The sequence below is a fragment of the Brachyspira hampsonii genome, assembly GCF_001746205.1.
GTDB lineage: Bacteria > Spirochaetota > Brachyspiria > Brachyspirales > Brachyspiraceae > Brachyspira > Brachyspira hampsonii_B.
Genome location: NZ_MDCO01000006.1, coordinates 1 through 115,343, shown reverse-complemented (window position 1 = coordinate 115,343; position 115,343 = coordinate 1). Strand labels below are relative to the sequence as shown.

General features: G+C 27.0%; 96 protein-coding genes, 1 tRNA gene, 6 pseudogenes and 1 riboswitch (1 of these 104 running past the window's edge). Of the genes and pseudogenes, 62 read left to right on the top strand and 41 right to left on the bottom strand.

Annotation, left to right across the window (positions count from 1 at the left end; genetic code table 11):
- The 4 genes from BFL38_RS03635 to BFL38_RS03620 form a co-directional block, all read left to right on the top strand.
- Positions 1-576: the 3' portion of an Rpn family recombination-promoting nuclease/putative transposase gene (locus BFL38_RS03635; RefSeq protein ID WP_069725780.1), read on the top strand. 270 nt of this gene lie to the left of the window's left edge; the window shows 576 of its 846 coding nt (coding positions 271-846); its start codon lies off the left edge, out of view; its stop codon occupies positions 574-576.
- A 162-nt stretch (positions 577-738) separates the two neighbouring features.
- On the top strand, positions 739-1,854 hold the full coding sequence (locus BFL38_RS03630) for an ABC transporter permease (protein ID WP_069725779.1): 1,116 nt from the start codon (positions 739-741) through the stop codon (positions 1,852-1,854).
- Positions 1,855-1,893: 39 nt separating this feature from the next.
- Complete coding sequence (locus BFL38_RS03625; protein ID WP_069725778.1) at positions 1,894-2,847, top strand: ABC transporter permease; 954 nt, start codon at positions 1,894-1,896, stop codon at positions 2,845-2,847.
- Between the two features lie 333 nt (positions 2,848-3,180).
- Positions 3,181-3,453, top strand: coding sequence for a hypothetical protein (locus BFL38_RS03620; RefSeq protein ID WP_069725777.1), 273 nt, complete (start codon positions 3,181-3,183; stop codon positions 3,451-3,453).
- Between the two features lie 3 nt (positions 3,454-3,456).
- On the opposite strand, the gene BFL38_RS03615 is transcribed toward BFL38_RS03620, so the two are convergent.
- The gene (locus BFL38_RS03615) at positions 3,457-5,250 is read right to left on the bottom strand and encodes a glycosyltransferase (RefSeq protein ID WP_069725776.1); all 1,794 of its coding nucleotides are present in this window, start codon (positions 5,248-5,250) and stop codon (positions 3,457-3,459) included.
- 112 nt (positions 5,251-5,362) lie between these two features.
- A complete protein-coding gene (locus BFL38_RS03610) occupies positions 5,363-5,875 on the bottom strand; it encodes a PaaI family thioesterase (RefSeq protein ID WP_069725775.1) in 513 nt (170 codons plus the stop codon).
- Positions 5,876-6,227: 352 nt separating this feature from the next.
- On the opposite strand from BFL38_RS03610, the gene BFL38_RS03605 reads away from it, so the two are divergent.
- From BFL38_RS03605 to BFL38_RS03590, 4 genes are read left to right on the top strand one after another with little or no spacing between them, the layout of a single operon-like run.
- Positions 6,228-6,494: a YtxH domain-containing protein gene (locus BFL38_RS03605; protein WP_069725774.1), complete on the top strand. Its 267-nt coding sequence runs from the start codon at positions 6,228-6,230 to the stop codon at positions 6,492-6,494.
- Between the two features lie 8 nt (positions 6,495-6,502).
- Positions 6,503-6,910, top strand: coding sequence for a DUF948 domain-containing protein (locus BFL38_RS03600; RefSeq protein WP_069725773.1), 408 nt, complete (start codon positions 6,503-6,505; stop codon positions 6,908-6,910).
- Between the two features lie 25 nt (positions 6,911-6,935).
- The gene (locus tag BFL38_RS03595) at positions 6,936-8,009 is read left to right on the top strand and encodes a peptidylprolyl isomerase (protein WP_069725772.1); all 1,074 of its coding nucleotides are present in this window, start codon (positions 6,936-6,938) and stop codon (positions 8,007-8,009) included.
- 15 nt (positions 8,010-8,024) lie between these two features.
- Positions 8,025-8,915, top strand: coding sequence for a hypothetical protein (locus BFL38_RS03590; RefSeq protein WP_069725771.1), 891 nt, complete (start codon positions 8,025-8,027; stop codon positions 8,913-8,915).
- Positions 8,916-8,921: 6 nt separating this feature from the next.
- Here BFL38_RS03590 and BFL38_RS03585 read toward each other — a convergent pair whose 3' ends face one another.
- From BFL38_RS03585 to BFL38_RS03570, 4 genes are all read right to left on the bottom strand, one after another.
- Positions 8,922-9,659, bottom strand: coding sequence for a site-2 protease family protein (locus tag BFL38_RS03585; RefSeq protein WP_069725770.1), 738 nt, complete (start codon positions 9,657-9,659; stop codon positions 8,922-8,924).
- Between the two features lie 151 nt (positions 9,660-9,810).
- Complete coding sequence (locus BFL38_RS03580; protein WP_069725769.1) at positions 9,811-10,539, bottom strand: amino acid ABC transporter ATP-binding protein; 729 nt, start codon at positions 10,537-10,539, stop codon at positions 9,811-9,813.
- Positions 10,532-11,245, bottom strand: a complete 714-nt coding sequence (locus tag BFL38_RS03575; protein WP_069725768.1) for an amino acid ABC transporter permease — start codon at positions 11,243-11,245, stop codon at positions 10,532-10,534. The genes BFL38_RS03580 and BFL38_RS03575 overlap by 8 nt, the downstream gene beginning before the upstream one ends.
- A gap of 80 nt (positions 11,246-11,325) precedes the next feature.
- Positions 11,326-12,069, bottom strand: coding sequence for a basic amino acid ABC transporter substrate-binding protein (locus tag BFL38_RS03570; RefSeq protein ID WP_069725767.1), 744 nt, complete (start codon positions 12,067-12,069; stop codon positions 11,326-11,328).
- Positions 12,070-12,271: 202 nt separating this feature from the next.
- Between BFL38_RS03570 and BFL38_RS03565 the strand changes: the two genes are divergently transcribed.
- From BFL38_RS03565 to BFL38_RS03535, 7 genes are all read left to right on the top strand, one after another.
- Positions 12,272-12,880, top strand: coding sequence for a LemA family protein (locus BFL38_RS03565; RefSeq protein WP_069725766.1), 609 nt, complete (start codon positions 12,272-12,274; stop codon positions 12,878-12,880).
- Positions 12,881-12,951: 71 nt separating this feature from the next.
- Positions 12,952-13,989, top strand: a complete 1,038-nt coding sequence (locus BFL38_RS03560; RefSeq protein ID WP_069725765.1) for a LacI family DNA-binding transcriptional regulator — start codon at positions 12,952-12,954, stop codon at positions 13,987-13,989.
- Between the two features lie 337 nt (positions 13,990-14,326).
- The gene (gene rplS / locus BFL38_RS03555; protein ID WP_008723195.1) at positions 14,327-14,737 is read left to right on the top strand and encodes a 50S ribosomal protein L19; all 411 of its coding nucleotides are present in this window, start codon (positions 14,327-14,329) and stop codon (positions 14,735-14,737) included.
- A gap of 36 nt (positions 14,738-14,773) precedes the next feature.
- Complete coding sequence (locus BFL38_RS03550; RefSeq protein WP_069725764.1) at positions 14,774-15,601, top strand: sulfide/dihydroorotate dehydrogenase-like FAD/NAD-binding protein; 828 nt, start codon at positions 14,774-14,776, stop codon at positions 15,599-15,601.
- 69 nt (positions 15,602-15,670) lie between these two features.
- The gene (locus tag BFL38_RS03545; protein ID WP_069725763.1) at positions 15,671-16,084 is read left to right on the top strand and encodes a hypothetical protein; all 414 of its coding nucleotides are present in this window, start codon (positions 15,671-15,673) and stop codon (positions 16,082-16,084) included.
- A gap of 73 nt (positions 16,085-16,157) precedes the next feature.
- A complete protein-coding gene (locus tag BFL38_RS03540) occupies positions 16,158-16,649 on the top strand; it encodes an LEA type 2 family protein (protein ID WP_069725762.1) in 492 nt (163 codons plus the stop codon).
- Positions 16,649-17,137, top strand: a complete 489-nt coding sequence (locus BFL38_RS03535) for a hypothetical protein (RefSeq protein ID WP_069725761.1) — start codon at positions 16,649-16,651, stop codon at positions 17,135-17,137. Before BFL38_RS03540 ends, BFL38_RS03535 begins: the two co-directional genes overlap by 1 nt.
- Before the next feature lie 3 nt (positions 17,138-17,140).
- Here the strand turns inward: BFL38_RS03535 and BFL38_RS03530 are convergent, their stop codons facing one another.
- The 7 genes from BFL38_RS03530 to BFL38_RS03500 all read right to left on the bottom strand — a co-directional run bounded on the left by BFL38_RS03530 (position 17,141) and on the right by BFL38_RS03500 (position 24,635).
- Positions 17,141-18,148 carry a guanido phosphotransferase gene (locus tag BFL38_RS03530; protein ID WP_069725760.1) on the bottom strand — a complete coding sequence of 336 codons (1,008 nt, stop codon included), beginning with the start codon at positions 18,146-18,148 and terminating at the stop codon, positions 17,141-17,143.
- Positions 18,138-18,686, bottom strand: a complete 549-nt coding sequence (locus tag BFL38_RS03525) for an excinuclease ABC subunit B (RefSeq protein ID WP_069725759.1) — start codon at positions 18,684-18,686, stop codon at positions 18,138-18,140. Before BFL38_RS03525 ends, BFL38_RS03530 begins: the two co-directional genes overlap by 11 nt.
- Before the next feature lie 75 nt (positions 18,687-18,761).
- Positions 18,762-19,472, bottom strand: a complete 711-nt coding sequence (locus BFL38_RS03520) for an IspD/TarI family cytidylyltransferase (protein ID WP_069725758.1) — start codon at positions 19,470-19,472, stop codon at positions 18,762-18,764.
- A 5-nt stretch (positions 19,473-19,477) separates the two neighbouring features.
- Complete coding sequence (locus BFL38_RS03515) at positions 19,478-21,331, bottom strand: MATE family efflux transporter (RefSeq protein ID WP_069725757.1); 1,854 nt, start codon at positions 21,329-21,331, stop codon at positions 19,478-19,480.
- A 484-nt stretch (positions 21,332-21,815) separates the two neighbouring features.
- Positions 21,816-22,106, bottom strand: a complete 291-nt coding sequence (locus tag BFL38_RS03510) for a nucleotidyltransferase domain-containing protein (RefSeq protein WP_069725756.1) — start codon at positions 22,104-22,106, stop codon at positions 21,816-21,818.
- 13 nt (positions 22,107-22,119) lie between these two features.
- Positions 22,120-22,539: a nucleotidyltransferase substrate binding protein gene (locus tag BFL38_RS03505; protein ID WP_069725755.1), complete on the bottom strand. Its 420-nt coding sequence runs from the start codon at positions 22,537-22,539 to the stop codon at positions 22,120-22,122.
- Positions 22,540-23,279: 740 nt separating this feature from the next.
- Complete coding sequence (locus tag BFL38_RS03500; RefSeq protein ID WP_069725754.1) at positions 23,280-24,635, bottom strand: PhoH family protein; 1,356 nt, start codon at positions 24,633-24,635, stop codon at positions 23,280-23,282.
- Positions 24,636-24,845: 210 nt separating this feature from the next.
- Between BFL38_RS03500 and BFL38_RS03495 the strand changes: the two genes are divergently transcribed.
- Both BFL38_RS03495 and BFL38_RS03490 read left to right on the top strand, forming a co-directional pair.
- On the top strand, positions 24,846-25,433 hold the full coding sequence (locus BFL38_RS03495; protein WP_069725753.1) for a DapH/DapD/GlmU-related protein: 588 nt from the start codon (positions 24,846-24,848) through the stop codon (positions 25,431-25,433).
- Positions 25,434-25,445: 12 nt separating this feature from the next.
- Positions 25,446-26,540, top strand: coding sequence for an alpha/beta hydrolase (locus BFL38_RS03490; protein WP_069725752.1), 1,095 nt, complete (start codon positions 25,446-25,448; stop codon positions 26,538-26,540).
- A 77-nt stretch (positions 26,541-26,617) separates the two neighbouring features.
- Here BFL38_RS03490 and BFL38_RS03485 read toward each other — a convergent pair whose 3' ends face one another.
- The 4 genes from BFL38_RS03485 to BFL38_RS03470 form a co-directional block, all read right to left on the bottom strand.
- Complete coding sequence (locus tag BFL38_RS03485; protein WP_069725751.1) at positions 26,618-27,253, bottom strand: hypothetical protein; 636 nt, start codon at positions 27,251-27,253, stop codon at positions 26,618-26,620.
- Positions 27,250-28,497 carry an AAA family ATPase gene (locus BFL38_RS03480; RefSeq protein WP_069725750.1) on the bottom strand — a complete coding sequence of 416 codons (1,248 nt, stop codon included), beginning with the start codon at positions 28,495-28,497 and terminating at the stop codon, positions 27,250-27,252. Before BFL38_RS03480 ends, BFL38_RS03485 begins: the two co-directional genes overlap by 4 nt.
- A 423-nt stretch (positions 28,498-28,920) precedes the next feature.
- A complete protein-coding gene (locus tag BFL38_RS03475; protein ID WP_069725749.1) occupies positions 28,921-29,646 on the bottom strand; it encodes a hypothetical protein in 726 nt (241 codons plus the stop codon).
- Between the two features lie 184 nt (positions 29,647-29,830).
- The gene (locus BFL38_RS03470) at positions 29,831-30,721 is read right to left on the bottom strand and encodes a LysR family transcriptional regulator (RefSeq protein ID WP_069725748.1); all 891 of its coding nucleotides are present in this window, start codon (positions 30,719-30,721) and stop codon (positions 29,831-29,833) included.
- Between the two features lie 151 nt (positions 30,722-30,872).
- Here BFL38_RS03470 and BFL38_RS03465 point away from each other — a divergent pair, with 151 nt between their 5' ends.
- From BFL38_RS03465 to BFL38_RS03445, 5 genes are all read left to right on the top strand, one after another.
- Positions 30,873-31,904: an alpha/beta hydrolase gene (locus BFL38_RS03465; RefSeq protein ID WP_069725747.1), complete on the top strand. Its 1,032-nt coding sequence runs from the start codon at positions 30,873-30,875 to the stop codon at positions 31,902-31,904.
- 529 nt (positions 31,905-32,433) lie between these two features.
- Positions 32,434-32,886 (top strand): protein-tyrosine phosphatase family protein, encoded by a 453-nt coding sequence (locus tag BFL38_RS03460; protein WP_069725746.1) that lies wholly within the window; start codon positions 32,434-32,436, stop codon positions 32,884-32,886.
- A 55-nt stretch (positions 32,887-32,941) separates the two neighbouring features.
- Positions 32,942-33,077, top strand: a riboswitch (FMN riboswitch).
- Between the two features lie 129 nt (positions 33,078-33,206).
- Positions 33,207-34,316 carry a bifunctional diaminohydroxyphosphoribosylaminopyrimidine deaminase/5-amino-6-(5-phosphoribosylamino)uracil reductase RibD gene (gene ribD, locus BFL38_RS03455; protein ID WP_083249370.1) on the top strand — a complete coding sequence of 370 codons (1,110 nt, stop codon included), beginning with the start codon at positions 33,207-33,209 and terminating at the stop codon, positions 34,314-34,316.
- Positions 34,317-34,429: 113 nt separating this feature from the next.
- On the top strand, positions 34,430-35,080 hold the full coding sequence (locus BFL38_RS03450) for a riboflavin synthase (RefSeq protein WP_069725745.1): 651 nt from the start codon (positions 34,430-34,432) through the stop codon (positions 35,078-35,080).
- 74 nt (positions 35,081-35,154) lie between these two features.
- Complete coding sequence (locus tag BFL38_RS03445) at positions 35,155-36,354, top strand: bifunctional 3,4-dihydroxy-2-butanone-4-phosphate synthase/GTP cyclohydrolase II (protein ID WP_069725744.1); 1,200 nt, start codon at positions 35,155-35,157, stop codon at positions 36,352-36,354.
- 193 nt (positions 36,355-36,547) lie between these two features.
- Here the strand turns inward: BFL38_RS03445 and BFL38_RS03440 are convergent, their stop codons facing one another.
- Positions 36,548-36,769 carry a hypothetical protein gene (locus BFL38_RS03440; RefSeq protein ID WP_069725743.1) on the bottom strand — a complete coding sequence of 74 codons (222 nt, stop codon included), beginning with the start codon at positions 36,767-36,769 and terminating at the stop codon, positions 36,548-36,550.
- Positions 36,770-36,786: 17 nt separating this feature from the next.
- Positions 36,787-37,857, bottom strand: a complete 1,071-nt coding sequence (hisC, locus tag BFL38_RS03435; RefSeq protein ID WP_069725742.1) for a histidinol-phosphate transaminase — start codon at positions 37,855-37,857, stop codon at positions 36,787-36,789.
- Positions 37,858-38,051: 194 nt separating this feature from the next.
- Between hisC and BFL38_RS03430 the strand changes: the two genes are divergently transcribed.
- The 9 genes from BFL38_RS03430 (at position 38,052) to BFL38_RS03390 (ending at position 52,448) form a co-directional block, all read left to right on the top strand.
- A complete protein-coding gene (locus BFL38_RS03430) occupies positions 38,052-39,893 on the top strand; it encodes a methyl-accepting chemotaxis protein (protein WP_069725741.1) in 1,842 nt (613 codons plus the stop codon).
- A 206-nt stretch (positions 39,894-40,099) separates the two neighbouring features.
- Positions 40,100-40,651 (top strand): hypothetical protein, encoded by a 552-nt coding sequence (locus tag BFL38_RS03425; RefSeq protein ID WP_069725740.1) that lies wholly within the window; start codon positions 40,100-40,102, stop codon positions 40,649-40,651.
- Positions 40,652-40,925: 274 nt separating this feature from the next.
- Positions 40,926-41,786, top strand: a complete 861-nt coding sequence (locus tag BFL38_RS03420; protein ID WP_069725739.1) for an Rpn family recombination-promoting nuclease/putative transposase — start codon at positions 40,926-40,928, stop codon at positions 41,784-41,786.
- A gap of 163 nt (positions 41,787-41,949) precedes the next feature.
- Positions 41,950-43,863 carry a flagellar hook-associated protein FlgK gene (gene flgK, locus BFL38_RS03415; RefSeq protein WP_069725738.1) on the top strand — a complete coding sequence of 638 codons (1,914 nt, stop codon included), beginning with the start codon at positions 41,950-41,952 and terminating at the stop codon, positions 43,861-43,863.
- Between the two features lie 182 nt (positions 43,864-44,045).
- The gene (locus BFL38_RS03410; RefSeq protein ID WP_069725737.1) at positions 44,046-46,883 is read left to right on the top strand and encodes a methyl-accepting chemotaxis protein; all 2,838 of its coding nucleotides are present in this window, start codon (positions 44,046-44,048) and stop codon (positions 46,881-46,883) included.
- Positions 46,884-46,913: 30 nt separating this feature from the next.
- Positions 46,914-48,275, top strand: coding sequence for a cell envelope integrity protein CreD (gene creD, locus BFL38_RS03405; protein WP_069725736.1), 1,362 nt, complete (start codon positions 46,914-46,916; stop codon positions 48,273-48,275).
- Between the two features lie 387 nt (positions 48,276-48,662).
- Positions 48,663-49,973, top strand: coding sequence for an NCS2 family permease (locus BFL38_RS03400; RefSeq protein ID WP_069725735.1), 1,311 nt, complete (start codon positions 48,663-48,665; stop codon positions 49,971-49,973).
- A 101-nt stretch (positions 49,974-50,074) separates the two neighbouring features.
- A complete protein-coding gene (locus BFL38_RS03395) occupies positions 50,075-51,550 on the top strand; it encodes an AAA family ATPase (RefSeq protein WP_069725734.1) in 1,476 nt (491 codons plus the stop codon).
- Positions 51,537-52,448 (top strand): DUF4435 domain-containing protein, encoded by a 912-nt coding sequence (locus BFL38_RS03390; RefSeq protein ID WP_069725733.1) that lies wholly within the window; start codon positions 51,537-51,539, stop codon positions 52,446-52,448. Before BFL38_RS03395 ends, BFL38_RS03390 begins: the two co-directional genes overlap by 14 nt.
- 95 nt (positions 52,449-52,543) lie before the next feature.
- Here the strand turns inward: BFL38_RS03390 and BFL38_RS03385 are convergent, their stop codons facing one another.
- Positions 52,544-54,913: a transglycosylase domain-containing protein gene (locus BFL38_RS03385; RefSeq protein WP_069725732.1), complete on the bottom strand. Its 2,370-nt coding sequence runs from the start codon at positions 54,911-54,913 to the stop codon at positions 52,544-52,546.
- A gap of 168 nt (positions 54,914-55,081) precedes the next feature.
- Between BFL38_RS03385 and BFL38_RS03380 the strand changes: the two genes are divergently transcribed.
- Positions 55,082-55,462: a DUF4234 domain-containing protein gene (locus BFL38_RS03380; RefSeq protein ID WP_069725731.1), complete on the top strand. Its 381-nt coding sequence runs from the start codon at positions 55,082-55,084 to the stop codon at positions 55,460-55,462.
- 142 nt (positions 55,463-55,604) lie between these two features.
- On the opposite strand, the pseudogene BFL38_RS14590 reads toward BFL38_RS03380, so the two are convergent.
- Together BFL38_RS14590 and BFL38_RS03375 are read right to left on the bottom strand one after the other, a co-directional pair.
- A pseudogene (locus BFL38_RS14590) lies at positions 55,605-55,736 on the bottom strand (ankyrin repeat domain-containing protein); the annotation flags it as partial.
- 63 nt (positions 55,737-55,799) lie between these two features.
- A complete protein-coding gene (locus BFL38_RS03375; RefSeq protein WP_069725730.1) occupies positions 55,800-56,309 on the bottom strand; it encodes a hypothetical protein in 510 nt (169 codons plus the stop codon).
- 323 nt (positions 56,310-56,632) lie between these two features.
- On the opposite strand from BFL38_RS03375, the pseudogene BFL38_RS15090 reads away from it, so the two are divergent.
- The 11 genes and pseudogenes from BFL38_RS15090 to BFL38_RS03320 all read left to right on the top strand — a co-directional run.
- Positions 56,633-57,040, top strand: a pseudogene (locus BFL38_RS15090) (hypothetical protein); the annotation flags it as partial.
- Positions 57,041-57,334: 294 nt separating this feature from the next.
- Positions 57,335-57,910: a DUF4234 domain-containing protein gene (locus BFL38_RS03365; RefSeq protein WP_069725728.1), complete on the top strand. Its 576-nt coding sequence runs from the start codon at positions 57,335-57,337 to the stop codon at positions 57,908-57,910.
- A 106-nt stretch (positions 57,911-58,016) separates the two neighbouring features.
- The gene (locus BFL38_RS03360; RefSeq protein WP_069725727.1) at positions 58,017-58,442 is read left to right on the top strand and encodes a DUF3592 domain-containing protein; all 426 of its coding nucleotides are present in this window, start codon (positions 58,017-58,019) and stop codon (positions 58,440-58,442) included.
- 163 nt (positions 58,443-58,605) lie between these two features.
- Positions 58,606-61,380: a TreP protein gene (locus BFL38_RS03355; protein WP_069725726.1), complete on the top strand. Its 2,775-nt coding sequence runs from the start codon at positions 58,606-58,608 to the stop codon at positions 61,378-61,380.
- Positions 61,381-61,872: 492 nt separating this feature from the next.
- Positions 61,873-62,238, top strand: a complete 366-nt coding sequence (locus tag BFL38_RS03350; RefSeq protein ID WP_069725725.1) for a hypothetical protein — start codon at positions 61,873-61,875, stop codon at positions 62,236-62,238.
- Positions 62,239-62,412: 174 nt separating this feature from the next.
- Positions 62,413-65,466, top strand: coding sequence for a tetratricopeptide repeat protein (locus tag BFL38_RS03345; protein ID WP_176720541.1), 3,054 nt, complete (start codon positions 62,413-62,415; stop codon positions 65,464-65,466).
- Between the two features lie 85 nt (positions 65,467-65,551).
- Positions 65,552-66,712, top strand: coding sequence for an iron-containing alcohol dehydrogenase (locus tag BFL38_RS03340; RefSeq protein ID WP_069725724.1), 1,161 nt, complete (start codon positions 65,552-65,554; stop codon positions 66,710-66,712).
- A gap of 219 nt (positions 66,713-66,931) precedes the next feature.
- Positions 66,932-69,052, top strand: a complete 2,121-nt coding sequence (locus tag BFL38_RS03335; protein WP_069725723.1) for a methyl-accepting chemotaxis protein — start codon at positions 66,932-66,934, stop codon at positions 69,050-69,052.
- Positions 69,053-69,648: 596 nt separating this feature from the next.
- Positions 69,649-70,443: a hypothetical protein gene (locus tag BFL38_RS03330; protein WP_069725722.1), complete on the top strand. Its 795-nt coding sequence runs from the start codon at positions 69,649-69,651 to the stop codon at positions 70,441-70,443.
- Positions 70,440-72,035 (top strand): hypothetical protein, encoded by a 1,596-nt coding sequence (locus tag BFL38_RS03325; RefSeq protein WP_069725721.1) that lies wholly within the window; start codon positions 70,440-70,442, stop codon positions 72,033-72,035. The genes BFL38_RS03330 and BFL38_RS03325 overlap by 4 nt, the downstream gene beginning before the upstream one ends.
- A gap of 28 nt (positions 72,036-72,063) precedes the next feature.
- Positions 72,064-73,227 carry a coiled-coil domain-containing protein gene (locus BFL38_RS03320; RefSeq protein WP_069725720.1) on the top strand — a complete coding sequence of 388 codons (1,164 nt, stop codon included), beginning with the start codon at positions 72,064-72,066 and terminating at the stop codon, positions 73,225-73,227.
- A gap of 1 nt (position 73,228) precedes the next feature.
- On the opposite strand, the gene mcrC is transcribed toward BFL38_RS03320, so the two are convergent.
- The 4 genes and pseudogenes from mcrC to BFL38_RS15910 form a co-directional block, all read right to left on the bottom strand.
- Entirely contained in the window at positions 73,229-74,305 is a 1,077-nt protein-coding gene (gene mcrC, locus BFL38_RS03315; RefSeq protein WP_069725719.1) for a 5-methylcytosine-specific restriction endonuclease system specificity protein McrC, read from the bottom strand.
- A 159-nt stretch (positions 74,306-74,464) separates the two neighbouring features.
- Complete coding sequence (locus BFL38_RS03310) at positions 74,465-75,772, bottom strand: AAA family ATPase (RefSeq protein WP_069725718.1); 1,308 nt, start codon at positions 75,770-75,772, stop codon at positions 74,465-74,467.
- 54 nt (positions 75,773-75,826) lie between these two features.
- Positions 75,827-78,162: pseudogene (locus BFL38_RS15835) on the bottom strand (tetratricopeptide repeat protein).
- Between the two features lie 27 nt (positions 78,163-78,189).
- Positions 78,190-78,381, bottom strand: a pseudogene (locus tag BFL38_RS15910) (tetratricopeptide repeat protein); the annotation flags it as partial.
- A gap of 249 nt (positions 78,382-78,630) precedes the next feature.
- Between BFL38_RS15910 and BFL38_RS03300 the strand changes: the two are divergent.
- Both BFL38_RS03300 and BFL38_RS03295 read left to right on the top strand, forming a co-directional pair.
- Positions 78,631-79,914, top strand: coding sequence for an adenylosuccinate synthase (locus tag BFL38_RS03300; protein ID WP_069725717.1), 1,284 nt, complete (start codon positions 78,631-78,633; stop codon positions 79,912-79,914).
- A 520-nt stretch (positions 79,915-80,434) separates the two neighbouring features.
- A complete protein-coding gene (locus BFL38_RS03295; protein WP_069725716.1) occupies positions 80,435-81,088 on the top strand; it encodes a DNA-formamidopyrimidine glycosylase family protein in 654 nt (217 codons plus the stop codon).
- Between the two features lie 211 nt (positions 81,089-81,299).
- On the opposite strand, the gene BFL38_RS03290 is transcribed toward BFL38_RS03295, so the two are convergent.
- A complete protein-coding gene (locus BFL38_RS03290; RefSeq protein ID WP_069725715.1) occupies positions 81,300-82,127 on the bottom strand; it encodes an EFR1 family ferrodoxin in 828 nt (275 codons plus the stop codon).
- A 202-nt stretch (positions 82,128-82,329) separates the two neighbouring features.
- Between BFL38_RS03290 and BFL38_RS03285 the strand changes: the two genes are divergently transcribed.
- Positions 82,330-82,403 (top strand) — tRNA-Ile (locus BFL38_RS03285).
- A gap of 169 nt (positions 82,404-82,572) precedes the next feature.
- Here BFL38_RS03285 and BFL38_RS03280 read toward each other — a convergent pair.
- The gene (locus BFL38_RS03280; RefSeq protein ID WP_069725714.1) at positions 82,573-82,890 is read right to left on the bottom strand and encodes a hypothetical protein; all 318 of its coding nucleotides are present in this window, start codon (positions 82,888-82,890) and stop codon (positions 82,573-82,575) included.
- Between the two features lie 144 nt (positions 82,891-83,034).
- Positions 83,035-84,648 (bottom strand): peptide ABC transporter substrate-binding protein, encoded by a 1,614-nt coding sequence (locus tag BFL38_RS03275; protein ID WP_069725713.1) that lies wholly within the window; start codon positions 84,646-84,648, stop codon positions 83,035-83,037.
- A gap of 472 nt (positions 84,649-85,120) precedes the next feature.
- Between BFL38_RS03275 and BFL38_RS03270 the strand changes: the two genes are divergently transcribed.
- From BFL38_RS03270 to BFL38_RS03260, 3 genes are read left to right on the top strand one after another with little or no spacing between them, the layout of a single operon-like run.
- Entirely contained in the window at positions 85,121-85,321 is a 201-nt protein-coding gene (locus BFL38_RS03270; protein ID WP_069725712.1) for a hypothetical protein, read from the top strand.
- Positions 85,322-85,351: 30 nt separating this feature from the next.
- Positions 85,352-85,906 carry a hypothetical protein gene (locus tag BFL38_RS03265; protein ID WP_069725711.1) on the top strand — a complete coding sequence of 185 codons (555 nt, stop codon included), beginning with the start codon at positions 85,352-85,354 and terminating at the stop codon, positions 85,904-85,906.
- Positions 85,907-85,931: 25 nt separating this feature from the next.
- Positions 85,932-86,453 (top strand): hypothetical protein, encoded by a 522-nt coding sequence (locus BFL38_RS03260; protein ID WP_069725710.1) that lies wholly within the window; start codon positions 85,932-85,934, stop codon positions 86,451-86,453.
- Positions 86,454-86,957: 504 nt separating this feature from the next.
- Here BFL38_RS03260 and BFL38_RS03255 read toward each other — a convergent pair.
- Positions 86,958-87,854, bottom strand: a complete 897-nt coding sequence (locus BFL38_RS03255; RefSeq protein ID WP_069725709.1) for a fumarylacetoacetate hydrolase family protein — start codon at positions 87,852-87,854, stop codon at positions 86,958-86,960.
- A 221-nt stretch (positions 87,855-88,075) separates the two neighbouring features.
- On the opposite strand from BFL38_RS03255, the gene BFL38_RS03250 reads away from it, so the two are divergent.
- On the top strand, positions 88,076-90,055 hold the full coding sequence (locus BFL38_RS03250; RefSeq protein ID WP_069725708.1) for an ATP-dependent helicase: 1,980 nt from the start codon (positions 88,076-88,078) through the stop codon (positions 90,053-90,055).
- Positions 90,056-90,134: 79 nt separating this feature from the next.
- Here the strand turns inward: BFL38_RS03250 and BFL38_RS15085 are convergent, their stop codons facing one another.
- Together BFL38_RS15085 and BFL38_RS15080 are read right to left on the bottom strand one after the other, a co-directional pair.
- Entirely contained in the window at positions 90,135-90,305 is a 171-nt protein-coding gene (locus tag BFL38_RS15085; RefSeq protein WP_176720539.1) for a hypothetical protein, read from the bottom strand.
- Between the two features lie 78 nt (positions 90,306-90,383).
- The gene (locus tag BFL38_RS15080; protein WP_176720538.1) at positions 90,384-90,545 is read right to left on the bottom strand and encodes a hypothetical protein; all 162 of its coding nucleotides are present in this window, start codon (positions 90,543-90,545) and stop codon (positions 90,384-90,386) included.
- Here BFL38_RS15080 and BFL38_RS14880 point away from each other — a divergent pair.
- The 5 genes and pseudogenes from BFL38_RS14880 to BFL38_RS03225 all read left to right on the top strand — a co-directional run.
- Positions 90,530-90,880: pseudogene (locus BFL38_RS14880) on the top strand (methyl-accepting chemotaxis protein); the annotation flags it as partial. The gene BFL38_RS15080 and the pseudogene BFL38_RS14880 sit on opposite strands and share 16 nt — an antisense overlap.
- Positions 90,881-90,989: 109 nt before the next feature.
- On the top strand, positions 90,990-92,393 hold the full coding sequence (locus BFL38_RS03240) for a PDC sensor domain-containing protein (RefSeq protein ID WP_069725706.1): 1,404 nt from the start codon (positions 90,990-90,992) through the stop codon (positions 92,391-92,393).
- A 13-nt stretch (positions 92,394-92,406) separates the two neighbouring features.
- Positions 92,407-93,744 (top strand): cache domain-containing protein, encoded by a 1,338-nt coding sequence (locus BFL38_RS03235; RefSeq protein ID WP_069725705.1) that lies wholly within the window; start codon positions 92,407-92,409, stop codon positions 93,742-93,744.
- Positions 93,745-93,810: 66 nt separating this feature from the next.
- Positions 93,811-95,439, top strand: a complete 1,629-nt coding sequence (locus BFL38_RS03230; RefSeq protein WP_069725704.1) for a peptide ABC transporter substrate-binding protein — start codon at positions 93,811-93,813, stop codon at positions 95,437-95,439.
- A gap of 36 nt (positions 95,440-95,475) precedes the next feature.
- The gene (locus BFL38_RS03225) at positions 95,476-97,074 is read left to right on the top strand and encodes a peptide ABC transporter substrate-binding protein (protein WP_069725703.1); all 1,599 of its coding nucleotides are present in this window, start codon (positions 95,476-95,478) and stop codon (positions 97,072-97,074) included.
- Between the two features lie 64 nt (positions 97,075-97,138).
- Here BFL38_RS03225 and BFL38_RS03220 read toward each other — a convergent pair whose 3' ends face one another.
- From BFL38_RS03220 to mfd, 4 genes are all read right to left on the bottom strand, one after another.
- Positions 97,139-99,016, bottom strand: a complete 1,878-nt coding sequence (locus BFL38_RS03220; protein ID WP_069725702.1) for a PTS fructose transporter subunit IIABC — start codon at positions 99,014-99,016, stop codon at positions 97,139-97,141.
- 30 nt (positions 99,017-99,046) lie between these two features.
- Positions 99,047-99,964, bottom strand: coding sequence for a 1-phosphofructokinase (gene pfkB / locus BFL38_RS03215; protein ID WP_069725701.1), 918 nt, complete (start codon positions 99,962-99,964; stop codon positions 99,047-99,049).
- 17 nt (positions 99,965-99,981) lie between these two features.
- Positions 99,982-100,725, bottom strand: a complete 744-nt coding sequence (locus BFL38_RS03210; RefSeq protein ID WP_069725700.1) for a DeoR/GlpR family DNA-binding transcription regulator — start codon at positions 100,723-100,725, stop codon at positions 99,982-99,984.
- Between the two features lie 177 nt (positions 100,726-100,902).
- Positions 100,903-104,646, bottom strand: a complete 3,744-nt coding sequence (gene mfd, locus BFL38_RS03205) for a transcription-repair coupling factor (RefSeq protein WP_069725699.1) — start codon at positions 104,644-104,646, stop codon at positions 100,903-100,905.
- Between the two features lie 176 nt (positions 104,647-104,822).
- On the opposite strand from mfd, the gene BFL38_RS03200 reads away from it, so the two are divergent.
- From BFL38_RS03200 to BFL38_RS03190, 3 genes are all read left to right on the top strand, one after another.
- Positions 104,823-105,347, top strand: coding sequence for a hypothetical protein (locus BFL38_RS03200; RefSeq protein WP_069725698.1), 525 nt, complete (start codon positions 104,823-104,825; stop codon positions 105,345-105,347).
- A gap of 120 nt (positions 105,348-105,467) precedes the next feature.
- On the top strand, positions 105,468-106,031 hold the full coding sequence (locus BFL38_RS03195) for a hypothetical protein (RefSeq protein WP_069725697.1): 564 nt from the start codon (positions 105,468-105,470) through the stop codon (positions 106,029-106,031).
- Positions 106,028-106,702 (top strand): ABC transporter ATP-binding protein, encoded by a 675-nt coding sequence (locus BFL38_RS03190; protein WP_069725696.1) that lies wholly within the window; start codon positions 106,028-106,030, stop codon positions 106,700-106,702. Before BFL38_RS03195 ends, BFL38_RS03190 begins: the two co-directional genes overlap by 4 nt.
- A gap of 1 nt (position 106,703) precedes the next feature.
- On the opposite strand, the gene BFL38_RS03185 is transcribed toward BFL38_RS03190, so the two are convergent.
- The 3 genes from BFL38_RS03185 to BFL38_RS03175 all read right to left on the bottom strand — a co-directional run bounded on the left by BFL38_RS03185 (position 106,704) and on the right by BFL38_RS03175 (position 110,421).
- Entirely contained in the window at positions 106,704-107,054 is a 351-nt protein-coding gene (locus tag BFL38_RS03185; protein WP_069725695.1) for a PepSY-like domain-containing protein, read from the bottom strand.
- A gap of 253 nt (positions 107,055-107,307) precedes the next feature.
- On the bottom strand, positions 107,308-109,812 hold the full coding sequence (gyrA, locus tag BFL38_RS03180; protein WP_069725694.1) for a DNA gyrase subunit A: 2,505 nt from the start codon (positions 109,810-109,812) through the stop codon (positions 107,308-107,310).
- A 183-nt stretch (positions 109,813-109,995) separates the two neighbouring features.
- Complete coding sequence (locus BFL38_RS03175; protein WP_069725693.1) at positions 109,996-110,421, bottom strand: response regulator; 426 nt, start codon at positions 110,419-110,421, stop codon at positions 109,996-109,998.
- A 122-nt stretch (positions 110,422-110,543) separates the two neighbouring features.
- On the opposite strand from BFL38_RS03175, the gene BFL38_RS03170 reads away from it, so the two are divergent.
- The 4 genes from BFL38_RS03170 to BFL38_RS03155 all read left to right on the top strand — a co-directional run bounded on the left by BFL38_RS03170 (position 110,544) and on the right by BFL38_RS03155 (position 114,168).
- A complete protein-coding gene (locus BFL38_RS03170) occupies positions 110,544-112,271 on the top strand; it encodes a motility associated factor glycosyltransferase family protein (RefSeq protein WP_069725692.1) in 1,728 nt (575 codons plus the stop codon).
- A gap of 21 nt (positions 112,272-112,292) precedes the next feature.
- Positions 112,293-112,943: an RluA family pseudouridine synthase gene (locus BFL38_RS03165; protein WP_069725691.1), complete on the top strand. Its 651-nt coding sequence runs from the start codon at positions 112,293-112,295 to the stop codon at positions 112,941-112,943.
- A gap of 113 nt (positions 112,944-113,056) precedes the next feature.
- A complete protein-coding gene (tpx, locus tag BFL38_RS03160; RefSeq protein WP_008727233.1) occupies positions 113,057-113,554 on the top strand; it encodes a thiol peroxidase in 498 nt (165 codons plus the stop codon).
- Between the two features lie 131 nt (positions 113,555-113,685).
- On the top strand, positions 113,686-114,168 hold the full coding sequence (locus BFL38_RS03155) for a glutathione peroxidase (RefSeq protein WP_020004751.1): 483 nt from the start codon (positions 113,686-113,688) through the stop codon (positions 114,166-114,168).
- Between the two features lie 157 nt (positions 114,169-114,325).
- Here BFL38_RS03155 and BFL38_RS03150 read toward each other — a convergent pair.
- A pseudogene (locus BFL38_RS03150) lies at positions 114,326-114,965 on the bottom strand (Rpn family recombination-promoting nuclease/putative transposase); the annotation flags it as partial.
- Positions 114,966-114,980: 15 nt separating this feature from the next.
- On the bottom strand, positions 114,981-115,343 hold a 363-nt coding region (locus BFL38_RS15075; protein WP_438357064.1), incomplete at its 5' end, for a hypothetical protein.

Genomic DNA, 115,343 nt, shown 5'->3' with positions numbered 1-115,343 from the left:
ATATATAGAAGTTTATACTATTGGGCTAAAAATTATTTCTCAAATTTAAAATCTAAAGATCTATATTCTGATCTGACACCTGTTATAAGTATTAATATTTTAGATTTTAATTTAATAAAAGATTCGGATAAAGCACATAGCTGTTATTTCATAAAAGAATTAGAAACTAATCATATATTGACTAATCATTTAGAGATTCATTTTTTAGAACTGAAGAAGTTTAAAAATGATAATAGTTTATATGATGGTTTATCAGATTGGTTTAAATTTTTAAGTGCAAAAAATAAATTGGAGGATATAATGAAAGTATTAGTGAAAAAAAATCCTATAATGAAAGAAGTGTATGATGAATATTATAAATTTGTTAATAGCAATGATTTATATAATGGTTATAGTAATTATGAAAGAGATTACTTTAATATCTTAATGCTTAATGAAGAGCGTGTAAAAGGTATTGAAGATGGTAAAAAAGAACAGCAAATATCTATAGCTAGAAATATGAAAAAAGAAAATATGGACATTAATCTTATTTGTAAATTAACAGGCTTGAGTATAGAAGAAGTAAAAAAATTATGAGCATATGACAAATTCGCCTAAGGCGGACAGAGTCATTTGTCATATACTAGAGCGAGCGAATAATTTTTTTATAGTAAAAATAAAGAAATAAAAAACTTGTAAGCGTACTAACTGACAAGTTTCATAAATATTAATAATGTATTGTTATAAAAGGAGTGATTAATGGATTTCAAAAATAAATTTGCAGGTATTTTGGAGAAAGAAGGATTTATTAATATATTTTCTTCTTTTCTCGCTATTATTATAGGATTGCTTCTTGGACTTATAATACTGCTTATAAGTAATGTTTATGATGCTTTTCCAGCCTTTATTACAATACTTTCAGGCGGTTTTTCCGGCGGAAGCAGAGGATTGGGACAGGTTATATACACGGCAACACCTCTGATACTTACAGGACTTTCTGTGGGATTCGCTTTTAAAAACGGACTTTTTAATATAGGAGCTCCAGGTCAATTTATAGTTGGGGCTTATGCTGCTGTATTGGTTGCCGTAAAATGTACTTTTCTTCCTCCTGCTTTACATTGGATTATTGCTTTGCTTATTTCTTTTATAGCCGGAGGTATTTGGGCTTATTTACCAGGTTTTTTGAAGGCGCATTTCAATGTTAATGAAGTTATTTCAAGTATTATGATGAATTATATCGGTATGTATTTGGTTAATTATCTTGTTACGCTTACAGTTTATGATATGCTTAAAAATCAGTCTCAGAATATTCCTCCTTCTTCTATGATTCCTACTATGGGGCTTAATACGATATTCAAAGGATCAAGTGCTAACGGAGGTTTTTTCATTGCTGTAATTGTAGTAATAATAGTATATATAATACTTGCAAAAACTACATTCGGTTTTGAGCTTAAAGCATGCGGACTCAATAAAGATGCAAGTAAATATGCAGGCATCAACGAAAAAAGAAATATAATTCTATCTATGGTTATAGCAGGAGCTTTGGCAGGATTAGGCGGCGGACTTTTATATCTTTCTGGAGTAGGAAAGCATATAGAGGTTGTTGATGTACTTGCAGAAGAAGGATTTATGGGTATACCTATTGCTTTGCTTGGACTTTCTCACCCTATAGGAATATTAATTGCTGGGCTTTTTATTGCTCATATTACTGTTGGTGGTTTTTATATGCAGATATATGATTTTACTCCTGAAATTATAGAGATGATAATATCTGCTATAATATATTTCAGTGCTTTTGCTTTGCTTTTTAAATCTATCGTTGGATTTATATCTAAGAAGATAATAAAAAAAGAAGAAAAGAATGCTAATGAGTAATTAGTAAAGAATAGAAAATATAAAGGAGATTTTATTAAAATGGAAACAATTTATTTTTTAGTACAGCAGACAATGTTTTTTTCTATTCCGCTTTTGCTTGTAGCATTAGGCGGAATGTTTTCTGAGAGAAGCGGGGTTGTTAATATTGCTCTTGAAGGAATAATGATAATAGGAGCCTTTACCGGAATATTTTTCATAAGCAGATTAGGTGCCAATTTTCCGCCTATGATAACATTATTTTTAGCGATGATTATATCAGCTTTATCCGGTCTTGTATTTTCTCTTCTTCATGCATATGCTGCTATTAGTATGAGTGCAGATCAGGTTATAAGCGGTACTGCTTTAAATATATTTGCTCCTGCTTTTGCTATATATGTTACAAGAGCAATTCAGACTGTTCAGCAAATAAGTTTTGTCAATAACTTTAGAATAGAATCTGTACCTATACTTGGAAGCATTCCTATAATAGGAGGGCTATTTTTTAAAAACACATATATAACAACATATATAGGATTTATAATATTAGCATTATCTTGGTTTATTCTTTATAAAACTAGATTTGGGCTTAGACTAAGAAGCTGCGGAGAATATCCTCAGGCTGCAGATTCTGTTGGTATTAATGTTTATAAAATGCGTTATATTGGTGTTGCTATATCAGGTGCCTTGGGAGGTTTAGGAGGATTAGTATTTGTTATTCCTACTTCTACAAACTTCAATGCTACTGTTGCAGGATACGGATTTTTAGCTTTGGCGGTACTCATATTCGGTCAGTGGAAGCCTATGAAAATACTTTACGCCGCTTTCTTCTTTGGACTTATGAAAACTTTAGCCTCTGCTTATTCTGGAATACCTATACTTGCAAGTCTTCCTATATCCAATAACATATATAAAATGATTCCATATATTACAACTATAATAGTGCTTGCATTTACATCTAAAAATTCTCAGGCTCCTAAGGCATCAGGCATTCCTTATGATAAGGGGGCTAGGTAATAATTTTGATATGTAATAATAATTTTTTATATGAGTTATTCTAAAATAATATTTATGACTATTAATAAAAAATAACTCTGGATAATTATAGTTATTGCAAAAGTAATTGATAAAATTATATATATGAAATTTTCGTAATTTATTAATTATAAAAGTAATATTTTACTGTTATACATGTTATTATTTTAATATATAAATATACAAAATTACTATATTTTATTTTTATAATTAATTGTTAGTATGACTAAATATTTTGTTATATAGTATTTACATAATCTTGACTTTATATTATATTTTTCATATACTGTAAAATATGTAAAAAGGAGTTTGATTATGGTAAATTATGATAAATTAAATGGACTAACGGAAAATTTGGATTATGAAAATTTATTGTGCAATGCTGTAGAAATAGATGAATTACTAAAAGATAATATGGAATTAGATGATATTCTAACAGAGAATCTATTTGTATTATCATTTGAATTATTGGATATGATAAAGTCAAATCCTTCAAAATATCAAATATCAAATATTGAAGATGATGAAAAAGTTAAAGCACTATCAAGTATAATAAAAAAAATGGAATTATATTTCATAGAGTTTTAAAAATTATTTTTTTATAAGTCCTTTAATAAATCCTTTTATAAAGAAAAAGCCGTAAGTTAAATGGGATAGAAATATACCTATAGCCTTACAAAAACCCTTTATAGGCGATAATGTACTAATCCAGCTTCCAAGCAGACATAATGCATAAAAACTATGCGGAAATAATAATAAAGCTAAAAATATATTTCTATTGATAGCCGGTATATAATTGTTTAAAAGCGTAGGCAAATCAAAATATAATGCAAAAGGCACAAATATAGTATAGAGTAAAAATACTGAAGGTATAAAATAAGACAAACTCAAAGAATTACCTCCAAACCTTTTTACAAAATATCCCCTATGCCAAGCATAACCTTTAAGCTGTTTAAAATGCCCGAAAAATAAATCCCTTCTATGATGATAAACCAATGCTTCCGGAGTATACAATATCTTTTCATTTGCTTTCATGATATTATTGCAAAGTATGGTATCCTCACCAGGCCAATATTCACTGTCAAAGCCTCCTACCCTATCATAAAGCTCTCTTGTGATAATAAAATTGCAGCTTGGATAATCATTAACATACTGCACCTTATCTGGTATATATCTAGCCTTATGCTTTCCGCTCATAAGTGTTGAACTATAAATAAGTCCGCTTATCTGTTTTGAGAAATTATCTTTTGGTGTATTTACCGCAGGTCCTCCAAGAGCATAAACTTTTTTACTTTCCATAGCTCTTAATGCATTCAAAAGCCAATCTTTTTCTGGGTATGTATCATCATCTAAAAATGCTAATATACTTCCTTTTGACTTTTTCACCCCCATTGCTCTTTTTATAGCTGGAGGAAACTCCCCTGTTTCTATAATTTTTATTCTAGCATCTTTAAATAATTCTATATTAATCTCATCATCAGTATATTTATCTGGAAGTATTATCACTTCAAAATTGGTATATATCTGTTCAAGTAAATACTGTGTTTCTTCTTTTATATAATCATTAATTTTTTTTAAAGGTATTATAATACTTACAAGAGGTTTTTCTTTAAGTTCAGAAAATAAATCTCTATAAAAGTGTACTATATTAAGCCTATAAAATATTGCCAAAGTATCAATAAAAGTTCTCCATAATACTGAAAACTTAATGAATCCGAAATGTCTGTTTGGATTAACTATAACAGGTGCTGATACTATTTTTTTACCATTTGAATTGCATGCAGCTAAAACTTCTAAATCATAAGCGAAAGCCTTTACCAATATTCTCGGAAAAATATTTATGATAGCATCTCTTTTGAAAAGTTTTAATCCTGTCTGAGTATCTTGTATAGGAAGATGAAAAAATATTTTAACAAACATAAAATATATAAAAGATATTAATTTTCTTATATTAGAGTAATTAACTATAGAATCTTTATGTCTTTTAGAGCCTATAACTACATCAGCATTTTCTTTTTGCATAATCACAAAAAAATTTTCTAATTGTGAAGGATCTATTTCCATATCTCCGTCGCAGAATATTATATACTCTCCATTAGAAACTTCGCATGCCCTTTTTAAAGCATGTCCTTTTCCCTGATTTTCTATAGCATAAACTCCTATTATATTTTTTAAGTTTGAGTTTTTATTATTTTCTTGAAAGTTTGAGCATAATTTTTTTATTTCTTCTTTAGAGTTATCGCTGCTTCCATCATCAGAAATAATTATTTCAAAGTTCATTAAAAATGGTGAAACTTTATCTATTAATATATTGATATTTTTTTCTATTGTATTTTCTATATTATAAACAGGAACTAATATAGATACTAATTCATTTACTTTCATAATTTACATTTCAGCTAATAAATTTTATATTTAAATAAAGTACAAAGTATTATACAAAAACTATTAATCAAAGTCAAATTGTGATAATACTTTATAATAATAATTAATAAAATTAAGGTATATTTATTATTTTAGGATCAGTTTCTTTTTTTTCTACAAACCAATCTTCTTCATTATTAGGATCCATCTCAGCAATTTTTTCAAGCCCCATACATATATATGTACCCTTAGCAGTTACAGCAATTTTATCGTCATTGAGAAGTATATATCCCTCACCTTCAAATATTCTTCCGTCCCCTGAGGTGATTTTTCCTATTATTCTTATCTCTTCATTAATAGGTACAGGTCTTTTATATTTTGTAGTAAGAGTCATAGTAACACCCCATTTATCTTCACCTGTATAAGGCATCATAGCCCTCCCTATAGTTTCATCTAAAATAGCTGCAAGTATACCGCCATGAACTCTTGAAGGATACCCCTGATGCACATCTTTAAAAGTTACTAAAGCACATAATGATTTATCTTCCAACTCATAAAACTCTGCTTTCAAACTCAAATCATTTTTAAATCCGCATACAAGACACATTCTAGAATTATTCTGCTTATTCAAAACTTTTAATTCCATAATAGCTCCTATTATTATAATAAAAATTGTAAACTTAAATAAGTTATCATATACTCATAATTTTTATATGTTTAATTAATATATATTTGATATGATCCGCTTACATTAATAACAGCAATAATCTGCCAATTTAATGCTTTATATTATTTACTAGTGATAAACTTATATTTTAAAAAATTTTATTAGCATTATTTACAAAACTAATATTAAGGCTTTTTATATAAAAAAACAATATTACTTATTACTTTATTTCTAGTTTTTATATTAGAAAAGCATTTTTGATTAGTTGACAAAAATGTAAATTAAATTTAATATTAAAGATAAGTTATGTAACAACTAGGAGGATATTATTATGTCTAGAGAAGTATCAGGTATGTTTTCATTTTTATTTGGCTTAACTGCAGGTCTTGCTTTGGGAGTATTATTTGCACCAAAAGCCGGAGAAGAAACTAGAGAAGATATTAAAGAAACTATGGATAATATTAAATATAAAGTAGATGATATTTATCATAGAAGCGTATTAAAAACTTCAGAATTAGTTGAAAAAGGAAAAGAAAAAACAAATGATTTCTTTGAAAAAAGAAAGAAAAAAGATTCTGAAGAAACTGTTGAAGAATAATAATTAACATGCAGGATATTACATTTCAAATTAATGTTATAGCTATATCTTTAGCTTTTATAGCCATTTCTATATTAATATTAGTTTTAGCTATATTTTTTGTTTTACTTGCAGGTTATTTTAGATTTACTAATAGATTCGATAGAATACTAGAAAATATCGAATCTATTAGTGAAAAAATAGGAAGCATTGCAAATACAGTAGATGATGAAGCTAATAAGGTTAAACTAACATTAGACAGTATCCATGATTCTTTTAATAATTTATCCAGCAGCATTAGTAATTTTAGTTCAATGACTTCAAATATATCTAATAACTTTAGCATTATTAATATATTTAAATCTATATTTGCCATATTTACCGGTAAAAATAGAAAAAAAGATGATTTCACTGAAAATGATGATGAAGATTTTTGATTTATAGTTTAGGAATTGTTTTATTATGATAAAAAAAATATTTTTTTCAATTTTTTGTATAGTATTATTTTCTTCTTTCTTATATTCAGAGGATACTAATTGGGTAATTAGGATAAGAGACGGTGAAGGAAATATAAAAAAACTTATGACTGTTGAAGAATGCTTGTCTGAAATATCTAATCTTACTGTTTTAAGAGGAGCTCCGGAAGAAGCTGTTAATGCTCTTCTTACCAATGATTTTCAATTATGGCAGTTTGCTTCTCAAATTATAGATCAGGAAGTAATATATTTAAAAGCTGTTGAAGAGGGATATGATAAAGATGAAGAAGTATTAAAATTAATTTCTAAAGAAAGAGATAATCAATTATCTCAGCTTTATATGCAGGAAAAAGTTGCAGATGATTTTGCTGTAGTAACAGATGAAGAAAAAAGAAGATTCTTTAATAATAATATATCAAGAATAAGAGCTGCTGTAGGTCCTAATGTAACTTATGAACAGGTTGCTATGGAAATAGAAACAACAATTCTTCAAGAGCGTATGAGAAATGAATATGATAAAATCATAGAATCAGCAAAAACTAATTACAATTTGAAATATTCGCTTAATACAGATCCTTGCGTTACTATAGAGGAAAAAACTATACCTTTATCAGAATTTAATAATATGTTTGATGAGTCTATAAAACAAGCAGGAGCAAATATTCCGGCTGCATTAAAACTTCAGGCTAAAGAGGGAATGTTTAAAGCATTTGTAGCTAGAGAAATTATGATGTATGAAGCTAAAAAAGAAGGATTTTATGAAACTCCTCAGGCTAAATCAATAGAAAATTTCTTAACTAGAAATGCTGTTAATGCCAATTTTATAAACAAAACCATAAGATCAACTATACCTGCTCCTACAGAAGAAGAAATTAATTTGGCTTATGAGCGATATGGTAAAATGTATAATATAGATTCTTTGCCTTATGCTGATGCCCAAAAAGCATTAGCCAGCTTAGTGGTGGAAGCTAAAACACAGCAAAAATATCAAATATTAGTTACAGATCTAAGATACCGATACAATATAGAAAAGAATATTGATTTATTATTAAAAAAGTGATTATTAACTAATATTATGAAAAATAGATTATCAATTATATATTTTATCTTTTTTATATTATTCTGTTTTTCTCAAATATCTTTTGCAAGAAGAAATGACTTTGATTTTGATGTAACACCCCTTATAGAAAAAAATAAAATGTTTTCTGTTGGCATAGGCGGAATATTTTCTGAATATAATTCTTGGTTTGATGGAAAATTACAGATATTGGATCCTAATAACCCAAATATAAGCAGAAGAGATTTATATTTTACATTTATGCCTTATTTCAAAGTAAGACCTATTAAATATTTAGAACTAGGAGTATCAACAAGCTTCACATATCAAAGACAAGATTGGAGAAATGATATCACTAGTGCTACAAATATGACAGATGATTTTAATTTTGATTCTATTAATGCCACTATGAAAGCCACACTCTTGGATTGGTATTTATCTATAGGAGTTAAAGTAGGATTAAGTTATAGTTTTATGAAGAATAATCATATATATTCAGATATTAAAGACCCTTTTAATCTATATACCACAATAATGTTTGCTGGAATTCCTAAAGTAATACCTCTTAATTTCTTCTTTTGCTATACATTTGATACTAGAGATAATTTATTAAAAGATATTCTTAATACAGGTGAAATATCCGGAGGCGTAGAAATAATCACTTCTCCTTTTATCACCCTATATACAGGAGTTAATTATATATTTCCATATACCAAACAATCAACTCTTTCTTATTTAGACATATTTGTAAAATTTAAAGCTACAATATCAGACTTTTTATATATGACAGTATCATATCAGAAAACAGTATATGGAAAAGGCAATGCTCCAAATACATCAACATTCAATTTTGCCATAGAATATATGTTCTATTCTCCTAAAGGCAGCTGGTGGAGTTTAAATAGATAAAAAATATTATATAGAAAATATAATATTAATACTCTTTCCCAATAAATGCTGAGATATAGTCTGTATAAATGCCAATATAGTTCTTAATATTCCAAAGAAAAGCAAGGCATAAAGTATTAAAAATCCGTAAGGGTATATTTTATCATAAGTATCTTTGCCCTTTGGAGATAAGAAAAACCTTAATATCCAGCCTCCGTCTAATGGCGGAAAAGGCAATAAATTAAAAAACATAAGCATTATATTAATCATATAAAACATAAATAACATTGTAAGAATTATAGGCAAAGCATTGAGCAGAAAATTTGATAATCCGTTATTATTCTCTTGTAAGAACATCATTATTTTATATATAATAAAAGTACCGTCAGCAGTAAATGTCAGTATTTTCATTATAATAAATGCTATAGATGCTATAATAAGATTAGCAAAAGGACCTGCAAATGATACCAAAGCCTGATCTCTTTCAAAATTATTAAAATTATGCGGATTAACAGGAACAGCTTTCATCCAGCCTATAACAGGAATACCTGTAACAGCAGCAATTATTGGAAGAACTACACTTCCAAATATATCAATATGAGCTAAAGGATTTAGAGTAAGCCTTCCAAGCCTCATAGCAGTTCTATCTCCAAACATAAATGCTGTTCTGGCATGAGAATATTCATGCGTACTTGCTGATATTATAAATACAACATAAGATATGATGCCTATTGAAAGTTTGTTAGAAAATATTTCATAAACCATTATCTGTTTCCTTAAAAATTGTTATTATCAAAAATTATTTCTATACTAAATTAAAAAATCAACTTAAGATTAAAACATATAAAACTATTATAAGATAAACTTTTATATAATAAAAAGTATAATTTTTATTTTTTATTGTATATTATTACAATTAATGATTTAATACTTTATACAAGAAATCTTTAACTCTGTCATGTTTAGGATTAGAAAAGAATTCATTAGGTTTTTCATCTTCAAGTATCTGTCCGTCATTCATAAAAAGTATTCTAGTAGCAACATTCTTTGCAAAACCCATTTCATGAGTAACAATTAACATAGTCATGCCTTCTCTTGCAAGCTCTATCATAACATCTAAAACCTCTTTAATCATCTCAGGATCCAAAGCAGAAGTAGGCTCATCAAAAAGCATAATATCAGGCTCCATGGCCAAAGCTCTAGCTATAGCTATTCTCTGTTTCTGTCCTCCGGAAAGTTTGCTCGGATAAACATCTTTTTTATCAACTAATCCTACTTTATTAAGAAGTTCTATAGCCTTTTTCTCAGCATTTTCTTTTGAAATTTTCTTTACTTTCATAGGAGCTAAAGTGATATTTTCCATAACAGTTTTATGAGGAAATAAATTGAAATGCTGAAATACCATACCAAGTTCCTGTCTCATAATGTTAATATTAGTATCCTTATCCATTATGTTTTTGCCGTTTATGATAATATCACCTTTAGAAGGTTCTTCAAGTCTGTTCAGACATCTTAAAAATGTTGATTTGCCGCTTCCGGAAGGTCCTATTATGGCAATGATCTCTCCCTTTGCAATGTCAACATCAATACCTTTAAGAACTTCTAATTTCCCAAATTGTTTATGTAAATTTTTTACCTTAATCACTTTCTTTTAACCCCTCCTCTACTCTCTTCATAATCATAGCAAATATAGAAGTAAGTATAAAATATATTATACCAACAGCAAGTAAAGGCTCAACACCCCTATATGTCTGGCTTGTTATGATGTTTGCAGATCTAAGTAAATCAACTCCCCCTATAAATCCTACAACAGAAGTTTCTTTAAGCAAAGCTATAAATTCGCTTACTAAAGGAGGAAGTATTTTTTTTATGGCCTGAGGTATTATAATTTCTTTCATAGACATAGAATAATTCATACCTAAAGCTCTTGCCGCCTCCATTTGTCCCTTATCCAAACTTTGTATTCCTGCTCTTATAATTTCAGCAACATAAGCACCGGAGTTTATACCAAAAGCAATGGTAACTATAATAAGTATAGGAGTATTTCTTAAATTATCAACAAAAACAATATTAGCCCATATCATAAGCTGTACTACAATAGGAGTTCCTCTTAAAATATTTACATACCAGAATGCTAATTTTGCTAAAGGATTAAAATCTTTAAATTTTTTAGAGTTTTTAAATGGGTAAAATTCAGAGAGCTGAAGCAAAGCAACTAATATACCCAATATAATACCTATCACTGTAGCACATGCAGTTGTTTCTACAGAAAATAATAACCCTTTTATAATATAAATATATCTATCATTTGATATGAATATTAACTTTAGAAGTTCTAAATATTCAAGCATATATATATAAACCCTTATAAAAAATATATCTTCTTCTTAAATAGTATAATATAAAAAATAAGAAGAAGATATAAACAATATTATTCCGCAAAATATTTGCTTATTAAAGCATCATAAGTGCCGTTATCTTTAAGTGTTTTTAAAGCATCGTTAATTTGAGCAAGAAGTTCTGTATCTTCTTTTCTCATAGCTATAGAATACTCTTCAACAGCAGCATCAGTTTCTACTAATTTCAATTCAGCATTCTGAGCAACATAATTTTTAGCAGGCTCATAATCTAATACAACAGCATCAACTTTCTGAGATTTCAAAGCTAATATTGTTTCTGAAGCACTATTAAATTTCTGAGCTTCTACATTAGCCATTTCGCTTACTAAAATATCTCCTGTGTATCCTAAAACAACACCTATTTTTTTACCTGCAAAGCTATCAAAAGAAGTTATATCAGTATTTGATGCCTGAACTACTATAGACTGTTTTGAACTATAATAAGGCTCTGTAAAATTAACAAATTGTTTTCTCTCTTCAGTAGCAGTCATGCCTGCAGCAATTATATCTATTTTTTTAGCTTCTAAAGCAGGAAGAAGTCCGTCAAACTGCATATCTACTATCTCTATTTCTTTACCTATTAGCTTAGCAACCTCAGCTATCAAATCCATATCGAATCCAACTATTTTATCCCCTTCTCTGTATTCAAAAGGTTCAAATTCAGCATTAGTGCCTACATATAATTTATTTTTTTCTTCTTTTTTCTGGCAGCTTATGAATAGAACCAAACCTACTAACAAAGCTATCGCTATTTTTACAATATTATTCTTAAACATATTTAAACCCTATAATTTTATATTTTTGAAATAATTCTATACAATAATGTAAAAAAGTCAAGGTAAAATATATGCTTTTCAAATACTAATTTATCACATAAATTGCTATTAACTGTTTTATAAAATAAATAAATTTGAATTAATAATATATATAATATATAATTTTTAATCTAAAATATATAAAAAATGGGGATTAAAGTATATGAGGGGCTCTGCGGTAGCAATAATATTTATTTTAGTGAATATAATAGCTATTACTATATTTATGATAGTTTCTACCACTTCTATAAAAGAATCTATATTAACAGAAGAAAAATTATCAAGAGAATCATTGGACTCTATAATAGACACTTATTATAAAAAAAATATAGCCTCAGAAAATTATTATAATGCTGTATCAGTAATACCCAAAATAGATATATATGTACTTCATTCACTAAGCAACTATATAGAAAGAATAAAATCAATAGAAGCCGATTCTACTTTAATAGAAAAACCATTAACATTTCAGGAATATCAATATATACAGGCAAGAATAACTGAAAATATAAATAAAATTAATTATACAGCTAGAAATTATCCTGTTTTAAGGACAAATCAGAACTACATATCCGCTTTAAATGAGATGCGTCCTATAATAGAAGATGAAAAAAAATATATATCGGCCTATAATGATCATGTATTGGAATATAATAGACTTACAACAACTCCTCCTTCGAGTATAGTAGCAGGTATAATGGGAAAATTTCCTTTCTTGAAATTTGAAACGGGTACTAATATAATAGCACAAACTGCTAATATGTTTCAATAGATAAAATATATTATATTTACAAAAATTAAAACTTTTACTATAATATAATAAATTAAATTATTCGGATTAATATGAACGATAATGTAAAAGAATTAACAAAACTCAAAAGAGTAACGCAGAAAGAAATAGCTAAAAGACTTGGGATAAGCAGAACAACTGTAGCCAGAGCAATAAACGGAAGCGAATTTATTAAAGAAGAAACCAAATCTAAAATATTAGAATTAGCCTCCGAATTAAATTATGAAAAAAATTACATAGGGAGTTCTCTTGCAAATCAAAAAGAAAAGATAGTACATTGTCTCATAGCTGATTCTTTTAATGAGTTTTACACAAAAGAAATTATACGAGGACTTAATGCTATTCAAAAAGAATATGCTGTATATAATTATAATCTAAAAATAACACCAACAGAGATACATTCTCCAGACAAACAGGTAGAAACTTTAAAAAATATATTAGAAAAAGGTAATATAGACGGTTTAATAATAACACCTTTAAATAGGGAAGTAATATATAATATACTAAAACCATATTTCAGTAAAATCAATATAATATCAATAGGAACGAGATTATCTGACAGCATATCGCATGTAGGACCTAACCATATAAAACAAGGTTCTATAGTTGCTGGAATAGTCTCTAATCTTTTAAGGGATAATGAAAAACTTCTGATAATAGATAATGGAGATGATAATATTTCTTCCGGAATGTACTTAGAAGGATTTTTAAAAAGAATAAAATATACAAAGATAGATATTTTAGGTCCTATTTACTGCGGAAATATAGAAGACAGTATTCATACAATCAAGGAAATGTGTACTAAATATGATATTAAAGGAATTTATATTAATAGATATGCTCAGGAAATCTATAATATGATAGATAAAAACATATTAATAGGTAAAAAAATAGTTACTCATGGTATGGCAGAAAGTATAAAAAACCTAATAAAATCAGGTATAATATCATTTACTGTTATGGAAGCTGTATTTATGGAAGGATATAATGCCGGTAAAATAATGTTTGAAATGATATATAAAAAAAATGTTAATACTAGTTGGGAGGTATCTGATTCTAAAATAATATTTTTAGAAAATTTAGAAAATTAATATTAGGCTGTTTCAAAACTCATTTTATTTATTAATTGCTGAAGGATATATCCATAGTGTTTTTATGTGTGAAATACTGCATTTTCATAATTGTGTATACAATTTACACAATATATAAAACATCTATAGTAAAATAAAGCACTACTAACATTGTTTGTCATGCACTTTTAAAACAAGTCTATTATTAAAATTTATTTTGGAATTTTACTTGATAAAATTAACATATTATGATAGAATATTGCAACTATATTCTATAATGTTATATTTGTTTATTTTAGATTCTTTATGAAAATTAAATAACATTAATATAAATAAAATTAATTAGGAGATATTACAAATGGATCAACAGATAAGATTAGTAGAAGCAAAATATAAAAAAGAAGCCATACTTCCTTTTGAAATTGGTGATACACTAAAAGTATGGGTAAAAATTATTGAAGGTGATAGAGAAAGACTACAGGCCTATGAAGGTACTGTTATTTCTATTCGCGGAAAAGGAATTAATAAAAGTTTTATCGTTAGAAAAATATCTTACGGCGTAGGTGTTGAAAGAATATTCTTATTGAATTCTCCTAGAATAGATCATGTTGATATCATAAGAAAAGCTAAAGTAAGAAGAGCTAAACTTTATTACCTTAGAAACAAAGTTGGTAAAAAGGCTCGCTTAGTAGAAAGATTAGGTGTAAAAATCCCTAAACATTCAGATTTAGTAAAAAATATTGCCGAAGAAAACAAAGCAGCAGAATAATATTATTTACAATTTTGTTATTTTAAGGAGAATTTTATGGGCTATAAGATAGTCGCTAGAGAACAATGGTCAGAAAAAGTTTTTATGATGAAAGTAGTAGCCCCAGATATAGCTAAACATCGTAAAGCAGGTAATTTTATAATATTCAGACTAGATGAAAAAGGTGAAAGAATACCCCTAACTATAGCTGATGCTGACGCAGAAGCTGGTACTATTACTATAGTTACTCAAAGTATAGGATATTCAACTGCTAAACTTATGGAGCTTCAAGTTGGTGATGAGATAATGGATGTTATAGGTCCTTTAGGTCAGCCTACTCATATAGAAAAAAAAGACGGAATAGTTTTAGGTGTTGGAGGAGGAGTTGGTATTGCTCCTTTACATCCTATTATGGAAGCACATCATAAAGCTGGAAACAAAGTTATTTCTATATTAGGGGCAAGAGATAAATCACTTATCATTATGGAAGATATGATGAAAAAAATATCTGATGAAGTTCTTATCTGTACTGACAATGGAAGTTACGGAGAAAAAGGTCTTGTAACTGACATGATTACTAGAATATATGAAAGAGGAGAAAAAATTTCAGAAGTTGTAGCTATAGGTCCTGCTATTATGATGAAATTTGTTTCTTTACTTACAAAAAAATATAATCTTCCTACAGTTGTAAGCTTAAACCCTATTATGATAGATGGTACAGGAATGTGCGGATGCTGCAGAGTAAAAGTAGGAAATGAAACTAAATTTGCATGCGTTGAAGGACCTGAATTTGACGGTCATTTAATTGATTTTGATCTTCTTATGAAAAGACAGGCTATGTACAAAAAAGAAGAGCATGAATGTAATTTAAAATTAGCTAATTAATATTTAATTATAAAAAGTTACAGTCTGATACAGATTGTAGCTTTTTTATAATAATATCTATTTATAACAATGAAATTACATGTTGATATTAATATTAAAAATATTATTCTGCAAAAATTTGAATGGGACAGTACATACTTTCAAATAACATTAAATATAAAAAATAATTACCCTATAAAAATAAAATTAGAAAATTTAAAGTTTAATCTTATTAATTCTCTAAATGAAAAATTTGCTTATATAGAATGTGATAATATATCAATAAAATCAAAAGAAACTAAAGATATTACTTTTAATATCATTTTATATAATAAAGAATTTTCAAATTTAATAAATAACTTTTTTAATTTAAAAAAATCAATATTTAAAATTCATGTAATAACCGGTAAATTAAAAATGTTTTCTATAATACCAATAAATTTAAAAAATTATGAGCATAATATTGATATACTTAATATTATAAAACATTTATATCATCAATAATAAATTATTACATATTACTATTTTTAGTTATATTTGTTATATAAATATGTATTAAATAAAGAAGGTATAATTTATGATTAAGAAAATAACTGTTATAGTCTCAATATTATCAATGCTATTTGTATTGTACTCATGTGAAACATTAAAATCATCGGCAAAAGAAATCACAAGAAGCTATATAGAAGAACATAAACCTGATGTAAGAGCAAAAAGTGCTAAAATATCAAGTGTAACATTAAAGGATATCACTTTAACTACTCTATTTGAAATAAAGAATAATTTGGATTTTGAAGTTCCTATAGATAAAGTTCAAATAGATCTTATTAATACTTCAGGAAAAACTTTTGCCACAGCTACTTCTGTAGAAACATTAAAAATACCTGCAAATCAGGCAAGAGATATTAATTTAGATTTTAAAGCAAAATATTTAGATGTATTTACAACAGCTTTTGATGCTATAAAATCAAAATCTTTTAAATGCGATGCTAAAATAACTTTAACATTTACTATATACGGAATGAAATTTGAATTCCCTTATACTAAAGAATTAACATTTAAAGAATAATGAAATTAATCAAAATATCAATTTTATTGTTAATTACAGTTCTATCATGCTCTAGAGTAAAGTCAGAGGCTGATAAAATTACGAGGGAATATATAGAAAAATATAAACCTGATATAACTATAAAATCTGCCTCTATATATAATATCACTTTATCAGATATTACATTAAATACATTACTTGAAATAAAAAATAATTTACCCTTTGAGCTTCCAATAGAAAAACTTGAAATAAATCTTATTAATTCTTCAGGTGATATATTTGCAAATTCAAAATCATCTGAAGAATCAGACATTATAAAAATTCCAGCCAATGATTCCAGAGAAATGAATATGAAGTCTAAAGTAAAGTATATGGATTTATTCCAAACAGCCTTTGATGCTATAAGGACAGAAAGTTATAAATGCAATGCTGATATAATACTAACCTTTAATGTTTATGGAATGAATTTCCAATTTAAATACAATGTAGAAATAAATTTTATAAAGTAGTACCTACTGTTTTAATATATCTCTTACAACATTAGCCCTTATCTCATCAACATTTCTATAATAACTGCTTTTTTCATATAAATGCTTTAAATGGGCATTCTTTCCAACAAAGACCATATAATATATAGTATCCAAACTTATATTATCAATAATCTCATAATAAATACCCAATCTAAGCCATAAGCTATAATTGATAAGTTCTCTATATTTTAAACTTCTTGCTGATAATAATACGGCATTGCTTCTGTATATTCTATCTTCAGCTTTTACCCTGTCAAGTTTTTTTATTCTATTTCTTATTTTCTTTTCTTTTTCGGATATCTCTTTAACTTTTTCTATAATAGTATCAAGTATAAACTTTTCGGTAACTCCTATCATAATATTATTTCTTATATTAAGCAGTCCGTTTTTCACATTAACTTCTAATCCCTTCTTATTACATTCGCTAATTATATAATCTATATTATCAGAAGTTTTCCAAGTAAGACAAGGAACAGCTATACAAACTTCAGCCATCATCGCTGTACCTATTATATTCGGAGAGCTTGTAAGAAATCCGAATTTCTTATCATATGCAAAATCTATTTGATGATCTAAAATGCTTTCTATTTCATAAGCTTTATTGAAGCAGCTCTCTAATTCTAAACCTCTTGCTATAGTTTGAATTTCTAAATGCTCATTAGAATTTATTAGTAAAGATATATCTTCATCTTCATCTGTAAATAATGAAGCATTCACTATATTCTTATTGCTGGGTATAGTAAGATTTTCTATAAGCATTCTAATATTGATAGAAGGAAGTTCAATAAGTTTTTTATATGACAAATTAAGATTTAATTTTTCTATATTAGATCTTAAAATATTTTCTGTATTTTTAAAATCTTCTTTATCCATATTATGAAAGAATCTAATACCATCTAAATTTCTGTAAATGGAAATTTTAGAATATAATACTATATTATCATCTTCGCCTTTTTTATATATCCAATTTGCTGTATTATTAACGGACATCTTTTTTTTCGCTCTTAGTTTTTTTAGATATTAAATCTTTTTTCAAATGTTCTAATTTATCTCTTATCAAAGCAGCTTCTTCGTATTTTTCTATTTTTATAAGAAGTTCTATTTCTTCTCTGTATTTATTAATTTTGGACTCTATATCTTTATTTGTTAAATTTCTGCTGGATATTTTTCCTATATGTTTATTTTCTCTATGTATTTTTTTAATATACCTGCTAAGTTCTGATTTAAAATATTCATAGCATTTAGGACATGATACTATACCTGTTTTTAGAAAATTATCTAAGGAATATCCGCAAACTTTACATATTTTATTAGAATTAGGAGTTTTCTTCTTTTTCTTTTTTGAAGGCAATGATTTATAATTCGGAAATATGGTATCGATATTATTAAATTCTAATTCCAAACATTTTTCTATAATATTGCCGTTTATTTCACATTCTTTGCATATAGAAATTTCTCTTCTTTCATTACCGATTATTTCTTGAATGTATAATACAGCTTTTTCTTTACCACATATATTGCACTTCAAAATATACCGCCCCTAATAACTTATTATCAAAATTTTATCATTGAATAAAAAAAAAAGCAAATAATTAATATGATTTTATCTTAATTTTATAAAAATATCTAAATCTTCTCTATTAGTTATCTTTATATTATCAGAAGAACATTCAGATATCTTTACATCTCCAAAATATTTACTATATATTTCAGCATCATCCGTAACTAAAACAGCATTTTTATCATTAATATACTTTTCAATGGCATACATGTAATTATCAAATTTAAATCCCTGAGGAGTTGCCGCCCTATAAAGATAAGTTCTGTCAATAGTATCTATTATAGTTTTATCTTCATTAACTTTTTTTATTGTATCCACAACCTTAGAAGCTAAAATAGCAGCATCATACTTTACAACATCTTCATATAACTGCATAATTTCCTTTTTCTTCACTAAAGGTCTTACCCCATCATGAATGAATACATAATCTGTTTTAATATCTTCTCTATGTTCATTTAGAAAACTCATAGCATTATATACTGAATATACCCTCTCTTTTCCGCCTACTATATAATGAATATTTTTCCTTATTTTTTCTTTTATGAGAGCTTCTTTTTCAATATATTTTTTTATATTTTTTATCTCCTCTTCAGCACTCACTAAAACAATATTATTAAAATTAAATTTAAGCATATTTATAAGAGTATGAATAAATATAGGCTTATTATCAACTTTTATAAATTGTTTTTTTACTTTACCTGAAAATCTTTTAGAACTTCCTGCTATTAATATTACTAAAGTTGTATTATTCATAAAATTTATTCTCTCGGCTGATTATTTTTTGTATTTTTATTTTTCAAATTCATTCTTTCTTCCTTACGCTTATGACTTTCCAATTTTTTCTCCTCTCTTAATTTATATCTTGCTTCTCTTCTAGCCTGTACTTCCTGTTTCATCTGTAATTTTTTAGCTTCTTTCTCTTTTTTCCTATTCTCATTATATTCTCTGCGTTCTTGATTTTTCTTCTCTCTCAATTCCTTCATCTCTTCAAGCTGCATTCTCCATTCAGCCCTTTCTAATTTTCTCTTTTCTTCTCTTTGTTTTTCTCTCTCTTCTCTCTCCTGCATTCTCTCTATCTTCTCAAGTTCTTTCTCTCTAAATAAAACAAGTTTAACAGGATCTTTTATTTTGCTCAATTTATCTCTCATCTTCTGAACATAATCTTTTCTCTTACCGATATTCTTAGGGAATAATCTAGCCCCTAAAGAATCCACAAATAATCTAGTCCTTAAAACAAGGCTGTTTTGTGTTTTCAAATTAATAACAGAAACCCAAGGAACTCTTAATATTATAGAAAGTGCTATTACGCCAGCCATAGTGTTTGAAAATAAATTGCCCCAAAATACTGACCAATATGATAAATATTTGCTTGTTAAAAGAATAAATATAAATCTCAAAAGCCATATTCTAAGTATGCTTATTATAAGAGGTATTCTAGTTCTTCCAAGTCCAATCAAAGCACCCTGAGAAACCATAGCCACTCCAAATCCCAATACCCCAAAAGCAAATATAGGAAGAGATTTATTAGCTACATATAAGTCCTCAGCCTGCCTAGTAAAAAGTATAGTAAGATGAGGCGTAAGAGGTATGATAATAGCTATAAGAATAATAGATGTAATAACTGACATTATAATTCCTGTATAACATGATTTCTTAGCTTTATCATTATATTTAGCACCTATATTCATACTAACCATTGTAGTAACAGCAGAACCAAAGGCAGCTGTAAAATTAAAGCATATATTAACTATATTATTAGATATACCCTGACCATTTAATACAGAAGCACCGTATTTTTCAACCTCTGTATTGATAAGAAAGAATCCTAAATTAGTTAAAAATGTATTGAGCATAGAAGGAATACCTATAATCATAAGCTCCTTCAATACTGTAGAATCAAATTTAAATTCTTTTAAAGATAATTTATCATCGCTTTTTTTTATGAATAAATCATAATACATCCAAACAGTTACAATAGAATAAGTGGAAAATGAAGCCAATACACTTCCTACTACACCCAAATGAAGCAAATAAACATATATAAAATTAAATAATACTTTCAAAAGAAGCAATATTATACTTCTTATAAGAGTAGCTTCCGGTTTACCATTAGCGTTTTTTATACCATTATACAAAGCAGCTAAAAATGTCATAGGCATAACAAAACTATATAAAGACAAATATGTAAATACATTCTCTTTAATATTAGGTAGAAGATTCATTGACACTAATATACTTACAACATATAGAGTAGGACCCATAGCAATTCCAAACATTACCCCTATAACAACTATTTGCGTGGATATTCTTTTTGCATTTTTAAAGTCTCCTAGTCCATTATACTGCCCCACTATAGCCATAGCAGCAACACCTAAACCTTGAGATAATGCTGTCATCATATTGATTATAGGTTCTGAAAAATGCACGCTGCTTGCTATAATAGTACCAGCAACATTATTAAGAAAAAGTCCGTCCATTAATGGTATCATAGACTGAACTATACTCATTATAAGAGTTGGAATAGAAAGCATTATTAAAGTATTACTAATAGGACCATGAAGAATCAAATCTCTTCTTGCCTCTGTAGACTGACTTTTAAAAAAACTAATCATATTTATCCTTTAAAATTTCTCGTATAAACAATATAACCGATTATTATATGTTTTATTTTATATTAAAAATAATTTTTTGCATAAATAAAATAAAAAAATTAATTTTTTTATTTATCACACAAGAGAATAATTATATCAATAATAGCAAATTTTTTAAATATATTTTTATAATAGAATTAGTTAAAAAGTATTATATAATTATTTTTTAGTAATTAAAAATACAGTGTTTAGTTTTATAAGCGTTTCTTTGCTATGAGAAGCATATAAAGTGATTCTTTGCATGCTGTACACATACTAAGTGATGCCTACTCCTGCTGCTTAAAGACTACATTTAGGCATGGACTAATACAACAAAGTAGCCTTTACTATAAGTACAGTAGGCAGGCATAAGAATACATATTTATATACTAAAACAATACACTATAAAACATTCTATTTTATAATTTCACAGTTAATCCTCTAAAGCAACTTTGAAACTAGTATATTATTTTTTATAAATAATTTTTCCATAATTTTTTATATCATTTAATAATTCATCATTTTCAATATTATTATAGGAAATTATATCGAATTTTAAAAGAGTAGGAAGGTCTGATAATTCTTCTTTTAACCTTTCGCAAAAAAGTAAATCAAACTCTCCGACTAAAGCCAAATCTATATCAGAATTATATTTTTCTTTATCAATCGCCCTAGATCCAAAAAGTATAACTTTTTCTATATTTTTATAAGAACTGCATATATTTCTTATACCTTCTTTTATATTTTCATCAAGCATTAATATTTATCCTTTAATCATTTAATTTATACAAAAAGAAATTATAAAGTTCATTCAATATTTTCAAATAATCATTTTCTATTCTTTTAATAACTTCCTTGAATTTAATAAAATCATAAGTATGTGAAAGCAAATTACGGCTTAACATCATATCAATAAAATCATCTTGACTTTTAATAATCTTTGCTGCGTATGCTTCTTTAAAAATATTTCTAGGTGATATATCTATATTATTTAAACTTCCATTATATTCTAAATAATCCTTCAAAGTTTTCCAAGCTAATTCATAAGTATATTCAAATCTTTGAACAACTCCTTCCTGTTCTAATAATGATAATTCATTTATTTCTTTTTCTTCAAATACACTTTTTAATAAATTAAAGGCTTTTTCAAAGTTATAAAATCTCTGTTTCCAGCGAATATTCTTAGACATAGTATTTCCAAATAATTTTTTATTGAATTACAATTATATAATTTAGTCTGTATTTATCAAGTTTTAAATTTGTTTTTACTACAACACTCTGAGATTTATTAACTTATTTTTATGTTAGTTTCAAAAGTTTTTAACTCACAATCTTTAATTTAAATTTGATGTTTTACTTACCGCACGCAGAATAAAATTAAAAATATAAATTTATTTTCAATTCAAATTTATTAATATTTTAAATATTTCTAACCGTGCGTTAAATAGGCTTTAAATTTAATAAAAACTTGGGCGGGTGTGCTTTAACAGTGTAAATATCAAATATAAACCAAATTGCTATCACAAACATAGCAATAAACTATAAAGGGCGGGGAATGAGAAAATTTTTTAAAACTTAAATTACATTTTCCCACCCTATAGTCTTGAAATACTTACTGATATTTTTATATTGTATTTATTTTTTTAATGTGAACAGTCATTTTAGCTGCCCACCCAAACGTTTTTTAATTTATAATATCACACAACGCACGCATAACAAAATTAAAAATATAGATTTTATTTGAAATTCAAATTTTACTATATTATAAAATTTCATTCTCCGTGCGGTGAGTTAAAATTCATTTGGACGGGTATTTTTTTTAAATTAAGTAAAAAAATTAACATAAACTTTATTTTAGTTAAAAACAAAAAAGCATAAAGGGGGGATTTTTATAAGCCACTCTATGCTTTATTATTTTTTAAATATAATTTTATAATACATTAGCAGCAAGCTCGGCAAGTTTTGAACGCTCTCCTTTTTCAAGTGTTACGGTACCGCTTAAAACTTCCGCTTTTGTGCGGTCTATTAAATAAGTAAGACCATTGTTTCTTTCGTCCAAATACGGAGTGTCTATCTGATGAATATCGCCTGTGAAAACTATTTTTGTACCTTCACCAGCTCTTGTTATAATAGTTTTTATTTCATGAGGCGTTAGGTTCTGAGCTTCATCTACTATAAAATATATTTTGTTCAAACTTCTTCCTCTTATATATGCCAAAGGAGATATAACTATCTTTTCATTTTCAAGCATTTTTTTAATGTTTTTGCTTTCATCACTGTCATCAGAATGTACATGCTGTATAACAGAAAGATTATCAAATAAAGGCTGCATATAAGGATCTAATTTACTGTTAATATCACCGGGTAGAAAGCCCAAATCTTTATTAGAAAGTGCAACTACAGGACGAGCTAAAAGTATTTGTCTGTACTCTCTTCTCTTTGCTAAAGCAGCTGCAAGTGCTAAAAGAGTTTTACCAGTACCAGCTTTACCCATTATGGTAACTAAAGGTATATCATTATCAAGTAAAACATCCAAAGCCATAGCCTGCTCTTCATTTCTAGGTTTTATTCCGTATGCATCTATATTTGTATCGACATGAACTATTGTTTTTGTATCATCTTTATATTTACCTATTACTGCCTCATCATCTTCTTTTACTCTGTAGCAGAAATATGTATTTGGATATATGGAATGCTCACCTTTTACTGCTATCTCTTTATTTTCATTAAGCTCTTTTATATAAATGAGTGCATTATCTCCAGATATGCTTTCTATACCTGTGAATAATGATGATAATTTTTCTATCTTGTCAGTATTATAGTCTTGTGTGTCAATACCTAAACTTCTGGCTTTCATTCTCATATTAATATCTTTAGTTATGAGAATTACACGCTGATTTTCGCATTTTATATTATAAGCACAGGATAATATTTTATGATCTGGAATGCTGTTTGAAAATATTTTTTTAAAATCATCTCTCTCTTCGTTATTAACATCTATAAATACTTTACTTTTATTATCAAGCAAAGCACCTTTTTTAAAAATATCTTTGGTTCCCTGAAGCTCTTCATTTTTCTCTACTATAACATCAAGCTCTCTTATAAACTCTCTGGCATTAAAATTGATTGTATCACTTCCTTTTTTAAACTTATCAACCTCTTCAAGTACGGTAATAGGTATAACTATATTTGTCTCTTCAAAAGAAAATATTGACTTAAAATCATGAAGTATTACATTAGTATCAAATACGAATACTTTTTTATTAGGTATAAAATTTTCTATCATTATCGCAAATCCTTTTTATTTGTATTTCACCTACTTATAGTATGATACATAAAAATAAAAAAAGCAAATTCATTTTAATATAAAAGATTATTAAATATATGTATTAATATTATACTTTTTAGGTATAATTATATATAACACATAATTATTTGATATAATTTAATTTTTCTGTAAAATACAAATAAATAAAAAACATAAGGAATAACTAAAATGAATATGGAAGAGTTTATTAAATACTGCAAAGATGGTAACCCCATATCAAGCGAAGATAAAGAATTATCACCGCTTTTATATGAATGCTCTCAGAATGCAATAAAAATAACTATGGAAATTAATAATAAATATCATACTACAGATGAGGTAAGAGAATTATTTGAAGAGCTTACAGGTGAAAAGGTAGACAAAAGTTTTACCTGCTTTCCTCCATTTTATACTGACTTTGGAAAAAATATAAAGATAGGAAAGAATGTATTTTTCAACTGCGGATGTTCATTTCAAGACAGAGGAGGAATTGTTATAGGTGATAATGTATTTATAGGAATGAATGCTACTATTTCAACCCTAAATCATGGAATAGAAGTAGAATACAGAAGCACAACTTACCCAAAAAAAGTAGTAATTGGAAATAATGTATGGATAGGTTCAGGAGCACATATACTTGCAGGAGTAACTATAGGTGATAACTCTATAATAGCAGCTGGTGCTTTAGTTAATAAAGATGTACCTTCAAATGTGATAGTAGGAGGAATACCATCCAAAGTTATAAAAGAAATAAACAAACTAAAATATAAAAATTAAGGAGAGTTTATCATGAAAAAAACAATATCATCAATTTTATTATTACTATCATTTATAATTTCTTGTAATAATAACAGCACACAAAATAATCAAAACAAAGGAGAAAATAATATGGACACTAGAGTATTTACAGTTTACACAAATATTGAAATGAAAGAAGTAAGATTCAAAAATCGTTATGGCATAGAAATAGCAGGACATTTATATTTGCCTCAAGACTACAGTAACAAAAAAAATCCTGCTTTAGTAGTATCAGGACCATTCGGAGCAGTTAAGGAGCAGGCATCTGGTTTATACGCTCAGGAAATGGCTAGCAATGGTTTTGTAGCATTAGCTTTTGATCCATCTTTTACAGGTGAAAGCGGCGGAGAAGTTAGAAATAATGCTTCGCCTGATATATTCACAGAAGATTACAGTGCTGCTGTAGATTATTTAGGTTTGCTTAATTATGTAGACAGAAACCGTATTGGAGCAATAGGTATATGCGGACTTTCTGGTATGGCTATAACTGCTGCTGGTACTGATACTAGAATTAAAGCCGTAGCAACTGCTTCAATGTATGACATGTCAAGAGATATGAGCAAAGGACATCAAGACTATTATACAAAAGAGCAGAGAAGAAAAATAAGAGAATATTTAAGCGAGCAGCGTTGGAAAGATGCTGAAAATGGAAATTATGCTTTAGGTAATCATGAGCCTACTTTTGATGAAAACAACAATATACAGGCTTCTGCTATGGTTGTACCTGAAGAACTTCCAGAAAATGCTGATCCTGTATTTGCTGCCTTTTACAATTATTATGCAAAAAGAGCTTATCACCCTCGTGCTATAAACTTTGTTACTTCTTGGACTGCCACTATGCCTTTTTCTTTCTGGAACTTTAATTTAATGGATAATCTTGGGGATTTGGATACTACTCCTGTACTTTTAATAGCAGGAGACAAAGCACATTCAAGATATTATTCTGAAGATGTTTATAATGAAATATTAGGAAATAATAAAGAATTAGTAATAATAGAAGACGCAGATCATGTTTCATTATATGATGATATGTCAAAAATACCTTTTGAGAGAATAACACAGTTTTTTAATGACAATCTAAAATAATATACATCTAATCATTAATTAATAAAACTCTCAAGTATTAATTTTCTTGGGAGTTTTTTATTATATATCTCTCAAAATCAACTATTTTTATTAATTTCAAGTTCTTCTAAATATTTAAAAGCATAAGGAAAATCTGAATAGCTTTTAGTATGTATATCTGAATAATTAGGCACTTTTTGATTATGTTCTTTTAAATATTTATTTACAGCCTTATCATGATTGTTTTGAAATACTTTATCCCAATGTTTAAATACATCATCTTTAATTATTTGTTTATCTTTTCTTTCATCATAATAATATTCAAGCCAGCTTTCCAATGCCTGATAATTAAGTATAAATATACTAGAATTAATATTGCCGTATAATTGCAGACACTTATTAAATTTTTTTCTTAAATCTTCTACATGGTTAAGTTCAGCATTATCACAGTCAGTTATAAACACAATTATTTTTCCCAAACCATATTCATTCATAGTTGAAGTTCTATTTGTTATAAAATCTACTATTTTATTTATTTCTTTATTTTTTTGTTCATCATCTTTAATATTTGCACTTAATTGATGTGTTTGAGCATAACCATGATATTTTATTTTATCATTAAGTTTTTCATTTACATATTTTTTGAAATATTCAAATTCGGTTTCCCCTGGTGAAAAACAATATAAATAATATTTTTTATTATTTAAAATATTTAGTATTTGTTTCTTCCTCATTTATTTATATCCTCATCAATAAAAAACTTTGAAGGAACTTCAAATAATCTGGAGTTGTACTTTGCTTTTAAGCTGTTTCTTTTATACTCTTTTTCTAAATCATCTCTTTTTAAATCTTCAAAATCAGAAGCACAGTATAATTCGCTTTTATTATCTTCTTTGTTTATAAACCAATAATGATTTAACAATGTATTTTTAAGGCTCATTAAATTTGTATCATGAGTGGATAATATTAATTGAGCTGTAGGATTATCCAAATCTTCAAACATATTTTTTTGAAACAAACTTATAACAAGCTCTAAAAGTTCAGATTGCACACCTTGAAATTCATCTAGTACACATAAAATTCCGCTTCTTAAAGCACCTAAAATGCCAAATAAATTATTAGCATAATTTTTTGTCCCATCAGACTCTACTTTTCTAAAATCGGCTTCATAATCTTTATGAATGGAAATTAATTTGTATTTATTTCGTTCAAATAAAACATTTTCCATATAATTAGTACTTATTTTATAATTATTATTTTCAATAACTTTTATATCATCTATCCCTACATCAGCAAGAGAGATAAGTTTTTTATATATATTCCAAAGTCCTGAATTCTTTAATATAGAATATACATTATCAATATCACTAAACAATGCTTCTGAAAAATTTATGAATGCATATGAAAAAAAATTTTTTACAAATATATTTTGATAGTTTTTTATATTTTTTCTATAATCGTCAACACTATAACAATATGCCATAACTGTAATTTGATTTGGTATACCTTTAATATTGATAAAAAAGTCATTTCCATTTACTATATTACTATTATTTCTTTCAAAGACTATATTATTATTTTCTTTTAACAATTCATATTCTATTTTTTTATTTTTATTATCTAATATTATTTTATAGAAAAATAAAATATTATTATAATAAAATTCTAATGTGAATTCTGTATTTTCATCTTTACCATAAATCATATTTGGTATAAATAAATATTTATAATTTGCAGGGGTATCATGATATATATTAACATTAGTTAAATATCGAATGGCATTTAATAAATTAGATTTTCCGCTTCCATTATGTCCGTATAGTATGCATAATTTGGATATATAATCATCATTTATTTTATATACAAAAGGATTATTTTCTACTTCTTCTCTGCTCTTGTCATTAACTTCTATACGCATATCAAGAGTAACTTCATCATAAAATGATTTATAGTTCTTGGCACTAAAACTTACAAGCATTTATTTTCCCACTTTACTATAAAAAACTATTATATATTTCGGAATAAAAAATATTTTTATATAATAAATTTTATCATATATAGATTAAGTCTAGTATTTTTTAATTATCAATTCTCTTATAAACCTCATCAATACTGCCTTGAAGCTCAATAGTCTTTCCAATAACGGCAATAACTTTATGTATATGCCTAATGTCATTAAGAGTAAGAGTTTCATGAGCCTTTATATATTTTTCTATAGGCTTGCAGCCTCCGATTGAATAATTGTATACTTCTTCAATTATATTATAGAAATATTGATAATAATTGATTTTTATTGTTTAAAAGTATCAAATAATATTGTAACCGCCTGCAATTGTATAAGGAAAGACAATAATTACATTTTTTATCAAATGCCAATCTTTAGCAGGCGATTATAATCTGATTAAAGCTGCGGAGTAAACCTCAAGCCAAACTGTAAACCAATATCAAATGTATCAATTTTACTTTTATACCAATCATAAAAATAGGAATCATAAATAATATTTTCCTTCTCAATATTAAAATCATATCCTAAATAAGCTCCAATATTAAAAGCAATTTTCTCATTGAAATAAATAGAATATTCAAATGTAACTTTAAAATAAGGTATAACATCACTTTTTAATAATTTACCTATATTATTTCCATAAAAATTCTCATTATGAGTTACAGTTGTTTCTGTACCGCTAGAAGTTCTATATGTTTTCTCGTAGTCATGGGTTAATGCAAAAGGCACTTTAACACCAATACCTATACCTAAAGAAAATGCCCCAAAATTAAATTTAGGAAGCACCCCAATTTGAAATCCATGTATATACATGCTGTCTTTTGTACTAACAGTATCACCTAATACAGATGATGAGCTATAAATTTTATAACTGTCATAGCTATATCCTATATCTCCAAGTATGCTGAAAGCCCATTTATTAAAGACAAACATATACCCAAGTTTTACATTAACACCAGAATCAAACCCTATTTTTGAAAAAATATCGTTTCCATCTCCCCCGCCGAACGACATACCTACTGGTACATTCAATATAGCTTCAAAACTTCCTTTAGCAAAAGAATATGAATTAAATGCTAATAAAGCACATGTAATTAATAAAATTTTTTTTAGATGTTTCATAAATAATATCCTCAATTTATTATAATAAAATTATATAAAAAAATGATAATTTGTCAAAGATTAATTTTTTAAATAAAGTTATTTAAATAACTTTATTGACCGAAAAATATATAGATAAAATAATTTCAGTATATAAAGCTGCACATATTTATTATTGAAAACAATTTAATAAAGCAATATTATATTATAAAAAACTTTTATTCATTCTTTCCAAAAATATTTTTGAAGCCCTTGAAAACTCCTGATTTTTCTTCCATACAACATTAAGACCAGATTCTAATTTAGGCTTTAATGGCAAAAAACATATATCTTCATTATGCATATTATCTATGAGCCTATCCAAAGCAAAAGCATACCCCATACCCTCGCGTACCATAATCAATGCATTGTAAATTAAATTATAAGTAGCAGCTATCTCTAAACCGCTTAAACTTCCTCCCAACCATTTTAAAAAATCATTATTCTGCATATCATTTTGAATAGTCTGTCTTGATACTATTAATGGAATATTATATAAATCTTTTTTTACTATATACTTTTTTTGTGCCAGCTTTGAATCTCTTCTCATAATAATACCCCAAGTATCTTTGGCAGGCATTTTTAAATAATCATATTTTGACAAATCGGCAGGATCTATCAATACACCGAAATCTAATAATCCTTTGTCTAGCTTCTCCGTAATATCTTCAGAATTTCCGCTGTAAATATTATATTTTATATGAGGATAGTCTTTTTGCATATCCCGCATAATAGAGGCAAGCAATGCAATAGCCCAAGTCTCCCCTGCCCCTATAAATATATCGCCTGCTATTAATTCATCAGTAAAATTGAACTCAGCCCTTGTTTTATCTATCATATTTAATATTTCTTCTGCTCTTTTTTTAAGTAAAATACCCTCTGGAGTAAGCTCTATATTATTATGTTTTCTTTCAAATAATTTATGCCCTATATCTCTTTCTAGCATGTTTATCTGACGCGATAAATTAGGCTGTGTTAAATTAAGATATTTTGCAGCCTTTGTGATGTTTCCTTCTCTTACTGTAGTTAAAAAATATTTTAAAGCTCTTATCTCCATATATTTAAATCTCCTTTATTTATTATAATACAGAATTATCAGTTTTTAATCAATACCTAAAAAGTATAAATATTCATAAATAATAAATATTTGCTATACTTAATTAATTACTATATTCTATAACTATAACAATTAGACGGAGGATATTATAATGTTTAAAAATATTTTAAAAAAAGCTTTATTATTTTCAGCATATATGCTTTTTCCTATAGGAAGTATTATGGCACAGAATAATACATTACAATGGGATAAAACTTTCAAAAAGAGCGACAAAGTAAATGTAAAAAAGGTATCATTTTATAACAGACTAGGTATAAATATAGTAGCGGACTTATACACACCTATAGATATTAATACCAATCAAAAATATAAGGCATTAGTTATAGGAGGTCCATATGGAGCAGTAAAAGAACAGGCTGCCGGAGTATATGCTCAGGCTATGGCAGAGAGAGGCTTTATTACTATAGCATTTGATGCATCATACAACGGAGAAAGTGGAGGCTCTCCTCATTATACGGCTTCACCAGAGGCATTTGCAGAAGATTTCAGTGCTGCAGTAGATTTTATAGGTTCATTAAACTATGTTGACAGAGACGAGATAGGAGCTATAGGAATATGCGGAAGTGGAAGTTTTGTTTTAAGTGCCGCTCAAATTGACAGCAGAATAAAAGCTATAGCTACAGCAAGTATGTATGATATGGGAAGAGCAGCTCGTCAGGGAATAAATGACTCTGTAAGCGATGAAGAGAGAAAAAAAATGATTGAAGCGGCTTCCATGCAAAGATGGAATGAATATAATGGCGGAGAAAAACAATTTCAAATAGGTACTCCTGAAACTATAGATGAAAACTCTCCAGATATAGCAAAAGAGTTCTACAGCTATTACCGTACAAAAAGAGGTTTTCACCCTCGTGCTACAACTGCTATGTCTGTTATAAGCAGTATTAGCTTGATGAATTATTATCCTTTGGAAAATATTGATATTATATCTCCAAGACCTATACTTTTTATAGCAGGAGAAAAAGCTCATTCAAGATATTTCAGCGAAGATGCGTATAAAAAAGCTAAAGAACCAAAAGAGTTAATCATAATACCTAATGCTAATCATGTTGATCTCTATGACAGAACAGATTTAATCCCTTTTGAAAAATTGTCTCAATTCTTCAAAGATAATTTAAAATGATTTTTAATTTTAGGTGTGTTAATTACAATTTAAATAAAATTTGGGCGGGCGTTAATTTTTCAGTTTAAACTTTAAAGAAATAAAAAATAAAATTAACTATTTAAATAATAAAACTAAAGGGCGGGCAAGTGTAAATAATTTTAAAAAAGTTTATTAGAACCCCACCCTCAAGATTTTATAATCTTATTTTGCATTACAAATTATTTGATATTTTTTGTTTAAATTATAAATAAAGACACCCACCCAAATGTTTTTTTATTTGTTATGTAATTACCGCACGATTAAATAATTTTTAATTTAAAGCAATAACATATAATATAAATATATTTATTATTATATGATTTTTTACCGTGCGTATAGATTGTTAATACATCATTTAAATATATAAATTTTCATACTCTATAATAATGGAATAATTATTCAATAAATATTAATTTGATTATTATTTGTTATATTTAATAATATGTGAAACAAAATTGACAATTTAAATTATTTAATTATAATGTAAAATTTATTGGAGTTTTTTATTATGAAACAAATATACAAAAATTTATATGTAGGAGATGACAGAGACTGTTCTGAGTTTAAAGGAGCTATAGTTCATGCCTGCCAAAGCTGTTTTGTAAGAGGCATAAGAGGAAATATAGGTGATAAAAAAGTTTATCAGAGTAATAATGACTTATATTTAAATTTACTTGATATAAGCAGTTTATCTTTTGAATATGCTTTTCCTATGATAAAAAGAGCTATGGAGTTTATAGATGAACATATAAATGATATGGAAGTGTTAGTTCATTGTAATTTTGGTATGTCCAGATCTCCGTCTATAGCACTTCTTTATATGGCAAGAAAAGGCTATATTGATAATACTTCATTTAAAGATGCTTTAAGAGATTTCCATGAGATATATACTTATTATTCGCCGGGAATGGGAATGTACAGATATTTTGATAATTATTGGTATGAAATAATGAGTTTTTAGTATTATAGTGAAATAACTTGACAATAGCAAATATTTGTATTATAATATTAATATAATAAATCTTCGGGGCTAGGTGAAATTCCATACCGGCGGTAAAGTCCGCGAGCTTTTTTGATGTTTCTTAATTCAAAATTGCAGATTTGGTGCAATTCCAAAACCGACAGTTAAAGTCTGGATGGTAGAAGATAAAATTAATGTAAACTACTACATAAAATGATAGCTCTAATTGTTATTTTTAACATTTAGAGTTTTTTTGTTTACAAGTCAAAAATCCGCCAAAATAAAACCCCAAGATTAAAAAATAAAAGAGTATTTGTATTATGCAAGAAAATATGCATGAAAAATATATGAGAATGGCTATTGAAGAAGCAAAAAAAGGAGAAGGATTTACTAGTCCTAATCCTTTGGTTGGTGCTGTAATAGTGAAAGATGATAAAGTTATAGGTATAGGTTATCATCAAAAATATGGTGAAAATCATGCAGAAATTAATGCCTTTCTTGATGCCCAAAAAAAAGGAGAAGATGTTGAAGGGGCTGCTATATATGTAACTTTAGAGCCTTGTTCACATTATGGTAAAACTCCTCCTTGTGCTGATGCTATTATAAAAAATAAAATAAAAAAAGTTGTTATAGGCTGTGTTGATTCTAATCCTAAAGTTGCAGGTAATGGCATAAAAAAATTAAAAGATGCTGGAATTGAGGTGATAGTTAATGTACTTGAAGAAGAGTGCAGAAAATTAAATGAAGTTTTTTTCTACTATATAGCAAATAAAATACCTTTTGTTGTGATGAAATATGCTATGACTATTGACGGTAAAATTGCTACAGTAAGTGGAAAGTCAAAATGGATAACTTCAGAAAAAGCAAGAGAGCATTCTCATAGATTTAGAAATAAATACTCTGCCATAATGGTAGGAATAAATACTGTAATAGAAGATAATCCTACTCTTAATTGCAGACTTCCAAATACTAGAAACCCTATAAGGATAATTTTAGACAGTTCTCTAAAAATAGATTTAAACTCTAATATTTGTAAAACTGCAAAAGAAATAAAAACTTTTATAGCTACTATTAGTAATGATGATAAAAAAATAAAAGAGCTTGAAAGTTTAGGAATTGAAATAATAAAAACAGAAAGTGATAATGGAAGAGTAAACTTAAAAGAATTAATGAAAATATTAGGCGAAGAGAAAAATATTGATAGTGTGTATGTAGAGGGAGGTGCTTCTTTGCATGCTAGTTTGATAGAGGAAAAATTGGTAAATAAGGTTTTAGTTTATATAGCACCAAAAATATTTGGAGGCATTAAAGCGAAAAGCCCTATAGGCGGCGAAGGGATAGATGATCCGAATAATGCTTTTAAACTTATAGGCGGCGATATAACAAAAATAGATGATGATTTATTTTTGGAATACTATTTAAATTATTAATTTATAGATAAAATATATTAGCTTTACATATAATTAATTTTACACTTGCACTTTTTGGTACTTTTTGCGGCGGGAAAAAGTACAGAAATTATTTAAGAGAGAAAATATTAATAATGTTTACTGGTATAGTTGAAGAAATAGGAATTGTTAAATCGGTACAGAGCAAAGTTATTATGATAGAAGCAAACAAAATATTTGATGATTTGCATTTGGGTGATAGTGTTGCTGTTAATGGTACTTGTTTAACTGTTTCTAGTTTTGATAATAAGATATTCAATGCTGATGTTACTCAGGAGACTTTGAACCGTACTAATTTGGGAAGTTTAAAAAACGGAAGCAGAGTTAATCTTGAAAGAGCAATGACTTTAAGCGGAAGATTCGGCGGTCATATAGTAAGCGGGCATATTGACGGAGTGGGAAGCATTAAATCTATGAAAAAAGATGATAATGCTATTATACTCACTATTGAAGTGCCTAGACATTTGATGAAGTATATAGTAGAGAAAGGCTCTGTTGCTGTTGATGGTATAAGTTTAACGGTGGCAAGTTTAACTGATAATACTTTTTCTATAGCTGTTATTCCTCATACATTAAAGGAAACTGTACTCTATTATAAAAAAGAGGGGGATAAGGTCAATATAGAAAATGATGTTATAGGCAAGTATGTTGAAAGGCTTTTAACATTTAAAGATGATAAAGAAAATAGTAATGATAGTAAAAAATCCAATATTACAATGGAGTTTTTACTTAAGAATGGATTTTAATACTTTTAGTGTTTTTGCTTACAATATTTAGGAAAAGCACAAAATTAAAAAACGAATGAAGAAGGAGCATTCAAATGGAAAATATTTACAGCACTATTGATGAGGCTTTAGAAGATTTAAGAAACGGAAAAATAATAGTTGTTTCCGATGACGAAGATAGAGAAAATGAGGGTGATTTAATCTGTGCAGCTGAGTTTGCTACTACAGAAAATATAAACTTCATGGCTACTTATGCTAAAGGTTTAATATGCATGCCTATGAGCAAAGAAATTACAAACAAACTTAATTTAAATCAAATGGTTACAAAAAATACTGATAATCATGAAACAGCTTTTACGGTATCTATTGACCATGTTGAAACTACAACTGGTATTTCAGCAGTAGAAAGATCAATCACAGCTTTAAAAGTAGTTGATGAAAATGCAAGACCAGAAGATTTCAGACGCCCTGGTCATATGTTTCCATTACTTGCAAAAGAAGGCGGCGTGCTTGTAAGAATGGGGCATACTGAGGCTACTGTTGATTTGATGAGACTAGCAGGACTTAAAGAATGCGGTTTATGCTGCGAGATTATGAGAGATGACGGCGATATGATGAGAAGAGATGATTTGATTGATTTCGCTAAAAAACATAATCTTAAAATGATAACTGTTTCTGATTTGATAGACTACAGAAAAAAGAATGAAGACTTGATGGAGCTTTATGCCAAAGCTAAAATGCCTACTAAATACGGGGAGTTTGAAATACTAACTTTTGTAAATAAAATAACAAAACAACATCATGTAGTTTTAACTATGGGAGACATTTCAAGCGGAGAGGATGTGCTTTGCAGGGTGCATTCTGAATGTTTGACAGGCGATGCATTAGGTTCTAAAAGATGCGATTGCGGAGAGCAATATGATTATGCTATGAGAAAAATTGCTTCTGAAGGCAGGGGCATAATGGTATATATGCGTCAGGAAGGCAGAGGAATAGGACTTGTTAATAAATTAAGAGCTTATGAACTTCAGGACAGCGGACTTGATACAGTTGATGCTAACATAGCTTTGGGTTTTAGAGATGATATGCGTGAATATTATGAGGCTTATCAAATGCTTAAAAAATTGGGTGTTAAGAGTATAAAAATAATGACTAATAACCCAGACAAAATAAAGTATTTGAATAATTACGGGCTTGAAATAAAAGACAGAGTGCCTATACAAATAGAGGCTTCAGAGTACGATGCATTTTATTTAAAGACTAAAAAAGAGCGTATGGGACATATACTAGATTAAGAATTTAAAATAAAAAAGCGAGCCTACAGTCCACCTCGCGAAGCGTGCCGACGAAGTCCACCTATGGTGTTGGCAGGTGTAGGAAAGGTACCTTTGGTAAGCAGCCAGTAACTTTAGTTGCTGGCTTATATTAGCGTAGGCGAACATAACAATAATAGGAGTTATTACAATGAAAAAAATTATTTTATTTCTTTTAAGCATTAATTAAATATTTCTCTGTAGCTAATTGATAAATAGAGTCCAAATCATTTTCATTTTCTTCTATATTCTTCTGCAATTCTTTCATCATCTTTTGTATGTTTTTCTGTGGCTTGTTTTTATTTTTAGAAAAAATATTTTTAATCATTATAATTGTAGATATTAATATAATGATGAATATTACTGCTATTATGATGTATAATGTAGTGTCTTTCATATTTTTTATCCAATCTTTTATATTTTATTATGTATTATATCTTTTATTTTTTCTAAAAATATATCCATTTCTTTATCTGAACCTATTGTTACTCTTATATAATTATTTATAATATCTTTTTTGAAATATCTTACTAATATTCCATGCTCTTTCAATTTTAAATAAATATCTTCAGCGAATATATTTTTATGTGATATAAATATAAAATTAGATTTAGAATCAAGAACATTAAATCCTAATTCTTTTAATTCAATTTTTGTTTTTTCTCTTGTATTTATAATTTTATTAACAGTATCTTTAAAATACTCTTTATCTTTTAGAGCTTCTATTCCTGCTATTATAGAAAGTCTATTAATAGTGTATGAATTAAAAGAGTATTTAATATTTTTAAGACCTTGAATTAAATTTTCATTACCTATAGCAAAACCTAAACGAATTCCTGCTAATGATCTTGATTTTGAAAAAGTTTGTATTACTAAAAGATTATCATATTTATTTATAAGTTTATATGCACTTTCTGTTTCAGCAAAATCAATATACGCTTCGTCTATTATCACTATATTATTTTTATTGCTTATTATGATTTCTTCTATCTGAGACGGAGTAAGCAGTAATCCTGTAGGGGCATTAGGATTTGCTATGAATATTCCTGAATCTAAATTTTTATAATTATTAATATCTATAGTAAAATCATCTTTAAGAGGTATTTTTATCTCATTTAAATCAAAAAGGTCTGAATATACTGAATAAAAGCTGTATGTAATATTAGGATAATAAACTTTATCTCCTTTATTAAAGAAAGCCATAAAAGAAAAAGCCAATATTTCATCAGAGCCGTTTCCTATAAATATATTATTTGTATTTACATTATATAATTCAGCGATTTCTTTTTTCAAATCTGTTACATTGGGATCCGGATAAAGTCTTAAATCATCGAATCTGCTTTCTATTAAAGCTTTTTTTATATATGGGGAAGGAGGATATGGAGATTCATTAGTATTTAATTTTATATAATTTTTATCTTTAGGCTGTTCACCCGGAGTATATGGTTCTATAGATTTAGCTTTATTACTTAGAAATTTATTCATGACTAATCCTTTTATTTATTTATAGATTATTATATATGATATTTTTATAAAATCCATAGCAAAATATTTTATAAATTTAGAATAAAAAAAATTTGACTTACAAAATTTAATTGTTATATTAAAATCAATATGTTATTTATCTTTTCTAATTATTAATTTTTTATTTTTATATCTAAATACAGAGGTTTTTATAAATGAAAAAAATACATAGTTTATCTTTTAAAGTTCCCGCTATAATAATTTCTATTATATTTATAACAATAGTTGCATTAGCTTCGATTTCTATTTGGTCTTCTTCTAGGGCTATTAGAAAAGCTGCCTTAGAAGGTTTTACTTCTACAGCTTCAGGATATTCTTATATGATAGATATGGTGCTTCATGAACAGCTGCTTGCAATAGCGACTTATTCTCAGTCTGGTACATTAGCAAGCGGTATTTTAAATATAGATGATATAGCTGTAAGAAATGAGTCAGAAAAAAGATTGAGAGATTTTGCCTCAGTTAATACTTATGCTATAAATATAGGTTTGGCAGATATTAATGGTATTGTTTTGCTTGACAGTGCTAATCCTAAACTTGTAGGAGCATCTATAGCAGATATTCATAAAGATTTATTTACAAAAATGAAAGCTAATAATTATAAATTCACATTTGATAATTCTACAAGTATTTCATCTACAACAGGCAGTCATGCACTGCTTCTTTGCGGAGGAATAAAGAATGCTCAGGGAAATGTTGTAGGATTAGTTTATATTAATTTGGACTTGAAAAAAGTCAATGATGAATTTATAAAGAGTTTAAATATTAATGGAAGAATAACCGTAGCTAATAATGATGGAAACATATTATTATCATCAGATGACAATAATATAGGAGGCAGTCTTCCAGATGTTTACAGTATCATAAAAACAAAAAGTGAAGGCATTATTGAATCTTATTATAGTGAAGGTCAGAAAGGAAAACGTTCAGCAGTTTATAAAAATATTGATATAATGCCTTGGACTGTTATATTTGCTAAAGCTAATAGCGAAATATATAAAGAAATAAAATATACGATTATTCGTACAGTAATAATAGGACCTATTTTTATAATATTATGTGCTATATTAATATTTATGTATATTAAGAGTATTACTAGACCTTTAGATGAATTAGTTCTTATATCCAGAGAAATTTCTAATGGAGATTTGACTTCTACTCATAGGAATATAAACCGCAAAGATGAGCTAGGAGTATTGGCGAATTCTTTTTTTGATATGAGAGACAGGCTTTCAAGCATTATTATTAAAGTAAGAACTTCGTCTGATGAAATAAGAATGAATGCAAAAGAGCTTTCTTCCGGAAGTGCGGATTTATCAAAAAGAACAGAATCGCAGGCGGCTAGTTTAGAGGAAACAGCTTCTTCAATGGAGCAAATGGCTTCTACAATAAAATCATCTGCAGATCAGTCTGTAGAGGGTAATAAAATGATGATAGATTCAAGAGATGCCATTCAAAATGCCGGCGAAATAATACTTGATACTACTAAAAATATAGAAGAGGTTTATGATGCCAGCACTAAGATTAAAGATATTACCAAAATAATAGAAGACATTGCTTTTCAAACTAATATACTTGCTCTTAATGCTGCAGTAGAGGCGGCAAGGGCAGGCGATATGGGTAAAGGCTTTGCGGTTGTAGCAAGCGAGGTTAGAAATTTGGCACAAACTACACAGTCATCAGTAAAAGATATTACTCACTTAGTTGATAATGCCTATGATAAAATCAATAAAGCCACAGAATCTGCAAGAGCTTCACAGGATATATTCAATGATCTTCAGGGAAAGATAGAAAATACTGCCAAAATAATGCGTGATATAAGCTCAACAGCAGTAGAGCAGCATGAAGGTGTGGAACAGGTTAATAAAGCTGTTACAGACATGGATATGGTAACTCAGCAGAATGCTGCTTTGGTAGAAGAGGCTTCTGCTTCGGCTAATGCCTTATTAAATCAGGCTGAAGAATTAGTTAATGCTATGAGTTTCTTTAAAGTATAAGATTTTTGTATAAGATTTTTTAAGTATCAAAATTTAATAAAAATAATAGGCTGTCTTTCAAAAAGGCGGCTTATTATTTTTTAAATGCCAATAATTAATTTGATAAATATATAATACCTATGTATTGTATATCAAAAACTTGACAACTTATATATTATATTGTACTATTGCAAAGATTTTTTATTAAAAAAAATTAGGAGGTAAAAATGAAAAAACTTTTAATTATTTTTTCTTTTGTATTTATATCTGCATGCGGCGGAAATGAAGCAGGGCAAGTTTCAGTACCTGGAGTTGAGAAAAATAGTAAAGAAGCTGCTGAGTTTTTGAATACAGTTAAAGGAAAAGCTATTGTACCTTTAAGATCTGCAAGAGGATTTCCTGTTGGGTATTTTAAAGATAATGGAGATATAGCAAGCCGTTATCATCACCCTATTCTACAAGGTGATTTAATTTTTATAGGTATGTCCAATAACTATGCTATATATTCAAGAAAAAGACAAGAGACTGCAAATGAATATGCAGATGCATATACAGCTATAACTTTATCTGAAGATAAAACGCTTATTAGAATCTATCTTGAATCATATGATTATTCCTCTGAAATTTCTAAATGGAGAAGAGAAGGTGCTAATTGGGACAATTATCCTAAAATGGAGATATCAGATCTAGGATTTGAAGATAGAGAATATACTAAAGATGATTATCTTTATAAGATTACAGATGATGAATATGACAAGAATGATTTTATAAATAAATAGAATCAATTTCTAAAGCGGGCTGAAATTATATGTTTTTGCCCGCATATTTTTTATCATGCATTCTTATTATATGTATTTATTTAGCTTATAAAATATTATTCAAAGTTTAGTCCTTAAAAATTATACTATCCCAAATTGTTAATTTATAAAATGATTTCATCAAACAAAAATATATATTAAAAAATATATTATTTTAGGCTTATTTTATAAAAAGAATTTGTTTAACCAATATTAAAAGTAAAGCTTATCTGCTTATAATTTTGGTGTGTAATAAATGAGAAACATAAATAGAATGAATGATTATTTTGTAAGATATTTGCTGGCATCTGAAGGAAATGAGGATATACTTGAAAATATAGTAAATTCTGTACTTGAAGATTTAGGGTTTGAAGAAGTTCATAATCTGCATATCATTAATCCTCATAATCTTCCTGAAAATATTAATTTAAAAGAATCCGTACTAGATGTTAAAGCCATTACAAAAAGTAATAAAAAAATAATTATAGAAATACAATTATCAGGCAATATAGATTTTTTGAAGAGAATATATTATTATATATCTAGGAATATAGTAAGCGAAGTAGAGGAAAAAGAACCGTATGATATAATTAGTGAAATTATAAGTATTAATTTTGTTAATTTCAATATGGATTTTAATGATGGCGGAAAAACTCATAGATGTTTTAAATTAATAGATACAGAAAATCATAATGTTGTTTTAGATATGGTTCAGATGCATATATTGGAAGTTCCAAGATTTAAAAATATTTTATATGCCTCTGATATTGGAGATATGAAGAGAAATAAAATATTATCTTGGATAGAGTTTTTTACAGCAAAAGATTTAGATAAGGTAAAAGAAAGATTAAAGGAGGTAAATTTCATAATGGATAAAGTAATTAATAAATATGAACGTTTTATATCAAGTGAAGATGAAATGGAAGTTTATAATGCAAGAGATGCTTTTTTATATGGTCAGACTGTTATGCTTAAGAAGGAGCGGGAAGAAGGTATAAAAGAAGGTAAAAAATCTGAAAAGATTGCTATAGCTAAAGAGATGAAAAATAAGAATATGAATATGGAGCTTATAAGAGAACTTACAGGATTAAGTATAGAAGATATAGAAGAACTATAATATATTTTAACAAATAATTTTTATATATAGATAAATATTTAATGCTTTTATTATGTTACCTTATGCTACAATAATAATAAAAAAAATGTAATAAATTTTTTTATAAATACGATAATTCTAATAATTAATTATAAGTAAATTATTATTTTTAAGGAGCATAATAATGTCAACAAGCTCATTTTTCGGTATAGAATTAGGTAAAAGATCCCTTCAGAACTTCAAAACAGCTTTAGAAGTTACAGGGCATAATATAAATAATGTTGCAACTAAAGGCTATAGCAGACAAAGAGTAGTAATGCGTACATTTGATAAGCCTTTGGAAGCTCCTAGCCTTAATAGGGCAGAACGTGCCGGTCAAATAGGACAGGGGGCTGAAATAACTACAGTAGAGAGAATAAGAGATCAGTTTATAGACTCTAAAATAATGATGGAGCTTGGTACAGACGGTTATTGGAAAACTAAATCGGATTATTTAAAGCAGTTGGAAGCTATATATAATGAGCCTGGCAATGCTAATTTAAGAAGCGATTTAGATGCTTTCTGGGATTCTTGGCAGGAAATGGCCGCTAATCCTGCAGAAAGAGGAACAAGAATGGTTCTTGTAGAGAGAGCAGACAGAATAAATAATTCTATTAATCAAATGTTTAATCAAATGAACGGTATGCGTAATAATTTGAATAACTTAGTTGAAAATAAGGTTAAGAGAATTAATGATATAGCTAATTCTATAAAAGATTTAAATGTTGAAATAGTAAAACAGCAGGCACTAGGACAAAGTCCTAATGATTTATTAGACAGAAGAGATTTACTTGTTGATGAGCTTTCTTCTCTTGCCAATGTTGATATAAAATCTATTGACCCTGATGAGACTATGATTTATATTGGCGGAAGAGCTTTGATTCAAGGTAATATTGTAAGCGAATTAAGTGCTGAAAAGAATATTAATAATGAAGGAATGTATGATATTTATTGGAAAAAAGATCATGTTCAGGTACAGTTTGAAGGCGGAGAATTAAAGGCTTTATTAGAACTTAGAGATGTTGATACAGTTGATGCTATTAATGATATAGATACTTTTGCCATGAATTTAGCTGACAGCGTAAATGAAATACATAGAAGCGGTTTCGGTCTTAATCAGGAAACGGGTATAGATTTCTTTACAGTTACAAAAACTACTCCTTCCGTAATAGGTAATTTTGATATCAATAATGACGGACAGGAAGATTCTACTATAATGTTCAAAGTAAGCGGTATTAATTCAGTAGATTCTACAGCAAGTATAGGAAGCAGCGGAACTTTAGTATTCGGCAATAAATCCAGAGAAGGTGCCGATGTTGCTATAGATTATACTGCTCAGATGAAAGTAGGAGAATTGATAGATAAAATCAACTCAAGCGAGGCTAATGTTTCAGCTTATTTAGATAATAATAACAGACTTGTTCTTAAAGCCAGAGGTTTTGATGATTATATGAGACCTTCATATTTTATTAAACATATAGAAGATTCCGGCGATTTCTTAGTAGGAATAACAGGAGTATTAAATCAATCCGGAGCTAATGGAGCTTATAATTGGCAGACAATAGATCAGGTTAATCAATTAGCAGGTGATTTCAGAAACTTTACAGTTACTCCTGACAGACACCCTGCTTCAGCTATTGCTATTAATGACATTATAAGAAATGATGTTAATTATATAGCTGCTTCTAAAGGTATAGATACTACAGGTAATGGCTTTAACGATAAATGGAATGGAATAGGCGACGGCTCTAATGCTTTGGCTATAGCTAATTTGAAAAATAAAGAGATAATGATAGACAGTAAATCTACATTCAATGATTTCTATACAGGAAGTCTTGCCAAAATATCCTCAAGAACAGAAACAGCTAATGCTGAAACTGAAAAGCAAACTGTTGTTATGGAATATCTTGAAAAATTAAGACAGTCTGTATCCGGAGTTAATTTAGATGAAGAAGTTGCTCAGATGGCTATGTATCAGCATGGTTATAATGCATCTGCAAGAGTTGTAAGTATTATGGATCAGCTTTTAGATGTTGTAATAAACAGAATGGGTGTGTAAGTAATATATAGATTTTTTTGAGGCGGTATCAAAAAATCAGATACCGCCTATTTTTATATAAAAAATATTATACTTTTTTATTAATATCTCTTTACAGCTATTAGTTTTAAATATATTATAGATATAATTCTTTAAAATATATACTTCCAATGCCGATATTAATTACACAGGAGCATTTTGAAATGGGTATAAAGATTCGTATAATTTTAATAATAGTCGGAGTTATGGTTTTGGTTGCTTTCAGCACCAATTTCTTAAGTAATACTTTAAATACTGAAACTTTTTCTGCTATTATAGAAAATAGTTTGGATAATAGATTTAATTTAATAGAAAAAGAATTTGAATATAATATAATTTCAGCAAGAGAAGAATCGGCAAAGATATCCACTACTCTTTCAGTAGTTTATAATAATATAAAAAATATGACTATTCAGCAAAGAGATGAATATTTTCAAAATTTCCTATCAGCTACTGTAAATGAGTCTCAATTATATTTTAATAGAATAGTTAGTATTTTATTTCATCCTCAGTCTATGGGTGATGGAAATGAACGTTTTACCCTTTACAGATATTCCACTTTTAATAAGGAATTTACTAAAATAAATACTACAAATAAAATTATGTGGGATGCTTTAACAAATAATTATGATCAAATATATAAAAGTATATTACGAAGACAAATATTAAAACCATATATGATTAATGAGGGTCAGAATATAGGTATAACTTTTAATATATCTTCTACAATACCTGATATTGAAAATGAAGAAAGAATTGTTGGCATTGCAAATGTCGGTGTACTTTTTAATTATTCTTCAGATATTACAAAAGATATTCTATCGATAGAAGGTGCAGATATCATGATAATTGATAAAAAAAATTCAGCTATTATCAATTCGCAGAATTCTGATTTAATAAATGCCCGAGTAGATGTATTGTTCCCTCAATATTATGAAATATTTAATGCTAATTTAGCTACAGGATACAGCAGAACAGATGATGTGGAACTAAACGGTATATCATATAAATCTTATGTGGCAAATATTGCAGGACTTATTAATATAGTAATGCTTATACCTCATTCATATTATACATCACAGATAAAAGATATGAATAATACTATATTCTATACTATAATAATAGCATTCCTAATGGCAATAGTTACTATTATATTCTTTATCAAATTATTATTCAGTTCCATAACAAAAATATCAGATGCTATAGGTAATTCCGTTAATAATAAAGATTTAACTGTTAATATACCTCCTATTTCCGGAGGCGATGAAATAGGAGAGATGACTAAATGGGTAGGGCTTTTGAATAATTCTTTACAGTCTGTACTTTCTAGTGTAAAGAGAACTATTTTGACTTCAAAAAAGCAAAGTGATACGCTTTCCCAAAAAATCAGTGCTAATTTAGATGTAATATACGGAATTAATAATAATATAGAAGTTATTAAAAATAATGTTAATGATGAATTAAATCAGGTGGAAATAGTAGAAAGCAGCAATCAGAATATGCAGGAATATATATCATCAAATACAAGCAATATTGATTTGGTTGAAAGAGATACTAGAGAACTTCAAAATAAAATTATTGAAGAAGGTGAAAATATAGAACAAATAGCCGCTTCAGTTGAAGAAATGAGTAAAACTATTGAAAATATAGACTCTATTATTTCTAAAGCTACAAATAAAGCTAAAGATTTGTCATTGGCTTCTGTAAAAAGTAAAGAAAAAATGCAGGCTACTTCTATGGCTACAGGAGATTTGAGAAATGCTTTGGGATTTATTTCTAATTTCGTAAGTTCTATTAGAAATATAGCACATCAGACAAACCTTTTGGCTATGAATGCTGCTATTGAGGCGGCTCATGCCGGAAAATATAGTTCAGGTTTTGCCGTGGTTGCAGAAGAAATCCGTAAATTATCTGAGGTTTCAAATGAACAGGCGGATAATGCAAATAAAGTCCTTCAAAACATAGAAGAAAAAATAATTATTACTACAAATGATTTAACAGAATCTACAGAACAATTTGATGTACTTACTAAAGATGTACAGGAAGTTACAGAGATTATGGATACAGTGCATGTGTCTTCTGTAGAGCAGTTAAAAGCTATTAATGAAATAGTAGACTCTATTACTAAAATTTCACAGTCTAGTGAGCATATTAAAACTCAGTATATTGATATGGCTGATAGACTCGGTAATATAAGAAATAGTCTTGAATCTCTTAATAATATTTCTATTTCTACATCAAAAACTATGAATAAGCTTAAAAATATATCTGAATCAATACATACAAGCGTAATAAGTATTTCTGATAGTTCTAATGATCTTTCTGCTTCTGCAAATACTATGAATAAATTTGCAAATGATAATAATAAACTCTTATCAGAGCTTGAAACAGAAATATCTCAGTATAAAATTAGAGATATGAAAACTAAAAGAGATACGGTAACACAGAGAGTTAAAGGAATAACTTTAATCATATTAAAAGAATTCATAAAAACAAAATTTGGAGAAGAAGGATATCAGAAATGGGTAACTGCAATGGAGCCTTCATCTGCTTTAATATTTAAAAATGAAATATCAAGTAAAGAATGGTATCCATATACTACATCATTCGATAAACCTTATAGATTAGTATGTGATTTATTCTATGCTGGTACTAATACAGGTATTAAAGAGATTTCTGAATATCATTTTAAACAAATTGTACCTAAGTATTTAAGACCTTTATTATTCTTTTTGCCTAAGCATTTTATTCTAAGTTATGCTGCAGAACATATATTTACTGATTTATTTGATCCGGCAAGAATAGAATTAATTAAAGCTAGAAAAAAATTATTAGTTGTACATCTAGTAAACTTTAATGAAGATCCTGAGGTTATTGAGCTTGCTATACTTTCTTGGGCTACACTTTTGCTTGAATCTGTAACTCATATTAGAGCAACTATGGAAATTACTAAATCAATTAAAGATGGAGAGTTTTATACTGAATTCTTACTTAAATGGTAATTTAATTTTTTTAGTATAATAAAATTTATAATGATAAAAAATTTTAACAAAATAACAAAGACTTTAGGTTTTAAAATACTAATAATAGTGATATTAGGGCTTTTGCTTTTAATTCCTATGAGTTTTATAAACGGTGTTGTAAGAGATAGAATACGATATCAAGATGAAGCCGTATCTTCAATAATAGAGCCTGTGGGAAATAGTGCAAATATACAGGGAGTTGTCATTGCAATACCATATTTAAATAGAGTTATTGACAGCGAAACCAAAGAAATAAGCTACATAAGAAAATACATCTTTTATATGCCTAATGAATATAGTGTTGAAGGAGATGTTCAAGTTTCTAGTTTAAGCAGAGGTATATTTAAAGCTCCTATTTTTAATTCTAAATTGAATATTACAGGAAGATTTGATAAATATAATGCTGAAATATTTAATTTAGATGAAAATAATAATACTATACTTTATGATGAGGCTATGCTTATATTGGGTATAGGAAACAAAAAAAATCTTATAAAACTTCCTAATGTATCAGTAAATCAGAATGAAGAGCTTAAGTATTATGAGAAAAATATTAATATATCTTTAAATATGTTCAGTAATAAGTTTTTATATACTATTTCAAGAGATAAGATATTAAATGGTTTTAATTTTAATATAACTATGGATATTCAGGGAGGGAACTCTCTTATAATAACACCTTTAGCTTCTGAAAATACTTTTAAAATATATTCAAAATGGAAAGATCCTAGTTTTACAGGAGGGTTTCTTCCTACAAAAAGAGAAGTTAATAATGACGGATTTAGTGCTGAGTGGAATATAGCAAGTTTTAATACAGCATTTACAAAGTATTGGACTAGTGATGAAAATGCAAATAGAGTAAATGATAGTGAATATTTGAGAGCTCTTGATGAAAATTCTAATAATATATTAGTATCTTTTCTTCTTCTCAATGACAATTATCAAAAAACCTCAAGAAGTGTGAAGTATGCAATATTATTTATATTCATACCATTTTTTGTATTATTTTTATGCGAAGTGCTTTCAAATAAACGCATACACCCAGTGCAGTATATATTAATAGGTATAGCTAATGCAATATTCTACTTACTTCTTTTAGCTATATCAGAACATTTAATATTAAACTTAAGTTATTTTTTTAGTGCTTTAATGGTAACGGCATTAACTTCTATTTATATAGGATACATTATAAAATCTAATAAATACGCTTTTTCAATGGCTTTGGTAAATATATTAATTTATATATTCCTATTTGGTATACTTCAGCTTACAGATTATGCTCTTCTTATGGGAACATTAGGATTATTTGCAGTTATTGCTCTTGCTATGTATTTCACTCGCAATGTGGATTGGTATGGTGAAAATAACTGATAGAATTAATCAGATATTTTTACCGCACGCTGAGATAAGTTTTTAATATAGTAAAAATTATAATTATAAATTTACTTAATATATAAATTTAGTTTACCGTGCGTTGTATAACACTATCAATTTAAATTTAGCCTGGGTGGGCAGCTAAAAAATTATAGTTATATAACAAAGAAAATTAAAATTATATTACAGAATACAATTATGAATATAGAGGGCGGGGTTGAAAATATGTTTTAAAATTAATCATACAAGTCATTGTACTATAATTTATAATTAAAAATAAGATATAAATAAAAAAATATTGCAAAAATTATAATCTCATATATAGTATAGCTTTCATAATTATAAATAGTTATGGATAAAAAACTGTTATAAGGAATATATTCTATGGAAAAATTTTTCAAGCTTAAAGAGTATGGCACGAATGTAAGAACAGAGATAATAGCTGGTTTTACTACTTTTATGACAATGGCTTATATACTAGCAGTAAACCCTGGAGTTCTTAGTGCTACCGGTATGGATAAGGGAGCGGTATTTACAGCTACAGTAGTATCTTCAATAATAGCAACTTTGATAATGTCTTTATTAGCAAATCTTCCTTTTGCTTTAGCACCAGGAATGGGACTTAATGCTTTCTTTGCTTATACTGTAGTATTGGGTATGGGATATAGCTGGGAAACTGCTTTAACTGCCGTATTTATAGAAGGTATTATTTTTGTTGTTCTTACTATTTTTAATGTAAGAGAGGCTATAGTTAATAGTATACCGGTTAATATGAAAAGAGCTATTTCTGTTGGAATAGGATTATTTATAGCTTTTATAGGTCTTCAAAACTCTAAGGTTATAGTAAATAATGATGCTACTTTGCTTGGACTTGGTAATATCACTTCAGGAAGTGCATTGCTTGCTATTATAGGACTTATTATAACAGCAGTTTTATTAGCATATAATGTGAAAGGAGCGATACTTTTGGGAATATTTATTACAGCAATAATTGGTATTCCTATGGGACTTACAAAAATCTCTCCAGATGCAAGTTTTATTCCTCCTTCCTTAGAACCAATAGCTTTTAAATTAGATTTCAGTAATATATTCACTCCTAATATGTTTATAGTTCTGTTTACTTTTCTTTTTGTTGATATGTTTGATACAGTAGGTACATTGGTAGGGGTATGTACTAAAGCGGATATGCTTACAAAAAACGGAGAAGTTCCTAGATGTAAGCAGGCTTTATTTGCAGATGCTGTAGGAACAGTTGTAGGAGCATGTTTAGGTACTTCTACTGTTACTACTTATGTAGAGAGTGCTTCAGGTGTTGCTGAAGGCGGTAAAACAGGATTAACTTCGCTTGTTGTTGCTATATTATTTGCTGTTTCATTATTCTTATCACATATATTTTTAGCTATACCTTCTGCTGCTACTGCTCCTGCTTTAATTATAGTTGGATTATTTATGATGACACCTATATTGGAAATTAATTTCAATGATTATACTGAAGCAATTCCTGCTTTTATCTGTATAATATTTATGCCTTTCGCTTATAGTATAGCTGAAGGTATAACTTTCGGAGTATTATCATTTACTATATTAAAATTCGTTTCTGGTAAAAATAAAGATATATCATTATTAACTTGGATATTATCAGCACTTCTTTTAATTAAAATACTTATGCCTATAATACAGAAACATTTAGGATAATTAATATTTAATTGATTGATGTTAGTATTTAAACAGAGAGATTTTTATATCTCTCTGTTTTTAATAAATTGATCATAATTAAATTGTACGGAGATATTAAGATGAGCATGATGGCTAAAAAAGACAAAGATAAAATAGTAAGATTGGTAATAAATGGGCTTTGGGATAATAAGAATGTCGATTTAGAGTTTAAAAATAATACAATGATTTTAGTTGGTGAAAATGGTTCAGGTAAAACAACAATTTTGCGTATATTGTATGCAATTTTAAATAACAGAATTGATATCTTAAAAAAAGAAAAATTTAATTATTTCCAATTAACAGTTAATAATAAAATGTTGGAATTATCTCATAAAGATTTATATGATGAGGAAAAACTTCAGAAAATAACCAATGATTTATACGATGATGCAAAAGAAAAATCAGATGAAAATGATAATTACACAATTGATGATATAGTTTCTAATGATGATGACAAAGAACTATCATCAAATGATGATAATGAGTTAATTAATGTTGATAATATTTATTATGCATTATTAAAAGATATAGATAAAATTATTTTTTTTATAAAAAAAATTATTAGCTTTCCAGAATATTTGGTAATTAAAAATACTTCTTTACAACAAGAATTAGCAAATATAGCAAATCTATATGAATTAATAAAAGATTATGTTAGAGAAACTGGTATTAATGATATATTAAAAAGTGATAAAAAAGAATATAATTTATTTAATCTAAATACTAAGATATTATATTTTTCAATAAATAGAATGTTAGATAATAGTAATTCAGCACTTGAAGTTATTAAGAATGTTATGAATGGTGAAGAAAATGAAATACTAGATACAAATATTAATGTTTTGGATAGTCATATAAAACAATATCTTTATAAGATTAAGAATAAATTTGATGAAGAAATGAGAATATTTATATTCCGATGTTTAGATGATATTTTACAAGATAAATATAATGATATTGATTATGGTTCATTAGAAATTAATGAAGATGAAATTAATAAGTTATTAATATATGTAGACTCCACTGTTTTAAAAGAAGATGAAAAAAAGAGTATTAAAGATAGATTACTTAAAATAAAGACAGATACAACTATAGAGAAAAATGATAATAAAATATCATTATATTTTTATAAAAAAATATTAGAAATATGTAATGAAATAGAAGAATTAGAAGAAGTTGTAATAAAATGTTTTAATATTCTTAATAATTATTTATATGAAAAAAAGTTTGTATATAATAAAGGAAGTTTCAAATATAGTATTTTATCATACAAAAATAAAAAACTTTATTTAAAAGATTTATCATCAGGTGAGAAAAAAATAGTTCAAATATTTATATGGTTATACTTTATTAATAAAGATAAAGTGATAATTATTATTGATGAACCAGAATTATCATTATCTATTAAATGGCAGAAAAAAATACTTGTTCATATAAGAAAGTCGCCTAATTGTATTGGATTAATAGCTGCTACACATTCTCCTTTTATATTTGATAATGAAAAATTAGGACAATATGTGCATTATATAGGGGAGTCAATATATGATAATGAATAAACAAAATAAACCAAACCCATATATAACAAATATGAGCAAATCAATCAAATCTGCTCCTGTAAAATTTTTTGATATAGTTCAAAAATATAATAAAAATAATTATATATATATAATTACAGAGGGAGAAGATGATGTAGAATATTATGAAAGTATAATTTCTAAAGTTTATGGTGATAAAATTGAATATATGTATACTAATGGTAAGCCTGCAGCATTGAAATTGTATAATGATTTATTTAAAAATCAATATATGCAATACTCCAAAAAAAGAATATTATTTTTATTAGACAAAGATTTTTCTTATTGGAATAATTTAGTAGGAGAAAGACCAGAGCTTAATAATGTAAAAGATACAAATATATATATTACAGATAATTACAGCATAGAAAATAATTTGATAGAATATACTCTGTTTGAGAAAATATTAATTTACTATAACTATAATAAATTTAGTGAAGTATATTTTAATACATTATTATCTAATTTTAGAGATAATATGAAAGAAGTTATGGCTGATTCTATATTATTAGATAGAGCAAAACCAAAAAAGAAAGTTAATTTTAGTATTTCTAATGATATAATGATTAATATGAATAATTTAACTGTTGCTATAAGTTATTCAATTCAAAGTTCTCAAACTGATATAAATAATCAAATTAATGCATTTAATAATAATAAATCAGAGTATTCTGTTAAAGGAAAATTAGAGTTGAAATTTTTAATTGAAATATATAAAAAATTAAGGATAAATTTTTTCCGTAAAATTAAAAATAAAAAATATAACAGTAAAAAATTAAAACAATCAAAGATGTTATTTTATTATTTTATAAAAAATGCTACTATTCCATATACTTTAAAAACATTTTTAGATAAATTTTTAATTAAAAAAATAAATTAATTTAATAAAGATACTGCTTTATATAATTAATTTTAATGCTAATTAATTTATAATAAAAAAATGTAATGAAGCTTTAAAAAACTCCCTTTATTATTTTAACTCCTTATATTACCTAAGCTAGGATCTTCTATATTATCTTCAGGAAGCATGTATATATTATTATTTTGATTGTTGTTTTGAGTATTATTATTTTGATTACTATCATAGCTATTGGTATTTTCATCTAAAGGTGTATAATAAAAATCTCCATCATCTTCTATCATAGTGTCATTGGTATCCTCATTTCTAACCGTACCCGTTCTAAGATGATCTATAGGACATTGGGTAGACAAATCAACATTTCCTCCAACAGTTAGAGGAGCAACATTTACACAGGTATGATTTCTAGGAAGACCTGAATCCTGACAAATTTCTACTACTAATACATCATCAGGTATAGGCCAATTAAATTCTCTTTTAGATTGAGGAGTAATTGCATTAAGATATTGAAAAGTTGCCAAAGCAGTAGTAGCTCCTCCTGTTACATTATTTGGAAGCAAATCATTTCTATCGCTGCCTATCCAAGTAATTGTAACTATTTCATCATTATATGCAGCAAACCAATTATCTCTATGTTCGCTTGTTGTTCCTGTTTTAGCAGAATATGAAGGATATTTAAAGCCGTAAGTATTAGCACTTCTATATGCGGTTCCTCCCGGTGCTATAACTTTCTGTAAAGTAGTATTTAAAAAATAATAAGATGATGGTGAAGTTGAACTTATTTTATGAGGCGTTCTATCAACCAAAGCTGTAACACTAAGTTCATTACCGTCTATATCAATTATTTTATCTACAATATAAGGCTCATATTTAATACCGCCATTAGCCAATGCACTATAAGCAGATGCCAAATTAAGAGGACTCATTTCCATAGTTCCCAAACCTATAGATAAAGCATTCGGTATATAAGCATTTTCTCCGAAAAACTCTCTTGAATGCTCTATGAAATAAGAAAGCCCTATATCATTTAATAATTTAACCGCTATTGTATTAATTGATTTTGATAAAGCTGTTTCTAAAGTCATTTCCCCTCTATACCTTCTGTCAAAGTTTCTAGGTGAGTATGCCGGCTTTCCTGTACCCTGAGGATAGCTGTAATTGGTATCAAGCATAGTGGAAAATGGCTGTGCTCCACCCTCAAATGCATATAAATATATAAAAGGTTTTATTACACTGCCTATTTGTCTTTTTGCCTGTACTGCTCTGTTAAATTGATTTTGCAATGTGTATCCGTCGCCTCCTATCATAACAAGTATTCCGCCTGTTTTAGGATCTATTGATACCATTGCACCTTGATAGCTTCTATTTGATGAACTAGTCTGTAAGTTTCTTATATTTTCTTTCATTACAGAATCTGCAACTCTATAATATCTTTCATTTACTGTTGTATATATTTTAAGACCGGATAAGGCAAGCTCATCTTTATTAAAATAATTTAATAATTCCTGTCTTACATATTCATTGACATAAGGAGTTCTATTTACTGTCATTTTCCATTGGGCACCTTTCACCTGCTTGTTTATATTAGTGTATTCTTTATCAAATAAAGCAAGTTCAGATTCCATAGTCTGTTTATCTATAATATTATTTTTCACAAGTCTTGATAATATCTGCTCTACTTTTTTCCTGCTGTTATCAGGATTATTGACTATAGAATAGTATGTAGGGTTAGGAAGCATGCCGACTAATATAGCATATTCTAATAATCTGCATTGTCTTAGAGGTTTATTGAAATAATGATTGGCTGCTGCTTCAAATCCGTAGTTTCCGTCTCCAAGATAAACAGTATTAAAATACATTGCTAAAATTTCTTTTTTTGTATATTTCTGTTCTATCTCTCTTGCCGCAAACATTTCAAAAAGTTTTCTTTCTATAGTTCTTTCACTTTTTGTAAATAATAGCTTAGCTAACTGCTGAGTAAGTGTAGAGCCGCCGCCGACTATTCTTCTTGTTAAAATAGTTTGTACACCTAAATAAGCTGTTCTGAAATAGTTAATACCTTTATGAGAATAGAATTTCTGATCCTCCATTAAAAGCAATGTTTGTTCCAAAAGAGGATTAATATCATCTACATTAACAACCTCATAAGCAGGAGGCATATATTCGCCTATCAATATATTATTTCTATCGTATATTTTTGTAGGAGGAGAATCCCCAAAAGGATTTAAAGGATTAAAATATCTTATCCTTTTTTCATTACCTCTTATAACTATTATATCATAGTATTCTTCAAGCATAGCCATACTTTGATCTCTTCTGGCCACCCAATCTTTATATACGCCGCCTACAAAGTATATTCCAACTATGCCTACTGCAACAAATACAAATAAACATATAATAAAAATAGTTAGTATAAATTTTTTTAATTTGGATTTTTTCTTTTTAACACCGTTATTGTTATTTTCTTGTTTGTTTTTCTTAAACATTTAGCACCATATTAACATAATTATATTATACTATATATGATACTATAATATATATAACATTGCAAGCGGAATTTATTTAGATTTTTTATTATTCATAATAAAGTTATAATTGACTTATACATTTTTATATATTAAACTAAATAAAAAATAGTCTTTAAGTGATACATTATGAAGAATTTTCAAGCTAAATCATTATTAACTGTAGCAATTTTATCAATAATAACATGCGGTATATATTTTATTTATTGGATTTATGTTACAACAAATGATGTTAATAATTATATGGAACAGGAATATATTAACCCAACATTGAGTCTAGTTTTATCAATAATAACATGCGGATTATTCTCTATATATTGGTTTTATAAATATGGAACAATAGTATTTAATGATATGAGTAAAAAGGCTGAATTAGACAGTTATGGTGAAAATGCTGTTGTTTTGGCTATACTGCTATTTATACCTTTTGGATATATTTATTCTATTATAGCTCTTCAATCTAAACTTAATATTATTTTTACTAAATATTCAGATAATGATTCAGAATAATAGAACATAGTAAAATATTATTAACCTAATCAGCACTTGGGCGGGTGCTTATAAATTCTATATAAGCATTTAAGGAAATTTAAATATAATTTTCTAAACAAGCTAAAAAATATAAAGGGCGGGGTCTGTAAGTAAAATTTTTTATTTTCTCATTATGAACTTTAGAAGCATACATTAAAGGTGTCTCTCCATCCTCATTTGTTACATTTATATCTGCACCTTTTTGTATTAGAAGTTCTGCCACTTTTATATTATGAAGTTTGGAAGCAAATATAGAGTTACTGCAGTATAAACTACAATAACCCTTTATATGTTTTATTATTCATAATTAATATTTTTATTTCATTATACCCCATTCTTTCCATAATTGAACAGTGTAATTTTCTTCTCTTTGAGAAGTAGAATTAAATAAAGACTCATTATTAATATTTATAGAAGCTCTTCCGTCTCCATAACCCCATTCATGATCTTTCCAGAATGTAAAAGGACTAAAAATAAATTCTTGCAATTTTTGCTCATCTAATAAGATATTAACAAATAATTGCGGATTTTGATCAATAATATTAAATAGTTCAGGGTTATTTTCAAGAACTGTGAATAATTCAGGATTGTTTTTTAAATTATTAAACAGTGCATCATCTTTAGAAGCAAATAATTGGGCATTATTTTCTAAGAAATAAGCACGTTTACCTTGCTTATATTCATTTATAATCTCCTTTATGGCTTCTACTATCTCTTTAAGACTAGCATACTCTTTTTCATTTGGTGTATTATATGAAGCCTGACCATAACAGAATAATGAGAATAATAAAACAAATAGAAACAAGAAAATTATAAATTTTTTCATTCTTTTTCTCCTTATAATGAATAATTATATTTATAATATATATTTTATTAATAATAAATAAAAAGTCAATATATATTATAAAACCAAATGATAATATTGCTGTAAAAAAATAAATGTAAAAGTAGAAATTTGTTTTAATTAAAAAAAATTACTAATTTTTATTCATATTATAAAATATTTATATATTATTATATATATTTTTTAAAATTATTTTGTAAGTCTATATAATTTATTAGTTGGCTAACTATACTTTTTTAATTAAGCCTGTGGAAAGTTCAGGAATATAAATAAAACCATTAACTAAATCTATATAAATCGGAACAGAGGTTAGAGCAGTAGAACCTATTGCAGACACTGTTTATGTACAAAAAAATACTAAATGGGATAAAAATCCTTATAAAGTATCAGTTGCTGCTGTATTGGGTATAACTGCTAACAGTGATATAGTTACTTTATATGTTGAACCTTCTTTAGGTTATACTGCTGCTTATGATGGAAAACTAACTGCTAACGCTGTTGGCGGTCCTACTGATCCTAAAGTAAAACATAGCTTAGCTTGGGGTGCTTATACAGAGCTTTATATCAGACCTACTCAAGACTTAGAATGGTACTTCGAGATGGATGTTAATAACAGCTGTGAAGTATATTATATGCCTCCGAATGCTAAAGATGGAAAAGATGCAATTCATGGCTTTGTTCATGGTTCGCAGATAAAAACTAGATATAATTAAAAATAGAAAGGCTATAAGCCAATACTTTGCGTGCTGACGAAGTATGCACAATTTACAGGCTACATAGTAATAATAAAAAAGTGAGCCAATCCATCTAGTGAGTTTGCTCACTGACTTATTTAAGGCGAAGCGAACATAACAACAACCAAGCGAGCTAAGCCAGCTAGTGAGTTTACTCACTAGCTTATTTAAGGCGAAGCGAGCATAACAACAACCAAGCGAGCTAAGCCAGCTAGTGAGTTTACTCACTAGCTTATTTAAGGCGAAGCGAGCATAACAACAATAGGAAACAATATGAATATAGGGGCTGTAAGATCAATTCCTACAATGTTTATTCTAAACTTCTTTACTTTAGGAATATACCATTACTATTGGGTTTATTATATTACTTTAGAAGTAGAGAAGTTTACAAAAAGAAAAGATATATCCCCTGCTTTGGAGCTTTTACTTTCTGTTATGACTTGTAATCTCTATACAATATATTGGTATAATAAATACGGAAATATTATTCATAAAGAAATAGCGTTAAAAATAGATGAAAATGATAAAGACGATAAAACTCAAATAGTTATGACTGCAAGTATTATTGTATTATTAGCAGGAGTTCCTATTATAGGAGCTTTAATATTTGCTTTTGTTACAGGAGTACTTGTAAGCGGTATGGCTTTAGCTTATAGTGATTTCAACTTTATTGATTTAATTGATAACCCTGAAGCATTATTAATATTTTTGGGTACTATATTTGGCGGTTTTATTATTATTTTTGTAATTACTGCCTCTTTGATTATTCCAGATATAATTATGCAGAAAAAATTAAACTCTATATGGGAAAAAATTAGAAGTAAAAAATACAATAACAAAATAGATTAACCCAAATAAAAGCATTGCAAATGAAATATAATACTAAGCTATTTTAATGAAAAAATAATATTGTTTTAAATTTCATATATTATTAAAAGATATTGGAGTTCTAATAATGAATAGAAAAAAAATTTCAATTATTTCAATTATAGAAAAAATATTGGTATGTTTTGCAGGAATAGCTTTAACTTTTGAGGGGGTAGTAGGATTCTTTTCTTTTATTAATACAAGAAATTATATTCATACTGTAGGAGTGGTTGAAAAGTTAGATAGAAAAAAAATAGTATATAACCCTAGAAAAATTAGATATAAAAAGGTAATGGTAATAAGTTATGAAGCTGATAATCATGGAACATTATATGCTGCTTTAAGAAGTCATTATCCATTTAGAAAAGTAGGCGATGAATTGCCTTTATGGTATGATCCTGATGAACCAAAAAATATAAAACTTCCGATTTCTGATAGTATTTCTTATATATTAAGCATTGTTATAGGATTGCTAATAATTTATTTTGGAATTTATATTGTAAATAAAAAATAAATAGTTATACTGCTGTTTTTATTTAAATTTTATTTTTAGTGTTATGCACTCTTAAGTCAGCAATCTAATATTTTTTATTCCTTTAATTTTTTAAAATTATAATTAAGATATATATAACAATTTATTGCAAAAATGCCAAACTATAATATACTATCATTTATTTATGAAAAAAACTGTTTTATTTTTTGCTTTAATTCTTATTATGGTGGCTAATCTTTACCCTCAAGTTTTCAAACCGTTTAGAAAATTATATACTATACAAACAGAAAAATTTGAAATAATCTTTCCTATAGAGTCCAGAAGAACAGCTGAGAATCTGGCAAAAGTAGCGGATGATATATACTATAAATATTCTAAAATTTTAAATAGCACAGTAAGAGGAAAAATACCTATAACTATCACTCCAGACTTTAATATTTTTAATTCATCAGCAATGATAATACCATATTCAACACTGATTCTATATGATACTAATATGGACGAAAATTTCACTAGTTATAATAATAACTTTGAAACAGTATTTATACATGAACTTACTCATTTACTAACTATGGCATCAGAAAATACAGGGCTTGCAACTAAGGTGATGGGAAATTGGGCTTCTTTTGTGCATCTTAATGCTATGCCTTTTATGATAGAGGGTGCTCCTGTGAGTATGGAAAGTTTTACAGGACTTGGAAGGGCTAATGATCCGCTTATTAAACAGAGATTAAGACAGGATATATTTGAAGGCAATTTTAGAACGCCAATTCAAACATCTTATTTATGGAGTAAAAGCCCTTATGGAGATGTATATTATGAATATGGAGGACTTTTCTCAAAATATCTGCAGGAAAGATTTGGAATGGAGAAATACAATGAGTTTTGGAAAAAAATGCAGACTAGTCTTAGCTTTTCATTTCTTATTTATAACTCTGGAGTTTACGGATCTTTTAAAAAAGTATATGGAATAAAATTTACTGAGATATGGTCGGACTTTCAAAACTATTTGGTGCTTACAAATATTAATCCAAGCGAAGAGTTAAGAGTAAATGATAAAGAAACTTTTATTAATGATATTGCATCATACAATGATACTTTATACTATATAGACGGAGATATTGGAGCATTATATTCATATAAAGAAAAAAGAAATAATGAAAATAATAAAAAAGATTTGAAACTTGAGTTTTTAATAGATAAAAGCTCTGAAAGTTTGGATATATCAAAAGACGGAAGCAATGCCTTAATAGTGTCATATATGTATAACGGAGGACTTTATAAATACATTGTAAAAGAATATGATTTAAATAAAAAAACTAGAACTAAAAGAAAATGGTTTGATATTCAGTATGCAAGATATTTTAGAAATGGGATTATAGGAATATCAAAGGATCTGCATAACTCTATTTTAGTGTACATAAATGAAAACGATGAAAAAGAAATTTTATTACAGGCAAATGATAATTTCGGATACGGTTTTCCTGCGGTTATTGATGATAATAATATAGCATTGATAGTTACAGATAACGGAGTAAAACATATAGCAGTATTTAATTATAATAACAAAACATTAAAATATATTGATACAAAGGATAATACTCTTAACTATGTACGCTATTTAAAATACTCAAATAATAAACTTCTTTTTTCGTATAATAATAATGACAGATTTTATAAGCTAGGAGAAATTGATTTAGACAATAACAGCATTAAGCTATACACAAAAGACTATTCAGGAGGAGTATTTTCTGCTGTATATGCTGGAGAGAGTATTTATTATAAAGGAAGATTTTCAGAATTTGACAGGCTTATGAAATATACAGACGATACATCTCAAACAAAAAATTTCACATACACTGATAAAACAATTAATAAATATGAGTTTACTCCTCAAATGGAGCTTGGCAATTATAATAGTTTTAAATATTTTAGGCCTTGGAGCATGTGGGTTCCTCTGCCGCAGATGAGTGATAGTTTTCCTTTTCTTATAAATGGGCTTGGTATATTATCTGTAGTATCTTCGCCTTCTGCAAATAATTTGGCTTTAATATGGCTTGGATATGATATACCTTCCAACTTTCTGCAAACAGAATTATCAGTTACATCTTTTAGTATGATTTATCCTTTGTACTTCGGATTTAAAAGCGATGTTGTATATTCTTCTTTAAATTATTGGAGATTGAATAGTTATCTTTCTATGAAGTTTGAGCTTAATACAGAAAGCGATAAATTATATTTTAATATTGAACCTACGATTTCAGGGGCTTTATTTTCAGAATTTGTTAATCCTCAAACCAATACATCATCAGCATTTACTTGGAAATATTCTTCTTGGACTTTAAATGTTTCTCTCAAAGCGTCAATGATATTCAGAGTAAGAACCGACAAACCATATAGAGATGATTTAGTTAATCTTACAGTTATTCCTACATACTCTATTAAATATAATAAATTTGCAATAGATTTCAGCACAAAGTTTCAAACAAGATATGTTCCTATAAGAGCAAGTTTTTATGGTTCTTATGCGTTCTATACAAATACAGCATTTGATGGAAACTCTACAGTATTCGGATCAAGAGAAGTAAGTGCACCTGAGGAATTTTATGCTTATGTAAAAAATAAAAAATATAAATCAAACTATTTTTTAGGCGGTGATGTTGAAATTTTAGGTTATTTAAGTTCTCATTTTAATTTAAGTCATATATATTTTGATAATTTTTTTGCTTCTATTTTATATAGATTTGCTTATTTCTCAAAAGAATACATGCATTCTGCAGCTTTAAAAGTAGGATTTGATGCAAGCATTCCTATATCAGGTTATCAAAATATTGTAACAGGGGAACCTTATATATTATTAGCTTTAAGACTTCCTACAACTTTAGATAAAAATGCGATAGTGAATTATCCTACTTTAAATGATTTATATGTAGGTTTCGGATTTCAGATGTCTTGGTAATTAATTCTATAAATTTAATAAAAACTTGGGTGGGCGTTAATAAGTTAAATAAAAATAAAAAAGAAAATAAATATTATAATGCATATTAAAGTATCGAGCCTAGAGGGTGGGAATTAGAATAAAGCCAAAAAATTAAAAACTTTTTCTCAATCCCCGCCCTTTATAATTTATTGCTTTACTTTGAATTTTAGCTTTATATTTGTTTTATTGTTTAAATAACATCTGTTAGCACCCGCCCAAGTGCATTTTTAATTTATTGCCTATACACCGCACGGTAAACGAAACAAAAAATATAAATCTAATAATAATACAATTTTTACTATAACTTTAAAATATATTCTGCGTGCGTTGCTAATTACAGCTTGGGTGGGTGTTAATAAGTTAAATAAAAACAAAAAAGAATTTTATTGTCTTTGGTTAAAATATTTGGAAACTTTTAATCATGTAATTCGTCTAATTATTATATATTAAAATTGGTATTAGGAGAAAACTATGAAACGCGTTATTCTAGTTGTTTTTATTACAGTTGTATTATCTGTATCATTATTCGCTGAAAGAAAAAATTATTATTCTAGTAATGAACCTTATACTTACTTTATATATAATGAAGATTCTCTTACTAAAGAACAATTATATAAAATAATGGAATTAAAAAAAGAATATCAGCCTAAAATCTCAGAATTAAGAAAAAAAATGTATTTGGAAAGAAATAAAATAAAATTAGAAATGCATAAAAGAAATCCTGATGAACTCATTATTAATAATTCAATAAATTTTAATATGGAGTATGCTAAAGAATTAAGAAAGATAGCCAATGATTTTCTTCAAAAATATAATGAAATAAAAAATAATAAATAATTCATACATAAACAAAACTAAGCCTTATAAAAAGAAGAGATAATCAATTTCTTCTTTTTTTATATAAAATTATTTTTTATATTTAAATAAATTGTTTTTACATATATAATATAATTGCTGATTTTATAATTTATAAAAAATTGAAGGAATACAAGAAAAATAGAAAATTACAATATGAATTATTATAATTTTATTCATAATATGAGAGCAGATTCCGGTCTTTCATTTCTTAAAAAACTCAATTTTGAAACATTAGAAAATAATGATTTATTTTTTTATGATTTAACTGAAAAACTAAAAAATGATAAGATATTAAATATTCGTTATAATGATACGGCAATACTTCCGCTGCTTGTAGATTCTTATATAGATGAATGTGCCTATAACGGTGATAATGAAAGTTTTGAGAATGTTATAGGAAGTATAAATTCAATACTTATAAAAAACAGTAATAATTTATACGCTAGAAATAAGGCGGCATTTTTATATTATACTAAATATATTTATGATTATGATGATATTTATTATGATATAGCATCAGATCATATAGAAAGAATAATTCATTATAATAGCGAAATTAGTCATTTTATTTCGGCAATATTAAATCATTTTAAATACACGATAACTAAAAATAATGAATATTTTAATAAAGCATTAGAATCGTACAAAGAAGTATTAAATTTAATAGGCAGTGATATAAATTTAAGCTATAATATTTTTTCACTCTATAAATGTAAGTATTCAAATGCTGAAAAAGAAAAACATTTTAATATTGCGGCAGAGGAATATTTACAAATATTAGATTTTGATAATGATAATATATTTGTTTTAGATCATATAGCTGAATTATATAAAGATCAATTTATTTTTACTAAAAATCCTGATTATTATTTGCTTTCTATAAATTATTATATAGATTTGTACTATACAAGTAATGATATTAATATTTTACTTAATGTCGGTTTTTTACATACTATTATGTTTAAGTATAGTAAATACATACATTTTTCTGATGATGCTGTTTCTGTTTTAAAAAAGATAGAAGAGGTTAATAATCCTAATAATATATTATATATTCTTTTGGGATATATCTACTGTATGAGATATAGTTTAACTCAAAATAGTGAAGACTTTTCTTCAGCTATGAATTATTATAATGAAGTTAAAAATTCAGATAATAGTTCATATTATTTTATAGCACATATTTATATTTTATGCTATAAAAATACAAAAGATGAATTATATTTTAATGCTTCTTTGTCGGCATTCAATCATTTAGATACAGATGATACAGATATATTAAATTCTATTGCCTATTTGTATGAATGCCGATTTTCAATAACTAAAAATAAAGATGATTTTGATAATTCTTTATTTTATTATAATAAAGCACTTGCTATAGACCCTGATTATTTTTATACATATATTAATAGATTTGAACTATACAGATTGGCATTTTTATATTTTGATGATGTGAATTATTTTAAATTTGTTATTAATGATTATGAGACTTTATTAAATGAAGGACAATTAGATAATGATAATGTATTAAATTATTATATGAATTATAATTTGGGCTGCTTTTATCATTTTTTATACAGTAATAGTTTAGACGATAAGTTTTCATGCTCTGATAATAATTTAAGAGATGAATTTTTTAGTAAATCATTATTATTTTTCAGCCATTCAAATTCATTCATTGCTGTAAGCGATCTTTATAGGCTTAGATATATTGAAGATCATAACAGCGATAAATACTTTAATTTATCATTGTCATATATAGAAAAACATTTTAATATTTTCAGATATGATATCAGAAATTTATCACAGAAAGCTATACTCTATTACGAGGCGTACAAAGTAAAAAAGGATATAAAATATTTTAATACTGCTTTGGAAAATTTTAATTATGCTTTAGAGATAAATGAATATGATAAAACATTATATTATAATTTGGCACTTCTTTATCATTTACAATTATTAGAAAGCAGTTTTGAGAATTATCAATCAGCTGAAAAAAATTATCTTAAGGCTATTGATATTGACAGTACATATTATACTGCATTTGAGAATTTGGGATTTTTGTATAATAATCTCTACAGTAATTATAATGTTGAAGAAATTTTTAATAATAGTTTATCCTGCTTTGAAACTGTATTATACAATAATCAACAATCATTAATATCATTAGAAGGATTAGGTGATGTATATTATTTAAAAATTTCTAATAATACTTTTGATAAAGAAAGCAAATATGAATATATTATGAAATCTTTAGATTATTATGATTCATCTTTATATAATGGTGCAGGTATAGATATTATTTATAAAAAGTTAAGCAATATTTATTTTATATTGTTCAGCGAATACGATGACAAAATTATTATAAATGATTATTTTGATAAATATATTAATCTTCTTCCTCAAAATAGAATTCTTGCCAATAAATATTTATTTATTTTAAATAATGTTATGTATGATATTCATAAAAATAATAAATATCTGATAAAGGCTGGTAAATGTCTCAGCAGTTTTAATATAGATATATTTTCTATAAGATTATGCATTGATTTTTTTAAACATTTATTTTTTATTACCAAAAGAATAAAATATGCTTTATTTTCATTATTTTATTTGGAATATATCATTAATATAGAAAAAAATAATATAGATTATTATTTTGATATGGGAGTGATGCATTATCAAATATTTCTTAAAACTAAAAATTATGAATATGCTGTAAACTCTTTTCATTGCTACAGCAGAGTTTTGGATATAAACTCTAAATATCCTAAATGCAATTATAATAGAGCACTAATCTTAAAGCATTTATTTGAAAAGACTTCAAAAATGTATTTTATAGAAAATGCTTTTGATAATCTTATATCTTCTGTAAATCTTGGAAATATAGAAGCATATTCACTTATGGGAGATATATATTTACTATTATATAAAAGAGAAAAACCAGATGAAGAATATTTGGACAGAGCTATATGTAATTATAATCTATCTATAGAAAATAATTATTACGGCAGGAATGATTATGAAGTTTATTTTAGTTTAGGAATATGCTATTATTTTAAATATAAAAAACATAGGAAAGTAAATGAGTATTTTAATAATTCTTTATATTACTATAAGAAAGCATTGACTATCAATAAAAAAAATATCAAAATAAAAAGGTTTATTAAATATCTTCAAATAATTAAAAAAATTCCTCATTCATAATCATAATAAATTAATTTGATTTAAATAAATTATAGGTATATAATAGTAAACATAATATATTGATTTTATTATAAGGGGTAGTAATATGAATTTTAATTTTTATATGCCTAGTAAAGTAATATTTGGATGCGGTTCATTAGAAAAGCTGCATAAACAAAAATTACCCGGCAAAAAAGCATTAATAGTTACAGGCGGTACATCCGTAAAAAAATACGGATATTTAAAAAGATTGGAAGAGCAATTAGATAAAGCAAATGTAAATTATGTTTTATTTGATAAAATACTTCCTAATCCTATTAAAGATCATGTAATGGAAGGTGCTGCTTTAGCTAAAAAAGAAAACTGTGATTTTGTTATAGGAATAGGCGGCGGAAGCAGTATGGATTCTTCAAAATCTATTGCTATAATGGCTGCAAATGACGGAGATTATTGGGATTATATATTCGGCGGTACAGGTAAAGGTAAGCCTATACCAAATGATCCTTTACCAATAGTTGCAATAACTACAACTGCAGGTACAGGAACAGAAGCAGATCCTTGGACTGTTATTACCAATGGAAATGAAAAAATAGGATTCGGATATGAAAAAACTTATCCTTATCTTTCTATAGTAGATCCTGAACTTATGAAAACAGTTCCGCCAAAACTTACTGCTTATCAGGGTTTTGATGCTTTATTCCATAGTACAGAAGGTTATATAAATAAAATAGCTAGTGAAATGAGTGATTTATTCGCTTTAAAGGCTATAGAACTTATAGGGAAAAGTTTAGCAGATGCTGTTAAAGATGGAAATAATATGGAAGCTAGAGAGAATGTTGCTATGGCTAATACTTTATCTGGTATAGTGGAAAGCACTTCAAGCTGCACTTCTGAACATTCTATGGAACATGCTATGAGTGCTTATTATCCTAAACTTGAACATGGTGCAGGACTTATTATTATTAGTAAAGAATATTATACAGTTATTGCTAATTCACATGACTGTGATGAAAAAATGATTAATATGGCTAAGGCTTTAGGTAAAAAAGATGCTAGTAAAGCTATGGATTTTGTTGATGCTTTAGTTGATTTACAAAAAGCATGCGGAGTTGATAATTTGAAGCTTTCAGATTATGGAATGAAAAAAGAAGATTTACCAGCTATAGCTAAAAATGCTAAATTTGCTATGGGAGGATTATTTGAATGCGATCCTCATAATTTTACAGATGAAGAAGTTTTAAGTGTATTAGAAAAATCTTATAAATAATCTTATGCATTAATTTTATAACAAATAAAAGCTATAGTAAAAATACTATAGCTTTTGTTTTGCAATTATATTATAATTTTTTTATAAAACATATTGTATTTTAAAAAAAAATTGTTAAATTTAATAATTTATTTATCAAAAATTTTAATTATTTGTTACTATATATATAATAATATTTATTTATTCTAAATAAATTTTTATTTTGGAGAATAATAATATATGAAAAAAATAAACAGCTTAGCATTTAGAATGCCTTTTGTTATATGTATTATGGTTGTGGTTATAATAATAGCAATGCTTATATCTTCTATTAGAATAGGAAGTAAAGGGATAAGCGACAGTAAACTTGGAGGATTTAACAGTACCATAGCAGGATATGCTTCTGTTTTAGATACTTGGTTTGACTTAGAAAGCTCCCTAATAAATACTTATGCAGTAACTCCTGTAGTTATCAGATATTTAGAAGGAAATGAAGCTATTACATCAGAATTATTATTAAGTACAATAAAGAATTTTAAAAACAATAATTTGTATATAATTAATATTGGACTTGCTGATATCAATGGAAATATCATTGCTGATTCTGTATCATCTGGACTTGTAGGAAGGAATTTAAAAGATTATATTCAGCAGACTTGGTCTAAAGTATCTGCTAATAATGATGAAATTGTATACGGAGATATTTTAATGCAGTCAGAAGTAACAGGTAAATGGGCTATGCCGGCTGTAAAACTTGTGAAAGACGCTAATAATCAAAATATAGGATATATATATGTTCTTCTAGATTGGTATATTATGCATCAAACACATTTTTCTAATATAGATTTAGGGGAGACAGGCGGACTTTTTATAACTAGTGAAAATCTTTACAATATAATGGATTCGAAATATGAAAATATAGCCAATATGGAAATTAATCCTATATATAAGCAGGCTTTCGCAGGTTCCGGAAGCGGAATAATTACTTATGATGTAAATGGAGATCAAAGAACAGCCGCTTATTATAAGATGAAAAGCAGACCTTGGATAATAGCATTAGCTATGATGGATTATGAAATATTTTCACAGAATACAAAATTAATAATAGCAAGTGTAATAATAGGGATTATATCAATAGTCGCTCTTGCCATATTTGTAAGTTTATTTATTGGAACTATAACTAAACCGCTTGAAATAGTAGTTGAAGAGGCTCAGGAAATAGAGAAAGGTGATTTAAGCAATATTAAGCAGCGTATAAAACCTAGAAAAGATGAAATAGGTGTTTTATCAAAATCATTTGTTAGTATGAGAAGAAAACTTGCTGAAACTATAACAGAAGTTAATACTGCCTCTAATAATATAGTAAAAGCCGCTCAGGAGTTATCGCAGGGAAATATTGATTTATCAAGAAGAACTGAATCTCAGGCGGCAAGTCTTGAAGAGACTGCAAGTTCTATGGAAGAGATGGCATCTACAATAAAATCTTCTACCGATCATGCTGTTGAAGGTAATAATATGATGCTTGCTTCAAAAGAGGCTGTTGAAAATGCCGGTAAAATCATTGCTGAAACTACAATAAATATAGAAGAGGTTTATGAGGCTAGTACAAAAATTAAAAATATAACTAAAATTATTGAAGACATTGCTTTTCAAACTAATATATTAGCTTTGAATGCCGCGGTTGAGGCAGCAAGAGCAGGAGATCAAGGTAAAGGGTTTGCTGTAGTGGCATCTGAAGTTAGAAACTTAGCACAAACTACACAGTCATCTGTTAAGGATATTACTGCTTTAGTTGATAATACAAATGAAAAAATTAGTAAAGCTACAGAAACCGCCCGTCAGTCCCAAGACATATTTATCGATATTCAGCAGAAAATAGAAGATACTGCTAGAATAATGCAGGATATAAGTGCTACTGCTATGGAACAGCAGACAGGTGTAGATCAGGTTAACAAGGCCGTGGCTCAAATGGATACCGTAACTCAGAATAATGCTTCTTTAGTACAGGAAAGTGCTGATACCTCTGAATCGCTTCTTGCTCAGGCAAATGCTCTTAAAGATACTGTTAGTTTCTTTAAATTAAGTGATGATGATTTAATGAAAGGAAATACAGTAAAAGTAAAAAAAGAACCTAAACAAGAAATAAAAATTGAAAATACAAAAAAACAAGACTTCAGTAAAAAAGAAACTATAAAAAAAGATATTGCCAAAAAAGAATTGAAAGTACCGCCTTCTATAGAAAGGGAGAGAGAGATGGAAGCCAAAAAACAAGATAATACTATAGTTAGAAATGATGAGTTTGGTTCTACATATTCTTCAACTTCTAATGAAATGACAGATGATGGCTTTGCTTCATTCTAAAAATAATTTTAAAGCATCAGGTATCATAAATACTTGATGCTTTTATTTTTATATTATTTTTAAATTTCTTACGAACACAACGCACGGTGAATAAAATTTAAAATATATGATTATTAAAAATTCTAATTTAAATAATAAATAAGAATTTTCTTACCGTGCGTTAAATAAACTCTAAATTTAATAATCACTTGGGCGGGTGCTTTAATTTCTAAATACCGCATCAAAATAAATTAAAATTATAATTTCAAAGTTAAGCAGAAAAAATAAAAGGGCGGGGTATGTAAATTAAGTTTTAAAATTTAATTACACTTGCCCACCCTTTAGAATTTGTAATTTATTTTGTAATTTTTGTTTTTTATTTCTTTATTGTTTTATTAGAAATTATAGCACCCACCCTAGTTATTTTTAAATTTGTTATGTACACAACGCACGATGAATGAAATTTAAAATATATGATTATTAAAAATTCTAATTTAAATAATAAATAAGAATCTTCTCACCTTGCGTTAAATAATTTTATTAAATATAGAACTAATAATGCTTATAATTCCTTATATTTTTTACTATTAATATAAACATATTAAGGAGTTCTTATTATGTCTTTTGATTTTAAACTGATAGTAAGAGATAAATATTCAGAAGAAATTTTTGATATTATAAATATAGGGCAAAGTATTAAGGCTGATGATATAAAAACAGATTATAAAGTAACGGACGGAAGCAGATCATATTCTATAAAAACAGGTATAGGAAATATTTCAAGCGGAAGAGCTTTTAATATAGGAATTCCTATTTATGAATATAAAAATGAATTAGGTTCTTGGATAAGAATAGAAGAACAGTATACTAAATATACAAGCATGATTTTATCAAGTAATGTTAAAAGATATTTCATAAGAACTATATTTGAAGATGAAATTTATGAAGCAGAATATATTATGAAATCTGTAGGGGGATATAATATAAAATATATAAATAATCTTGGAGTTGTAGATATATCCCTTGAGGCATTGGATAAGGTTTTTCTAAGACAAAAAGAAGAAGAATATGAACTTCCTATTATAGAAGAGAATAAACAGGATATAAATTACAAATCACTAAGTTTGGTGCCTGTTCCTGTGAATTTTAATTTAGAGTTTATTGTAGTAGGAGGAACATTAGAATTTTTATTTGCCAATAGACAAAACTTCGGCATACAATTTAGCGGTGAACTAAGAAATGGAGTTTATAATATAGATTTTGATGGAGAGAGATTGAATGTAAATGGGGCTTCATATAATTATAAAGGAGTGCAGCCTGAATTAAATGTTGGTAATAATGTATTTTATTTAGAAAGTAATCAAACTTGCGTTAAGGCCTCTATCAGATATAAAAGAGGAATTTTAATATGATTAAAAGAAAGCCTTATCATTTTTTAAGAAATAAAATATATAAACTTCCTCCTGCTCCTTATATTAATTTTGAAGAATTTGCTACTTATATAAAAATTAATGGAAATATATATTCAGAAAATACATACAATACTTATTCAAGTTATGAGTTTAAAGTTAATAAAAGAGGAGGCGATGTAAGCAAAGTAAGTTTTAGCACTCCTCTTAATTATTTTAATATCAATGATAAAGTTGAATATTATCTCAATGGTAAGAAAAGATTTGCAGGATATATTGAAAGTATAGATAATGCGGGGCTTAATTTAAGTATTATTCCTATATGGGGAAGACTTCTTCATCAGTATATACAAGGCGATTTAATATTGGAATCAACCAAAGGAGCATTGGATATAGTTTTATCTTTAAGAGAAAAAATTGAAGAGATGAATATAATATTTGATGAAAAAAATATTACTCTTAATAATGATAAAGAAATAACAATGTCTTTCAGCGGAAAAAATATTTCTGATATACTTGATGAGGTAGAGGAAAATTTATCTGATACTTGGTGCTGGGGTGTAGATTTTGACGGATATTTTTATTTCAAAGAATTTTCAGATATACCTGCTAAAAAATTAAATTGGTATAATAATGATTTTTCAGACAGCGAATATGAAGAAGATTCTGCCGATTTAGTGAGCCGTTATATTATCAAGATGAAAGATACAATTACAAATGAAGAAGGTAATGAAGAAGAAGTATATAGGACGCTCCCTAAAATAGTAGGTGCTGATAAACTATATCCTCCAATACCATTAGAACAAGAAATAGGAATAAAAACTGATATATTTGAAATAGAGTATAAATTAGAAAATTATGATTTAGCTTATCAGTTTGCTTATCAATTTTTAACTAATCAAAACAAAAAAGAAATAGTTAAAATAAAAACTCTTAACATCAAAAACTATGATTTGAATATTAATGAATGTATAGAATGCATATTAAAGCCAACTAATAACTTTTATCAGATTATAGATTTTAATGATTTCACAGAAACAGAAAGCAGATTAAATGAAGTTTATTCATCAGATATCATAGACATTGATGCTAGTATAGAATATAGAAAATATCCTAATTATAAACAGCAGCAGTCTGTTGCTCTTACAGATATAGATAAATATTATAAACAGATTTGCAATCAAAGTTATAATATTACAAAGATAGTGATATTTTTTTCTGATGGCATTCAAGATGACAGCATTAAATCATCAAATGTATCAGCGGTATTTCAAATAGAGGATAAAGAACATTTTCAAAGAAAGTATTTTACTAATGGATTCGGTGTATTTGATGTAAGAGGATATGATAAAAGAAATATTATAATAACTTCAGAGAGAGGCAATATTTTATATGATAAATTCATTTGCTTTTTTGATATAGGTTCAAGGATAGCAGATATGAATATACGGACAATAGATTATAAATTTGAAAAAAATTCTCTTAATATAGATTTAGAACTTGCCAAGATGAATATTAATCTTACCAATTATTTATATAATCAGGAAGAGCGAAGAAAAAATCTTGAGAGAATATTAAATAATAGCGGTTTTTAATTATATTTAATGAGAGAGGTTTATAAATATGAACAGCAATCTAAATAAAAATATTTCTGATACTAATAAGGAATTACAGAACATAGAAGAAAGTATAAAGAGAATAAATTCAGTATATGAAACTTCTTTGTTTTTTAATGATTCATCAAAAACATTTAATGATTTTACAAGTTCGGCAGAAGAAGCAAATAAAGCGATAGATAATACATCATCTTCTATAAACTCTCTTGATGAAAGCATTAAAAGTATTAATATAAAAAATTTTACTGACGGTATAAAAGATTCTATTTCTAGTGTATCAAGCATATATAAAGATTTAAGTGCAAGTTTTTCAGATTTTTTTCATTATGATTTAAGCTCTTATGATAATGCAATAGAAGAAGCTAAAAATAAATTGCAAGAGTTTGATGATTATCAAAGAGAGTTAAGAGAAAATAAAAAAACTCAAGACGATGAGGATTATGAAAACTATTTATCAAGACTTGATGAAGAGCTTGAACTTGCTATTGAAAGTAAAGATGCTATGAGTGCTGAGGCTATACGAATAAAGCAGGAAGAGTTAAAGAAAAAACAGGATAAAGAAAAAGAAGATTTACAAAAAGAAAAAGAAATACAAACTCAAAGGGAATTATTAGAAAAAGAATTGGCACAGGCAGAGTATAATAAAGCTTATGCTGAGTGGGATAATGAAGTAAAACTAGCAGAAATGGAAAAAGCAAAAGCTATAGCGGATGCAGTTTTAATACCTTCTCTTGCTATAGCACAATCTGCGTTGGGAGTAGCCGCTTCATTTGCTCAGGGAGGTCCAATTGGTTTTGCAGCTGGTCTTGTAATATCTGCTACTGCTATATCATCTGCAATTTCTGCTGCTTCCGGTATTGTATCATCAGCTAATGCTTTAGACAGTGTAAAATCTAATCCTCCTCAGGCTCCTCAATTTGCATTCGGCACAACAGGGTACACTATTCCAGATGGAGGCTCTGCTATAGTCGGTGAGATGGGGGCAGAGATTGTAACAAATAAAGCTGGTAAAATACAAGTTCAAAGTAATGCACAATTGCAGGAACAAGGTTTTTCTAAAGGCGATATTTGGAATGTTACTATAAATGTAGAACAGGCTTTAAATCCTGATGAAGTTTACAAACTTATGAATAGCTATAAAGCAAGAAATAGTCAGATGTATTCAAGGTAATTTAATTAAATTTATCATAACAAAAATAATTTTTAATTATATTTGTTAATTGTTTTTTTATGATTTTAAAATCAGAGTTTAAATCTATTGTATTAACTGCAAAATATTTATCATTTATCTTGTATTCTTTGTTGATATTATCATTACATAATGGATAAAGTAAAATACCTTTGACAGTTTTAAATCTTTTATATGAATTATTAATATTAGACATATAAGAAAATATTTGATATAAATGACTGCTCCTTAAAGAAACTTTATAATTATTTTTTATTAATATATTTTTATAAAACTTTGTATCTATTATCAGACATTTTTCTTTATTATAAATCATAATATCTGTTTTCATTATAGGTATATATTCATTATCATTTATATCCCATTTTATAGTTTTATTTTTTACTTTTATATTTCTATTATTTCTAAAATGCATCTTATAAAAGTTTAAAACAAATTTCTCATAGAGCATATGCATTCTTTTTTCTTCATAAAAATCTATAAATGAATATTCACTGCCATTTTTATTAACTAATAAATTTTTATGTATGAATTTGCATATATTGATTATAATCTTGTAATGCTTATTGTTTTTATTATATTTTAATAATTTGAAAGTTCTGTTATTAATATTTATATTTTTTATCTTTATAAAGTAGTGATTTAATTTTATTAATTTTTCTCTAATATCATTATATATATTTTTGTAATTAATAAGTTTATTCAAAGTATATTTTATTATTTGATTAAAGAGTATATCATTAGAGAGTATATTATAACTGCATGCCAGCTTCTTATAATTAAGAGTATTTCTTTTTATAGATTCTGAGAAGTTAATTTTTCCTTTTAATACTGATAAATCTTCTTCCAAAGTGATGTATCCTCTATAAAAACCTCTTTTAATTAATTTTTCTAAAAAGAGACTAATAATATATCCCATAACATTATAAATATTATCAAACTCTTCATCACCGAATATTTCTTTTTTATCATTATCTTCATCAATGATATTCCAAATATTCCAAGCATAAGAGAGCATGTAGTATATATTTTTAATAGGTATTTTTATATTATTATTCATTTATCAAAAAGTAATTTTTTATTTGCAGGGCTTTGGCACCCCAGTTCTTTTTGTGGCACAGGTGAAGCCCGCCCAAAAAGACTGCAATTTTACAAATCTAAAATTATGAGTTATTAATATATAAAAAATTATAATTATGATTTAAAAATAACAGTATTATTATATATCCAATAACTTTTTTATTTCCTTCTCAGCTTTCTCTTCATTATCAAACCAATATTCTCTTAATGTAGGAGCTATTTCATATTCTATAATATTTTTGTATTCGGCCTCATCTATTTTATCGCAAAAATAGCTATGCCCTATAGTACAGCCTCTGCCTAGAGTTTTATCATTTTTTATAATATTATTTAAATCAATAAACTTTGTATTTATTTTATTTATAAGATTATCGTTTATATTCTTTTCTTTCAAATAGTTTATAAACTTTTCATTTCCGAAAGCAGGTTCAATATCTACAAAGCAGAATCTTCTTCGCAGTGCATAATCGATAACAGCAATACTTCTGTCGGCAGTGTTCATCATACCTATAATATACAAATTATTAGGCACACTGAAACTTTCATTATTGTAAGGAAGTATAATTTCAGCATCTCTATTGTCAGCCTCTATAAGCATTAAAAGCTCGCCAAATATTTTAGATATATTTCCGCGGTTAATCTCATCTATTATAAAAAAATAATCATTATCCATATCGGAAGATGCTTTCTGACAAAAATCATAAAACACACCATTTTTTAATTCAAAGTTTTTATCTGTAGGCTTATAACCAATAATAAAATCTTCATAAGAATAGCTTTCATGAAACTGCACCATTTTTATTTTACTGTCATCGGCTTCTCCAATGATTGAGTAAGAAAGTTTTTTGGCAAGAAAAGTTTTACCTACACCGGGCGAGCCTTGAAAAATAATATTCTTCTTTCTCATAAGTAAATTATAAATAGTATCGTACTTTTCTTCGGATATAAAAACTTCATTAAGGAAATTTTCTTTACTATATGAATTATCCGATTTATCATTAGTTTGTGTAATTTCTTCATCGTCAGTTTTTTCATCTTCAAACAAATTATCAAATGATATATCTTTAATATTATTTTTTTCAATTATTTCTTTACATACTTTTACTAAATTATCAGATTTATCTTTATTAAATGGATAATGATATTTTATATATTCTTTTGTTGAAATTAAAGCTTTTTTCAATTCTTCAATTCCATATTTTATACCTATTTTTTCAATTAGGAATTTTATTATATCTACTTTAAAACTTCTCTGAAATTTTATTCCATCTCTCATACATTTATATATACCATAAAGAAAATCAAATGAACTATAACTATATCCTACTTCATTATCAATTTGCATACATTCATTGATCCCCTCTGTTCTTTTAATTGCACCATTATATATTTGCTCCATTACATCATATACTGCTTCTAGTTGTTCATTATTTAATTCTTCTTTCATTTTTACTCCAAATAAATGATATATATATTAGGTATTTTATTTTTACAATAACAATTATCTTAAAGGGGCTTCTGATATGCTTACCCTTATATTATCTAATTTATTAGCTTCAGTATTTTTTAAGTGAAGTGCCTTTCTTATATATTCGGCAACAGCCTCATTGTTTTCTACTTTTGAGCCTATTATTATTTCTTTTATATAATTAGTATTTTCATTAAAAAGTTTTATATAATCAATATAGAGCTTTTTATTATCATTGTCAATTAATATTTCATCAGACTTATAATCATTTGTTACAAGCATCCTAAGTTCCTGTTCTTCAAAGAATGCTTCATGTTTTATTATGTATTTTATGTTTTCAAATAAATAGCTGTATAATTGATTTTTAATATTTTTATAATTTTCATTATTTTTTGGGTCTTCTATTTGTTTTTTAATCTCTTCTGTATAATTAAATATTTTTGCAAATGCATATTTAATAATGTCTTCTTTTTTATCATCTTCTTTTAATTCTAATTTATAATCATCATTATTCAAATCATTCAAATCAATAATATTACTCGCATATTTAGATTTTTCTTTATTGTATATAATCTGATTTTCTTTTTCATTATAATAAAGCACCCAATATAGATTTCTTTTATTTTCTTGTAATTTTTCTTTATTAATTTTTTCATTCATTGAAATTTTATTATTTTCTATTTTTAACTTAAATTCATAATAATAAGGCGAAGTATATGAATTGTTAAAATATTTATTATCTAAAACCAAACATACGCCTGTAGCTTCTTTATTTTCTTTTTTCCCGTATAGTCTAAACATTGTAAGGGAATCTTTATTTCTTGAATATGATGTCTGAAGGGTTAAAGCTTTTTCATCATTTTCTATTTTTATATCTATATTATTTTTATTTAAAATCCTTTCTAAAATTTTTCCTTCTTTAGGGTCATTGGCAGTTGTGATATTATTTATCCTTATATTTCCGCTTTCTTTTATATTTTCTTTAACATTTAATAATAATTGAAGAATATCTAAAGAAGTGTAATGAGATATTTCTAATTATTATTTTCTTCTTCAGTATCAAAAGTTAAAAGTTTAAGTAAAAGATATTCGTATAGCAAAATATATTTTATATTTTCTTTAAGCTCATCATCAAAATTTTTACTCTCTTCAAAACGAGAAATTAAATTTGTTATTGGTTCATTTTTCCATAATATAATATTTTCATTTTTTATTAGCAATTGAAATATTGTTTCTATATTTGAATATGTTTCTAATAAATTCATAATATCAGTTATAAAATTATTTTCGAAATCAGGGTTAATTATTGCCACATTCTTTAAATCATCAATGATTTCTATATATTTTTTTAATTTAGCTTTTGATAATATTTTTATATAATGTGCATCCATATATTTGTTATATAAGTTAATAGCTTTTTCAGCATTTTCAATAGATTCATTATATAATCTTAAATTGTATAAAGATTTAGATTTATAAAAATAAATTATTGGATTATCACTTGATATCTGTATCGCTGTATTAAAGTCTTCTATAGATTCTATATATTTATTATAGAATGCTTTTATCATTCCCCTATTCAAATATATAGATGAATAATTTTTATTTATAGATATTGCTTTATCAAAATACTCCATAGCTTTATCATATCCGTATAAAATTGAATTAGATATTGCTATATTAATATATGCATCTATATACTTTGGATTTAATTCTATTACTTTATTAAAATCATCTATAGCCTCTATATCCATAGCTAAATTAGATTTTAATAATCCTCTTGAAAAATATACATCAATAAAAGTTGGATTTAATTGTATAACAATATTAAAATCATCAAATGCTTCCTTATTCAGTTGACAAAAACTTTTTGCTAAAGCTCTATAATAAAAAGATAAAACATATATATCTCTTGTATCTAATAATTTACTACGAATATTTATTTGATTAAAAATAAGTTTTTTGGCATTTTCACCTAATGTTTGTAAAAAATTATTATCTAATTTAATATTATTTAAATTTGGATATGATTTAAGCATACTAGAAAATAAATCTATATTACTGTAACTATTTTTATAGGAATCTATTATTGAAATAGTTTTAGAAAAATCATCTATAGAGTTATTATATAACCCTATAAATTGTTTATATACACCTCTATGAAAATATGTATTTTCATTATATTGGTTTAACTCAATAGCTTTATCCAAATCTTTAATAGCATCTTGATATTGTTCTAATTTTTCATAACATGAACTTCTATTTATATATGCTATCTCATAATTTGGATTTAATTCTAAAACTTTACTGAAGTATTTTATAGCTTCGATATATTCTTTTAGATTTAATTTTGCTATTCCTATATTCAAATAAACATTTATATTTTTATCATTGAATTTTAGTGCTTCATTATAATTATATATAGCTTCATCATATTTTTTTAATTCTATAAGAGATGTAGCTTTAAAAAAATAGGCGTCCTCATCCTTATTATCTTTTTCAATAGCTTTATCACATAGTTTTATTATTTCTATAAAATTATTTTCTAATCTTAATTTTTGTATTTTTGCTTTTAGTTCTTCAGTCATAAATAATCCAAAATATTTTAAGTTTTACATCTACTTTATTATAAGGCATTATAAAAATATTAAAACAATATATAATTGTATTACCGATGTTTAAAAATTACTGTATAAATAAAAGCATTATCTTTAATAGAAATTTCTATTAAAAGTAGCTTGAAATTCTTACAAAATATTCATATAATAGAAATCGTGTGTTTTTTATAAGTTTTTTTTAATCTTATATTTTAGCATAATAAAATAAGGAGTTGAAAAATGGCTTCAGTAATTATAGTAGGCACTCAATGGGGTGATGAGGGCAAAGGTAAAATAGTGGATTATCTTGCCGAAAACTGCGAATATGTTGTTCGTTCTCAGGGCGGAAGTAATGCAGGTCATACCGTTGTAGTTGATAATGTGAAATATAAATTAAGACTTTTACCTTCTGGTATACTTTATAACGATAAAGTTTGTGTTATAGGAAACGGCGTTGTTATAGAGCCAAAGGTTTTTTTGGGAGAAATAGACGCTCTTGCTGAGAAGAAAGTTAATATATCCAACCTTAAAATTTCTAACAGGGCTCATGTATTAATGCCTTATCATAGGCTTCTTGATGAGCTTCAGGAAGAGGATCTTGGGGAAAATAAACTAGGTACTACTAAAAACGGTATAGGTCCTTGCTATATGGATAAATCCAGCCGTTTGGGTATAAGAATAGTTGATTTGATGAATAAAGAAGTTTTTGCTAAAAAATTAAAGTTTAATCTTGAGCTTAAAAATAAACTCCTTAAAAAAGTTTATAATCATGACGGATTTGATTATGATGCACTTTTAAAAGAGTATTTGGAATATGCTGAGAGATTAAAACCTTATGTTGCTGATACTACTACAATATTAAATAAAGCTATTAAAGAGAAAAAGAATATACTATTTGAAGGAGCTCAGGCTACTATGCTTGACTTGGATCATGGTACTTATCCTTATGTAACATCATCTTATCCTGCTGCAGGAGGAGCTTGCACTGGTTCTGGAGTAGGACCTAGAAAAATTGATAATGTTATAGGAGTTGTAAAGGCTTATTCTACAAGGGTGGGAGAAGGCCCTTTCCCTTCAGAGCTTCATGATGATATAGGTCAGGCTATAAGAGATAAAGGCGGAGAGTACGGTACTGTTACTGGAAGACCAAGAAGATGCGGCTGGCTTGATGCATGTGTTGTAAAATATGCTTCCTATGTGAACGGATTTGATTCTATTGCCGTAACTAGACTTGATATATTAGATGATTTGGATAAATTAAAAATATGTGTTGCCTACAAATATAATGGGGAGATACTTGAAGGTTATCCTGCAGATTTGGATATACTTTCAAAAGCTGAGCCTGTATATGAAGAGTTTGAAGGCTGGAAAACTAGCACTAGAGAAATTAGAGAATATGATAAACTCCCAGAAAATGCTAAAAAGTATTTAAAAAGATTAAGCGAAGTAATAGAAACAGATATTTCTATTGTTTCAGTAGGGGCAGGAAGAGATGAAACTATAATAGTTAAAAAGATTTTTTAATCTATATAAAAAATAATATATTTAAGCCTGTATTTTGTATAAAGCAAATGCAGGCTTTTATTTTTTATATTTGTTATATTCCAAACGCACGGTTAACGGAATTTTATATATTATTTAAACTATAATTATTAATTTATATATATTTTAAGTTTTATTCTGCGTGCGGTGTATGCATTATAAAATAAAAAAAATACTTGGGTGGGTAGCTTAAAAATCTAATCTTAATAATAAAAAAATAAAAAATATTAATTACAGATTAAAACTATAAGTATATAGGGTGGGCAAGTGTAATTAAATTTTAAAACTTTACTTACATACCCTGCCCTTTATATTTTCTAATTTATTTTGAAAATTATATTTCATTTTTCTTAAATGCTTAATTAGAAGTTTAAGGCACCCACCCAAGTTTTTATCAAATTTATCATAAATAAAGCCCTATAGGTATATTAGAAAATTTGATTTTTTTTTCTTTCATGCTAAAATATAAAGTAAACATAATACTATAGGAAGATCATAAGTTATGAAAGAACTGCCAAATTTAATTACATTAATAAACTCCATTAAAAGTGAAATTTGTTATTCTTATATAAATAAGATAGAAGCCATAGATAAGCAATATAAAGAAATGGAAGATATAGAAGGACAGAAAATAATAGATGTTTTACGCTATGGAGGATATATACATTTTCAGTTTTCCCAAGATGCCATGCTTATTGATTTAGGTCCCAACGGCTCTTTTGTATTAACAGAAGATTCTCAATATAAAAATAGTATATTAAAATTAGAAACAGATCATGGCAATTTCTTTGTTGTAGATGACGGTAATGATAAAAATGAAATTACTAAAATAATACCTATTTGGAAGGACTCTACAACAATGCCTCAAATAGGATATGATCCTCTTACTAAACAATTCAATTATAATTTATTTTGCCAATTATTATCAGATAATGATACTACAGTAGAGAAACTGATAAAAAATCCTTTGATATTGAGCGGAATAGGAAATGTGTATGGGGATATGATATTAAAGAAAGCATCTATCACTAAAAAAACTAAAACCTCAGATGTAACTAAAGCAAAGGCAAGAGAAATATTTGATGCTATAAAACAAGTTTTAAGAGAAGCATCAGGAAATACAGAAGAAGATAGCGAGTCATCTGAAGAAGAATAATAGACTTGTTTTAAAAGAACTAGACAAGATTGTATATAAAAATTGCCTAATTTATATAAGTTATAAAATAATGTTTTATAACTTATATAAATTACTATTTTAGTATATAAATATGCAATCTTTATCAATAAATTGAGTTTTTATACAAATCTAATATTTAAGTTTATAAAAAAGCCATGAAATAATTTCATGGCTTTTCTATAAATTGATATCAATAGAATAATTCAGGTTCAGCTCTTCTTTGAAACTCTTCTTCCAAATCATGCTGATGGTATAAATATCCTTCATCATCATAATATCTGCAATGTTCAGGACATTTTTTAACGCAGGCACCGCATTTTATACATTTTCCTACATATTTTGTTATGTCATCAAAATCAATAGAAGCAAGCGGACATACATGAGCACAAGTTTTACAGTTTGTACATTTTGAAGTATCTACTTTAGGTTTTACTTTTAATATGTCTATAGCATGTTCATGTTTATCTTTAGGCATATAATAAGGACGAATAGGATCGTTTCCTCTTACTTTAATAGGTTCAGTAGGTATATCTTCTACATTTTTAATTTTTTCTACTACTTTATCTACAAATTCAGCAGCAATAGCCATATCCTTTTCATCAGGTCTTCCAGCCCCAAGTACATAAGAAAAAGCATGCTCCCCAATAAATCCGGCTCCTGCTATAGTATAAAATCCATTTTCCTGCATAGTATTTCTAAGTTCTATTAGAGAGTCATCAAAATTTCTATTTCCGTACAATACTATAGGAACAGCTAAAGCACCATTTGCTTTAATATTATTTTTGTAATATGGAAGCATAACATTTGGTATTCTTCCTGCATAAGTAGGTGTTCCGCATATTACCAAATCATTTTCTTTAAACTCCAATATACCTTCTCTTTGTTTAGGCAAAGAAAAGTTATACTTCTCAAAAGGTACTCCCAATTTTTTCGCTATATTTTCACCAACGAAAGAAACAATTTTCTGAGTAGTACCTGTAGCACTATAATATATTGAATAAACTTTATCAACTTTCATAAAAATATACTCCCTTCATGTATTTTTATTATATAATATTTTATTATGTAAATTTATTTGCGTAAGTCAATAGTAAATATGGAAAAAAATATTTAGTATGTTATTTGTATGTAAAAATGAAAAAATTATTATTGAAGTATTGACTTTTTTTTTCTTTAATATATAATATCTAAATCTAAAGAAGATTTTTCTTGAGAACTAGGGGCCAGTAGCTCAGTCGGTTAGAGCAGATGACTCATAATCATCGGGTCCGGGGTTCAAGTCCCTGCTGGCCCAATACCCTAAAGTTATAATATTTTGCAGTATCCTTTTTCATTTAAATATTATGAATATTTGATAAATCAGATTATTTTTTTATAATAAAACTTTTTTCTATATAATTTTTCTATGTAAATAGATAAAAATCAGTTCCTTAATATAAATTAAGAGAACTGATTTTTATTTTTTATACTCTATTTAAAATTACATTTCTAGTTACTATAAAACTTCCATTGATTTTCTCAGGCAACTCTATTTCTATAGAATTATTGGAATCAAAGTGTATATGAAAAATATCTTCTCCAAATTTCATATCATAGTTATCTTTATCATAAGATGATCCCAAAGATATACTATGACTTATCTTTCCAACTATAGGAGCTGTAGTAGTTACTTTTATATCTCCGTTTTCATCTACTAAGGCTTCTAAATCTATATCAAAAGTTAGAAAATTTTTTATTGTTGCCTTACCTCTATAAAGACCGTTTCTATCTTTTAGTAACATAAATATAATCTCCAAATATTTTATATTATATATAATAACATTTTTTTTAAAAAAGACAAATTTAAAAAAATGTCTAGTATAGAAATTGCATAAATAAAGGCGGATTTTATAGTAAATCCGCCTTTAAAAAATAAATTAATTTTATTATTCAGATAATTTTGCATAGAAGAATTTATGGGCTCCTAGCGGATCATAAATAACACCAGATAACTTTTTACTAACCATGATAGGATCAGTATAGAAATAAATAGGTATTAATCCCATATCTTCCATAAGTATATCTTCTGCCTCATGCATAGCTTTCATTCTTATATCCTGATCTATTGTAGACATAGCAAGTTTTAATTTATCATCATAAGCTTTATTAGAATAACCTCCGTTATTTTGTATACTATAGCTTAAAAATACCCCCAAGAAACTCATAGGATCATTATAATCAGCTATCCAGCCATGGCGGGCTATAACATAATTTTTTTCCTGCCTTGTAGTTTGGAAGGTAGCCCATTCTTCCTGTGCTATAGTAGAATCTATACCAAGTCCGGATTTCCACATTTGCTGTACTGCTTCAAATATTTGTATATGCTCTCCCGAATTTGACTTAAACTCTATAACAGGGAAATTTTCTCCATTAGGATAACCAGCCTCAGCTAAAAGTCTTTTTGCCTCATCTAAATTCTTTTGATAATCTTCAGCTTTTATACTGTAATAGTCGCCGCCGACTTTTCTGAAATCACCTTCTGCTCCTTCAGTATCATTTACTCCGCTAGGAACCCAAGCACTTGCAGGAATCTGTCCCGCTCTAGTTACCTGTTCTACTAAATAATTTCTGTCTATAGCCAAAGTCAAAGCCTTACGGACTCTTACATCTTTTAATATCTCATTAGTAATATTTAAACAATAATAGTATGTGCCTAAATAAGGAGAAATATGCATTAAGCCTTCGCTTTTTAAATTATCAATATCCTGAAGCGGAGGATTATTAGCAAAATGTAAAGAGCCTTCTTTTATACCAGCAACAGCAGCAGTACCATTTTGCATAAGTATAAATACTAACTTTTCAGGAACTATATTATCAGAATTCCAATAATTAGTATTTTTTATTACTACAATTCTGTCATCTGTTCTTCTTTCTGTCATTATAAAAGGTCCGTTTCCTATGTAAGTATCAGGAGAAAGTGTCCAATTATCTGCGTTTTCTTCTATCATATCTTTTCTAACAGGATAAAATGTATAAAAAGCCGCTAATTCTAAAAAATAAGCTGTAGGTGCGTTTAATTTTACTTCAAAAGTCTTTTCATCTATAGCTTTTACACCCAATTCAGAAACAGGCTTCTTACCGGAATTTATATCCATTGCATTTAAAACAGGTTCAAATTGATAAGCATATTCGCTAGCTGTAATAGGATCAACTACTCTTTGCCAAGAATAAACAAAATCTTCTGCTGTAATCTTTTTACCGTCAGACCATTTAGCATCGTCTCTTATATGAAATGTATAAGTTAATCCGTCATCGCTTATATCCCAGCTTTCTGCAACACCCGGTACTATTTTATTATCCTTATCTCTAGTTGCCAATCCCTCAAAAACATGCTGAATATAAATATTAGCATCTACTGTGGAATTTAAAGCAGGGTCTATAGTTTTTGGTTCAGGTCCGACATTAATATATATAACTCCCTTCTCATCTTTTCCTCCTGAGCATGACATAAACAATATTATCATGATTAGAGATAAAATTATAAATATAATCTTTTTCATGGCTGTTATCCTATGTAATTTTTTATTTAAACATTATATTTTATATCAGCTATTAATCAATAATTTTTTTACTTAAAATATATTATATGCAACAATTAATGTACTTGTTTCAAAAGTGTAGATTGATTATATATGAAATTTTAATAATTTATTAATTACAAAAATAATGTTTCACATGTAGCGTCTCACTATGTACATATTCAGTCTTTTGTAGAGCGGATGAAAATAAGAGTCGGTTGTTATATAAATTAAGATTAGTTTTAAACTAAGTATAATATTTCTTAAATTCTGCTATTTATATATAAGAAATTATTTTAAATTTCTGTTAAAATGTATGATTTGTATTATATATTACTTTACATTTTATTTACAATACTATATTTTTTGTAAAATTTATTTAAATTTAGCTTTACAAAACTTATTTAATGTGCTATACTTTAATTATAAGAGATTAATAAGGAGGTAATATAGTATGAAAAAGTTAAGTTTAATGGCTTTGGCATCTATATTTATTATAACCGCTAATTTATACTGTTTTGATTTAATAGAAGATACTTTTGATTTTATTTTTGATGATTTGGCAAAAATAATTGGCATTGTGATAATAATAGCAGCCGGAGTATATATATTTAAAAAATATATTAAAAAAGACTCTAATTCTGATGACAGATAATGAGTAAAAATTAATGGGGGAAAGTAAGTAATGAAAAAGTTAGGATTAAAAGCTTTTATTTTTAATTTAATCATTGCGGCAAATCTGTACTGTTTTGATTTAATTGATGATGTAGATGATTTTATTGAAGATATAGTAAAACTAGTATTAATGGTTGTTGTAATATTGGCTGTAGTATACTTCATAAAAAAGGTTTTAAAAGATGATAATACCTCAGGGAAAATAAAAAAGAATGATAGAGATGATGATTATAGGAAACCTAGCAGAAGAAGAAAAATCAGAAGAAGAGAGGAATATTATGATGACTATGAAGATGATTATGATAATAGAGTAAGAAGTGATAGATATTATGATGATTATGAAGACGATTATAGAAATGAAAGAAACAATAATAAAAGAGAAAGAATAAAGGAAGATAATATACAATATGAGTATGATATGAGGGATTATGAAAGAAGAGAGAGGAGGATTGCAGGTAATACTAAAAGTAATATAGACAGCAGAGAAAATGATCCTAGATATGAAAAAGTTTATGAATTAAAACCTGAATATAAATTAAAAGATGATAAAAAAAGGATAAGATAAGTTATTTTTTATAAAGGAGGCAATGATGAAAAATAACATAATGTCTGTTGTAAAATCAAAAAAGTTTATAATTATTGCAGCTTCTATTGCGGCAGCTGCATTATTTATAGCGGCAATAAGATTTTTAGGTTTGCAGTATTATATGTTTTATTTAATGCATGATTTTGATGAAGTTATAGAAGCATTATTAAAAATTTCTGTTTTTGCTGTAATGGTAATGTTTGCTTTCATTTTATTCAAAAAAATAGATTCAAAAGATAGTAAAGAAGCAAAAGCAAATGAAAGCGAATCTAATAATGAAAAAAAGGATATTATAGTTGTTAAAGAAAAAAATAATAAATCTAATAAAAGCATAATAATTATTATGGCTGTAATTGGAATATTGGCATTAACAGCATTATTTATATTCTATTCAAGATTTTTCGGAATGCATTATATGCTTTACAACTTAGATGATATTATAGAAGGAATTTTCCAATTAGTAGTTGTTGCGGCTGTTATAGGTTTTGGGGCTATATTTGCTAAAAAACTTCTAGAAAAATTATAATTCTCAAATATAAAAATTATTAGAATCCGGTAAGTTTATTTGCCGGATTTTTTATTATACCGCACGCAGAATAAAACCTAAAATATAAATAGATTAATAATTATAATTTAAACAATATGTAAAATTTCATTAACCGTGCGTTTATAAGATTAAAAATTTAAACAACACTTGGGCGGGTATCTTTATCTTCTAATTAAGCATTAAGAGAAATGGAACATAATTTTCTAAACTAATTAAAAAATATAAAGGGTGGGGTATGTAATAAAAATTTTAAAATTTAATTATACTTGCCCACCCTCTAAGTTTATAATTTAAATCTGGAATTTCTATTTTTTATTTTTTTAAAACCAAATTAGAATTTTTAGCTGCCCACCCAAGTATTTTTTTAATTAAAAATTCATACACCGCACGCAGAATAAAACCTAAAATATAAATCGATTAATAATTATAATTTTAACAATATATAAATTTTATTAACCGTGCGTTAAAATTCATTAATATGAATTATTCAGCAAAATTTATGAGCTCGCCAATATTTTCTATACTGCAAATTATCTTATCTCCTTTTTTCATGTACTTAGGAGGATTAAAAGACATTCCTACACCACCCGGAGTTCCTGTTGCAATTATATCTCCAGCTTCTAAAGTCATTCCTTTTGATATATCAGATATTAAATAATTTACATCATGGATCATATATTTAGTATTTGAAGATTGTCTTATTTCATCATTTAAAATACTTTTTATATCAAGTTTCAAAGGCATTTTCAAATCATCTTTATAAACTATGCATGGTCCCATAGCACTGTATGAATCCAAACTTTTACCTTTATACCACTGTGAATGTTTTTTTTGTATATTTCTTGATGATATATCATTAAATATACTATATCCGAATATATAATCATTAACTTCTTCAGGCTTTATATCTTTTGCTGTTTTTCCCATGATTACGGCTAATTCAACTTCATAATCGAGGCATTCATCTAAATCGAATCTAGCTTCTATCTTATCTCCAAAACCAATTACTTCTATAGCTCTTTTAGAAAAATATACAGGTGCTTTAACCTCTTGAAAATCTTTCATGTCTTTTTTTATCTCACTTAAATGATCACTGTAATTAACTCCCACACATATAATATCATGAATAGGCTTTCTTATAGGAGATAATATTTTAACATTATCTATAGAGTATGCCCTTTCAAAATTTTCTTCTGCATATTTTAATTTATTTAATATATCCTTATCTTTGTTAATCATATTTATTAATTGTATCATAGGATTAGAATCAAATTTAAAGTCAGATATTATTTCATTAATTGCAATAACTTTATTTCCGTCCTTGCTTAATATACCTACAGATTCAGTATTATTCCATTCAACAAATGATACAAATTTCATTATCATAACTCCAAAAAATATTCTTATTGATATATTAAACTTTAATATATAATTATTATTCTAATAAAAATTGAGATAATTTTTAAAGTTTTTTAATCAATAGTGTTTTATACATTATATTAAATTTATAAATGTTTTTCAATATAGATGTAATAAAAACTTGAATATTAAATAATATACAATATAATGAATATCTATTTTTATATTTAAGGTGCATATTTATGAATATACTTGACAATGTGAGCGAAGTCCAAAGAGAAGGAATACTGCATACAGGAAGTCCATTACTTCTTCTAGCAGGTGCAGGAAGCGGTAAGACTTTAGTTATTACCAGAAAAATAGCATATCTTATCAATGAGCTTGAAGCAGCTCCTGAAAATATAATGGCTGTAACTTTTACTAATAAAGCTGCACATGAGATGAAAGATAGAGTATGCGATTTGCTTCCAGATATTAAACCAAGCAGATTATTTATTAGAACTTTTCACTCTGCATGTCTAAGGATATTAAAAGAGAATGCCCATTTCCTAGGATATAAATCCAATTTTCTTATTTTAGATGAAGGAGATAAAGCATCAGTTATTAAAAGAATTATGAAAGAAGAGGAAGTTCCAAAGAGTATATCACAGAAACTTATAACAAGATTTATATCTAATGTAAAAAATTCAATAGATGACGGTATAGTTTTCGACAGAGATATTTTTGAAAATGTTTATAAAAAATATACAGAGTATGAACTTAATGAAAATGTAATGGATTTTGATGATTTAATTTTAAATACTATAAAATTATTTGAACAAGAAAGTAAGGTTTTAAATTATTATAGAAACAGATTTAAATATATTTTGGTAGATGAGTTTCAGGATACTAATCCTCAGCAGTATAAATTAATAAAATTATTAACGCAGGATGCAGAAAATGATTTAACGGTTGTAGGAGATGATGATCAGAGTATATATGCCTTCAGAGGAGCAGATGTTTTGAATATACTTGATTTTGAAAAGGATTATCCTAATACAAAGGTAATTCGTCTTGAGGAAAATTATAGATGCCCTAAAGATATTGTAGAAGCAGCTTTGAGTGTCATAAAAAATAATACTAATCGTCATGAAAAGAATGTATTTTCAAATAAGCCTAATGAGTTTAAAATAGAAAATTGGATTTGCTATAGTGATTTAGAAGAGGCTAGAAGTGTAGTTAATGAAATAGAATCTTTATTTGATAATGGGTTTGAGGCAAGGGATATTGTTGTATTATTTAGAACTAATAGCCAATCAAGGGCTTATGAAAAGGAATTAAGACTTCATTCTATTAATTATAAAATAGTAGGAGGAGTTGGATTCTTTGAGCGTACTGAAATAAAAGATGCAATTTCTTTTTTAAGGCTTATGATAGGTTTCGGCGATAACTTCAGTGTAAGAAGAACTATCAATATTCCGCCTAGAGGAATAGGAGAAAAGAGCTTCAGCAATTTTGAGACTTTTGCAAATACCAGAAAATTAACTCTTTACAACGCTATTGATTATATTGATGAAGCAGGACTTACAAAAAAAGTTATTTCAAATATGAAAGCCTATAAAAACATTATAGAAGAATATGCTGTGAAAATAAAAGAAGATATTATCAATGAAGAAGGTATTCATATAGAGTTATTATTCTTTGAGTTTTTAAAAGATATAGATTATTTTTCAATATTTAAGAATGATGGAAACGAGAGAGTAATAACTGCAGAAGAAAATATAAAAGAGCTTTTCAGAGGTTTTTATGATTATAAAGCAATGGAGCCTAATGCCTCACTTATAACATTTTTAGAAGAAAATACTCTATACAGAGATATAAATACAAATGATGATAAAGAAGATTATGTAACATTGATGACTATTCATAATGCTAAAGGATTGGAATTTGATGTAGTGTTTATGACAGGAATGGAGCAGGGAGTTTTTCCGCATTATTTCTCACTTGAGGAAGAAAAAGGTATCTATGAAGAGAGGAGGCTTTGTTATGTTGGCATAACAAGGGCAAGAAGAAAACTTTATCTTACATACTCAAAGAGAAGAAGAATAAGCACTGGTATAATGGAGCAGATACCTTCCTCATTTTTAATGGAGATACCAAAAAAATTAATGCTCATAAAAGAAAAGGCTAATTATTATTCTGGTAATTATATTGATATAGACGAAGATGCTTTTGATTATTGATTGTAAAAAATAACGCACGGTTAATGAAATCTTATATATTGTATAAATTATAATTATTAATCGATATATATTTTAAGTTTTATGACGTGTGCTCTTCCGATCTATAATTGCCGCCGTCAATTTTTTTTACTTTAAGTGTATTTTTTATTACTTTACCATTATCGCTTAAAAGTTCAGAAAAATACGCTTCACTAGGCGGAAATGCCAATAATAAATTAATGCTTAAAAGAAATAAAATAATTTTCTTCATTGAATAACTCCTATTATTGTTATGTTCGCCCACCAAAGGTACCTACTTGGTCGGCTCACTTGGTATTGTTATGCTCTTTTAATAGCCTCCATTTTCAAGTTTTACCTGCGAACCATGCACAAAGCCATGAATTGCATCTTTTCCGTCTTCGGCCTCTGGAGGAAGAAAAAATACTTCAAGCCACTTTGTTCCGCTTTCTTTATAATTCTCATAATCAATACCTGCTCCATAATTTAGCACAGAATACTCAGGAATCTGTAAAAAATATTACAGCTTTAATATCTGATAGTAATGAAAAAACTCATTTAGCTTCTGAAAGTGTAAGAGAGTCTAAAGAAATGTTTGAAGATATATCTGTAAAAATGGATAGTGCTTCTAATATTATGTATAAAATTAATGCAGCTTCTCAGGAGCAGCAGAAAGGAATAGAGCAGGTTGATTCTGCTATTACAAATATGGATTCTTCTGTACAAAAAAATGCTGCTTTGGTAGAAGAGGCTACAGCTGCTTCTCAGGCTCTGCTTAATGAGGCTAATGAACTTATAGATGTTATAGGATATTTTAAATTACAGTAATAAAATAAAGTTTAAAATATCTTTTATAAAAGTAAAATTAATTGCAAAAAATAACAAAATATTTTACACTATATTAGAAAATATTATTTTATTTAAGTATCATAAGATTATGAATAGCAAAAATAATTTAAATATTAAAATAAGTTTATTTATTTTAATACCTATTGTAACAATAGTATTAATATTTGGTATTATGAATACAATATATATATATAAAATTACAGAGGAAATGACCTTATTTATAATATCTCAAATGTCTGAAAAAGAAATATATGAAATAGAAAATATAATCAGTGTTGAATTAAATTATCTTGATAATATAAAATATTCTGTAGAAAATTTATATAACTATAATGTTAGAAAAAGAGAAGTATATGAAGATTTAATGAATAGATTTGCCCATGAAATGAGTACTAATGCTGTATCCGTATCTTTAATGTTTTTTACCAATATAATTGATAATGACAGTATGTATATTAATAATCCTCTCTATCAAGATATTAAAGGCAGATTTGTAGTTACTTTAGTTAAAGATGCTGAAAATAATATATCTAGAATTAACCTAAGAGAGTCTGATTTAGAATATACTTATTTGAATACTACTATAACAAGCAGAAAACCTTATATTACAACTTTGAATTATTATCCTATACAAGGTAAATACAAACCTATGTATACATATTCAATACCAATATTTTCCAAAGATAATGAATTAATTGGAGTATCTTCTTTGAATTTATCTTTGGACAATATAATGTTTTATGAAGATACAAACGGATTTACAATATCTCTATTTAATGAAAAAGGTAATATTATGTACTGTACCACAGATATATACAGTATAGGAGAAAATATTACTAATTTATCGGATGTATATGGAAGCAGTGATTTAGAAAATACAATATATTCTAATACTGCTATTTGGAAAGAATCGTATAATGAAAAAACTTCAAGTAAATATTTCAATATTTTTACTCCTATTCATATTTTTGATGATTTATATTGGGGAATAGAATTAGCGGTTGATAGTAAGGCAGATTTTTTTAATCATTATAAAATTATAATGATAATATGGATTATTATTACGGCGGTGATCATTATTTTAATGTTTATTATTGTACCATTCGTTATTAATAAAAAAATATTGTCAGTAATGAATAATTTAAATGATAATATCATGAAAATAAGGGAAGGTGATATATCTTGGAGAATTTCTGACAAATATTTAAATATGAATGATGAAATGGGGAATATGAGCAGAGAAATTGATAAAACAATAATATACTTAAATAACTTGGTTAGAACTGTAAAAATAAAAGCTGATAAAATTTCGGAAAACTCGAATAATATATCTGAGTTAGTATATAAAATTAATAACAGCATCAATAACAATGAAATAAAAGAAAATCATAATTCTAAGATTGTAAATAATGTAAATGAAAATTCAAAATCTCTTTTAAAAGAATCAAATGATTTACAAAAAATAATAAAATATTTTAGATTAAGAGAGTAAAAGTATAAAAATTATGAACAGCAAAAATAATTTAAATATTAAAATAAGTTTATTTATTATAATACCTATAATATTTATAATAATAATATGCAGTATTATAACTATTATATATACATATAATATTTCTAAAGATATGTCATTATCTGCAATAGATCAAATATCTGAAATTAAATTACTAAATATGAAAGATGTTATCAATAATGAATTAAATTTCATTAAAAGTATAAAAATTGTGTCGGAAGAATTATATAGCAGTAATATAAGAAATAGAAAGATATATGAAAGCTTTATGGATAAATTTGCTAAAAATATAAGTGAAAATGCTGAAGCGGTTTTTTTGCTTTTTCTTCCAAATGCAATTGATGATGACAATATATATAGAAATGACAGTTTGTATAAAAATATAAACGGACAATTTGGAATATATATTGGCAAAGATAAAGACGGTAATATATCAAGACTTGATGCTGAAAATTTAGAATTAAAATCATCATTTATAGAAAAGGCAATAGAGAAAAATGAAATGTATATAACTCCAATATATACTGTTCAGATGCAAAACAAGTATAAGCAGATTCAAACTTATATAATGCCTATATATTCTAATGATGATAAAATTATAGGTATAATTGGTTTGGATATGAGTTCTGGTAGTATGAATTTTTATAAAGAAAATGATATATCTATTACTTTATTTGATGAGAATGGAAATATTATTTACTGTAACACTGATATTGAAATTATAGGCGAAAATTTTACTAATTTATATCATCCGTATAATAATTATAATGTAATGGATATTATAAATTCTAATGAAAGTTTAATAATAGAAAAATACAATTTCAAAAATTTAAATAGATATTTTTATATTGTAAAGCCTATAGAGTTATTTGATAATGTGCATTGGGGTATTGAGGTGGCAGTACCGTCAGCTATGGTATTAAAAAATAATAATAAAATGTTTATAATGATAGGAATTATGATTTCTGTGATGATTATTTTAATAATTATTATAATACCTAATATTATAAATAGAAAAGTAATACCTGTAATAAATTTTATTAATAAGAACAAATATAAAACGAAATCATATAATATAAAATCAGATAATATAATTACAGATATGAATTCAGATAATAATAACACTATAGAATATTTGAATAATATTATTGATGTATTGAAAGATAATCAATATAAGATTTCTCATAATTCTAAGCCTGAAGTTCCAAATGATGATAAATCAAATAATAATTATAAATTTGTAAATGGTATTTCTGATAACTATAAATCCATTAACGATGAATCTGAAGAGTTAAAGAATATAATAGAATATTTTAAACTAATAAAATAATATTATTTGACATTAAATGTTATAGAATATATACTTAATTGAAGTAAAATGCATTTGGATAATAAAATGTTAACAAAATATTATATTTATATAATTATTCTGATGTCTGTAATTATATCATGTACAAAAATGGAAGAAAGCATTACCGACAGTCCTCCTTCAGGAAAGTATTTTTCATTGCTGATAAATATAGGTCAGGAACCATATACTATGGATCCTAGTAAAAATGTAACATCAGATACTTTAATATATTTAAATCATATATTTGAAGGATTAGTTAGTAAGGATAAAGACGGTAAAGTAATACCGGCAGCCGCTGAAAGTTGGAATGTAAGTGCTGACGGACTTGTGTACACATTTCATTTAAGAAAAGATGCTTATTGGTCTGACGGCAATCCTGTTTTAGCAAAAGATTTTGTTTATTCTTTCAGGAGGCTATTTGATCCTAATACAAAAAGCAAATTCGCATATCAATATAGTTTTATAAAAAATTCTAAAGATGTACTTAGCGGTAAAATAGAAACAAAATATTTGGGTGTTGAAGCTATAGATGATTATACATTAGAGATAATATTAGATATGCCTTTAGCTTATTTTATTGAAATTTTATCATATCCTACATTTTATCCTTTAAGAGAAGATATAATAAAACTGTATGAAGATAATTGGACAGAAAAGCCTGAAACTTTTATAGGAAATGGGGCATTTAAAGTTGTAGAGAGAAAAATAGATAATAATATTATAATGGAAAAAAATGAATTTTATTGGAATAATAAAGAAGTTATACCAAGCAGGCTAGAGTTCATATTAAAAAATGATCCTCAATACTCTTTGAACTCTGTAAAAAATGGTTTTCTTCATTTTTCAAGAAGCTTTCCAATAGAGAATATAGTATCATTGCAAAGATCTGGATATATACACAATGTGCCTAGAATAGGAACATATTTTTATTTTATAAATAATACAAATAAAGTATTATCTGATGTAAATGTGAGAAAAGCATTATCCCTTGTAATTGATAGAAATTATATAGTTGAAAATATCACTAGAAATGGAGAAAAACCAGCAGCGGCTTTTGTACCTTATGGCATACCTGGATTTTTTGGAGATTTTAGAGAAAATGGCGGTGATTATATAGATATAAGCAAAGGAAGTTATGAGGATAATGTTAAAGAAGCAAAGAGACTTATGATACTTGCCGGTTATCCTAATGGTAATGATTTTCCTGTTATGACTTTAAAAACAACTTATGGAATACATAGAGATATATTTGAGGCTATACAAAAAATGTGGAAGGAAAATTTAGGTATTGATATAAATATAGAAGAATTAGAGTTATCTGATTTATTCACTCAAAGATTTGATAAAAATTTTGAAATAGCAAGCGGAACTTGGAATGGGGATTTTAATGATCCTATAAATTTTCTTTCGGTATTTTTAAGTACATCGCCCAATAATAATAGTGTTTATAGTAATACAAGATATGATGATCTTATAAAAACAGCAGCATTAATTACAGATTCATCTCATAGAATGATGACTATGCATAAAGCTGAAGAATTATTAATTAATGATATGGCAATAATACCTATATATTTTTCTAATGAACCAATATTGGTATCGCCAAAATTAAAAGGTGTTTTGTATGATTCTATGGGACAGCATAGTTTTGTCAGAGCATATTTAGAAGATTAATTTTAATTTAAAATAAAATGTTAGGAGTTAATATCAATGAAAAAAATATTTATTTTATTTATGATTTTTATATCATTTATTATGTCATGCTCTAATAATAAATCAGAAGACGGCATATCTATATTTATTAATACAGGACCGGAACCTAATACTATAGATCCTAGTATTAATGTAACTTCAGATGCAGTATTCTATTTGATGCATACATTTGAGGGATTAATAGAAAAAGATATGAATGGGAAATTAGTTCCTGGTGCAGCAGAGAGCTGGGAAATAAGCGATGACGGACTCACTTATACATTCAAACTTAGAACCAATTCTAAATGGACAGACGGTAAATCAGTTGTTGCTGATGATTTTGTTTATTCTTGGCAAAGGGTTGTTGATCCTGCCACAGGAAGTCAGTACGGATATCAGCATGAACCTGTAAAGAATGCCAAAGCTATAACAGCCGGAGAGATGCCTAAAGAAAATTTGGGTATAAAAGCAATAGATGATTATACTTTAGAAGTAACTTTAGAAGCTCCTACAGCTTATTTCTTAGAGCTTTTAACTTTTCCTACTTTTTATCCATTAAGAAAAGACATAATAGAACAATACGGAGATGAATGGACTTTAAATGCTGATACTTATATAGGAAATGGTGCTTTCAAACTTGTAGAAAGAAACAGAGATGAGAGCCTTGTAATGGTAAAAAATACTAATTATTGGAATATAGAAGATATAGTTCCTGATAAAATAACATTTGTTCTTATGGAAAATGAAACTGCTTCTGTTGCTGGTGTTAAAGCGGGTTCTTTGCATTTTGCCAGATCTTTCCCAAGACAGGATATACAGACGCTTCAAAATGAAGGACTTATAGTGATAGAGCCTAGAATATCATCATATTATTATTGTTTAAATTTAACTAATGATATACTAAAAGATGTAAGAGTAAGAAGAGCATTGTCTCTTGCCATTGACAGAAATTATATAGTAGAACAGGTTACAAGAGGAGGGGAGAAGCCTGCAGGTGCTTTAGTTCCTTTTGGAATATCTGATTATGAAGGAGATTTCAGAGAAAATGGAGGAGAATATATTGATGTAACTAAAGAAGGATATGCTAAAAATGTTGAGGAAGCTAAAAAATTAATGGCTGAAGCAGGATATCCTAATGGCGAAGGTTTTCCTGTTATGGAGTTTAAAACAGATCCGGGAATACATGTAAAAATATTTGAAGCTGTTCAGCAGATGTGGAAGGAAAATCTTGGTATTGATGTAACTTTAACTCAGGAAGAATGGGCAGTATTTTTACAGACAAGATATGATAGAAATATAACTATGGCTAGAGGAGCTTGGAATGGCGATTTTGATGATCCTGTAAACTTTATGAGTTTATGCTTAAGTTATTCACCTAATAATTACAGTGTTTATAGTAATAAGGCTTATGATGATATAATAAGTCAGGTTATGCTTTCAGGAGATCAGAAATTCAGAATGGAGACTATGCATAAAGCAGAAGAAATGCTTATGAAGGAAGAGGCTATAATACCTATATATTATTATACAGAACCTTTGCTTGTATCTCCTAAACTTAAAGGTGTTTATTATGATCCTCTAGGATTTCATAAATTCCATTATTGTTATTTAGAATAATTTGAAGTTTTATTTGGCTGTATCCTTATTAAATAAGAATACAGCCTTTTTAAGAAGATATATGTTAATTTTCTGCCGGTTTCTTAATAAATCCTAGTATTGCTGCAGTTATTACAGAACCTATCACTATAGCAAGTAAATACATTACAGGATTATTCACTATAGGAAGAACAAATATTCCGCCATGAGGAGCTCTAAGTTCTATACGAAAAGCCATAGTTAAAGCTCCGGCAATAGCAGCACCAATCATACAAGAAGGAATAACTCTTATAGGATCTGATGCGGCAAATGGTATAGCTCCTTCAGTAATAAAAGAAAGTCCCATAACATAGCAAGTTTTTCCTGCATCTTTTTCATCTGCTGTGAATTTATTTCTAAATATTGTAGTAGCTAATGCTATACCCAAAGGCGGAACCATACCACCAGCCATAACAGCAGCATGAGGAGCATAATCACCTGAAGCTATCATTGCTATACCGAATGTGAAAGCCGCTTTATTTATAGGTCCTCCCATATCAGTGGACATCATAGCACCAAGCACAGCTCCCAATAATATTAAGTTTCCTGTACCCATATTTTTTAAGAAATTAGAAAGTCCAGAGTTTATTGCCGCTATTGGGTCAACTATGAATAAATACATTATAGCACCTGTGAAAAATATTCCAAATAACGGATATAGTAAAACAGGTTTAATTCCGTCCAAACTTTCAGGCAATTTAGAAAATACTTTTTTTAGTAAAAGAGTAATATATCCGCCCAAAAAACCGCCTATAAGTCCGCCTAAAAATCCGCCGCCGCTGTTTAATGATATAAGCCCTCCAACCATAGCAGGAGCAAATCCCGGTCTGTCAGCAATACTCATACCAATAAATGCTGCCATTACAGGAACCATCAAGAAGAAGGCATTGCCGCCTCCTATATCATTTAAAAGTTTAGCAAAATAATTGTATGAAGGATCATTAGGATTGCTTGCATTAATACCAAACATAAATGAAAATGCTATAAGTATACCTCCGCCTACTACAAACGGAAGCATATTTGATACACCTGACATTAAATGCTTGTATACTCCTGTTTTAGGCTTTTTAGCAAATTTGTTTGAAGAAGTACCATCAGAATTAATTTGATATATAGGTGCTGTTTGATTTAATGCATTTTTTATTAACTGCTCAGGATTTTTTATAGCCTCTTTAACGCCTACTATATCAACATTCTTTCCAGCGAATCTATCCATAGCAACATTTTTGTCTGCTGCTACTATGATTCCTTTTGCATTTTTTATTTCATCTTTTGTAAGCTCATTTTTTACACCGCTTGATCCATTAGTTTCTACTTTTATAGTAATTCCAAGTTCTTTACCTTTTTTAAGCAAAGCATCAGCAGCCATATAAGTATGTGCTATTCCTGTAGGACATGCTGTTACGGCTAACACCTGATATGAATCATTATTATCACTGCTTTCCTGATTTAATGAGGAGTTTTCATTATCTTTTTCAGCATTTTTTACTAATATATCAAATACTTCTTCTTTAGTTTTTGCATTTAATAATGCCTCTCTTATATCATCTTCAAGAAGAAGAGTAGTTATTTTGGATAATAATTCTATATGAGAGTCATTAGAGTTTTCAGGAGCTGCTATCATAAAAAATAAATGCGAAGGCTCACCATCTAATGATTCATAGTCAACACCTTTTTTAGAAATACCTATTGCAACTGTAGGAATCTTTACAGCCTTAGTTTTACCATGCGGTATTGCTATACCTTCTTCCATACCTGTTGAGCTTTGAGCTTCTCTTTTTAGTATTTCCTGCTTGTACTCTTCTTTGTCATTTAATCTGCCGTTATTATAGAGAATATCAACCATTTCATCTATAATTTCTGATTTTGTTGTTCCCTTTAGATCTACATTAATACAATCTAAAGTTATGACATCTTTTAGCATTGTTAGCCTCCGTTTTTTTTATTTATAAAATTAATTAACTTTTTTTATTTCTGTATTCTCTAAAAATTTCTTCATACTATCAAATGCAGTTAAACCTTCAGAACAAGCAGTAGAACTTCCGCTTGCTATAGCATATTTATAAGCATCAGTTAAATTAAGATTTGTACTTATACCATAAACTATACCTGCCACCATAGAATCCCCAGCTCCAACAGAACTTATTAACTTTCCGTCCGGGGCATTTCCTAAATATGCCTCATCTTTTGTTACTAAAATAGATCCGTCTTTACCTAAAGATACTATTACATTCTCGCTTCCCTCTTTTATTAATTCTCTTGCATACTTTATAATATCTTCTGTGTTTTCTATTTGTTTATTAAAATATTCGCTTAATTCTTTTTTATTTGGTTTTGTAAGAAATACTCCTGATTTTAATCCGAATTTGAATGCCTCATCTCTTGCATCTAGTATCACTTTTATATTTTTATTTGCTATTGATATAATGTCTTTATATATGCTGCTTTCTATAGAGTTCGGCACGCTTCCGGATAATACTAATATATCATTTTCTTTTATATTATTTTTTATATAATTTAAAAGTTCATTAACTTTTTCTTTTGAAATATTAGGCGATTTTCCTGCTATTTCACTTTCTGTTTTATTTGTTTTTAATTTTATATTGATTCTTGTATCTTCTTCTAAATCAATAAAATTTTCTTTGATGCCATATTCTTTAAGATGCTTTTTTATATAATCTCCTGTGAATCCTCCGCAAAAACCTAAAGCAATAGAATCAATATTGAAATTTTTTAAAACTTTAGAAACATTTATTCCCTTTCCTCCAGCCAATGTATAGGCATTATTAACTTTGTTTAATTCTCCCTCTTCAAAGTTATCCATGCCTATATAATAATCTACAGCTGGGTTTAATGTTAAAGTATATATCATAAATAATCCCTCACTTTTTATTGATTAACAATAAATAATCCTTTTAATTTATTTTTTATATTATCATCTATCTCTTTTGCATTAGTTATCAAATAGGAATCTTCTAAGTTATAAAAATTAATAAAACTTTTCTTTTTTAATTTTGATTCATCGCATAGAAAATAAGTTTTATTCGCTTTTGAAGCAGCTTCACTTTTTATTAATGCCTCCTCACTGTCTGGTGTAGAATATCCGTTAATATCTATTGCATTTGCTCCCATAAATGCTAAATCAAAATTGAAATTCCTTATTGATAAAACAGCACTAGCTCCAACTAAAGCCCCTGTAAGCATTTTCATTTTTCCGCCTATTAAGTATGATTCTATTTTTTTGTTATAAAGTTCTTCTATATGACTTAAACCGTTAGTTAGCACTTTTATATTTTCTATGCCTGCTAAATATTTAATCATGGCAAAAACACTTGTTCCCGCATCTAAATATATTGTATTACCGCTTTCAGCCAAAGAAGCAGCAAACTTTCCTATTTTTTCTTTTTCTTCTGAATATATTTCCTTTTTGTATATCAAACTTTCTTCCTGAGTATCAACTAATATAGCACCTCCATGAACTCTTCTTATTTTTCCTGCTTTTTCAAGAAATGTTAAATCTCTCCTTATAGTTGCCTCTGAAACATTAAGTCTTTCAATCAGTTCTTCTATTTTGATATTCTTTTTCTCTTTTATAACTTCAAAAATTAATTCATATCTGCTTACTTTCAGCACTTTTATTCTTACCTCATTCAATCTTTATATTAATAATTATATCAAAAAAACTATAAAAATCAATCAAAATCAATCAAAAATAATCAATTTCAATCAAAAAAATATAAAAAAAACTACACTATGTATAATTTGTAGCGTGTTATTATACTTAATGTAGTTTAATAAATTAAAATTATATTATTTTTTATTTACTTTTATTAATTTAGGAGATCTTCTTGATATAGTTCTTTTTTTATTATTTTTGTTATTTTTTAGATTAGCTTCTGCAATGCTCATTTTAGAATGTTCTTCTTTTTTATTGTTTTCTATATTTGCAGTGTTTTCATTACTTTCATTTTGTGAATTATTATCTGATAAGTAATTTTCACTTTCTATTTCTAATATTACATTTTTTATTTTTTCTAACTTCCATTCAATATCATTTTCTTTTTCATTTACAACAGGTATTATTAATTGATTAAGATTATCCTTATCAAAATAAACTCCTGAATTTTTAGTATTTATTAATTTTACAAGTTTATCAGTATCTATTTTTGAAAGTTTATCAAGTTTAAGATATATATTATACTGTCCCTCTATAACAGATAATATTCTAATTCTTTTTAATATGATTTTGAGTTTTGCTATATTGAAAATATCTTCTAATTCTTTAGGAAGTTTTCCGTATTTATCTGTCATAAACTCTTTAGAATATTCTATATCCTCGTCGCTTTGAGAACGCATTATTAATTTGTATGCGGATATTTTCTCTTTTGAATCTGCTATATAAGAGTCAGGAATAAATAAATTATGCTTCAAATCTATAACAGTATCGAATGTTACTTCTTTTATTTCGCCTTTATATTCATTAGCAGCTTCTTCAAGCATTTGAGTATAAAGTTCATAACCTACCTGATATATCATACCGGATTGCTCTTTACCTAAAATATTTCCTGCTCCTCTTATTTCCAAATCACGCATAGCTATTTTAAATCCTGCCCCTAAATCTGTATGTTCGGATATAGCTTCAAGTCTTTTGTAAGCAACTTCTGTAAGAGCTAAATCGCTTGGATAGAACATATAAGCATAAGCCTCTCTGTCGCTTCTTCCAACTCTTCCTCTTAATTGATAAAGTTCGGATAATCCTAATTTATTTGCATTGTCTATTAGTATAGTATTAGCATTAGGTATGTCTATGCCGTTTTCTATTATGGTAGTTGATACTAGTATGTCATATTTATGATTAATAAAATCTTCCATTATTTTTTCTAACTGATGCCCTGTCATTCTTCCATGTGCTACGCATATTCTTGCCTTAGGACAAAGTTTTTTTATCATAAGTGCGAATGATTCTATCGTGTCTATTCTGTTATAAAGGTAAAATACTTGTCCTTCTCTTTTAAGTTCTCTTTCTATTGCATTGATAACTGCATCTTCACTGAACTCTGTAACGAAAGTTTTTACAGGTATTCTATTTAATGGAGGGGTTTCTATTATACTTATATCTCTTATTCCTGTTAAAGCCATATTTAAAGTTCTAGGTATAGGCGTAGCTGAAAGAGTGAGAACATCTGTTTCTAATCTCAATTTTTTTAATGCTTCTTTATGCTTAACACCAAATCTCTGCTCTTCATCTATAACTATAAGTCCGAGATTTTTAAACTCAATATCTTTGGATAAAAGCATATGAGTTCCTACTATTAAATCGCAGGAGCCTGTTTTTAATAATTCTTTATTTTTCTTGGCTTGTTTGCTTGTAATGAATCTATTTAAAACTTCTATTCTAATAGGAAAATCTTCAAATCTTTTTTTGGCATTGTTATAATGCTGCTGTGATAATATGGTAGTAGGGCAGAGTATAGCACATTGTTTTCCTGCCATTATAGCTTTGAATACAGCTCTGAATGCCACTTCTGTTTTTCCAAATCCTACATCTCCGCATACAAGTCTGTCCATCATTTTTCCGCTTTCCATATCCTCTTTTATATCATTAATAGCTCTTAACTGATCAACCGTTTCCTCATAACGAAATGAAGCTTCAAAATCGTCCTGCCATTGAGTATCAGACCCATAAATATTTCCTCTAATATTGGATCTTATAGCATAAAGTTTTATTAATTCTCTGGCAGTAGCTAATGCATCTTCTCTTGCCTTGCTCTTTATTTTATCCCAAGCACTTCCTCCTAACAATGTTAATTTAGGAGCTTCGCCATGTCCGGATATGTATTTCTGCACGAAGTTCATTTGTTCTACAGGTATATAAAGTTTATCGCCTTTAGCATATTCTAATGTGATATAGTCTTTTTCTTTACCATTAGACATTTTTCTCGTAAGACCTAAATATTTTCCTATACCATAATTAACATGTACAGCATAATCTCCTACATTCAAATCTACAAATGTTTCTATTAAGTTTTTATTAACTTTAGGTATTTTTCTTACCTTTTTTCTCTTTCTTCCAAACACTTCCCAATCTGCTATGAATATTGTTTTCATATCATCTTTTATAAAACCTGATGATGCTTGGGTAGTTATTATATAAAAATTATTTTCATTTTGTGAATAATCTTTTTTTATTTCTTCATATTTATTATTATCTTCAAGAATTATTTCTTTATTATCTTCATTATTATCAGTATTTTCTATGCTGTTATTTATTATTTCTTTATTGTTATTATTTTCTTTATCTTCAGATACTTTTTCTTCATCTTCTATTTCATTTTCAGTTATGATTATTGGTGATAAATCCTGCATTATCTTATAAAATCTTAATGCCTGATCATTATGTCCTGTGGATAAAATAATTAAATAATCTTTTTCTCTATATTCTTTAACATAATCAAGAAAATCTGTTAATCTTGATTTAAAAGAAAGACCTTCTAAAAAGTTAAATTTATATATATCTGTATCTGTTATGAAAGGAGATATATTTATTGATTTTTTTACTATCTCAGAAAAGTAATTATTATCAATATAAAGTTTATAAATATCTCCTATTATGCTGAATATATTATCTATGTCATTAAAATTTTCTTTTATAGTATCTATAACAGTGATAAATTTATTTTTTAATTTTAAAGCATCATCAATAAATACATAACCATAATCAAAATAATCAAATATAGTTTCTAAATCGCTATAAAAAATAGGCAGTAAATTTTCACTTCCGGCGAAATATTTTCTTTTTATTATATTGTCTTTAATTTCATCATTAATATCATTACTGTTTAAAAAGTCGTTTACCGCCGAATCACTATATACAGCTTCTCTCACAGGATAAATAATGATATTTTCTGCATTTTTGAAAGATCTTCCGTCTTCTATATTGAATAATCTTATACTCTCTATTTCATCATCAAATAATTCTATTCTAATAGGATTATCATATTCCACAGAAAATATATCTACTATACTTCCTCTTACAGAAGCAGTACCTTTTTCAGCAACTTCTCTTTCTATAACATATCCTAAATCATATAATGTTAATCTTAAATTATCTAAATCTAATTTATCTCCTACATTTAAATATATAGGCAGCTTTTTCAAATCATTTCTATTTGGTAATTTTCTAGTTACAGCATTTATTGTTGTTATTATTATAGATTTTTCTTTATTTATCAATTTATACAATATATTTATTCTTTCCTGTGCTATATCAGTAATAGGGGACATTTTAGTAAAAGGAACGGTATCATAATCAGGAAAATAATAATTAGGTATATTGTAAAAATTTAAAGATTGGCTTAGAAGCATAGCATCGCTTTCATTTTCTTTGATTATTAAAATACTTTCGGTATTAAAAATAGAAGCAAAAAATAAAGAATCACTTCCGCCTTTAAGTCCTGTTATGCTTTTTGTTTTTTTTATATCGAAATTTACAAATTCTTCACTTTTTGAAAATCTTTCTATTAATTCTCTATATATTGATTCATTATTGTACATATTACTTTTACCATTTATATAATGTGTTAAAAATGTCAATATATAATAAATATTATTTTATTAAATAGCAATAGTTCATAATGAAAAGGTTTTGAAAAATTAATACAAATATAATTTTATATTATAATTAGTTTTTATGCCGAAAATAAAAAAAATATTTTTAAATAAGGTATCTTATGTTGAAATTGTATAGTATATTCATCTTATTATTTATTATAAGCTCTTGTGCCTCTAATGTTAAAGTATCTGATAGTAAATACAATAATGTATGGATAAAATCGGTTAAGGGTAAAAGCGTGCTTGCTCCTAACGGATATTTATACACATTTAAAGAAAATGGAAATGTAGAATATAAAATAAATGGTATAAAAAGAGGTACAGGAATATTTTTATATGCAGAAAGTTCTACTAATGCTTATTACTATGAAAAGATGCCTCTAAATTATGTTGCTTATGATGTAAGAGATTCTATTCCAAACAGCAATGTAAATATGCTAGTAGGCTTTATTTTGAATAATGGTATATTAGAAATGACTTCAGGCTATACAAAAGAATACAAAAAAAGATTATCCGATTGGAAAAAAAATAATTTAACAATATACAATACCTTAAGAGAAGGAAAAGATATGTCTGAATATCCTATTCCTCTAATAGAAGAGGTAGATAATTTTAATACAATAGAATTTGGAACATTAAGATGATTACTTATATATAGTAAAAATAATTTGCTTAAGTAATCATAGATAATATCGATATTGAATTTTAGAGCTATTTTACAAAGATACGGCTAATAGGTTAAAAAAAATAAAAGGTTTTTTATTGTGTATAATTCAACTATAGGATATGCTTCAAAACTTATTAAAGGAAGTATTGTATTTTCAATAATAATATTTATTTCATTATCTCAGCTTATGACTGTAACTTCTATATTCAGCTTAGTATGGAAATATGAAATATTATTAAATGAAAATATACCTTTCTTCAGAGAGTTTTCTATATACGCTTTATTTATAGGAATATTAATAATAGGGGTATTATATTCTGCAATATCCAGCTCTTATATATTTTCAAAGAACAGCAGAATGTTTTCTACTTTGCGTATATTCGGAGCTACTAAATTAGCTATAAGAAAATTAGCCATATTAATAAGTCTTTTATATCCTTTAGTATCATTTTTGATTTGTATTATAGAAATGTTAATCTTATATATAAGATATAGTTCATATATATTAACTTTAGTAGAAGTTTCAGATGTAATTAACGGAGCTTATGTAGTATTACTCTCAAATGCTGTACTAATAGTAGGCTTTATGATAGGAGCTTTTATTTCTAATTCTATACTTTTACGAAAAGATCCTTATGATGATTTGAGGGGAACACTATGAATATAAAAATAATCAATGTATCAAAGGTTTTCCCTTTGGGAGTTAATCAATTTAATGCCTGCGAAGATATTAGTTTGGACATCAATCAAGGGGATTTTATAAGTTTTGTAGGACATACAGGAAGCGGAAAAAGTACATTGCTAAGTATAATAGGTGGAATACTTAAACCTACTAGCGGAACTATATATTATGATTCTTTCAAATTAAATGGAGCTAATGAAGATGTTCTTGCAAGTTTTAGACGAGAATATTTTTCTTATATATTTCAATATCCTGTTATTATACCAACTATAAGCGTTATTGATAATATATTAATGCCTTTATCTTTTAAACATAAAATTACAGAAGAAAAAATAAATCAGACTAAGGAAAATATAGAATTATTTGCTCTTAAAGATAAAACATATTCTAAAGCATCTGATCTCTCAGGCGGTGAAATGAAAAAGGTTGCTATATTAAGAGCATTGGCTTACGGCTGTAAATGCTTAATAGCTGATGAGCCTACAAGCGATCTTGATCCTGCAAGTACAAAAACTCTTATGGAAATATTGACAACTATTAATAAACAAGGAACTAGCATCATTATGGTTACACATGCCCATAATATAGCAGCTTATGCTAATAATGTTTATGAGATGTCTAATGGTAAAATAGTTCGCTGTTTGAAATGATTTAATTGCTGTATATATGCATTTCCAAATAATGATCTAATATTACTCTATATGAATTAATGATTTTCCTTATTTCATTAATATCTAAATTCTCATATTTATATTTTGTTTCAAATCTTTTTAATTTATTTATTTTCTTTTGAACTATATCAGGAATAACATCTTCAGGAAGCCTTTTTTCACTATTAATAGAAATCCAATTACCATTTTCATCAAATGTGATAAATACTTCATTATCAAGTTCTACTTTAAAAATATTATCTATTTTTTCGATTTCTACTATTTGTGCTTTAAGAAATTTACTCTTTATAAATATTTCGGCACCATAAGGCAGTTTTATTGTAGTATCCATAATGCAACCTCAAAATAACATATTAATATTATCTATATTTTTATATTTTTAATAATTAAATTTTTTCTTTAACATTTAAGAGAAAAAATTGTATTTAATTAAAATTAAAGATTTAAGAAATAAAATAACAATTATTTCAAATATTTATAAATACTCATTTTGTTATATTATCAATATAATAAAATTTTATAAAAATGCAATTTTTTAAATTAAAAAAGCCTATATTAAAAAATATAGGCTTATAAATATTAAATTATTTTTTTTCTTCACTATCAGCAGGTACAACAGCTAAATCGCTTACCCTAGCTCCGTCAGAAATATTAACGATTTTTACACCCTTAGCATTCCTTCCAAGTTCAGGTATAGAATCAGCTTTAATCTTTATAGTCATGTCATCAGTAGTAACAACCATTATTTCATCTTTATCACCTACAGTTTTTACGCTGACAACATTTCCTGTTTTATTGTCCGGCTTAATATAAATCTGTCCTTTTCCTCCTCTTCCTTTAACATTAAACTGTTTTGAAGAAAGTCTTTTACCTATACCATTTTCTGTAATAACGATTAATGATTCTCCCTTATGTATAGCATTTCCTGATACGCAAACATCATCATCATCTAATGCAATACCTTTAACACCAGCTGCTGCTCTTCCCATTTTTCTAATCTTCTCTTCAGTGATTCTTAAAGCAAGTCCTGAAGCAGTAGTCATAATGAAATCATCTCCTGTTTGTACAGGTGAAACTGCAACTAATTCATCATTATTTTCTAATGTTAAAGCAAGTATTCCTCTTTTTTTGGCATTCTCAAGATGCTTTAATTCCATTTTCTTTATAGTACCCATTTTAGTAACCATAATAATAGACTGTTTAGGATCAAACTCTGATACTGTAAAGTAGCTTGTAATTTTTTCTTCAGGTGCTAAATTAAGTATAAATTTAATACTTTTACCCTGAGATATCTTACTTAAAGCAGGTATTTCATGCACCTTCATCCAGAAAGCCTTACCTCTATCTGTGAATATAAATAAATAGTCTTTAGTAGAAGCAACAAATAGATGTTCTATATAGTGTTCGCCTTGAGATTTTCCGCCCTGAACACCTACACCGCCTCTGCCTTGTGTACGATAGCTTGAAGCTGGCACTCTTTTAATGAATCCCTGAGTAGTTATAGATACTGCTACATCTTCATCATGTATCAAATCTTCTTCATCTATTTCAGTATCATTAGTTTTTCCTATTATCTCGCTTCTTCTGTCATCACCATATTTTTCTGCTATTTTTTTAAGCTCATCTTTAATAACAGCAAGTATTTTTTCTGGGTGGGCAAGCAAGTCCTCACAATAAGCTATAAATTCTCTTAATTGCTGTAATTCCTGTTCTATTTTTAATTTTTCTAAAGCAGTTAAGCGTTTGAGAGGCATGTCAAGTATAGCCTGAGCCTGTTTTTCTGAAAGTTTGAATCTGTTCATAAGAGTGGTTCTTGCAGCATCAGTATTTTCGCTTTCTCTTATTATTCTTATAACCTCTTCAATATTAGCCTGAGCTATTAGTAAGCCTTCTAATATATGAGCTTTAGCCCTGGCTTGATTCAAATCATATTCTGTTCTTTTTGTGATAACCTCAACTCTGTGGTCAACAAAATATTTTATAAGCTCTTTTAAATTTAAAACTTTAGGTTCGCCATTAACTAATGCAAGATTTATTATACCGAAAGTAGTTTCCAAATCAGTATGCTTCCATAACTGATTAAGCACTATTTGTGTGGCAACACCTTTTTTAAGTTCTATTATAAGACGAATACCTGCTCTGTTGCTTGATTCATCTCTAATATCTGCTACACCTTCAATTTTGCCTTGTTTTACTAATTCAGCTATTTTTTCATGAAGAGTAGTTTTTACAACTCCGTAAGGAAGCTCTTTAACTACTATAGCCTCTCTGTCTTTCTTAGTTTCTTCTACTTCAAGTCTGGCTCTTAGCTTTATTCGTCCTTTTCCTGTAGTATAAGCCTCTTTAATACCCTCTTTACCATATATAATACCAGCAGTAGGGAAGTCAGGACCTTGTACATAACGCATCAAATCTTTAATTTCTGCATCCTGATGATCTATATAATAAACTATAGCATTTACAACCTCTTTTAAGTTATGAGGCGGCATATTAGTAGCCATACCAATAGCAATACCCATACTTCCATTGACTAAAAGCTGAGGGACTGTAGCAGGAAGTACAGAAGGTTCAGTTCTGGAATCATCGAAGTTCGGTACGAATTTAACAGTTTCTTTTTCTATATCATTAAGCATTTCTTCTGCAAAACGAGTCATTCTTGCTTCAGTATAACGCATTGCAGCAGGAGGGTCATCATCTATAGAACCAAAATTACCCTGTCCGTCTACAAGTAAATAACGCATAGAGAAATCCTGTGCCATTCTTACCATAGTTCCGTAAACTGCAGCATCTCCATGCGGGTGATAACGAGCCAAAACTTCTCCTACTGTAGCAGCCGATTTCTTGTACGGCTTGTCATGGGTAAGATTAGCATCATACATAGCATATAAGATTCTTCTATGAACAGGTTTTAAACCATCTCTTACATCAGGTAATGCCCTAGATACGATAACGCTCATAGCATAAGTTAAATAAGATTCTCTTAATTCATTTTCTATTGAAATATGATCTACTCTTTTTAAGATATCTTTTGTCAGTGTGGAATATTGTCTTTCTTCTGAATTATCTTCTTTATTCTTTTTTACTGCCATATATTTATATCCTTAAAAAATATTCGTACAATTATAACATTTTATGATAAAATTATCAATATACAAAATGATACTATAATATAGAAGAAAATATATGATTTATATATAACTATTATAATAATATATTTTATTTCTGAAAATATAGTATCAGATATTATAAATTAAAAGTGTTAAAGACTAAATTTATTTTAAATAATCTTCTCTTCCTATTACCCTAGCTAAATGATATATCATAGTCTGACGCTGAACAGGCTTTACAATATATCCGTCTACTTTTAATTTTAAGAACTCCATTAATACGCCTTTATTTGCATAAGAAGTAACAACTATTATCTTGGAGTCTATATTCAATGCTCTAATCCTTTTAAGCAAATCAATTCCATTCATCTGCGGCATTTCAAAATCCGTCATTATTATATCCGGTTTATCTTCTGCTTCTCTAAGTTTTGTTAAAGCATCCATAGCACCGTCAGCTTCCAATATTACATCAAAGTTTTCAGATAATAATATCTTTCTTTCAGCTATCCTTATAGTACTAGAATCATCTATAATCATTACTTTATATGGTTTTCCTGTTTTAGTATTATATCCTAATGGTGAAGTTGACATAAAAATACCTCATAAAAGTTATATCCTTATAATTTATAATAATTATAGATATTGTCAATTATTTTTTATTATATATTGTGCTGTATATTTGATTTTTATATTTTTTTTGTTATTATAAATAGATGAATATATCAGTAAAACTGCATAATTTATTAAAAGAAGAAAAAAGCGAACTTGACGCTTCATACAAAATAGAAAAAAATAAAGATAATATCATAATAATTTCTAAAAATGGAAGAGCTTTACATAGTAAATATAATATTAATAATGAATGCAAAAGAGCTTTAGAAAATATAAATAAAAATAAAAATCTTCTCATAATATATGGATATGGATTAGGATATACTTTAAAATATTTGATTGAAAATATTGATAATTATTTTAATAAAGAAATCATAAAAACTCTTAAAATAATAGTTGTTATAGAAGATGTGGCAGTTTTTAAATATTCTTATTATAATATATACAATACGGATAATAAGAATATATTTTTTGTATATAAAGATGACAGTATTGATTATATAAATAAAATCATTGATTATAAAAGCATAAATGGTATTAATTTGGTTCTTCTTCCATCGCTTACAAAAGAAGAAAAGGATAATGCTAATATATTTTATACTCAGATATTAAATATAATGGAAAAAGAAATATCAAATATATTTACTAATATGTATTTTGAGAATATATGGACTAAGAATATAATATTTAATAGTGAGTATATAAAAAAATCATCAGATATAATTCATTTTAAAGATGCATTTAAAGGCTTAAAGGCATTGCTTATATGTCCCGGTCCTACATTGAAGCATAGTATAGATATAATAAAAAAAGAAAGAGAAAATTTCTTTATTATATGCGTTGATACTAGTTACAGTGTGTTATGTAAACATGGTATAATTCCTGATTTTGTAATTACTGTAGACGGAGGTTTTTTTAATTCTTTAGATTTTGTGTATGAAAACAGGGAGTTTCCTTATTTAGTTATGGATATAGCGGCAAATAAAATAATACCTAGAAATATAAATGCTGATATTATAAGATTCACTTCTTCTGAAAATTTAGGAATAATAAAATATATACAAGATTTCACCAAATTATCATACCTTACTACTTCAAGCACCGTGGCAACAACTATGATAGATTTTGCTCATTATATTGGTTTAGATGAAGTATTATTAATAGGTTTTGACAATAGCTATCCTTTTTATGAGAGGCATATTAAACATGCTCTTTCTTATGAATATATGGTGAATAAAACTAATAAATTAAAAACTTATGAATCATATTATTTTAATACTATAAGAAATAATACGAATATAGATAATTATCCGCCTACAGAATTTGTATTTGAAAGTCAGATGGAATATTTTAATGAATTCAAAGATAAATATTCAAATATGAAAATAAAGAGAATCACTAAAGAAGCTGTGAAAATGGATTCTATAGAAGAGGGCAGCATAGAAAATTTTTCTATTGATAATATAAGAAGTAAAGCATTAAATATAGCTAATAGCATATATAAAAAAGATAATGATACTGATATAAAAAAAGCGTATATAGAATTAAAAAGTACATTAGAAGAATTTAGAAATATTTTGTCAAATATATATAACAATATAAATAATAATTTAAATAATATAGATAATTTATATTATGAAACGATTAATCTTGTAAAAGAATATCAAAAAAAAGCAAGCATACTGCAAACTATTTTATCAGCAACTATACTTATGTGCGAAAGGGGAGAAAGAGAGACGAGAGAAAAATTAATATTTCTTATTGCTGAAAGTTTGAGAAATGTGAATTACTTTTTTACTAGAATATCTTTAATTATAGAAAAATTATAATAATTATAAAGTGAATATAAAATGAAAATTATTTATGAAGATGATTATTTCATTGCCATTGATAAAGAAGCAGGTATTGAGGCGGATAGTAATTTGATAAATATAATAAAAAAAGAATATAATCATATTGATAGTTTATATTTAGTTCATAGAATAGATAAATTTACTTCAGGAATACTTATTCTTGCTAGAGATGAGAAAACTAAAAAATATTTTGAAGAATCTTTTAAAAATAAAACCATTAATAAAGTGTATCATGCCATAGTTCAGGGAAGAGTGAAAAAAGATAATGGTACAATAGATGTATCAATAGGAATTGATAAAAAAAATCCTAATAAAAGAATACCTCTCTCAGTAAAAGACGGAGGAGAATCAGCAGTAACTCATTATAAAGTTCTAAAAATATTAAATGAACATACTTTACTTGAATTAAAACCTTTAACAGGCAGAACGCATCAGATAAGAGTGCATCTTTCATATATAGGACATCCAATAATAGGAGACAAAATATATTCAAAAAATGCTGATATTTATAAAATGAAAGGTTTTGCTTTAATAGCAAAAGAGGTTGATTTTGTTCACCCTATCACAAAAAAAGATATAAAGATAGATATAAAATATAATAAAGAGTTTTTAATTAGGCTTAAGCTCCTTGAAAGGGTTAAAAAATAAAATTATTCATTTTTTTTATTGACTTTTTTTCTAATAATTTATATATTTTCTTAAATAATAAAAGATTATATTTAATTTTTATTAAAATTAATAAATAATAGAAGGAGTAAAAAATGACAGTTACATTTCAAGGTGCAACACAAACTTTAGAAGGTGCTCAATTAACAGTTGGAGCTAAAGCTTTAGATTTTACAGTAGTAAAAACAGATTTAAGTCCATGGTCTTTAAAAGATGCAGGTGATACAGTAAAAATCATATCTTCTGTACCATCTTTAGATACACCTGTATGCGATGTACAAACTAAAAGATTCAACAAAGAAGCTGCTTCTTTAAAAGGAGTAACAGTAGTAACAGTATCTGTTGACTTACCATTCGCTCAAGCTAGATGGTGTGCTGCTGCTAATGCTTCTTCTCATATCGTAGCTTCTGACTACAATCAAAAAGATTTCGGAAGAAAATTCGGTACTTTATTAAAAGAATTACAACTTTTAACTCGTGCTGTATTTGTACTTGATAAAGACAATACTGTTAAATATGTACAATATGTTCCAGAAATCACTAATGAACCAGATTATGATGCTGCTTTAAATGCTGCTAAAGCTCTTTTATAATTTATAGTTAGAGTAATTTCAAGGCATATTCTATTATTATAGAGTATGCCTTTTTTATTTGCATATATAGACAAATTAATTTATAATTTTATAATAAATAATTTATACTTATAAAAATTTACGGAGGAATAATGAGTATATATGATTACACTGTAAAAGATGCTGAAGGCAAGGATGTTAAATTAAAAAAATATGAAGGCAAAGTTTTATTAATAGTAAATACTGCCACAAAATGCGGATTTACAAAGCAGTATCCGGCATTGCAAGATTTATATAAAAAATATAAAAAAGAAGGTTTTGAAATATTGGATTTCCCTTGCAATCAATTCGGAGGTCAGGCTAAAGAACCTATTGAAGAGATTGCCGAGTTTAGGAAAGAAAAATTCGGTATTACTTTCAAACTATTTGATAAAGTAAAAGTTAATAGTAAAAATGCGGATCCTTTATTTGTTTATTTGAAAGCAGAAAAACCTACAGAAGAAGGCGTTGAAAAAATAAGATGGAACTTCGGTAAGTTCTTAATAGACAGACAAGGAAATATAGTAGGACGATATGATCCTAGAGTAAAACCTGAAGAGCTTGATGAGATAGTAGGAGAACTTCTTAAAAAATAATAAAAAATTAAGAGCTTTTATATATTGTTGTATATAGAAGCTCTTTTTATTTTTTTAATAAATTCAGGTATATACTTATTATAGTTTTTCTATTTCTTTATTTATATATAAAAAATTTGTTCACTAAAAGTATCTGACAAGTAAACTTGCCAGATGTTCACAAATTTTTTATTTCTTCTATACTTAATCCTGTATTTTCACTTATAATTTTTATATCTATGCCTGCATTTTTAAAGCTTTTAGCTATAGATATTTGCTGTTCTTTTTTACCTTGTTCTATACCTTCTTCAATTCCTAATTTTCTTTCTTCTTCAAGCATTATTTGATTACCATATAAATACGCTTCTCTTTTATCGTATTCATTCATCATTAATCTATTTTTAATAAAGTTATTGTATCTTTTTTGTACTTCTTCCATTATAGGTTTTTCTTTTACTAGATCAGACATAATAAACTCCTTATTATCTTTTTCTTTCATTGTAAAAAATTTAAGCCAACAGTTTAAATCGGGCTGTAATAAATTATATTGAAATTTTTTGATTTCAATTATATGAATTTGTAAATGGGGCAAAGCCAACCTTCGGTGCCGTTAATAGTCTATCATTAACTGTATCATAAATCATATAGCATGAATGAATATTATTTGAATCATCTAAATTGAAATTAAGTAAATTTATGCTAATTACAGGAGTTAAAGTATCGTATTTTTCTCCATGTTTTAATAATTTACTATAATTTGAAGCCCAATAATATAATATGCGTTCTGGAAATCTTGAATTACCTTGTAACTGTATTTTCTTCTTCATTATTAATTATCTCTTCTTCTGTTCTTCATGAGATTCTTCGATATCTTCTTCTACTTTTTCTTCTTGAGGTTCCGATATATCTTCTTTCAATTCTTCTTCTTGAGATTCTGAAGTTATTTCTTCTGTATTTGTTTCCTCTGATGATTCCTCTTGCAATTCTTCTTTCGATTCAATATTATCTGAAGAATTGGATAAATAACTTTGATATAATTCTTTTTCTTCTTCCGTTAAATCTTCTGATGAACTATCTACTTTATCCAAATAGCCTTCTATCATAGATTTATCTTCTTCTGTCAGATCTTCTTCATTATTAATTATCTCTTCTTCTGATTCTTCATGAGATTCTTCGATATCTTCCACAATGGAATA

Excerpts from the sequence above, each read along its gene's own strand:
- BFL38_RS03630 (WP_069725779.1), top strand. The coding sequence starts at position 739 with ATGGATTTCAAAAATAAATTTGCAGGTATTTTGGAGAAAGAAGGATTT.
- BFL38_RS03625 (WP_069725778.1), top strand. The coding sequence starts at position 1,894 with ATGGAAACAATTTATTTTTTAGTACAGCAGACAATGTTTTTTTCTATT.
- BFL38_RS03620 (WP_069725777.1), top strand. The coding sequence starts at position 3,181 with ATGGTAAATTATGATAAATTAAATGGACTAACGGAAAATTTGGATTAT.
- BFL38_RS03615 (WP_069725776.1), bottom strand. The coding sequence starts at position 5,250 with ATGAAAGTAAATGAATTAGTATCTATATTAGTTCCTGTTTATAATATA.
- BFL38_RS03610 (WP_069725775.1), bottom strand. The coding sequence starts at position 5,875 with ATGGAATTAAAAGTTTTGAATAAGCAGAATAATTCTAGAATGTGTCTT.
- BFL38_RS03605 (WP_069725774.1), top strand. The coding sequence starts at position 6,228 with ATGTCTAGAGAAGTATCAGGTATGTTTTCATTTTTATTTGGCTTAACT.
- BFL38_RS03600 (WP_069725773.1), top strand. The coding sequence starts at position 6,503 with ATGCAGGATATTACATTTCAAATTAATGTTATAGCTATATCTTTAGCT.
- BFL38_RS03595 (WP_069725772.1), top strand. The coding sequence starts at position 6,936 with ATGATAAAAAAAATATTTTTTTCAATTTTTTGTATAGTATTATTTTCT.
- BFL38_RS03590 (WP_069725771.1), top strand. The coding sequence starts at position 8,025 with ATGAAAAATAGATTATCAATTATATATTTTATCTTTTTTATATTATTC.
- BFL38_RS03585 (WP_069725770.1), bottom strand. The coding sequence starts at position 9,659 with ATGGTTTATGAAATATTTTCTAACAAACTTTCAATAGGCATCATATCT.
- BFL38_RS03575 (WP_069725768.1), bottom strand. The coding sequence starts at position 11,245 with ATGCTTGAATATTTAGAACTTCTAAAGTTAATATTCATATCAAATGAT.
- BFL38_RS03570 (WP_069725767.1), bottom strand. The coding sequence starts at position 12,069 with ATGTTTAAGAATAATATTGTAAAAATAGCGATAGCTTTGTTAGTAGGT.
- BFL38_RS03565 (WP_069725766.1), top strand. The coding sequence starts at position 12,272 with ATGAGGGGCTCTGCGGTAGCAATAATATTTATTTTAGTGAATATAATA.
- BFL38_RS03560 (WP_069725765.1), top strand. The coding sequence starts at position 12,952 with ATGAACGATAATGTAAAAGAATTAACAAAACTCAAAAGAGTAACGCAG.
- rplS (WP_008723195.1), top strand. The coding sequence starts at position 14,327 with ATGGATCAACAGATAAGATTAGTAGAAGCAAAATATAAAAAAGAAGCC.
- BFL38_RS03550 (WP_069725764.1), top strand. The coding sequence starts at position 14,774 with ATGGGCTATAAGATAGTCGCTAGAGAACAATGGTCAGAAAAAGTTTTT.
- BFL38_RS03545 (WP_069725763.1), top strand. The coding sequence starts at position 15,671 with ATGAAATTACATGTTGATATTAATATTAAAAATATTATTCTGCAAAAA.
- BFL38_RS03540 (WP_069725762.1), top strand. The coding sequence starts at position 16,158 with ATGATTAAGAAAATAACTGTTATAGTCTCAATATTATCAATGCTATTT.
- BFL38_RS03535 (WP_069725761.1), top strand. The coding sequence starts at position 16,649 with ATGAAATTAATCAAAATATCAATTTTATTGTTAATTACAGTTCTATCA.
- BFL38_RS03530 (WP_069725760.1), bottom strand. The coding sequence starts at position 18,148 with ATGTCCGTTAATAATACAGCAAATTGGATATATAAAAAAGGCGAAGAT.
- BFL38_RS03520 (WP_069725758.1), bottom strand. The coding sequence starts at position 19,472 with ATGAATAATACAACTTTAGTAATATTAATAGCAGGAAGTTCTAAAAGA.
- BFL38_RS03515 (WP_069725757.1), bottom strand. The coding sequence starts at position 21,331 with ATGATTAGTTTTTTTAAAAGTCAGTCTACAGAGGCAAGAAGAGATTTG.
- BFL38_RS03510 (WP_069725756.1), bottom strand. The coding sequence starts at position 22,106 with ATGCTTGATGAAAATATAAAAGAAGGTATAAGAAATATATGCAGTTCT.
- BFL38_RS03505 (WP_069725755.1), bottom strand. The coding sequence starts at position 22,539 with ATGTCTAAGAATATTCGCTGGAAACAGAGATTTTATAACTTTGAAAAA.
- BFL38_RS03500 (WP_069725754.1), bottom strand. The coding sequence starts at position 24,635 with ATGATAGAAAATTTTATACCTAATAAAAAAGTATTCGTATTTGATACT.
- BFL38_RS03495 (WP_069725753.1), top strand. The coding sequence starts at position 24,846 with ATGAATATGGAAGAGTTTATTAAATACTGCAAAGATGGTAACCCCATA.
- BFL38_RS03490 (WP_069725752.1), top strand. The coding sequence starts at position 25,446 with ATGAAAAAAACAATATCATCAATTTTATTATTACTATCATTTATAATT.
- BFL38_RS03485 (WP_069725751.1), bottom strand. The coding sequence starts at position 27,253 with ATGAGGAAGAAACAAATACTAAATATTTTAAATAATAAAAAATATTAT.
- BFL38_RS03480 (WP_069725750.1), bottom strand. The coding sequence starts at position 28,497 with ATGCTTGTAAGTTTTAGTGCCAAGAACTATAAATCATTTTATGATGAA.
- BFL38_RS03475 (WP_069725749.1), bottom strand. The coding sequence starts at position 29,646 with ATGAAACATCTAAAAAAAATTTTATTAATTACATGTGCTTTATTAGCA.
- BFL38_RS03470 (WP_069725748.1), bottom strand. The coding sequence starts at position 30,721 with ATGGAGATAAGAGCTTTAAAATATTTTTTAACTACAGTAAGAGAAGGA.
- BFL38_RS03465 (WP_069725747.1), top strand. The coding sequence starts at position 30,873 with ATGTTTAAAAATATTTTAAAAAAAGCTTTATTATTTTCAGCATATATG.
- BFL38_RS03460 (WP_069725746.1), top strand. The coding sequence starts at position 32,434 with ATGAAACAAATATACAAAAATTTATATGTAGGAGATGACAGAGACTGT.
- ribD (WP_083249370.1), top strand. The coding sequence starts at position 33,207 with ATGCAAGAAAATATGCATGAAAAATATATGAGAATGGCTATTGAAGAA.
- BFL38_RS03450 (WP_069725745.1), top strand. The coding sequence starts at position 34,430 with ATGTTTACTGGTATAGTTGAAGAAATAGGAATTGTTAAATCGGTACAG.
- BFL38_RS03445 (WP_069725744.1), top strand. The coding sequence starts at position 35,155 with ATGGAAAATATTTACAGCACTATTGATGAGGCTTTAGAAGATTTAAGA.
- BFL38_RS03440 (WP_069725743.1), bottom strand. The coding sequence starts at position 36,769 with ATGAAAGACACTACATTATACATCATAATAGCAGTAATATTCATCATT.
- hisC (WP_069725742.1), bottom strand. The coding sequence starts at position 37,857 with ATGAATAAATTTCTAAGTAATAAAGCTAAATCTATAGAACCATATACT.
- BFL38_RS03430 (WP_069725741.1), top strand. The coding sequence starts at position 38,052 with ATGAAAAAAATACATAGTTTATCTTTTAAAGTTCCCGCTATAATAATT.
- BFL38_RS03425 (WP_069725740.1), top strand. The coding sequence starts at position 40,100 with ATGAAAAAACTTTTAATTATTTTTTCTTTTGTATTTATATCTGCATGC.
- BFL38_RS03420 (WP_069725739.1), top strand. The coding sequence starts at position 40,926 with ATGAGAAACATAAATAGAATGAATGATTATTTTGTAAGATATTTGCTG.
- flgK (WP_069725738.1), top strand. The coding sequence starts at position 41,950 with ATGTCAACAAGCTCATTTTTCGGTATAGAATTAGGTAAAAGATCCCTT.
- BFL38_RS03410 (WP_069725737.1), top strand. The coding sequence starts at position 44,046 with ATGGGTATAAAGATTCGTATAATTTTAATAATAGTCGGAGTTATGGTT.
- creD (WP_069725736.1), top strand. The coding sequence starts at position 46,914 with ATGATAAAAAATTTTAACAAAATAACAAAGACTTTAGGTTTTAAAATA.
- BFL38_RS03400 (WP_069725735.1), top strand. The coding sequence starts at position 48,663 with ATGGAAAAATTTTTCAAGCTTAAAGAGTATGGCACGAATGTAAGAACA.
- BFL38_RS03395 (WP_069725734.1), top strand. The coding sequence starts at position 50,075 with ATGAGCATGATGGCTAAAAAAGACAAAGATAAAATAGTAAGATTGGTA.
- BFL38_RS03390 (WP_069725733.1), top strand. The coding sequence starts at position 51,537 with ATGATAATGAATAAACAAAATAAACCAAACCCATATATAACAAATATG.
- BFL38_RS03385 (WP_069725732.1), bottom strand. The coding sequence starts at position 54,913 with ATGTTTAAGAAAAACAAACAAGAAAATAACAATAACGGTGTTAAAAAG.
- BFL38_RS03380 (WP_069725731.1), top strand. The coding sequence starts at position 55,082 with ATGAAGAATTTTCAAGCTAAATCATTATTAACTGTAGCAATTTTATCA.
- BFL38_RS03375 (WP_069725730.1), bottom strand. The coding sequence starts at position 56,309 with ATGAAAAAATTTATAATTTTCTTGTTTCTATTTGTTTTATTATTCTCA.
- BFL38_RS03365 (WP_069725728.1), top strand. The coding sequence starts at position 57,335 with ATGAATATAGGGGCTGTAAGATCAATTCCTACAATGTTTATTCTAAAC.
- BFL38_RS03360 (WP_069725727.1), top strand. The coding sequence starts at position 58,017 with ATGAATAGAAAAAAAATTTCAATTATTTCAATTATAGAAAAAATATTG.
- BFL38_RS03355 (WP_069725726.1), top strand. The coding sequence starts at position 58,606 with ATGAAAAAAACTGTTTTATTTTTTGCTTTAATTCTTATTATGGTGGCT.
- BFL38_RS03350 (WP_069725725.1), top strand. The coding sequence starts at position 61,873 with ATGAAACGCGTTATTCTAGTTGTTTTTATTACAGTTGTATTATCTGTA.
- BFL38_RS03345 (WP_176720541.1), top strand. The coding sequence starts at position 62,413 with ATGAATTATTATAATTTTATTCATAATATGAGAGCAGATTCCGGTCTT.
- BFL38_RS03340 (WP_069725724.1), top strand. The coding sequence starts at position 65,552 with ATGAATTTTAATTTTTATATGCCTAGTAAAGTAATATTTGGATGCGGT.
- BFL38_RS03335 (WP_069725723.1), top strand. The coding sequence starts at position 66,932 with ATGAAAAAAATAAACAGCTTAGCATTTAGAATGCCTTTTGTTATATGT.
- BFL38_RS03330 (WP_069725722.1), top strand. The coding sequence starts at position 69,649 with ATGTCTTTTGATTTTAAACTGATAGTAAGAGATAAATATTCAGAAGAA.
- BFL38_RS03325 (WP_069725721.1), top strand. The coding sequence starts at position 70,440 with ATGATTAAAAGAAAGCCTTATCATTTTTTAAGAAATAAAATATATAAA.
- BFL38_RS03320 (WP_069725720.1), top strand. The coding sequence starts at position 72,064 with ATGAACAGCAATCTAAATAAAAATATTTCTGATACTAATAAGGAATTA.
- mcrC (WP_069725719.1), bottom strand. The coding sequence starts at position 74,305 with ATGAATAATAATATAAAAATACCTATTAAAAATATATACTACATGCTC.
- BFL38_RS03310 (WP_069725718.1), bottom strand. The coding sequence starts at position 75,772 with ATGAAAGAAGAATTAAATAATGAACAACTAGAAGCAGTATATGATGTA.
- BFL38_RS03300 (WP_069725717.1), top strand. The coding sequence starts at position 78,631 with ATGGCTTCAGTAATTATAGTAGGCACTCAATGGGGTGATGAGGGCAAA.
- BFL38_RS03295 (WP_069725716.1), top strand. The coding sequence starts at position 80,435 with ATGAAAGAACTGCCAAATTTAATTACATTAATAAACTCCATTAAAAGT.
- BFL38_RS03290 (WP_069725715.1), bottom strand. The coding sequence starts at position 82,127 with ATGAAAGTTGATAAAGTTTATTCAATATATTATAGTGCTACAGGTACT.
- BFL38_RS03280 (WP_069725714.1), bottom strand. The coding sequence starts at position 82,890 with ATGTTACTAAAAGATAGAAACGGTCTTTATAGAGGTAAGGCAACAATA.
- BFL38_RS03275 (WP_069725713.1), bottom strand. The coding sequence starts at position 84,648 with ATGAAAAAGATTATATTTATAATTTTATCTCTAATCATGATAATATTG.
- BFL38_RS03270 (WP_069725712.1), top strand. The coding sequence starts at position 85,121 with ATGAAAAAGTTAAGTTTAATGGCTTTGGCATCTATATTTATTATAACC.
- BFL38_RS03265 (WP_069725711.1), top strand. The coding sequence starts at position 85,352 with ATGAAAAAGTTAGGATTAAAAGCTTTTATTTTTAATTTAATCATTGCG.
- BFL38_RS03260 (WP_069725710.1), top strand. The coding sequence starts at position 85,932 with ATGAAAAATAACATAATGTCTGTTGTAAAATCAAAAAAGTTTATAATT.
- BFL38_RS03255 (WP_069725709.1), bottom strand. The coding sequence starts at position 87,854 with ATGAAATTTGTATCATTTGTTGAATGGAATAATACTGAATCTGTAGGT.
- BFL38_RS03250 (WP_069725708.1), top strand. The coding sequence starts at position 88,076 with ATGAATATACTTGACAATGTGAGCGAAGTCCAAAGAGAAGGAATACTG.
- BFL38_RS15085 (WP_176720539.1), bottom strand. The coding sequence starts at position 90,305 with ATGAAGAAAATTATTTTATTTCTTTTAAGCATTAATTTATTATTGGCA.
- BFL38_RS03240 (WP_069725706.1), top strand. The coding sequence starts at position 90,990 with ATGAATAGCAAAAATAATTTAAATATTAAAATAAGTTTATTTATTTTA.
- BFL38_RS03235 (WP_069725705.1), top strand. The coding sequence starts at position 92,407 with ATGAACAGCAAAAATAATTTAAATATTAAAATAAGTTTATTTATTATA.
- BFL38_RS03230 (WP_069725704.1), top strand. The coding sequence starts at position 93,811 with ATGTTAACAAAATATTATATTTATATAATTATTCTGATGTCTGTAATT.
- BFL38_RS03225 (WP_069725703.1), top strand. The coding sequence starts at position 95,476 with ATGAAAAAAATATTTATTTTATTTATGATTTTTATATCATTTATTATG.
- BFL38_RS03220 (WP_069725702.1), bottom strand. The coding sequence starts at position 99,016 with ATGCTAAAAGATGTCATAACTTTAGATTGTATTAATGTAGATCTAAAG.
- pfkB (WP_069725701.1), bottom strand. The coding sequence starts at position 99,964 with ATGATATATACTTTAACATTAAACCCAGCTGTAGATTATTATATAGGC.
- mfd (WP_069725699.1), bottom strand. The coding sequence starts at position 104,646 with ATGTACAATAATGAATCAATATATAGAGAATTAATAGAAAGATTTTCA.
- BFL38_RS03200 (WP_069725698.1), top strand. The coding sequence starts at position 104,823 with ATGTTGAAATTGTATAGTATATTCATCTTATTATTTATTATAAGCTCT.
- BFL38_RS03190 (WP_069725696.1), top strand. The coding sequence starts at position 106,028 with ATGAATATAAAAATAATCAATGTATCAAAGGTTTTCCCTTTGGGAGTT.
- BFL38_RS03185 (WP_069725695.1), bottom strand. The coding sequence starts at position 107,054 with ATGGATACTACAATAAAACTGCCTTATGGTGCCGAAATATTTATAAAG.
- gyrA (WP_069725694.1), bottom strand. The coding sequence starts at position 109,812 with ATGGCAGTAAAAAAGAATAAAGAAGATAATTCAGAAGAAAGACAATAT.
- BFL38_RS03175 (WP_069725693.1), bottom strand. The coding sequence starts at position 110,421 with ATGTCAACTTCACCATTAGGATATAATACTAAAACAGGAAAACCATAT.
- BFL38_RS03170 (WP_069725692.1), top strand. The coding sequence starts at position 110,544 with ATGAATATATCAGTAAAACTGCATAATTTATTAAAAGAAGAAAAAAGC.
- BFL38_RS03165 (WP_069725691.1), top strand. The coding sequence starts at position 112,293 with ATGAAAATTATTTATGAAGATGATTATTTCATTGCCATTGATAAAGAA.
- tpx (WP_008727233.1), top strand. The coding sequence starts at position 113,057 with ATGACAGTTACATTTCAAGGTGCAACACAAACTTTAGAAGGTGCTCAA.
- BFL38_RS03155 (WP_020004751.1), top strand. The coding sequence starts at position 113,686 with ATGAGTATATATGATTACACTGTAAAAGATGCTGAAGGCAAGGATGTT.